The organism is Shewanella sp. YQ_9, from assembly GCF_043103185.1.
GTDB lineage: Bacteria > Pseudomonadota > Gammaproteobacteria > Enterobacterales > Shewanellaceae > Shewanella > Shewanella algae.
This window is the reverse complement of record NZ_JBICJO010000001.1, coordinates 1-106,294: the sequence shown is the minus strand read 5'-3', so window position 1 is coordinate 106,294 and position 106,294 is coordinate 1. Positions and strand designations below refer to the sequence as shown.

127 protein-coding genes and 1 pseudogene are annotated in these 106,294 nt (G+C 47.5%); 97 read left to right on the top strand and 31 right to left on the bottom strand.

The features are described from left to right. Window positions 1-80 precede the first annotated feature (80 nt). Window positions 81-632: a transcriptional regulator gene (locus ACF8D4_RS00640; protein ID WP_392468163.1), complete on the bottom strand. Its 552-nt coding sequence runs from the start codon at window positions 630-632 to the stop codon at window positions 81-83. Window positions 633-795: 163 nt separating this feature from the next. Between ACF8D4_RS00640 and ACF8D4_RS00635 the strand changes: the two genes are divergently transcribed. The 30 genes from ACF8D4_RS00635 to ACF8D4_RS00490 all read left to right on the top strand — a co-directional run bounded on the left by ACF8D4_RS00635 (window position 796) and on the right by ACF8D4_RS00490 (window position 26,823). Then, window positions 796-2,091, top strand: coding sequence for a hypothetical protein (locus ACF8D4_RS00635; RefSeq protein WP_392468160.1), 1,296 nt, complete (start codon window positions 796-798; stop codon window positions 2,089-2,091). Then, complete coding sequence (locus ACF8D4_RS00630) at window positions 2,091-2,699, top strand: STY4526/YPO1902 family pathogenicity island replication protein (RefSeq protein ID WP_392468157.1); 609 nt, start codon at window positions 2,091-2,093, stop codon at window positions 2,697-2,699. Before ACF8D4_RS00635 ends, ACF8D4_RS00630 begins: the two co-directional genes overlap by 1 nt. 10 nt (window positions 2,700-2,709) lie before the next feature. Further along, window positions 2,710-3,564, top strand: a complete 855-nt coding sequence (locus ACF8D4_RS00625; RefSeq protein ID WP_392468154.1) for a PFL_4669 family integrating conjugative element protein — start codon at window positions 2,710-2,712, stop codon at window positions 3,562-3,564. Between the two features lie 177 nt (window positions 3,565-3,741). Next, a complete protein-coding gene (locus tag ACF8D4_RS00620) occupies window positions 3,742-4,176 on the top strand; it encodes a hypothetical protein (RefSeq protein ID WP_004748798.1) in 435 nt (144 codons plus the stop codon). 595 nt (window positions 4,177-4,771) lie between these two features. Then, window positions 4,772-5,224 carry a PilL N-terminal domain-containing protein gene (locus tag ACF8D4_RS00615; RefSeq protein WP_392468151.1) on the top strand — a complete coding sequence of 151 codons (453 nt, stop codon included), beginning with the start codon at window positions 4,772-4,774 and terminating at the stop codon, window positions 5,222-5,224. Then, window positions 5,221-6,150 (top strand): hypothetical protein, encoded by a 930-nt coding sequence (locus ACF8D4_RS00610; RefSeq protein ID WP_392468148.1) that lies wholly within the window; start codon window positions 5,221-5,223, stop codon window positions 6,148-6,150. The genes ACF8D4_RS00615 and ACF8D4_RS00610 overlap by 4 nt, the downstream gene beginning before the upstream one ends. Window positions 6,151-6,154: 4 nt before the next feature. After that, a complete protein-coding gene (locus ACF8D4_RS00605) occupies window positions 6,155-6,466 on the top strand; it encodes a hypothetical protein (RefSeq protein WP_392468146.1) in 312 nt (103 codons plus the stop codon). Continuing rightward, window positions 6,467-7,240 carry a TIGR03759 family integrating conjugative element protein gene (locus tag ACF8D4_RS00600; RefSeq protein ID WP_392468144.1) on the top strand — a complete coding sequence of 258 codons (774 nt, stop codon included), beginning with the start codon at window positions 6,467-6,469 and terminating at the stop codon, window positions 7,238-7,240. A 9-nt stretch (window positions 7,241-7,249) separates the two neighbouring features. Continuing rightward, entirely contained in the window at window positions 7,250-7,792 is a 543-nt protein-coding gene (locus ACF8D4_RS00595; protein ID WP_392468141.1) for a transglycosylase SLT domain-containing protein, read from the top strand. Next, the gene (locus ACF8D4_RS00590) at window positions 7,777-8,349 is read left to right on the top strand and encodes an integrating conjugative element protein (protein ID WP_392468138.1); all 573 of its coding nucleotides are present in this window, start codon (window positions 7,777-7,779) and stop codon (window positions 8,347-8,349) included. The genes ACF8D4_RS00595 and ACF8D4_RS00590 overlap by 16 nt, the downstream gene beginning before the upstream one ends. Then, the gene (gene traD / locus ACF8D4_RS00585) at window positions 8,349-10,397 is read left to right on the top strand and encodes a type IV conjugative transfer system coupling protein TraD (RefSeq protein ID WP_392468135.1); all 2,049 of its coding nucleotides are present in this window, start codon (window positions 8,349-8,351) and stop codon (window positions 10,395-10,397) included. The genes ACF8D4_RS00590 and traD overlap by 1 nt, the downstream gene beginning before the upstream one ends. 3 nt (window positions 10,398-10,400) lie before the next feature. Then, complete coding sequence (locus ACF8D4_RS00580; RefSeq protein WP_004748806.1) at window positions 10,401-11,144, top strand: TIGR03747 family integrating conjugative element membrane protein; 744 nt, start codon at window positions 10,401-10,403, stop codon at window positions 11,142-11,144. Between the two features lie 161 nt (window positions 11,145-11,305). Continuing rightward, window positions 11,306-11,620 (top strand): RAQPRD family integrative conjugative element protein, encoded by a 315-nt coding sequence (locus ACF8D4_RS00575; RefSeq protein ID WP_206536189.1) that lies wholly within the window; start codon window positions 11,306-11,308, stop codon window positions 11,618-11,620. Next, window positions 11,617-11,856 carry a DUF3262 family protein gene (locus ACF8D4_RS00570; protein WP_004748808.1) on the top strand — a complete coding sequence of 80 codons (240 nt, stop codon included), beginning with the start codon at window positions 11,617-11,619 and terminating at the stop codon, window positions 11,854-11,856. Before ACF8D4_RS00575 ends, ACF8D4_RS00570 begins: the two co-directional genes overlap by 4 nt. Window positions 11,857-11,889: 33 nt before the next feature. Then, window positions 11,890-12,261: a TIGR03745 family integrating conjugative element membrane protein gene (locus ACF8D4_RS00565; protein ID WP_004748809.1), complete on the top strand. Its 372-nt coding sequence runs from the start codon at window positions 11,890-11,892 to the stop codon at window positions 12,259-12,261. A 14-nt stretch (window positions 12,262-12,275) separates the two neighbouring features. Continuing rightward, window positions 12,276-12,668, top strand: coding sequence for a TIGR03750 family conjugal transfer protein (locus tag ACF8D4_RS00560; RefSeq protein ID WP_236643033.1), 393 nt, complete (start codon window positions 12,276-12,278; stop codon window positions 12,666-12,668). Between the two features lie 5 nt (window positions 12,669-12,673). Then, window positions 12,674-13,342 (top strand): PFL_4703 family integrating conjugative element protein, encoded by a 669-nt coding sequence (locus ACF8D4_RS00555; RefSeq protein ID WP_004748811.1) that lies wholly within the window; start codon window positions 12,674-12,676, stop codon window positions 13,340-13,342. A 2-nt stretch (window positions 13,343-13,344) separates the two neighbouring features. Then, entirely contained in the window at window positions 13,345-14,253 is a 909-nt protein-coding gene (locus ACF8D4_RS00550; protein ID WP_392468130.1) for a TIGR03749 family integrating conjugative element protein, read from the top strand. 11 nt (window positions 14,254-14,264) lie between these two features. Next, complete coding sequence (locus ACF8D4_RS00545) at window positions 14,265-15,752, top strand: TIGR03752 family integrating conjugative element protein (RefSeq protein ID WP_392468127.1); 1,488 nt, start codon at window positions 14,265-14,267, stop codon at window positions 15,750-15,752. Then, a complete protein-coding gene (locus ACF8D4_RS00540; protein ID WP_392468124.1) occupies window positions 15,712-16,125 on the top strand; it encodes a TIGR03751 family conjugal transfer lipoprotein in 414 nt (137 codons plus the stop codon). Before ACF8D4_RS00545 ends, ACF8D4_RS00540 begins: the two co-directional genes overlap by 41 nt. Before the next feature lie 2 nt (window positions 16,126-16,127). After that, window positions 16,128-19,280, top strand: a complete 3,153-nt coding sequence (locus ACF8D4_RS00535; RefSeq protein ID WP_004748815.1) for a conjugative transfer ATPase — start codon at window positions 16,128-16,130, stop codon at window positions 19,278-19,280. Then, window positions 19,277-19,738 (top strand): DUF1525 domain-containing protein, encoded by a 462-nt coding sequence (locus ACF8D4_RS00530; protein WP_392468121.1) that lies wholly within the window; start codon window positions 19,277-19,279, stop codon window positions 19,736-19,738. The genes ACF8D4_RS00535 and ACF8D4_RS00530 overlap by 4 nt, the downstream gene beginning before the upstream one ends. Then, a complete protein-coding gene (locus tag ACF8D4_RS00525) occupies window positions 19,735-20,895 on the top strand; it encodes a TIGR03756 family integrating conjugative element protein (protein WP_392468119.1) in 1,161 nt (386 codons plus the stop codon). Before ACF8D4_RS00530 ends, ACF8D4_RS00525 begins: the two co-directional genes overlap by 4 nt. Window positions 20,896-20,913: 18 nt before the next feature. Next, window positions 20,914-22,275: an integrating conjugative element protein gene (locus ACF8D4_RS00520; RefSeq protein ID WP_392468116.1), complete on the top strand. Its 1,362-nt coding sequence runs from the start codon at window positions 20,914-20,916 to the stop codon at window positions 22,273-22,275. Continuing rightward, a complete protein-coding gene (locus tag ACF8D4_RS00515) occupies window positions 22,272-22,637 on the top strand; it encodes a hypothetical protein (protein ID WP_392468114.1) in 366 nt (121 codons plus the stop codon). Before ACF8D4_RS00520 ends, ACF8D4_RS00515 begins: the two co-directional genes overlap by 4 nt. Window positions 22,638-22,640: 3 nt before the next feature. Then, window positions 22,641-22,820 carry a hypothetical protein gene (locus tag ACF8D4_RS00510; RefSeq protein ID WP_392468112.1) on the top strand — a complete coding sequence of 60 codons (180 nt, stop codon included), beginning with the start codon at window positions 22,641-22,643 and terminating at the stop codon, window positions 22,818-22,820. After that, window positions 22,810-24,408 carry a conjugal transfer protein TraG N-terminal domain-containing protein gene (locus ACF8D4_RS00505; RefSeq protein ID WP_392468110.1) on the top strand — a complete coding sequence of 533 codons (1,599 nt, stop codon included), beginning with the start codon at window positions 22,810-22,812 and terminating at the stop codon, window positions 24,406-24,408. The genes ACF8D4_RS00510 and ACF8D4_RS00505 overlap by 11 nt, the downstream gene beginning before the upstream one ends. A 68-nt stretch (window positions 24,409-24,476) precedes the next feature. Then, window positions 24,477-25,274, top strand: a complete 798-nt coding sequence (locus tag ACF8D4_RS00500; RefSeq protein WP_392468108.1) for a hypothetical protein — start codon at window positions 24,477-24,479, stop codon at window positions 25,272-25,274. A gap of 30 nt (window positions 25,275-25,304) precedes the next feature. Next, the gene (locus tag ACF8D4_RS00495; RefSeq protein WP_392468105.1) at window positions 25,305-26,270 is read left to right on the top strand and encodes a hypothetical protein; all 966 of its coding nucleotides are present in this window, start codon (window positions 25,305-25,307) and stop codon (window positions 26,268-26,270) included. 79 nt (window positions 26,271-26,349) lie between these two features. After that, window positions 26,350-26,823 (top strand): hypothetical protein, encoded by a 474-nt coding sequence (locus ACF8D4_RS00490; RefSeq protein ID WP_392468103.1) that lies wholly within the window; start codon window positions 26,350-26,352, stop codon window positions 26,821-26,823. Window positions 26,824-26,830: 7 nt separating this feature from the next. Here ACF8D4_RS00490 and ACF8D4_RS00485 read toward each other — a convergent pair whose 3' ends face one another. The 8 genes from ACF8D4_RS00485 to ACF8D4_RS00450 all read right to left on the bottom strand — a co-directional run bounded on the left by ACF8D4_RS00485 (window position 26,831) and on the right by ACF8D4_RS00450 (window position 30,373). Further along, window positions 26,831-27,310, bottom strand: a complete 480-nt coding sequence (locus ACF8D4_RS00485; protein ID WP_392468101.1) for a hypothetical protein — start codon at window positions 27,308-27,310, stop codon at window positions 26,831-26,833. A gap of 94 nt (window positions 27,311-27,404) precedes the next feature. Beyond that, window positions 27,405-27,836, bottom strand: a complete 432-nt coding sequence (locus tag ACF8D4_RS00480) for a hypothetical protein (RefSeq protein ID WP_392468099.1) — start codon at window positions 27,834-27,836, stop codon at window positions 27,405-27,407. Window positions 27,837-27,853: 17 nt separating this feature from the next. Next, a complete protein-coding gene (locus tag ACF8D4_RS00475) occupies window positions 27,854-28,402 on the bottom strand; it encodes a hypothetical protein (RefSeq protein WP_392468096.1) in 549 nt (182 codons plus the stop codon). After that, a complete protein-coding gene (locus tag ACF8D4_RS00470; protein WP_392468094.1) occupies window positions 28,399-28,785 on the bottom strand; it encodes a hypothetical protein in 387 nt (128 codons plus the stop codon). The genes ACF8D4_RS00475 and ACF8D4_RS00470 overlap by 4 nt, the downstream gene beginning before the upstream one ends. Window positions 28,786-28,865: 80 nt before the next feature. After that, entirely contained in the window at window positions 28,866-29,312 is a 447-nt protein-coding gene (locus ACF8D4_RS00465; RefSeq protein ID WP_392468091.1) for a zinc-finger-containing protein, read from the bottom strand. A 9-nt stretch (window positions 29,313-29,321) separates the two neighbouring features. Then, window positions 29,322-29,819 carry a hypothetical protein gene (locus ACF8D4_RS00460; RefSeq protein ID WP_392468088.1) on the bottom strand — a complete coding sequence of 166 codons (498 nt, stop codon included), beginning with the start codon at window positions 29,817-29,819 and terminating at the stop codon, window positions 29,322-29,324. Between the two features lie 10 nt (window positions 29,820-29,829). Further along, on the bottom strand, window positions 29,830-30,075 hold the full coding sequence (locus ACF8D4_RS00455; RefSeq protein ID WP_392468085.1) for a hypothetical protein: 246 nt from the start codon (window positions 30,073-30,075) through the stop codon (window positions 29,830-29,832). Between the two features lie 34 nt (window positions 30,076-30,109). Beyond that, the gene (locus ACF8D4_RS00450) at window positions 30,110-30,373 is read right to left on the bottom strand and encodes a hypothetical protein (protein WP_392468084.1); all 264 of its coding nucleotides are present in this window, start codon (window positions 30,371-30,373) and stop codon (window positions 30,110-30,112) included. A 111-nt stretch (window positions 30,374-30,484) separates the two neighbouring features. Here ACF8D4_RS00450 and ACF8D4_RS00445 point away from each other — a divergent pair, with 111 nt between their 5' ends. From ACF8D4_RS00445 to ACF8D4_RS00390, 12 genes are all read left to right on the top strand, one after another. After that, window positions 30,485-30,880 carry a hypothetical protein gene (locus ACF8D4_RS00445; protein WP_392468081.1) on the top strand — a complete coding sequence of 132 codons (396 nt, stop codon included), beginning with the start codon at window positions 30,485-30,487 and terminating at the stop codon, window positions 30,878-30,880. A 70-nt stretch (window positions 30,881-30,950) separates the two neighbouring features. Further along, complete coding sequence (locus ACF8D4_RS00440) at window positions 30,951-31,220, top strand: hypothetical protein (protein ID WP_004748834.1); 270 nt, start codon at window positions 30,951-30,953, stop codon at window positions 31,218-31,220. Next, the gene (locus ACF8D4_RS00435) at window positions 31,204-31,584 is read left to right on the top strand and encodes a hypothetical protein (RefSeq protein ID WP_004748835.1); all 381 of its coding nucleotides are present in this window, start codon (window positions 31,204-31,206) and stop codon (window positions 31,582-31,584) included. The genes ACF8D4_RS00440 and ACF8D4_RS00435 overlap by 17 nt, the downstream gene beginning before the upstream one ends. An 88-nt stretch (window positions 31,585-31,672) precedes the next feature. After that, a complete protein-coding gene (locus ACF8D4_RS00430; RefSeq protein ID WP_004748836.1) occupies window positions 31,673-31,879 on the top strand; it encodes a hypothetical protein in 207 nt (68 codons plus the stop codon). An 11-nt stretch (window positions 31,880-31,890) separates the two neighbouring features. Then, on the top strand, window positions 31,891-33,591 hold the full coding sequence (locus ACF8D4_RS00425) for a DUF4942 domain-containing protein (protein WP_392468077.1): 1,701 nt from the start codon (window positions 31,891-31,893) through the stop codon (window positions 33,589-33,591). Window positions 33,592-33,743: 152 nt separating this feature from the next. Continuing rightward, entirely contained in the window at window positions 33,744-33,929 is a 186-nt protein-coding gene (locus ACF8D4_RS00420) for a hypothetical protein (protein ID WP_004748838.1), read from the top strand. A 12-nt stretch (window positions 33,930-33,941) separates the two neighbouring features. After that, on the top strand, window positions 33,942-34,184 hold the full coding sequence (locus tag ACF8D4_RS00415; RefSeq protein WP_392468075.1) for a hypothetical protein: 243 nt from the start codon (window positions 33,942-33,944) through the stop codon (window positions 34,182-34,184). Continuing rightward, window positions 34,181-34,567, top strand: a complete 387-nt coding sequence (locus tag ACF8D4_RS00410) for a hypothetical protein (protein WP_004748840.1) — start codon at window positions 34,181-34,183, stop codon at window positions 34,565-34,567. The genes ACF8D4_RS00415 and ACF8D4_RS00410 overlap by 4 nt, the downstream gene beginning before the upstream one ends. Next, entirely contained in the window at window positions 34,560-34,811 is a 252-nt protein-coding gene (locus ACF8D4_RS00405; protein ID WP_392468072.1) for a hypothetical protein, read from the top strand. The genes ACF8D4_RS00410 and ACF8D4_RS00405 overlap by 8 nt, the downstream gene beginning before the upstream one ends. A gap of 31 nt (window positions 34,812-34,842) precedes the next feature. Beyond that, window positions 34,843-35,580, top strand: a complete 738-nt coding sequence (locus ACF8D4_RS00400) for a hypothetical protein (RefSeq protein ID WP_392468070.1) — start codon at window positions 34,843-34,845, stop codon at window positions 35,578-35,580. A gap of 44 nt (window positions 35,581-35,624) precedes the next feature. Continuing rightward, entirely contained in the window at window positions 35,625-35,894 is a 270-nt protein-coding gene (locus tag ACF8D4_RS00395) for a hypothetical protein (RefSeq protein ID WP_392468068.1), read from the top strand. A gap of 11 nt (window positions 35,895-35,905) precedes the next feature. Beyond that, on the top strand, window positions 35,906-36,247 hold the full coding sequence (locus ACF8D4_RS00390) for a response regulator (protein WP_004748844.1): 342 nt from the start codon (window positions 35,906-35,908) through the stop codon (window positions 36,245-36,247). A gap of 266 nt (window positions 36,248-36,513) precedes the next feature. Here ACF8D4_RS00390 and ACF8D4_RS00385 read toward each other — a convergent pair whose 3' ends face one another. From ACF8D4_RS00385 to ACF8D4_RS00375, 3 genes are read right to left on the bottom strand one after another with little or no spacing between them, the layout of a single operon-like run. Further along, the gene (locus ACF8D4_RS00385) at window positions 36,514-37,032 is read right to left on the bottom strand and encodes a PD-(D/E)XK nuclease family protein (RefSeq protein ID WP_004748846.1); all 519 of its coding nucleotides are present in this window, start codon (window positions 37,030-37,032) and stop codon (window positions 36,514-36,516) included. Continuing rightward, window positions 37,025-37,441, bottom strand: a complete 417-nt coding sequence (locus ACF8D4_RS00380; RefSeq protein WP_004748847.1) for a CFI-box-CTERM domain-containing protein — start codon at window positions 37,439-37,441, stop codon at window positions 37,025-37,027. Before ACF8D4_RS00380 ends, ACF8D4_RS00385 begins: the two co-directional genes overlap by 8 nt. Then, the gene (locus ACF8D4_RS00375) at window positions 37,431-38,870 is read right to left on the bottom strand and encodes a fused MFS/spermidine synthase (RefSeq protein ID WP_392468066.1); all 1,440 of its coding nucleotides are present in this window, start codon (window positions 38,868-38,870) and stop codon (window positions 37,431-37,433) included. The genes ACF8D4_RS00380 and ACF8D4_RS00375 overlap by 11 nt, the downstream gene beginning before the upstream one ends. A gap of 539 nt (window positions 38,871-39,409) precedes the next feature. On the opposite strand from ACF8D4_RS00375, the gene ACF8D4_RS00370 reads away from it, so the two are divergent. From ACF8D4_RS00370 to ACF8D4_RS00355, 4 genes are all read left to right on the top strand, one after another. Beyond that, entirely contained in the window at window positions 39,410-39,646 is a 237-nt protein-coding gene (locus ACF8D4_RS00370) for a hypothetical protein (protein WP_004748850.1), read from the top strand. A gap of 11 nt (window positions 39,647-39,657) precedes the next feature. Further along, complete coding sequence (locus tag ACF8D4_RS00365; protein WP_004748851.1) at window positions 39,658-39,996, top strand: hypothetical protein; 339 nt, start codon at window positions 39,658-39,660, stop codon at window positions 39,994-39,996. 10 nt (window positions 39,997-40,006) lie between these two features. Continuing rightward, entirely contained in the window at window positions 40,007-40,480 is a 474-nt protein-coding gene (gene ssb / locus ACF8D4_RS00360) for a single-stranded DNA-binding protein (protein WP_004748852.1), read from the top strand. Between the two features lie 87 nt (window positions 40,481-40,567). Beyond that, on the top strand, window positions 40,568-40,759 hold the full coding sequence (locus tag ACF8D4_RS00355) for a hypothetical protein (protein ID WP_004748853.1): 192 nt from the start codon (window positions 40,568-40,570) through the stop codon (window positions 40,757-40,759). On the opposite strand, the gene ACF8D4_RS00350 is transcribed toward ACF8D4_RS00355, so the two are convergent. After that, window positions 40,746-41,066, bottom strand: coding sequence for a hypothetical protein (locus tag ACF8D4_RS00350; protein WP_392468062.1), 321 nt, complete (start codon window positions 41,064-41,066; stop codon window positions 40,746-40,748). The genes ACF8D4_RS00355 and ACF8D4_RS00350 overlap by 14 nt on opposite strands. 62 nt (window positions 41,067-41,128) lie before the next feature. Between ACF8D4_RS00350 and ACF8D4_RS00345 the strand changes: the two genes are divergently transcribed. The 14 genes from ACF8D4_RS00345 to ACF8D4_RS00280 all read left to right on the top strand — a co-directional run bounded on the left by ACF8D4_RS00345 (window position 41,129) and on the right by ACF8D4_RS00280 (window position 52,067). After that, entirely contained in the window at window positions 41,129-42,100 is a 972-nt protein-coding gene (locus ACF8D4_RS00345; RefSeq protein ID WP_392468059.1) for a recombinase RecT, read from the top strand. Between the two features lie 79 nt (window positions 42,101-42,179). Further along, a complete protein-coding gene (locus ACF8D4_RS00340) occupies window positions 42,180-42,521 on the top strand; it encodes a hypothetical protein (protein WP_004748856.1) in 342 nt (113 codons plus the stop codon). 83 nt (window positions 42,522-42,604) lie between these two features. After that, entirely contained in the window at window positions 42,605-43,609 is a 1,005-nt protein-coding gene (locus tag ACF8D4_RS00335) for a YqaJ viral recombinase family protein (RefSeq protein WP_392468056.1), read from the top strand. Between the two features lie 239 nt (window positions 43,610-43,848). After that, window positions 43,849-44,103, top strand: coding sequence for a hypothetical protein (locus tag ACF8D4_RS00330; RefSeq protein WP_392468053.1), 255 nt, complete (start codon window positions 43,849-43,851; stop codon window positions 44,101-44,103). A 375-nt stretch (window positions 44,104-44,478) separates the two neighbouring features. Next, a complete protein-coding gene (locus tag ACF8D4_RS00325; protein WP_004748859.1) occupies window positions 44,479-45,444 on the top strand; it encodes an AAA family ATPase in 966 nt (321 codons plus the stop codon). Then, complete coding sequence (locus ACF8D4_RS00320) at window positions 45,441-46,265, top strand: hypothetical protein (protein ID WP_392468050.1); 825 nt, start codon at window positions 45,441-45,443, stop codon at window positions 46,263-46,265. The genes ACF8D4_RS00325 and ACF8D4_RS00320 overlap by 4 nt, the downstream gene beginning before the upstream one ends. A 119-nt stretch (window positions 46,266-46,384) precedes the next feature. Next, complete coding sequence (locus tag ACF8D4_RS00315; RefSeq protein ID WP_392468048.1) at window positions 46,385-47,329, top strand: DUF3150 domain-containing protein; 945 nt, start codon at window positions 46,385-46,387, stop codon at window positions 47,327-47,329. A gap of 10 nt (window positions 47,330-47,339) precedes the next feature. Continuing rightward, entirely contained in the window at window positions 47,340-49,142 is a 1,803-nt protein-coding gene (locus tag ACF8D4_RS00310; RefSeq protein ID WP_392468045.1) for a VWA domain-containing protein, read from the top strand. Window positions 49,143-49,223: 81 nt separating this feature from the next. Continuing rightward, window positions 49,224-49,541, top strand: a complete 318-nt coding sequence (locus tag ACF8D4_RS00305) for a hypothetical protein (protein ID WP_004748863.1) — start codon at window positions 49,224-49,226, stop codon at window positions 49,539-49,541. Between the two features lie 77 nt (window positions 49,542-49,618). Next, the gene (locus tag ACF8D4_RS00300) at window positions 49,619-49,786 is read left to right on the top strand and encodes a hypothetical protein (RefSeq protein WP_004748864.1); all 168 of its coding nucleotides are present in this window, start codon (window positions 49,619-49,621) and stop codon (window positions 49,784-49,786) included. 79 nt (window positions 49,787-49,865) lie between these two features. Continuing rightward, entirely contained in the window at window positions 49,866-50,942 is a 1,077-nt protein-coding gene (locus tag ACF8D4_RS00295) for a toprim domain-containing protein (RefSeq protein WP_392468042.1), read from the top strand. 83 nt (window positions 50,943-51,025) lie between these two features. Then, entirely contained in the window at window positions 51,026-51,418 is a 393-nt protein-coding gene (locus ACF8D4_RS00290) for a hypothetical protein (RefSeq protein WP_392468040.1), read from the top strand. 114 nt (window positions 51,419-51,532) lie between these two features. Continuing rightward, the gene (locus ACF8D4_RS00285; protein WP_268905155.1) at window positions 51,533-51,865 is read left to right on the top strand and encodes a hypothetical protein; all 333 of its coding nucleotides are present in this window, start codon (window positions 51,533-51,535) and stop codon (window positions 51,863-51,865) included. 43 nt (window positions 51,866-51,908) lie between these two features. Then, window positions 51,909-52,067: a hypothetical protein gene (locus ACF8D4_RS00280; RefSeq protein ID WP_392468038.1), complete on the top strand. Its 159-nt coding sequence runs from the start codon at window positions 51,909-51,911 to the stop codon at window positions 52,065-52,067. A 39-nt stretch (window positions 52,068-52,106) separates the two neighbouring features. Here the strand turns inward: ACF8D4_RS00280 and ACF8D4_RS00275 are convergent, their stop codons facing one another. Next, a complete protein-coding gene (locus tag ACF8D4_RS00275) occupies window positions 52,107-52,664 on the bottom strand; it encodes a hypothetical protein (protein WP_392468036.1) in 558 nt (185 codons plus the stop codon). Between the two features lie 242 nt (window positions 52,665-52,906). On the opposite strand from ACF8D4_RS00275, the gene ACF8D4_RS00270 reads away from it, so the two are divergent. After that, entirely contained in the window at window positions 52,907-53,137 is a 231-nt protein-coding gene (locus ACF8D4_RS00270; RefSeq protein WP_392468034.1) for a helix-turn-helix domain-containing protein, read from the top strand. Window positions 53,138-53,140: 3 nt separating this feature from the next. On the opposite strand, the gene ACF8D4_RS00265 is transcribed toward ACF8D4_RS00270, so the two are convergent. After that, window positions 53,141-53,749 (bottom strand): DNA-binding protein, encoded by a 609-nt coding sequence (locus ACF8D4_RS00265; RefSeq protein ID WP_004748871.1) that lies wholly within the window; start codon window positions 53,747-53,749, stop codon window positions 53,141-53,143. A gap of 173 nt (window positions 53,750-53,922) precedes the next feature. Between ACF8D4_RS00265 and ACF8D4_RS00260 the strand changes: the two genes are divergently transcribed. From ACF8D4_RS00260 to ACF8D4_RS00220, 9 genes are all read left to right on the top strand, one after another. After that, window positions 53,923-54,483, top strand: a complete 561-nt coding sequence (locus tag ACF8D4_RS00260) for a hypothetical protein (protein WP_392468031.1) — start codon at window positions 53,923-53,925, stop codon at window positions 54,481-54,483. 90 nt (window positions 54,484-54,573) lie between these two features. Next, the gene (locus ACF8D4_RS00255) at window positions 54,574-54,738 is read left to right on the top strand and encodes a hypothetical protein (protein ID WP_004748873.1); all 165 of its coding nucleotides are present in this window, start codon (window positions 54,574-54,576) and stop codon (window positions 54,736-54,738) included. A gap of 14 nt (window positions 54,739-54,752) precedes the next feature. Continuing rightward, a complete protein-coding gene (locus tag ACF8D4_RS00250; protein WP_004748874.1) occupies window positions 54,753-55,037 on the top strand; it encodes a hypothetical protein in 285 nt (94 codons plus the stop codon). Next, window positions 55,037-55,336: a hypothetical protein gene (locus tag ACF8D4_RS00245; protein ID WP_004748875.1), complete on the top strand. Its 300-nt coding sequence runs from the start codon at window positions 55,037-55,039 to the stop codon at window positions 55,334-55,336. Before ACF8D4_RS00250 ends, ACF8D4_RS00245 begins: the two co-directional genes overlap by 1 nt. Before the next feature lie 11 nt (window positions 55,337-55,347). Then, on the top strand, window positions 55,348-55,743 hold the full coding sequence (locus tag ACF8D4_RS00240; protein WP_138922221.1) for a hypothetical protein: 396 nt from the start codon (window positions 55,348-55,350) through the stop codon (window positions 55,741-55,743). Between the two features lie 9 nt (window positions 55,744-55,752). Continuing rightward, window positions 55,753-56,337 (top strand): hypothetical protein, encoded by a 585-nt coding sequence (locus ACF8D4_RS00235; protein WP_392468029.1) that lies wholly within the window; start codon window positions 55,753-55,755, stop codon window positions 56,335-56,337. Next, window positions 56,337-56,831, top strand: a complete 495-nt coding sequence (locus tag ACF8D4_RS00230) for a nuclear transport factor 2 family protein (protein ID WP_392468026.1) — start codon at window positions 56,337-56,339, stop codon at window positions 56,829-56,831. The genes ACF8D4_RS00235 and ACF8D4_RS00230 overlap by 1 nt, the downstream gene beginning before the upstream one ends. Beyond that, the gene (locus ACF8D4_RS00225) at window positions 56,828-57,673 is read left to right on the top strand and encodes a hypothetical protein (protein ID WP_392468025.1); all 846 of its coding nucleotides are present in this window, start codon (window positions 56,828-56,830) and stop codon (window positions 57,671-57,673) included. Before ACF8D4_RS00230 ends, ACF8D4_RS00225 begins: the two co-directional genes overlap by 4 nt. A 16-nt stretch (window positions 57,674-57,689) precedes the next feature. Continuing rightward, entirely contained in the window at window positions 57,690-57,899 is a 210-nt protein-coding gene (locus tag ACF8D4_RS00220) for a hypothetical protein (RefSeq protein WP_004748880.1), read from the top strand. 354 nt (window positions 57,900-58,253) lie between these two features. On the opposite strand, the gene ACF8D4_RS00215 is transcribed toward ACF8D4_RS00220, so the two are convergent. Continuing rightward, window positions 58,254-59,039, bottom strand: a complete 786-nt coding sequence (locus ACF8D4_RS00215) for a DsbA family protein (RefSeq protein ID WP_392468022.1) — start codon at window positions 59,037-59,039, stop codon at window positions 58,254-58,256. 183 nt (window positions 59,040-59,222) lie between these two features. Here ACF8D4_RS00215 and ACF8D4_RS00210 point away from each other — a divergent pair, with 183 nt between their 5' ends. The 12 genes from ACF8D4_RS00210 to ACF8D4_RS00155 are packed head-to-tail and all read left to right on the top strand — an operon-like array spanning window position 59,223 to window position 81,245. After that, entirely contained in the window at window positions 59,223-60,089 is an 867-nt protein-coding gene (locus ACF8D4_RS00210; protein WP_268905146.1) for a YafY family protein, read from the top strand. Between the two features lie 12 nt (window positions 60,090-60,101). Next, on the top strand, window positions 60,102-60,713 hold the full coding sequence (locus ACF8D4_RS00205) for a DUF1819 family protein (protein ID WP_268905145.1): 612 nt from the start codon (window positions 60,102-60,104) through the stop codon (window positions 60,711-60,713). After that, window positions 60,683-61,306, top strand: a complete 624-nt coding sequence (locus tag ACF8D4_RS00200; protein ID WP_392468019.1) for a DUF1788 domain-containing protein — start codon at window positions 60,683-60,685, stop codon at window positions 61,304-61,306. The genes ACF8D4_RS00205 and ACF8D4_RS00200 overlap by 31 nt, the downstream gene beginning before the upstream one ends. A gap of 45 nt (window positions 61,307-61,351) precedes the next feature. Next, on the top strand, window positions 61,352-65,011 hold the full coding sequence (gene brxC, locus ACF8D4_RS00195) for a BREX system P-loop protein BrxC (RefSeq protein WP_392468017.1): 3,660 nt from the start codon (window positions 61,352-61,354) through the stop codon (window positions 65,009-65,011). A gap of 12 nt (window positions 65,012-65,023) precedes the next feature. Continuing rightward, on the top strand, window positions 65,024-68,665 hold the full coding sequence (gene pglX, locus ACF8D4_RS00190) for a BREX-1 system adenine-specific DNA-methyltransferase PglX (RefSeq protein ID WP_392468015.1): 3,642 nt from the start codon (window positions 65,024-65,026) through the stop codon (window positions 68,663-68,665). Beyond that, window positions 68,662-71,286 (top strand): BREX-1 system phosphatase PglZ type A, encoded by a 2,625-nt coding sequence (pglZ, locus tag ACF8D4_RS00185; RefSeq protein ID WP_392468013.1) that lies wholly within the window; start codon window positions 68,662-68,664, stop codon window positions 71,284-71,286. The genes pglX and pglZ overlap by 4 nt, the downstream gene beginning before the upstream one ends. 29 nt (window positions 71,287-71,315) lie before the next feature. Further along, window positions 71,316-73,355, top strand: coding sequence for a protease Lon-related BREX system protein BrxL (gene brxL / locus ACF8D4_RS00180; protein WP_268905140.1), 2,040 nt, complete (start codon window positions 71,316-71,318; stop codon window positions 73,353-73,355). A gap of 40 nt (window positions 73,356-73,395) precedes the next feature. Further along, entirely contained in the window at window positions 73,396-74,817 is a 1,422-nt protein-coding gene (locus tag ACF8D4_RS00175; RefSeq protein ID WP_392468009.1) for an SMEK domain-containing protein, read from the top strand. Continuing rightward, window positions 74,807-76,249: a hypothetical protein gene (locus ACF8D4_RS00170; protein WP_392468006.1), complete on the top strand. Its 1,443-nt coding sequence runs from the start codon at window positions 74,807-74,809 to the stop codon at window positions 76,247-76,249. Before ACF8D4_RS00175 ends, ACF8D4_RS00170 begins: the two co-directional genes overlap by 11 nt. 9 nt (window positions 76,250-76,258) lie before the next feature. Next, window positions 76,259-77,311 carry a hypothetical protein gene (locus tag ACF8D4_RS00165; RefSeq protein ID WP_004748892.1) on the top strand — a complete coding sequence of 351 codons (1,053 nt, stop codon included), beginning with the start codon at window positions 76,259-76,261 and terminating at the stop codon, window positions 77,309-77,311. A gap of 6 nt (window positions 77,312-77,317) precedes the next feature. Then, window positions 77,318-80,740, top strand: coding sequence for a TM0106 family RecB-like putative nuclease (locus ACF8D4_RS00160; RefSeq protein WP_392468003.1), 3,423 nt, complete (start codon window positions 77,318-77,320; stop codon window positions 80,738-80,740). After that, window positions 80,733-81,245 carry a hypothetical protein gene (locus ACF8D4_RS00155; protein WP_392468000.1) on the top strand — a complete coding sequence of 171 codons (513 nt, stop codon included), beginning with the start codon at window positions 80,733-80,735 and terminating at the stop codon, window positions 81,243-81,245. The genes ACF8D4_RS00160 and ACF8D4_RS00155 overlap by 8 nt, the downstream gene beginning before the upstream one ends. A 10-nt stretch (window positions 81,246-81,255) precedes the next feature. On the opposite strand, the gene ACF8D4_RS00150 is transcribed toward ACF8D4_RS00155, so the two are convergent. From ACF8D4_RS00150 to ACF8D4_RS00140, 3 genes are read right to left on the bottom strand one after another with little or no spacing between them, the layout of a single operon-like run. Further along, window positions 81,256-81,573 (bottom strand): hypothetical protein, encoded by a 318-nt coding sequence (locus ACF8D4_RS00150; RefSeq protein WP_392467997.1) that lies wholly within the window; start codon window positions 81,571-81,573, stop codon window positions 81,256-81,258. A 16-nt stretch (window positions 81,574-81,589) separates the two neighbouring features. Then, window positions 81,590-82,075: a hypothetical protein gene (locus tag ACF8D4_RS00145; RefSeq protein WP_004748896.1), complete on the bottom strand. Its 486-nt coding sequence runs from the start codon at window positions 82,073-82,075 to the stop codon at window positions 81,590-81,592. Next, window positions 82,065-82,985 (bottom strand): hypothetical protein, encoded by a 921-nt coding sequence (locus ACF8D4_RS00140; RefSeq protein ID WP_392467993.1) that lies wholly within the window; start codon window positions 82,983-82,985, stop codon window positions 82,065-82,067. Before ACF8D4_RS00140 ends, ACF8D4_RS00145 begins: the two co-directional genes overlap by 11 nt. Before the next feature lie 114 nt (window positions 82,986-83,099). Between ACF8D4_RS00140 and ACF8D4_RS00135 the strand changes: the two genes are divergently transcribed. The 11 genes and pseudogenes from ACF8D4_RS00135 (at window position 83,100) to ACF8D4_RS00085 (ending at window position 89,644) form a co-directional block, all read left to right on the top strand. After that, on the top strand, window positions 83,100-83,348 hold the full coding sequence (locus ACF8D4_RS00135; protein WP_004748898.1) for a hypothetical protein: 249 nt from the start codon (window positions 83,100-83,102) through the stop codon (window positions 83,346-83,348). A gap of 400 nt (window positions 83,349-83,748) precedes the next feature. Next, window positions 83,749-84,852, top strand: coding sequence for a hypothetical protein (locus ACF8D4_RS00130; protein WP_004748899.1), 1,104 nt, complete (start codon window positions 83,749-83,751; stop codon window positions 84,850-84,852). A gap of 15 nt (window positions 84,853-84,867) precedes the next feature. Next, window positions 84,868-85,137, top strand: a complete 270-nt coding sequence (locus tag ACF8D4_RS00125; protein ID WP_004748900.1) for a cold-shock protein — start codon at window positions 84,868-84,870, stop codon at window positions 85,135-85,137. 209 nt (window positions 85,138-85,346) lie between these two features. Next, on the top strand, window positions 85,347-85,943 hold the full coding sequence (locus ACF8D4_RS00120; protein WP_004748901.1) for a hypothetical protein: 597 nt from the start codon (window positions 85,347-85,349) through the stop codon (window positions 85,941-85,943). A gap of 43 nt (window positions 85,944-85,986) precedes the next feature. Further along, a complete protein-coding gene (locus ACF8D4_RS00115; protein WP_392467990.1) occupies window positions 85,987-86,388 on the top strand; it encodes a hypothetical protein in 402 nt (133 codons plus the stop codon). 5 nt (window positions 86,389-86,393) lie between these two features. Next, window positions 86,394-86,969 (top strand): hypothetical protein, encoded by a 576-nt coding sequence (locus ACF8D4_RS00110; protein WP_004748903.1) that lies wholly within the window; start codon window positions 86,394-86,396, stop codon window positions 86,967-86,969. A gap of 10 nt (window positions 86,970-86,979) precedes the next feature. Then, the gene (locus ACF8D4_RS00105) at window positions 86,980-88,173 is read left to right on the top strand and encodes a DUF1173 domain-containing protein (protein WP_392467987.1); all 1,194 of its coding nucleotides are present in this window, start codon (window positions 86,980-86,982) and stop codon (window positions 88,171-88,173) included. 15 nt (window positions 88,174-88,188) lie between these two features. Then, window positions 88,189-88,692 (top strand): hypothetical protein, encoded by a 504-nt coding sequence (locus ACF8D4_RS00100; RefSeq protein ID WP_004748775.1) that lies wholly within the window; start codon window positions 88,189-88,191, stop codon window positions 88,690-88,692. A 23-nt stretch (window positions 88,693-88,715) separates the two neighbouring features. Next, a pseudogene (gene csrA, locus ACF8D4_RS00095) lies at window positions 88,716-88,919 on the top strand (carbon storage regulator CsrA); the annotation flags it as partial. Between the two features lie 9 nt (window positions 88,920-88,928). Continuing rightward, window positions 88,929-89,117, top strand: coding sequence for a cold shock domain-containing protein (locus ACF8D4_RS00090; RefSeq protein WP_392468166.1), 189 nt, complete (start codon window positions 88,929-88,931; stop codon window positions 89,115-89,117). After that, a complete protein-coding gene (locus tag ACF8D4_RS00085) occupies window positions 89,114-89,644 on the top strand; it encodes a thermonuclease family protein (RefSeq protein WP_392467983.1) in 531 nt (176 codons plus the stop codon). The genes ACF8D4_RS00090 and ACF8D4_RS00085 overlap by 4 nt, the downstream gene beginning before the upstream one ends. A gap of 3 nt (window positions 89,645-89,647) precedes the next feature. On the opposite strand, the gene ACF8D4_RS00080 is transcribed toward ACF8D4_RS00085, so the two are convergent. The 6 genes from ACF8D4_RS00080 to ACF8D4_RS00055 form a co-directional block, all read right to left on the bottom strand. Continuing rightward, window positions 89,648-90,259 carry a hypothetical protein gene (locus ACF8D4_RS00080; protein ID WP_392467981.1) on the bottom strand — a complete coding sequence of 204 codons (612 nt, stop codon included), beginning with the start codon at window positions 90,257-90,259 and terminating at the stop codon, window positions 89,648-89,650. 138 nt (window positions 90,260-90,397) lie between these two features. Further along, window positions 90,398-91,480 carry a site-specific integrase gene (locus ACF8D4_RS00075; protein ID WP_392467980.1) on the bottom strand — a complete coding sequence of 361 codons (1,083 nt, stop codon included), beginning with the start codon at window positions 91,478-91,480 and terminating at the stop codon, window positions 90,398-90,400. 2 nt (window positions 91,481-91,482) lie between these two features. Continuing rightward, window positions 91,483-92,010 carry a hypothetical protein gene (locus tag ACF8D4_RS00070; RefSeq protein ID WP_392467977.1) on the bottom strand — a complete coding sequence of 176 codons (528 nt, stop codon included), beginning with the start codon at window positions 92,008-92,010 and terminating at the stop codon, window positions 91,483-91,485. Window positions 92,011-92,020: 10 nt separating this feature from the next. After that, a complete protein-coding gene (locus ACF8D4_RS00065; RefSeq protein ID WP_392467976.1) occupies window positions 92,021-92,320 on the bottom strand; it encodes a hypothetical protein in 300 nt (99 codons plus the stop codon). A 9-nt stretch (window positions 92,321-92,329) separates the two neighbouring features. Beyond that, window positions 92,330-92,710: a DUF4262 domain-containing protein gene (locus ACF8D4_RS00060; RefSeq protein ID WP_392467974.1), complete on the bottom strand. Its 381-nt coding sequence runs from the start codon at window positions 92,708-92,710 to the stop codon at window positions 92,330-92,332. 1 nt (window position 92,711) lies between these two features. Beyond that, window positions 92,712-93,272: a hypothetical protein gene (locus ACF8D4_RS00055; protein ID WP_392467972.1), complete on the bottom strand. Its 561-nt coding sequence runs from the start codon at window positions 93,270-93,272 to the stop codon at window positions 92,712-92,714. A gap of 343 nt (window positions 93,273-93,615) precedes the next feature. On the opposite strand from ACF8D4_RS00055, the gene ACF8D4_RS00050 reads away from it, so the two are divergent. Continuing rightward, window positions 93,616-94,635 carry a DNA-binding protein gene (locus tag ACF8D4_RS00050; protein ID WP_392467970.1) on the top strand — a complete coding sequence of 340 codons (1,020 nt, stop codon included), beginning with the start codon at window positions 93,616-93,618 and terminating at the stop codon, window positions 94,633-94,635. A 13-nt stretch (window positions 94,636-94,648) separates the two neighbouring features. Here the strand turns inward: ACF8D4_RS00050 and ACF8D4_RS00045 are convergent, their stop codons facing one another. From ACF8D4_RS00045 to mobH, 5 genes are all read right to left on the bottom strand, one after another. Then, window positions 94,649-95,374, bottom strand: coding sequence for an SEC-C metal-binding domain-containing protein (locus ACF8D4_RS00045; protein ID WP_392467968.1), 726 nt, complete (start codon window positions 95,372-95,374; stop codon window positions 94,649-94,651). Between the two features lie 14 nt (window positions 95,375-95,388). Further along, window positions 95,389-97,347 carry an ATP-binding protein gene (locus ACF8D4_RS00040; protein ID WP_392467966.1) on the bottom strand — a complete coding sequence of 653 codons (1,959 nt, stop codon included), beginning with the start codon at window positions 97,345-97,347 and terminating at the stop codon, window positions 95,389-95,391. Beyond that, window positions 97,337-98,236: a hypothetical protein gene (locus ACF8D4_RS00035; RefSeq protein ID WP_392467965.1), complete on the bottom strand. Its 900-nt coding sequence runs from the start codon at window positions 98,234-98,236 to the stop codon at window positions 97,337-97,339. Before ACF8D4_RS00035 ends, ACF8D4_RS00040 begins: the two co-directional genes overlap by 11 nt. 1 nt (window position 98,237) lies before the next feature. Further along, window positions 98,238-98,831 carry a hypothetical protein gene (locus ACF8D4_RS00030; protein ID WP_392467962.1) on the bottom strand — a complete coding sequence of 198 codons (594 nt, stop codon included), beginning with the start codon at window positions 98,829-98,831 and terminating at the stop codon, window positions 98,238-98,240. 235 nt (window positions 98,832-99,066) lie between these two features. Continuing rightward, window positions 99,067-100,983, bottom strand: a complete 1,917-nt coding sequence (gene mobH / locus ACF8D4_RS00025; RefSeq protein ID WP_392467960.1) for a MobH family relaxase — start codon at window positions 100,981-100,983, stop codon at window positions 99,067-99,069. A 162-nt stretch (window positions 100,984-101,145) separates the two neighbouring features. On the opposite strand from mobH, the gene ACF8D4_RS00020 reads away from it, so the two are divergent. Continuing rightward, window positions 101,146-101,502 (top strand): hypothetical protein, encoded by a 357-nt coding sequence (locus ACF8D4_RS00020; RefSeq protein WP_392467958.1) that lies wholly within the window; start codon window positions 101,146-101,148, stop codon window positions 101,500-101,502. 885 nt (window positions 101,503-102,387) lie between these two features. On the opposite strand, the gene ACF8D4_RS00015 is transcribed toward ACF8D4_RS00020, so the two are convergent. Then, entirely contained in the window at window positions 102,388-103,461 is a 1,074-nt protein-coding gene (locus tag ACF8D4_RS00015) for a RepB family plasmid replication initiator protein (RefSeq protein ID WP_004748791.1), read from the bottom strand. 196 nt (window positions 103,462-103,657) lie between these two features. Here ACF8D4_RS00015 and ACF8D4_RS00010 point away from each other — a divergent pair, with 196 nt between their 5' ends. Together ACF8D4_RS00010 and ACF8D4_RS00005 are read left to right on the top strand one after the other, a co-directional pair. Further along, entirely contained in the window at window positions 103,658-105,046 is a 1,389-nt protein-coding gene (locus ACF8D4_RS00010; protein ID WP_004748792.1) for an AAA family ATPase, read from the top strand. A gap of 2 nt (window positions 105,047-105,048) precedes the next feature. Then, on the top strand, window positions 105,049-106,182 hold the full coding sequence (locus ACF8D4_RS00005; protein ID WP_392467955.1) for a ParB/RepB/Spo0J family partition protein: 1,134 nt from the start codon (window positions 105,049-105,051) through the stop codon (window positions 106,180-106,182). Window positions 106,183-106,294 lie beyond the last annotated feature (112 nt).

Sequence of the window (106,294 nt, the reverse complement as noted above, 5' to 3'; positions counted from 1 at the left end):
GGGTTTTGAGCCAGTAGAAACTTTAAAAAATTTAAGTCCTCAGGTGATGCTTTGACTTAAATTTTTTAAATGTTAGCTAACTAGATGTGATCCTCAGCTTTGAAGCCAAGGCATCGGGAAATGTGGTCCAGGTCATCCAAACCGTAGAAGTCTAAGGTCAGTGACCCTGAACGTTTTGCCTGATTAAAGCGAATTTTTATCTGTCGCCCGAGCACCTCTCCCATGATTAGTTCGTATCGTTTAATGTCAGTATCACGGTCTTCGTCCTTACCTTGTGCTAGTGACTCAAACTTGTGGACAGGTATTCTCTTGGTCAGCAAGTTCCTCAACAGCTCTTCTCTTTTGCTTGCAGGGAACTTGGCGATAGCACGAACATGGCCCAACGTTATCCTGGTAGGGTTCTTGTGCCATAGGTTTAACTCCGACTCAGACAGAGATGTCCCCGCTCTTTTGAGGTGGGTAACTGCATATACCTTCTCTATACCTAGTGACTGTCTTATCGACTTATTGGAATAGCCTTCTTGGCTAAGTATCGCGACGACGTATGCCTTCTCAGCGTCCGTAAGATCGCTTTTACCTTTGTAGTACTCAATAGCTTCATCCGCGTCGATTAGGTAGGGAAGATTGTTCATTGCTTTACCCTCTTTTTAGTCATGTGACTAAGTTACCATAGTTTACTTCTCCCGTTTAGTCATGTGACTAAATTGTAGTGGTTCTCTGGTCTTCTTTCTGCCTCTATTTAGTCATGTGACTAATTTGCTGGGTGACAGAGCCATCTTTCAACAGTAAGGGTGGATGAATTTGCTGCGCTCTCTATTCTTTTGGGCAATATTAATTGCACAAATAAATAAAAGGACACTATTTAGGGCAATTTTTATTGACATAAAACTTGGATCAAAACAGAATGTGCAATATTTATTGAACATTGGGGTTTGGTTAAAGATGAGTGCTACATCTAAGCTCGCTTCGATACTGAGCAGTGAGCAGGGACAGATAAGTTGCTTTGAGATCGAGGTCTTCTACCTCAACCAACGCCGTTCCAAGAATCCAATGCATGACGAAATCAAGGAGTCCATTCGGAGCAAGGGCATTCAAGACCCTCTTCACATCGTATTTCACCCTGTACAGAAGAAGTGGGTTTTGTCCCAGGGGGGACAAACCAGGCTTCTAATTTGCCGGGAGCTTTATGATGAAACCAAGGCTGATAGCTTTCTTTACCCCCCTGTCTCAAAGCAGAAATTTACGTCCGATCTTGATTTGTGCATCAGTCATCTCGTAGAGAACAACCTTCGTGGTGACAATACCTTTTTGGAGACAGCAAATGCTGTTCTCAACATCAGGAATCTCTTGGCTGAAGGTTCCGAGCCAACTCAAGAGCTTTTGGCAAAAGAGATGTCCAGCAGAGGGATGCCAATCCGTCGGCAATCTATTACGGCGATGATGTACCTGGCTGAAGAGTTGGCACCATACATCACGAATCAAGCATTTCTGGATTGTGTAAGTAGGAAGGTGGTTGACGCCATCAGAACGTTACGAAATGACCTAGCGGAGGAGATGCCAAGCGAAAAGTTCGATTCCGCACTGGTTGAGTACGTTAACTCTCAACCCGGCAATTTGTCATTGAAGCAAATCCGAGAGCACTTTCTGAAGAAAGTGGTTGCCCCAACTACTCCAGGTTCTCGGTCAAATAAAGCAATAGCTAAAAGTGTTTCTGATGCGTTTGGTCTTTCTCATGTAGTGTCAGGATCAGAAGAGCTTCCTTCCGGTTTTGTTGTAAGTCTCCCTCAGCATGTTGATAGCCCTCTCCAGGCCGAAGTTTGCTTTTTCCTGGCGAGTCTCTCTGGGGTCTTCGATAGCAGTGTATCCCCCGAGATCTTAGCGGCTATGGGGCTGAAGGATATTGGTTCTGATCCAGCAGACCTTGCCTCTTGCGTAAGAGAGCATCTCAATCTGACAAATGCGGATTTGTCATCTCTTCCTTCCCGCGTCTTCTGCCATGCCAGTGAGGAAGGATTCGAGTCGTTGATTCGGCTGATCGCCGGAGTCAGGACCAGTTTTAACAGTAATAATCAATCTATGGAGAATCAGTGATGGCGTTGAGCACTAAGCTAAAGGACGAGTCATCCAGGTTCATTTCTTCCCTATTGTTGAGTGCATTAGAAGGCTGCCAGCAGGGGGATATGGAACTGGCAGAACGGCTCGGCCTGTCAATTGAGACAATGCAAAAATTAGACAGATTACGAGCCGATCAGATATTCAATATATCCGGCAACTATGTTCGTGACCTGAGTGCCCTGGAAGTATTCCAGATTGACTCAAGAAAAATATCGCGGATTATCGAATTGGCAGCGGAAGAAACTCGGCAGTACGAGATGATCGATGAGTTTTTACGTCGAGGAGCCTGCAAGACGATGATGGCTGAGTTATTCGGAATGCGTTCGACACAGGTTGCCAGCCGGAAGAAGTTTCTGAATCTACCAACGGTAAAGGGACGCCTCCCAGTGTCTACCTTGGAAGAGCAACGTCAGATCTATGATGCTTGGCTGGATTCAATAAAAATTGCCGACTACCGCGAGCGACTGCTTTATGTAGCCAGGGCAACAAACCTGTCCATGTCAAAGATCTATCGTGAGGTCCAGGAAATTGAGGAAATCACGAACAAATCCACTCAATCAAAAAAAACCAAAATCTGCGCATAAGGAGGCTCTCATGGCTGACAGCAACTCACAAAAAATGGCGGCCATTGGGGCCAAACAGGACATCGAAATTGAGCTCGCCACACGACCAGCACTTCGGTTGTGGCAGGGTAGGGAAAAAACACAAAAGCGTCACGGCATTCTCGGACTTCCTGGCTTTTGCAAGATTGTTCGGGGAATCGAGCAGGCGGTAAGAGAGGATGACCCCTATGCGGATTACCATTACCACCGTATTGAACAAGCAATCGATGACCTCACTTTCGATTTAGATAGTGAGCTGAAGGATATTCAGTCATTTATAGATGAAAACATCCCTCCTGCAATGCGCCTCCCTGACATAGGAAGCAAGAACCCCGTTGTGGTTCCCATCCGGTTTGCTTCTCGTTTGGGCTTTCAGCTTGTGTATCAACTGCTCAAGGTAGACCAAATCGTTCTCAAGGTACTTTTGGCCAACCACATCGGTCTGTTACCAAACAAGGAAAAGTTCGAGACTCTTGCGAGAGTCGAAAAGCGTGTGCGCAGTGTCCTGCATATGGTATTCAGTTATAGACATACTGGGGTTACCAGAGATGATATGGCAGCAAACAATCAAAAGGCCCAAAAGGCTAAAGAGCTGATGGGAGATTTGGAGGTTGGTTATCTTGAAGGTACAACAAGATCTGACAATGCGCCGCCATTGCCAATGAAACGACTCCAAACTATGGGCAAGGCTATAGAAAAGGGTAAAGCGGATAATAAATCCAAGGCTGCGGCGAAAGAAGCTAATTCAAGCAGCGAAGATGAACTGGGTGCAGAGCTTGATCGAGTACTAAAGCAGGCCGATGAAGAAATGACCCGCTCTGCTAAGAAGAAAGTGGCCACTGCCTAACAGCGCTTTGTGCTGTCATAGTGAAAAAGGTGCCAAGCGCACCTTTTTTTTGGCGGAGAGATCTTGGCTCAGTACCAGTCTGGAAGTGGATCATGACAGGTAGATAGTTGGCACAATAGTAGGCTTACAGGTTGGCTCAATACCAATTTTTCTGCTTGGATCGGGAGTAAGAATTACATGTCGGTTCCTTTAAATATAAATTTAATAATACCTTTTAAGGATAATAAGGCAGGACGCCTGAATCTGTACCGGAAAGAAATTGAAGCATTCAAGGAGATGCTCGGGCAGAGAGTAGAGGAGCTCAAGGAGGAGTTGGTGAGTCTATTTGGAGAGAATTTTGAGCTGACGCTTGCAGCGCGATCGGATGGTAACTCAAGAAAGTATTACTGGCGGTTTAAGTCGAGTAAGCGTGATAGGAAGTACAACAGGCTTCATGCCGATTCTATTGTTGAGTATCTCCGCGTATTTGATGACGAAAGAAAACTTCGATTGAAAGAAACGGAAGAAGAGCTCATCTACATCAATGCGAACCTTAAACTGATCAAGGGTATGTTGGATTCCATAGATCAGGCGGTCGATGAAAAAGCCGAGCTTAGGTCCGCGATCATATGAGCAGGTCATGAGAGGCATATGTCCTTGACCAAGTTGAGATCATCTGCAAAAATTCAACTAATACTTCCTGACAGCTTTCGGGCTTAGCTGCAAAGCATTGCTTTGCTACTCTTCACTTCAGAGCATCCATCAGTGCTTACCCTTCAAAACTACCGCGAATTGGTTTTGAGAAACAATCTGTTTTGTGAGTGCTAATCAGAGTATCTCTTGTCTTGGGGATATTCTGATTAGCGTTCACGACAGTGACTTTAGAATTGCTAATGAACTCGGTTAGCCAGCAAGCAAATCTTGTGATGATGATGACACTATACGAGTGGCTTTTGTGTGGCGCAGCCATGCCGTGCAAGTGCTATAAGCCTGCACGAAATCCTGGGGAACAATGATCCGAACGCCCCATAGAGGATCGTACTTTAACAGGGGTACTCGCTATACCCGAACTGCAATACCAAGCGAGCCTTGGTAAGAATTTGAGAAGCCTGCCATCGCGCAGGCTTTTCTGTTTTTAAAGGGTCATTTAGCGGTGACCCAAAAAAAGTAATTTCAAAGATGTGATCTTGTACTGTACCTCTGCCAAATAATGTTGGAGGTATAGCCCATGAAGAAGACCGCAATTGCTGTAGCTATGTGCTGTTTCAGCACATTGGCATCAGCGGAAAGTAAACCCTTAGACATAGGGGAGTCCAATCGCATTGAAGTAATGCAGACTGGGCGATATACCTATGTGAAAAACATCCCCCCGGTAGATCAGCTCAATCCTCTCAAGGTTGTCATCAAGACTCGGATTCCACAAAGCGTGGAAACAGTTGGCCAAACCGTTGAGTTTCTTCTTGCAAGATCCGGTTACGTGCTCGCGGATAAAACTGTTTTGAGCGAAGAGGCTAAAACACTTCTCAGTCTTCCGTTACCTCAAGTGCATCGTAATATCGGTCCAATGACTCTGGACAAAGCACTCCATACGCTGAGTGGTGATGCATTTGAATTGGTTGTCGATCCAGTACACCGGAAAGTTGCCTACGAGTTGTCAACCAAGTTATCGAGGAGTGAATGATGTCCAAGTCAAAATTAGGCCAGTCCCTCATGCGCACGATCGACGGTGGAAAATCCAAAGATGAGTCTTTGTCGGATATGCCTGTCGATGATGCGTTCGATCAAGCCGAAATGAATGGCAGTGTTTCAGAACTCAATGCGTCAGACGCAGATTCATTTTCAGCCAGGGAACCGCACATTGGCGAAGTGGAAGAGATCCATTCTTCTGGTGAGCAAGAGAAGCCACATAACGTGAAGCCACAAAAAGTAAAAGCACCCAAGCAGAAGAAGACCGGTAGCTTTATTGGTGTGATCGCTCTTCTTGTCTCAGTAGGTGCAGCAGGTATAGCTGGCTACGCAGTGATTAACCAAAAAGCTGGTCAGACGGCAGCCATGAATAGTGTGGACAGCCTGGATGCGGCCATTGGCACCTTAAATACAAGAACCGACGAGTTGACAGCAGAACTGGCAGGAACTCAGAAGGGCGTTCAGTCTAATTCAGACCGCTTGGTTAGCATTGATGCCATCCGTAAAGACATTCAAGAGCTTCAAGCAACCATCAGTGCAATGCGCGGTGAGTTAAATGGGTTCAAGGGAAGTCTGGAAGACAACAGTGCATCCATTGACTCACACCAAAAACAGATTGATGAGCTGAGTGATCAGATAAAAAAGCTCAACGCTAGGGCAGCGAGTGCGCCAAAGAAAGTTGTTCAGAAAGCACCGGTGAAGAAGGTGAATACTGACCCTAGCCTGATTGAAGGTGCCTACGTTGCTTCCATCGACCTTTGGGGAACACAGCCTTATGTCATGTTGCGTGAGGAAAACGGAAGCTGGGTGCCTTTAACTATGGGTGATTATTACAAGGGCTGGAGACTTGAGGGCGCTATTGGTTCTGAGGCTGTTTTCCAGAATGGCTCAAAAACAAAACGACTGACCATTAAGGAGTAGCACTATGGAACCTGTTGAATGGATCGTTGGCCTTGTCTTGTTAATTGGCGGTTATGAGCTTTGGGGAAAAGAGGAACCTCAAGAGCCAGTCGCCGTGGAGGTAGTCACGGAGCAATCGATTGTATCGGATGAACCTCTTTTTGAGCGGGGCCGCTATTACCGTACTAAAGATGGCTATTACATCAGTAACCTCACTCCAGATCCTCAAAAGGTGGATGGGTGTGATCGGCCTGTTCTTACTGCGGACCTGACGGCTCCAAGAGGCGATGAAGGTCAGATCCAGGTAACTGAAGTTGACATCAAGTGTGAGGGATAGATGAAAAAGCTCGCATATATCTTATTAGGCTTTTTGGTGGCCACAGGAGCCTACGCCAACAATCAAAACACGCAGGGTAGCAATAGTGCGACTGTGATTTCAGATATGAAGTCCACCCTCGACAAAGAAGCTGCTTCTTCATTAACCGAGAAAGACAGAAGCCTTGCCAAACAATGGATGCTTTCTGAGACCGACTGGGTTAAGTACAAGCAAATCATGAGTGGGCCTCGTGGAATCTGGTCCCCCGGCCTTGATCCAATAACCGCTTTAGGAGTATCTGAGACCGACCCGCAGGAGCGGAAGCGATACGCTGAGCTTTGGATAAAGATGGAAACCAGAAGGGCGGAGTTAGAAATGGCGTTTGAGGTTGAACGTCAGCGTGCGGCCAGCCGCATCCTCGGCAATCAGTTGGCTGTCAACAACACATCCTGGATAAGAGAGTGGGAAGAAAAGCGTGTTGAGGTCAATAAGCAAGTGATTCTTTTCGTTGACTCTGAGTGCAAAGAATCCTGTAAATCGATGTTTGAAGAACTTCATGCATCAGTTGGTGACAACGCTCGACTCGACATTTTCTTCAAACAAGGTGCGTCTTCCGATGACATAGGCCAGTGGGCCTCGTTCATGAAAATCGCGCCAGAGGTTGTTCGAGCAAGAGCGATTACCCTGAATTTCGATGAAGGCAAATCGACAGAACTGGGAATTGATATGAGCACTCTGCCCCAGGTGAGGGTAGTCGATCTCAAGTCCGGAGCAGTAACAGCAACCTACAAGTAGTGGTGGGTTATGAGAATACTCCTGATTTTCTTACTTGGACTTGTATCTGTTTCTGCAATCGCTAACCAAAGCAACGTTCCAGATATGTATCGCCTGGTAGCTGAAGAAAATCGGGTACCGGCGAAACTTTTTTATGCTCTCATTCTTAATGAATCCAGATCTCTGACTTCATCAGGTGAGCGATCAAAAGTTCTGCCGTGGCCTTGGACAATCAACCATCGAGGACAGCCTCACTTCTTTCCCAGTAGAGAGAAAGCGTACCTGTTCGCGAAGTCTTTGTTAGACCGAGGGGATAAACAATTCGATGTCGGGCTTGGACAGTTGAATTGGCGATGGCAAGAGCAACGATTTAAAGGTTTATGGGAAGCCTTCGATCCCTACATCAATCTCAATGCAGCCGCGCAACACCTCCGAGAGCAATACGACAGGCCTGAGTGCAATAGCTGGGAGTTGGCCGTTGGATGTTATCACCGTCCTGGTCAGCGAATACAGGACAAAGAGATAGCAAGAAACTATACAAAGAGGGTCATTTCATTATGGGCAAAAATCTAAAAAAATTTTCAACTATAGCCGTCCTCCTCGGGACGGCTTTGGCTTTCAGCCAGACCTTCGCCGCTGAGCAGAAATCATCCCCGCATATGCCTTGGTTTGAGACCGAGGTTATCGAAGATCGCGGAGGTCAACCTATTGACCCTTATCTGCCAAAAAACAACAACACACTGGAGCACATGAAAAAGCTCTACGACGAACGACGTTCAAAGAAGCTGGTTCACTCTCACTTTCCGGTGGTAACCGCCTCTATGTCTGTTGGTCGGGTGACAGAGGATGAGGCCAGAGATGTGAAATATCAGATGGCAACGAGGCCCATGTTCATCATCGGATACGATCCCGTTTCGATTAAATGGCTGTCTTCAAACAAAGAGTTGTTGAAGGAGAAGAAAGCTATTGGACTTGTAGTGAATATCCAGACCAAAGAACAGATGGAGGAGCTTCAATCAATTGTTGGTGAAGGTGTATTGATGCAACCAACTCCAGGCGATCGTTTAGCTGAACATTTAAAAATCAGACATTACCCGTTCTACATGGATAATCAGGGAGTGATGCGTTAATGGCAGATCATCCACTAGAGGTTCTACTAAGGCCGCCAGTAGAGTTGTGGTCAGGAATTGTGGCTCTTTCAGCAGGCATTATTTGTGGTACAGCGCCCTCAACACTCATGATGACGCCAAGTGTAGGGTATACCTCTGCTGCTATCCTTGCTGGACTTGGTTTGTATCGGCTGAATCAGGGCTCTCAAATACTCAGGTATCAGCGTAATCTCAAGCGGCTCCCGCGATTTGCGATGTCCTCTTCACAGATACCGTGTTACAGAAATCACCTCTATCTCGGACAGGGATTTAAGTGGGGACAGAAACATACCCAGCGCTTGAAAGATACGTTGTCTCCTGCGGCAAAGCGATACCTAGAGCCCTCCAAGATCTACTCAGCAATCAGGAAGTTCGAGAGAGATGTTGAAAACACCAAATTACAGGCGCTCGCGAAACTAACCAGCAAAGATCATGTGCTGAATCCTTTCAGACCGCTTCCACCCATAGGCGGCAATCCTGCCATTCATGCTGTTGAACTCAACGAAGAAGAAGTACTTCTGCCAATGAGCGAAAGGGTAGGGCATACCCTGGTTCTTGGAACGACCCGTGTGGGTAAGACACGTCTAGCAGAGATTTTGATAGAGCAGGACATTAGACGCGGCGATGGCCCGGTTATTGTATTTGATCCTAAATCTGATGCCGGTTTATTAACGCGCATGTATATGGCAGCAAAACGAATGGGCAGGGAAGATGACTTCTACGTTTTCCATCTGGGGTTCCCCGATATATCCGCCCGGTACAACGCGGTAGGCAACTTTGCCCGAATTACAGAAGTGGCCAGTCGAATTTCTGGTCAGCTTTCATCTGAAGGTAACAGTGCAGCATTTAAAGAGTTTGCTTGGCGCTTCATCAATATCGTTGCTCGTGCCCTCGTATCCCTTGGCCAGCGTCCGGATTACAACAACATTCTTCGGTACGTAACGGACATCGAACCTCTGTTTTGCGAGTACCTGGAATGGTGGCTTCCTCGTAATGCAGAGCAAGGCTGGGTTGAAGACATCAACGACATGACCCACGACGCAGAAAAGCAATACAAGTCGAATCCACGCTTGGCAAAACATGCCAACGCAAGAACCGAGGCACTGAGAAAGTATGTTGAACAGATGGGAGTCAGCGATCCGATCGTCCTGGGTTTGCTTTCTGCACTACGCTATGACCGCACGTACTTCGACAAGCTGGTAGCGTCTCTTCTACCACTTCTTGAAAAACTCACAACTGGCAAGATAGGCAAACTAATTGCACCGGACTATTTCGATGTGAATGATGACCGTCCTATCTTTGACTGGACACAGATCATCCGGAAGCGTGGCATTGTCTATGTTGGACTCGATGCCATGACAGACACAGAGGTTGCAAGTGCCGTAGGCAATTCCATGTTCTCAGACCTGGTATCAACCTCCGGTATGATCTACAAGCACGGTTTCCAGCACGGGATGTTGGATGGAAAAGCCAACGCTATGCCCAAGATCTGCCTTCACGCAGATGAATTCAATGAATTGATGGGTGATGAGTTTCTACCGATGGTCAACAAATCGGGTGGCTCCGGTATGCAGATCACTGCCTACACCCAGTCCAGGGGGGACATTGAAGCTCGGCTTGGCAATGCAGCTAAGGCACGTCAGGTAGAGGGCAACTTCAACAACCTGATCATGCTTCGCGTGAAAGAAAAGGATACGGCTGAGTTACTTACCAATCAGTTACCTGAAGTGGAAATATCACAAAAAATGACTGTATCGGGTGCGTCGGATTCGTCTGATACGGAGAACAACATCGACTTTACCTCCAGTACTCAAGACCGTATCTCAATGCTCCGCGTGCCCATGCTGGAACCAAGTCATGTGACTGCATTACCAAAAGGGCAGGCGTTTTGCCTTCTTGATGGAGGTCATCTTTGGAAAGTACGTTTTCCGCTTCCGGTTGAGGACGATGAAGAGATGCCCGAGAACTTACAGGCGCTGACCAAGGAAATGGAAAAGAACTATCACACGGCAGAAGCATGGTGGGTATAGCAGATGGCGGAATCTAGTGTAGCCAGGGCAGAGCACCCTGTTGCCAAGAAAGGGTTTATCGGGAAAACCTTGGATCTCATATTCAAGGTCATTGGGTTACTTCTCTTTTCGGCTTTAATGTCCATCATCATTGAATGGATCGGTATGGTTTTCTTCTATCCAGAGCAGGGATACACCGGGTATGAACATGCTGAAGAAATGATGAGGAAAGAAATTAGTTATCTGGGAAGCTCTCTCGATGGTGACTCCCTGAATGGTGAAGCCGTCCAGGCCGCGAGTGGGAAGGTTACCGATGTGGTGAACTTCCTTTTCATTGATTCCGGGATAGTGGACATGCTGACTTCTGCAAAAACGCCGGACGCAAATGATGGTAAGTTCGTTCGGTTGGTCAAAGGGCTGATTGCTGAGTATTACAACTACTTTATGGCAGCCATTTACATTCTGATTATGTTCTTAATCCGACTGTCTATCCTGGTCCTATCAATACCGGCGTTTCTCCTGTTTGGATTAGTTGGTGTCTCGGATGGACTGATGCAAAGGGATTTACGGCGTTGGTGTGGTGGCAATGAATCTGGGTACATCTATCACTGGGCCAAACGCTTTGCTATGCCGGTTCTGATTATGGCGTGGGTAATCTATCTGGCCATCCCCAACAGCATACATCCTAACTTCATTATCACGCCTTTTGCTGTCTTGTTCGGACTTGTTTTGATGGTTATGACCAGCAAGTTTAAGAAGTACCTCTAAGCGCAAAGACTTAATATTTACTCCCACAATGGCCGCGACTCAGCGGCCATTTTCTTATCAAAAAAGGGTCATCGAGTAATGACCCAATAAATCAGATTTCCTGCCTGTCCGTTTGTTCTAATTCCTACCATCGCAATTCCACCTGAAATTCAAGTGACTCGATGATGAACAAATTGATAACTCTTCTCCTGGTGAGCTTCGTGAGCCTTCCGCAGGTGTCTATGGCGGATGTATGGGCTGAGCGTGAAGCGCTGGCAAAAATTAAAAATGAATTGGCTGCGCTGGAAGCCTTGGTGATGACCGCCAAGATGCGCAGTAACTCGAATGATCGGACGACGTTCGATTACCAGGTTCTGTTAGATGACCTGAGAAAGATCCAAGCCGGAATTTCTCATCATCTGACGGTGCCGATGGAGCCAGTGGTTCCATCGTCCATCGATGCTCTCAGTAGTGACTATACGGAGCATCAAAAATGAACGCTGCTCAATCTGCTGCATTTGAAGAGGGCACGGGAGATTTTTTTACCGCTGCTGAACTTCTCTGGACTATCCAGGCAATCGGCACAACGGCAGTGTTTCTTTATGTCGCCTGGCTGTGCTACCGCGCATACGACGACTATGGGGCGGAGGTCATTACTGCAAAGGACATGATAATCGTATGGTTTCGTGGTGTCTTTGTGATGATGGTACTCCTTTACCTACTTGTTAACTAACCAACCTTCAAAGTACTTAAAGGAGTTAATCCTATGAAAAACCTGATCGTAACCTGCAAAGACAAGCTGGCCGCAGTGAAAACTACACTGGCCACTATGTTGTTCTTCGCCTTCTCCAGCGCTCACGCTGCTCTACCTGATACTGCTGACCCGACCAACGCGGCTGCTGATGGTGACTACATCGGCCTGTTGAAAGGTTATGCCTTTGACATCGCGATTGTTCTCGGCTTGGTACTTGGCACCATCGCTTTCCTGGCGGTCGCCAAGAACATGGTAGCTGTCTACAACGACATCGGTGCTGGCAAGAAAACCTGGGGTGACATGGGTATGCACGGCGGCATGGGCGTACTGCTTCTGGTATTCGTCGTGTACCTGCTGACTGAGGCAGCCGGGATCATCTTCTAATGAAAGAACCTGGAATGAACGGACGAGAAATCGAGTTCATCCCCGACCGGCTCATCGAAGAGCCGGTCGTCTTTCGGGGACTGACCGATACCGAGGTCGTGATGATTATCGTGGCCGCAATCATTTTCTGGATTCCCGTCTGCGTAATCTTGCTCATTCCATTTGGTTGGGCGTTGTTCGGAGTGGGTATTGGCTTCGGCATGGCCATAGGCACTTTGCTGGTTGTGGGCAAATACCTTCAAGGCCTCAAGCGACGAATGCCTGACGGCTTGCATGTGGTGTACCTGAAAAAGCAAGCGCAGAAGAAATATTCATTTTTCAACTTCGGATACATCGAGACATCACAGAGTTGGGACATCCGACGAGATCAACCCGTTAAGAAAATCAACATGGAGCCCGAGGAGTAGGCTAGATGGCAAGATTAAAGAAAGCGTTAGATGGTCGGGACTCTCACATTCTGACTCTGCGAATCCTTATCGGCATATTGGCAATTGCCTTGTTTTATTCAATTGCTGGATGGAAGGCCGCACCTGAACACATCAAGATTGATATTCCACCGGATCTTCGTTCTGGCTCAACACGCGGTATCCAGGAACGTCACCCTTTTAACGTCTACGCCTTCGGCTATTACATCTTCCAGCAAATGAATAACTGGCCAGTGGAAGGTGTTGAAGATTACAAGAAGCAGATTAATCGCCTTAGCTGTTACATCACACCTCGCTTTAAAGGTGAGCTTGAGCGTGACTACGAACAACGCCTGAAACGACATGAGCTAAACCGTACTCGTGCTCTTCAGGAAATGCCAGACCGTCCCTATACCGACAAGCGAGTGTACGTTGAGTCCGGTGATTCGTGGGTTGCCTTTTACGATGTGAATATCAAAGAGACATTCCGTTCAGAGATCGTGAAAGACATCTTTGTGCGTTACCCCGTTCGCATCGTTCGATGGGATGTTGATCCTGAGTGCAACCTCTGGGGTTTGGCCCTGGACGGTTTCTATAAAAATCCGAAACGCCTTGAAGGTAACCAGCAGGAAAACGAAAACGTTCAAGACACGAGCGGCGAAGTGGCGGGAAGATAACGATGAAAAAACTACTTAATAAAGCAGCATTGATTGTCGCCGTGGTTGGGTTTTATAGCGGCTCGGCTTTAGCGACAGAGATCATTCACTACACCAATCTGCCAGTGACTATCGAACTGCGAAAGGGTGAAGAACGCAGTATTCAGTTTGGTGATCACGTTCAGGTAGGTATTACTAAAGGGCAGCAGATGAAAAAGCTGTTCCGGGTACAGTCGGCTCAGGGGGCGGTGCATTTTCTACCATATGAAGAGTTTGACAAGCAGCGTGTACAAGTTAAGCGACTGACAGATGGCCGCGTCATCCTTCTCGACCTGATTGCTGGGAAGGAAGATCCAAATGCAAAGCCGTTGGAAGATATTCGGATACTTCTGGAATCTGAAAACGTCGTTCCTGAAGATGAGCGTCAGGTATCAGATTCTCTGATGGACATCCCGGTTATTACACCAGTTGATTTGACTCGGTTTGCGGCACAACGACTATATGGACCAACGAGACTACATCGTGATCGTCCCGGAATCACTGAGACGACTTTGGGAGTAAAGGGAGCGGTTCGTGTCTTTAAGGGTGAGAACAAATACAAGACGTATTCCAAACCGATATTAGCCTACCAAGGTGGTGGTTATTATCTGGCAGCTATTCACATCAAGAACACCTCTGAAGATGAGGTAAAGCTGAACTACCTCGATCTCAATCTGCCGTTTTCTCACGCTACTTTCCAACATCATATGTTGTATCCAAACGGTACACCGGGCGACAGCACTGTGCTGTACCTGATTTCAGAAAAGCCATTGAAGGAGACGCTTTACCCCTGGACCTACTATCAGGACCTCAAAGCGGAGGCTGAAGAAATGGCGCGACTCGAAGAAAAAGCGGAGGCGGAGAAGAAGCGCAACCGCCATAAACACAAGTAAGGGGCTTCGGTATGAAATCAAATATTGTTATCAAAGCCTTGGCGGTCGTAATCGTCGTCATCCTTTTGGTTGTTGTGATGAAGGGCCGCAAGGAAAAGCAAGTTACCGCACAAGCGCCTGGTCAAGCGACTGAATTGACCGGGTTGTCTGCTATTGAGAGCGGTCCTGCACAACCGGACAACGGCCTCGCTATTGACCCACTTGAAGAGGGGTTTCTTGAAGAAGAGTACGGTGTAGACGTTGATAGTCCAGTTGAGACTATGAGAACGCTTACCAACGAAACTCGTGCGGTTCGCGAAGACTCAGTAAAGCTTCAGGAAGAGAACAAGCGTCTAAAGCAAGAGATCGACAAACTCCTGAAGATGGAGGAAAGCCTTAATAAGCGAATCAATAGCCGGTTTTCTAATGCAGAAAAAGATGCAGCGGAAAAGCAGCGCGAGCTGGAGCACACTCAAGATCTTACTCGTGGCCTGATCAGCAAACTCGAAAAGCGCCTTGAGGAGTTACAGCAGGGAGGCAAAGAAAAGGGCGGCAACACAACTGCGAACGGTTATGACATTGGCAATGCCGGAATTCCAAGTGGTTTGGGATATGACGAAAACGGTATGCAGGTTGATTTTGATCAGGTTGTTTGGACGAATCCGATTGACGCCAACGTGGACCCGCGTGATCCGACAAAGATCAGTCTTCCTGATTTCAGTGCAGCAGAAGAAAATCTTCCAGCGTTAGCTAAAGGACCAACCAAGTCCAAGAAGCAAACCAAAGAAGAGCGGTCTGTCAAAGCTTATACCATTCCAATCAACGGTACCTTGATTGGCTCAGTTTCCATGACGGCCATGCTTGGACGTATTCCGATTAATGGTCAGGTTATCGACCCTTATCCGTTCAAGGTGATGGTGGGTGAGGAAAACCTGTCTTCCAACGGTATCCATATACCAGGCGTTACCGGCATCAAAATGTCGGGTATTGCCAAGGGAGACTGGACCCTTTCCTGTGTGAGTGGGGAGATCACTTCCATGACGTTCACATTCCAGGATGGAACCATTGTGACCTTCCCGGAACCAGGTACAAAAACGACAGATCCGATCGCATGGTTCTCAGATAAGAATGGTATCCCATGCATTACTGGTCAGCGAATTACAAACGCTGCTTCATACCTGACATCTCGGGTAGGGCTTACCGCAGCCGCTTCATATGCAAACGCGGAAGCCGCAAGCCAGTTCACCACGCAATCCAATAACAATGGCGGGTTGACCAGTGGGTTAACTGGCGATCCGAAGATTGTTGCCAAAAATACAGCTATTTCAGAAGGCCTTAACGAGGTGACTGATTGGCTGGATGCACGCCAAGAAAATTCCTTTGACGCTATCTATGTACCACCTGGTACCGAGCTGGCTATTCACATTTCAGAGGAATTAAAAATTGACTATGACCCAGAAGGTAGAAAGGTAAATCACTATGCGAATATTAACCGTCGTTCTGACCGTCACCTTGATTAGTATGTTGAGTGCCTGTGCTACCAAGGATTCCATTATTCCGGTACCAGAGCACGACATGAAGGAAGTCTACAACAGACACATGCAGGGCATCGGGGATGGTGAACTGTATGACAAACGTTCGTTGATTCGTCGCCCAATGGTTGAGGGAGATGTGGTCTTGAGCGATTACGTCCGTACTGAGAAGACTCAGCTTGAAGCTCGATTCAAAACGCTTCCCAATCCAACCATGTACATGTTTGTTGCGCCACACCTGGCTGCCGATACGCAAGTGCCGATTCCAGGCTATCTCACCGAATTCAAAATGTGGGATCGGGAGCACTATGCGTTACCAGGTGAGATCAGCGATATGAAATCCAGCTTTGAGGGAGAGTGAGCATGAGTTTTGCGCAAAAGCTGAAGGAAGTTTTTATTCCGCCAAAAGACGATCAGGAGCCTGTTGCAAATCAGCCTCAGCCAGAAGCCGAGACTGAGGAACAGGTAGAAGGGAAGAAGAAACCTTTGACCTCGATGGACGCTGCTCGCATTTATGGCAGACCTTCATCGTTTGTGCAGAAACTTCCCTGGTACGAGTTCCAAACAGAATCTCAGACCATCCTACTCGATGACGGCAAATCCGTAGGTGCTGTTTTCGACATAGTGCCGATTGCGACTGAAGGCCGTTCATACAACTGGCTCCAGGATCGTCGTGACATGATTCAAGATGCTCTTCAGGACTGCTTCGAGGAGCTTCCATCTGGGCCGTGGATCATTCAGCAATATACCTATGACGATGACAACATGGAGGAGTATATCGACAAACTCCGTGCTTATCCGAAGGCCTATTGCAAGGATACCAAGTACACCAAAGAGTGGCTGGACATCATGGAGGCGCACTTACGGGGCATCTGTAAGGAGGGCGGTCTGTTCGAGGATAAAGAAGTCCTTGATGCTCCTTGGGGAGGCAAGATCCGCCGCATCAAAATGGTGGTCTATCGCAGACTTCCGCCAAAGTGGAAATCTTATGCTGGCATGACGCCAGAAGAAGAGCTGAATGATGTAATCCAGAAACTGGAAACCGCATTCAGGGATGCTGGTATTTCGCTGATCCGGAATAACGGGAAAATGTTCTACGAGTGGATGTTGGGTTGGTTCAATCCTCGTCCACTTCTGACGAATGGGGATAAGCGTAAATTCCGTGAGTTGGCCAGCTACGTTGATGAAGATGATCTTCCCTACGGCGATGACCTAGCGGAAAGCCTGTTCTTCAATTTGCCGAAGTCAGACGCTGAAAATCAGACATGGACCTTTGATGAGCTGCCTCATCGCTGTATTCGCGTACACAAACTCCGTCGAACCCCAAAGATTGGCCAGATCTCAGGTGAAGTCGGCTCGGTGACACCAGATGGTGCTTCAACCGGCAAAGCCAGTTGCATGATGGACAAAATGCCTCCTGGTACCATTATGGCCACCACGATCATCATTACTCCCCAGGATGAAGTTCAGAATCACATTAATCGTATCCAGGATAAGTCCAAGGGCGAATCTGTAGATGCGACTATGGCACGTAAGGACTGTGATATTGCCAAGAACCTCATGGGCAATAAACACAAGTTGTACCGTGCCATGATGTGTGTGTACATCCGAGGTGAAAACCTGAAGGATTTGCGCAAGAAGTCAAACCAGGTCAGTACAATGTTGCTGACCAATCAGTTAGCGCCAGTACGCGAAGAAGATGAATCTCTGGGTCTGGATGCCTACATATACAACCTGCCGATGGTTTACGAGCCAAAGATGGATCGTAATTACAAAGCCACTCGTCCTGTCTGGTCTCAGCACCTGGCAAATCTTTCATCGGTCTTTGGCCGACATCGCGGTACCGGCAATCCCGGCCAGACCATGTATAACCGTGGCGGCGAACCAATATCATTCGATCCGTTCCATAGTCAGGACCGGAAGAAGAATGCACATGGTCTGATCCTCGGGCCTACTGGTGCGGGTAAGTCTGCATCGATTACCAATATGGCCTCACAAATCATGGCTTTGCTACGGCCTCGTTTGTACATCATCGAAGCCGGTAACTCCTTTGGACTTCTGGCGGACTATTTCGCTGACAAGGACATGACCGTTAACAAAGTGCAGTTGAAGCCCGGTGCTGGCGTAACGCTGCCGCCGTTCGTTGATGCGGACAAGTTGTTGGATGCGGACGAAGAGGAGCTTCTTGGCTCTCGAATCGTCAGTGACACCTCCATGATCACTGAAGATGACCTCAGAGCTCATATCCCTGAGAAAATTAAAATCGACGATACCTACAAAACCTATAACGAACTGACTGAGCTGGAGCGAAAGCACGTTCGAGATAAGGCCGCTATGGATGTCATCGCCGAGATGATGATGGCAGAAGACAGCGACGGTGACGATGAGGGAGATGAACAGCGGGACATTATGGGTGAGATGGAAATCATAGCCACACTCATGATCACCGGTGGTGAAGAAGAAGAGGCTAAAAAGCTCACCCGTGCAGACCGTCGAATGATTCGGGATGCCATTCTCAATGGTGCAAGAAAAGCGCGGTCGGAAGGTCGCCGTACCATGACTTCAGATGTTGCTGATGGCTTCAGCATGATCAACAAAAATGACAACTACCCTGAGCACAGAAGAATGCGTGCTTTTGAGATGGGTGAATCCCTGCGGATGTTCTGTGATGGCTTTGAGGGCGAAGTGTTCAACACCGATGGTGAAGCCTGGCCTGATACCGATGTGACCATCGTGGACTTGGCTACCTTTGCCCGTGAAGGTTACAACGCTCAGCTTGCTATCGCATACACCTCCATCATGATGCGCATTAACAACCTTGCGGAGAAGCATCAACACGATGAGCGTCCTATCGTCATGTTGACGGACGAGGGCCACATCATCACAACGAACCCGCTGTTGGCACCGTTTGTTGTGAAGGTCGTGAAAATGTGGCGTAAGTTGGGGGCCTGGTGGTGGGTAGCCACGCAGAATATGGCTGACTTCCCGAATGCAGCGAAGAAGATGCTCAACATGATTGAGTGGTGGATCTGTCTGGTAATGCCTCAAGACGAGATTGAAGACATCGCCCGCTTCAAGAGTCTCAACGAAGAGCAGAAGCAACTCATGCTGTCTGCGAAGAAGGAACCCAAAAAATATACCGAGGGCGTTGTTCTTTCGGAAAACATGGAAGCCCTGTTCCGAAATGTACCACCTTCACTTTTCCTCAGTCTTGCAGGGACGGAGAAAGACGAAAAAACAGAACGCGCCAAGTACATGAGGCAGTTTGGTATCACCGAAGTTGAAGCGGCTGAATATGTCGGTCGCATGATTGACTACTACCGTGGTATCGCTGAAAAGCCCGAAGACCCTAAGCCGCGCAAGGCTATGAGCAAGGAAAAAGCCTTAGCCAGAGAAACTCTCGCCCGTCTTGAGCGTGAGAGTGCTGCACTTTCAGAAGAACAAGCAAATTCTGAAGTGTTGAAGGTATTGCAGGAAGATATTGAGGCTGACCAGGAAGAGGGAGTTTCTGTATGACGCCTGTAAGATTTCTTTTTGTACTTCTGATGCTTGGCTGCCAGTCGGTATTAGCCAATCCAATCAGTAATATCCGTGTATTCCACACGGATGCTGTTCCTGTTCGAGAAGACCTCAAGCTGCCGCCCAGCATGGTGGTTCATGTGTACAACATGGACACCAAAAACAATGCCACGGCCAAGCTCAACGAGATGGTGAAAGCCAAGCTTAGCTCGAATGTTGGGCCTTCAAATTATCGAGACGCCAATCAGCAGGCATTCAGTGAAGTGCTTAATGGACCGCACTGGCGTTCGCTTTATGAAGAAATGGAAGAGGGTGGCGAGGCCATCGAGTACGCCATTCGATTCAGAATCAAAAAGCTGCCAGCCATTGTGTTTAACGATAAGTCAGTGGTCTACGGCGTTACCTCTTTACAAGAGGCGATCAGAATCTTCAACAACAAAGGGGGTGATAGATGAAGAAACTACTGTTTGTCGTCATCGCGCTCTGTTTATCCGGCATGGCAGGTCAAGCATTCGCGTACCCGGATACATGGACGCAGTTTGACCCGAATGACCTTGATGCAGCTCGTGACCAGACTATGGGGAATACCCAGCAAATGCTGGAAGAGCGGGGGAGCGTTGAGTGTATTGCATGTCATGGTGAGACGAACGATCAATATGATGGAGTAATGAATACCCTGGAGATCAGTGAGGCTACCATGTCAGCGGCACTGTCCTGTATGAACTGGGAGCTTCGCGGAATATGCGTTTGGATGACTTGTCTGGTTCCACCGGTATGCTCATTCAGTACCTCACTAAAGGTGAAGAACCATGTACCTGATCTGGTCATTCAGTCCTATGACCGGGCAAATGGCGAACCTTGGACGGAATCGCAGGATATTAACCAGGTTTCTCAGGGGGATGCCGATTCCTCATGGGTAACAACCATCATCTCCTGGATTGAGGATTATAACGTTGATGATGTTGGTATCCGTGGTGGGGTGAGTACAGAGGCGAAGAAAGACCAGCACGCCAACCTCTACTTCAAGCTGGTGGATGCCTACGGTAACCCGTCGCTGATTGCGTATAACGCTTTGGCTCAAACCACATTTGGCCTTGTCTGCGCCGGACAGACGTTTCCGTTTTTCCCGTATTTCATATCCAACCTGGATTCCATTGCATGGCGTTGGGACGTGCCGGAGATGTTCTACCCCCAGTCATGGTTACCGCTGGTCAACACCTGGGATCTTGGTTCAGTGACCAACAACTATGGTGCAATTTACCCGCGCCACGGGTTTATGACGGCTCAAGACCCCTTGAAGGCAGGGGTGCTGTCCGCGTTCCGTGCCGCACATTTCATCACTCGCTCTGGTGAGCCTCATCTTTATTACACCATTGATAAAGCCGACCAGGACGGGTACTGGCCATCCGACCCATTGGACAAGGACAGAGAAGACACGGGTATTTGGCAGATGCTTTACCCTCGTACCGACAGTTCCTGCCAGCGTTTCCCGTATGGCGGTAATCCTTCGAGTAATCGGCGTTCTACTGATGGCAGCTATATCTGGAATTTCTGGAAGTCTTACAAGTGCTGTACGCGGCAAGGCCAGCAACTGATTTTTCATACGGGTTAATGAAGGGGAACAACGACAATGCAAATCAGATTATATAAAGGTCTGGCAGTCATGCTGTGCGCTGCGCTCTCGGGTGTAGCAACCGCAGACAGCCTCGAACACTCGCCACGTCTGAAGGGTGCCATCGATTACGAAATTGGTGGTGGTTACATTTCAGATGCACCTACTCGAATCCATACCGTGCCCATCCTGGAGTTAGGGATTGGCTGGGACCTGAATATGGAGTGTGGTGAGTTCGATCCGCGTATTTCGGTGAGTAACCAGCTTAACGGTATTACCGAGGGCTTCCGGAACATGATGGATAACATCATTCAGTCTGCAACTGGTGCAGTAGCGAGTTTGCCAGCTCTGGCAATCCAGCGTGCCAATCCCGGTCTGTATGACATGCTTCAGCAGGGTATTTTGCAGGGCAAGATGGATTTTGAGTGGGCAGAAACCTCCTGTGAGGAGATGTCTCGGGTATTGATGGGAGAGCAATCCTTCCCGTTTGAGAAGTACAAGCTATCCATTAAGACGAATAACTGGGCTGAGGAAATCAATGCTTCTGGTGGGGATGCGATTCGTGCCAAGGAAGCACTTGATGATACCAACCACGGTAATGCCGGTGCAGAGTGGGCTTGCGGTACCAATAAAGGGGGAACTGGCCAGCAACCTATTCGTGCTCTGACGGACGTGGTTCAGGTCGGCTACAACATCATGTTCGATCGGGCAAACAGTTGTGCCACTTCCACCGTAGGACCTGCTGACGGTCAGGGTACTCCCCTTTGGGAATACTGGAACGGGCCGGTCGCTGCCTCGAACTGGTCAACACGAGTTCTTGGTGACATTGAGATGAGAACCTGTGATGGCTGTAAGAAGATGCGCGGTACGCCGGGCAAAGGTTTGACCTACATGCACAGGGATATGACCGATGACCTCATTGAGGATCTGGAAGACCTGGTTACCGGTGCAACTCAGTTGACCTGGCAGAACCTCAATCGTGTTTCTGCACCTCCAGGTGTAATCATAAACGACACCATCATCATGGCTATTCGTAAGCGCGATGCTCAAGGGCAGGGCGAAATGATCCGCAAGCTTGCGGGTGAGATTGCCTACGCTCGCCTGGTCGAGCAAGGACGCTTGTTAACTCAATTGCTCAGAACTGGCGTCAAGGAGCCAAATGTTGCGGCGTTTGAACCGGCAAAGATTGTTGTGAACGACGCGATTGATCAGTTGCAGGTTGAACTGGACCAATTGGATCTTGAAATCAAGACCCGACAAGCCATTGCTCAGAACACCATTCTCCGAATCCTGGGACAGGAAGAGAAGAACGTTCAGAACACACGCAAAGTTGATCGCGGCAAGGCTTCTGGTACCAACCAACTGGGACAGCCAAATTGATGAAAAGCGTAGGCAAATTCTTTGTCATCAGTGTAGGGGGCCTATTGGCCCTCATGGTGCTGGGCATGATTTTCAGCGCCATCTTTGATGTCAAGCCAGATGAAATTAAGGGCGTAGACCTGATTGGTGGCTGGATGTGGTACCGCATTGGATTCTACGTGGTCGTAGTTGCCGCGTGGACTCCAATTTGTTGGTTCATTACCAGGCCAAGGTTTAATCCAGATGAACTATCTGATGAAGATCGTGCGGAATATGAAAATAAGCGAGAGCGTGACATCCAATACTTGAAGTCCCAATGGTGGAAGATGGCGCTAATGTTTGCATTTTTTGAAGCGGTCATCATCCAACAATTCGGACTATAGAAAATGATGCCACACAACATTTATGAATTTATGTACCAGTTTTTTGGGCTCGATCTTGGGGTCTATGAATGGTACCTAATGGTTACCTCTTGTGTGATTTGCTCGTTGATGATTGCCGCAGTGACTTACGGAGTGATCAAGGAGAATAAGGAAGAGCGGGGTATGGCCAACTATGGTAGCTAACAATCTACTTGAGATTTACACCCTGCTCTTTGGGTGGAATATGTATGAGGCTATTTGGGATGTCCTTGTTGGATCTGGATTAGCATTGATTCCATTCATTGCGGCCGTCATTTCCAACTTTCGCGACAACTATGAAGATAGCGACGCAGAATCTACTATCAAAGGCCTGGAAATTAAAGTTGTCAGCATGATCCTTGTGTTGATGCTCTGCGTGATTCCTTATAAAGGTTGGGAAATCGACTTGGCCACGGTCAAATATGATCTGGAGATCCCCGACTGCAATCCTCCGGCGAATACGGAAGGGCAGGGCGATAATACGGCCACCGCTTATGATGACAGCTTCGCTGATATGGGTGGAATCGGCGTGTATAAGCCGGTAGCCTGGTCGTTCGTGGAATTTCTGTCCAGCGCAGTCACCCATACAACAATCAAGTCCATGTCCTGCGTGAACAACTATGAGTTCATGCTGATGCGTATCAGTCAGATCACCATTCAAGACCCGGAACTGAGACAGCGTGTTCGTGACTTCCATGAAGTTTGCTACAAAAAAGCGCTGGAGCGTTTCGAGCTGAATCCTATCGCTTTACCGGCAAATATCTCAGCGGTTCAGGATGTAGACTGGATCGGTTCTCGAACCTTGCTGAATGCGGTGGATGAATACTACCAACATCCAGAGGCCTACATGAGGAATATGGAGAGGTTTGGATTCAACCGGCAAGCGGCCATAAGGGATTCTGACGCTGCGCATGAAACTGGCGCTCATCCGTACTGCCGGGAAGTCTGGCTTGGTGAAGAAGGTCCTGGTGTCGTAAACGAAGCCCTTGGCTTGAGACAGCTTATCCTCGATGACATCCCAGCCGATGAGGCCGGTGATATTCTCGATGACTGGATGGATTGGGGATCTCAGGTAGTTACCGTGGGTGTTGCAGATGACAATACCAAGGAAGACCTCATCATCAAGATGATCATCCAGGCGGATGCTGCGAACCTCAGTTCTCAGACTGATGTGGATCTGAGCAATAACTTTGACACTGATAAGTCATGGTATAAGGAGGCTGCGGATGTGGTATTCGCCGGTGCAGGTCTCTTTACCAGTATTGATGAGTTCTTGCAGACCCATACCATGAGGCAAATGGTTAAAGTGGCGGGACCGATGATTCTGGCCTTGATCCAGATGGTCGTCATTATGGCCGCACCGTTTGTATTGCTGTTCGGCCAGTACCGTCTGAGTGCCTTTGTATCTATCGCCTTGGTCTACTTCAGCTTTGAGTTTATCAATGCAATCTGGGCTGCGGCATTCTGGTTCGATAATCGGGTATTGGACATTTACATGTCCCAAGCGGGTTGGTTTGATATAGCAACCAATAGCTTCCTTGTCTCTGCCGTCAGTGCCGGTTCCATTATCCTTCTACCTGGTATTTGGCTGTCCATTATGGCCTATGCTGGTGCGGGGATGGTTCGCGGAATGGGCATGGGTGGTGTAGGAGGCGGTACCGCTTCCGGTTCGGGTTCCTTCCGAGGAGCTTCTGGTCGAGCTGGAGGTGCAGCTTATCGGGCCTACCGTGGCAGAAGTGGCGGCAAGAAGTAGAAGCTGGAGCTCGTTAGTCGAATGGCCCCTCGTGGGCCATTCTTCTTAGTAGACAGAGGAAATTGACAATGACAGACCTTGAGCTGCTATTAGAGGTAGGGCGAAATTGCGTAGATATGCAGCTTTGCCGAGTTCTCAGCGACTATCGGGGTGAGCACCTGGCTTTGGCTAAGACGCATTCATTGGTGTTTGGAGAAGGGCTATCTCGGAGTAAACGTGGAAGTTATGTGGTACCAGGATTCCTTCACTCATCCGGGTTATACCCAGAATATTACAGCGTTTATCTAAGGGCGTTGTCCGCGCCAGACTGGGTAAGGGAGCAATATGCTATCTGGCAGGATGCACGCAAAGCGCTTCCCTACTTGAAATGCTCTATGCCATATGAAGAGTTGCTTAGTCTCGCGCCCGATATGAAGGCCGCGCTTCTTATGCATGAGAGCAGAAGAGTAGATTCTCTGGAAGATGCGAGTGAATACATAGATGGATTCACAAGTGGGCATCATCGGGATGTCTTGGATCTCCTGACCAATGCCGTCAACAATGTGCCTCCAGGGGAATTGAGAGGCTGCTGGGTTTATATGGATGAAGATTATCTCATTCAGTTTGATCATGTACTGGATAACTTGCAGTGCTTTCGATGTGACTACATTGTCAGCGGTGCTGACTACAAGGGAACTCATGAAATAGATGAGGATTTAGCTCAATCCTTGGATAGAATATGCGCGGCCAGTCCTGAAAATATTGATGAGCAGGTGAACCGAGAGATCATTCGTTACTGGAATGATCGAGTGAAGAACCTAGCTGGCGACCCTGTTTCAAAGAGACTGAGGGCGAGATCAATGAAAGATATTTTGACGATAAAATAGTGCGGGGGATTACTCTGCTTTGGAGAAAAAATGAAAGGAACATTCAATGCAGTCCTTGTGTTTAGCGTGGTTTCTTTGTCAGCGTGTTCAACGATTGGAAAGAAATCACCGGACCAACTGGTATTTGATGCAAGTATAAACAGAGACAACAACAAGGCTGTTATAGAAGCCATTCAATCTGGCGCATACAGCACGCTTGAAATCGAAGCCATCGCTCAAAAAGCTATGGACCAGCGTCTTTGTAGTCTGGCCTATGACGTGACGAGTAATTATCAACTCGATCCAAATCTGAAAAGCAAATATCAGACGTTGTTTCAATGCCTGTTGCTTGATAAGCAGTATGACGCTGCCTTGTCGATGCTAAAGCAAGGTGCTAATCCAGAATTCATAAAGGAAGCACGATACGAGCGTAACGATGCCCTGGAGGAGGCTACTGCATGGGGAGCGATTGATGTTGTTGATGAACTCCTAAGATTGGGCATGAAGCCAACCAGTAAAGCGTTCTATCTTGGAGTCTCTGGGCACTATCATTCCAGCTATGAGACAGCAGTGAAGTTTGTTGATATGTTCAAACCATTTATGTCCAGCTTCGACGTTGATTACGTCTTCGTGAACAAGCCATTGCTCTACGAGGTAACGACAGAGCGGAAGTTCAATGTCGAGCAAAGACGAAATCTCGCGAAGATGCTTCTTGATAACGGGGCAGATCCCAACAAGGGAATCAATAAAACTGAGTATGGTTCAGCGCGCAATGTTGATTACATTGAAACTACTTATATGGTGGTTAAAGGTATTCCTGAGCTTACTTCTCTTTTTCTGGTTTATGGGGCGAAGCCAGAATATGAACAAATGCGTGAGCAGGCCAAATTCTTGTCAAACCTAAAGCCCGGAGACAAATCGCAACAGGGGCTGGTTGTCGAGATTAAGAATAACCTGGTTCTGCTTCAACAAAAGGATGGTCAGCGCTGGATTCCGATAACAGAAATTAAGCCTTGAAATAAATTACTCCCTTGCACCCAGGGGAATTACAAAGAAGCGAAGGAACCTTATGCGATGTTCGATGACGGGTCGTCCAATGGAGTCCGGTGACGGCATATATGAAGACGGTGAATGGATTAGTTGGGACTGGATAAACAGCCAATTGCATCACCAAGAGCTCATATCTGAATTCCCCCAAGCACAAATAGTCGAGGTCATTCAGGTTTTCGAGGATTTAGTGCGTTCAGCATATGAATATCACCTATTGACGGGGCGCTATCTCCAAATATGGGGGGAGCTAGGTGAGCTCTATGCTGAAATAAAACATGGTGTTCAGCGTCATCGACCAGGCACGCAAGGTTCCGACGGTCGTATAGGTAACGATTGGGTCGAAATTAAAACTATATCTCCTGAGAAGGGTAGTAACAACGTTGAGGTAAAAAGGGCTGGTAATTTTAACAAGCTAATTGTTGTTAAAATCAGTGAAGACTTTGAATTTGAATCAAAGGTTATTTCTCGAAAAAGCCTTGGAAAGGGGGCTGGTAAGAAAGCCAGATACTCTTGGGGTTAAGCCTGATTTATGAAAACGGCTTTGGTGGATCATTGTCATAATAGTGTTTCGGATGTCCATCCCAGATGTCATCAGCATTTCGCTCCCGTTGGTCATACGCTCCTGGTGAGCTTGATGGTGTTTGCCTGATCCAGGCAAAGAAAATTACGGTGATGACAAACCAGATGATGCTAAACACCTTGGCTACTATCCAACGTAAAACCCGATACGGCCAAAACCGTTTTAAAGAAGCATCCATTGCGGCTCCCTCCTGTTTGATAGCATGGCCTGAACCCAGCCATACCAGTAAGGCTCCAGTGACGGCGGAGATCACATGAAGCCAGGGTGATACGAGCTGCCAAGGCTTACCAGAGAATAGTGGACCCAGGCCATACGCAATCAGAGCTGCAATCCCTGTCACCGCAAGAATTATCAGTCCGAGTACGTTGTAGAACCGTTCACGACGACTGAACGGATAATCAGTTAATTTGTTCTGTAATCTGATCATATTCTAACCAAGTGGGTCCAACCCAGATATTTCGCGTCATGGCAGAGATTATACCAAGAGTTATCCACCAATTTCTGTGGATAATCTCCGGGTATTAAGCGGCCACCTCTTTCCAATCCCAGGGCGTAAAACGGGTTTCCGAGGCCTCTAGCAGCTCAAGAACGGCTGTCTCCCCTTGGGCCACGGCCTGCCGTACATCTTCAATATTAACCACATCCTTCTCATAGTCCATCCAGGAGAGGTGCTGATCCTCCTTGCCATTGGAGCGATAGTGGCTTTCACCGCCCTGATTGCAGTTGTGCTCCTGCCAATAATAGCTGTATGAGATTCCCTGCTGCCGGAGGTGATCGAGAATTACTTCAAGCCGAAGATCGCCACGACAGTTAATCCCGCCAATTTGTAGTTTGGTAATACCTTCGGAGTCATCAGATACCTGGTTGAGAATCTCGATGTCAGTTGAGGCGAAGAGGGCTGTCACCTTTTCGGTATGTACGGTACGGACGATCATAGATGTTTCGATTGTCATGTTAAGGTTCCTTCTGGTTAAAAAAGAGATAGTTGTGTTTCTCTAAATCCCAACTCCGAAGAGGGGAAGTTTTCTAAAAGCTTGCGTGCGAGGTCGGTCTCGTCGGCAAACCGAGTATTTGGTTGAAGTAGCGGTTCCAGCACCTCCTTTGCTTGGTATAACTCAACGTCTGTAGGGAAGACCCAATAACAGTTACTTGGGCAGCTCATGCAAACACCAAGACAAGACAGCGCATCCTTGATTGAAGTATCTGCCCACTGAGGAAGTCGAATCTCTACATGACCGTGCATATTGATTCGGACCTTCTTCCAACCAAATTCTTTATGTTCGTCTCCGATCAGGTAGCAGAGAGGTGACTGCTCCCGGTACAGCTCCTCGGCAACATGCTGTAGACCTTCTTTGTCCAGCTCGGACCCATGCGTATGGCGATAGCCAGTATGAGAAGCCCACTTGCCGTAGAAGCCCCATCCTCCGCACGATTTCTCCGCATAGCCTTCGAGGCCAGACACGATAATCGGTATTCTTTGCACGGATTCTTCTTCTGCAAAGGCACCGTTGAGACTCATGATTGCGAAGCCTCGCTGGTGGCAATGACAGATTCATTCAATGAAACTGACTCTTCACAGTCATGGCAGTAGGATTCATCGTATGTCGCATAGAGGACGAATTCCTGAGCAGTGACATCCCACGATGCGAATGCGTCCTTAACCACATTGTCACCGCCGCATTTTGAGCATGTCAGTTCGTATGCGCCGACTGGTGGCCGGTTGCGAACCGATTCAAGTCGGTACTCCTGCTCTTTTCCAAATGCGTGACATTGGTTTTCAGCCCATTTCATCACGCCGGATGGAATATGCTTTTTCAGCTCATCCATTACCCAGACTGGCATAAAGTAACCGGTACTGTTATTGGCCTCGGCAAGAGTTTTATTCAGGGTCTCTTTGCACATGATTTTGTCCTCTGCTTCCGTAAAATCTGTTTCATAATCAGACTCTCATGAAAGTTCGGACTAGCAACTGTACTTAGGTGCTAAGAGCGGTAAATCTCGATGAATATCTCTCGTGCTGCTTGCTCTGCTTTAAGACACATTTCCACATCAAACCAGCCAAAGTGACAAGCTTCGTGTTCAATGCCGAGTTTCTCTGCTAGACGCTTATATGCATCACTTCTGGTAAGCCTGCCTGACTTGTAAAGCGCCTCAAACGGCGATTTACAGCGCTTCCTTGCTTCACGCATCTCAGTGGTTGCGAGGGTGCCAAGCGGTATGTTGGTGAATGGGTGCATACCAACATAAGAGCCACATCCTTTACAGCGATATGCCCAAGGCCAGTCTCCGTAGGACCGACCATAAAGCTCATCATGATGAACAATTTCCACTGTATCGCCGCAATGCTGGCAGTCCGATGGGATAGGAAGAGGATTCTTGACCCGGTTCATAGCCTTCAGGCTTGGGTTCCAAGGTGTCTTCGGTTGCATAGTTGGGACCTATCGAAAAACAACACGTTGGGTGCGTGTCACGCATTGGTTTTGAACTCTGTTGCAGACCTCAGCAATGATGTAGCCGCTGAATGGGAGAGCGAAGACGGCTTCTGAGAGATTGAACCTATTGCTTCCGCATTGGCCTGTCATGTCCGGTAGGTAATAACAACTGAGTGTGAAGTAGTCGCCGTCATAGCAGTACCGGTCGTCGTCATCGCAGTCCAGGTGATAAATGGGTGTGGCGTCCTGGGTAGACTGTTTATTTCCAAGGTAGTAGGTGAGCTCGTACCCTAGATCCGGCTTACCAAGTCGGATGAATAGAAGAAATTCACCATCATTGAAATACGGGTCAATTTCTGGGATTTCGTCGAGCGCATTGTCATTGCTACCGATAACGTAGAAGTCTTCTATGGACAGCACGCCAGTGTCCTGGAAATCTTCGGGCTTGCAGCCAGTCAATGCTGTGATGACGGCTAATAAAGAAAATATAAATAGGCTTTTCATGTTGGATTCCTTACGCATAAAGTGCGGTGTGAAAAATATGTTCAACCGTGAAACCACGGAAAGGCTCGGTGGTATCAACAATCTCCTGCAATTGCTCAATGCTGAACTTCGCAAGAACGTCCTCTTTGTAGTGTTCATATAACCCCGCTACGCCACACATCGTGGCCACGCGCAGAAGGTTCCTGCGATCTTCAGCTGAAGCTTTTGCTTGTCCAGCAAGTACCGCTAATAGACGGTCCAATATGTCTTTATCCATTTGTCTACCTTTGCTTTGAATGAAGGAAATATGCTCAGTTGAACTGCAATTTCAGCGTCCGCTTTACTCGGACAACTTTCACCTCACCCAAGTAGCTATATCTGCGCTGGAAGTGATAGTCGTCCCAATGCTCAAAATCTGGCGCATCTTGTTCTCCGATCCGCTTCACTTTGTTCTCTGTCTTCTTGCCGTAAAGCTTGTAGACATTTCCCGATTCAAAGACGACGGTATCTGGATTTCTGGCGTTAACAATCGCGGCATTACCTCTTTCCACGATGGACATTGACTCTTGGTGCATGACGGCATCTCCCTATTGATGATTCCAACGTACCCCAGAAACCTGAACTAGCAACTCCGGTCAAAAGTCAGTATTTTGGGGAAATCAACCAAGGATTAGGGAGGGCATATAGTGAAGGTCTGCTGGCTACAGCTTGTTTTTATGGTGCTTGTCAGTGGCGCATGTTTAGGTGCGCGAGCGTCAGAACAAGAACAGGTATCTTTCTCCCTGGTCCGCCTGGTTCAAGACCGCTCCTTCTATGCGGGACGCTACCAACCGATCATCGATGGCCGATTCAACATACAATTAACATTCAATGGCCAGACTATCAGCCAATATCAATTCAGTCCTGGTGCTGCTCTGGGAATCACTTCAACAGTGGCGTTTGTAGCTGACCAGAGAGGGCAAGCATTTACCTTAGAAGGCGACACAGATTCCCTTAAAAATGGTCAGTGCATCATGTATCTAAGATCTGGTGGTGTTGTACGTCATTGGGCTTTAATGACTTTGCACGACTGTCTTGAATGAGTTGCTGGATCAGAATCCCGTGAGATATTCGAGTAACAACTAACAATTCGGGTATCGGCGAGGTTTCGAGATGGCAATGGTAGAGTACATTGCTCAGCCGCCAGGTGTAGGCAATCGAAGGCAGCTTAGCGATATTGAAAAAGACCACATCGTCTGTTTATTGAGGGCAGTGGAGCGTTTACCCATACTAAGCCAGCACGCAGTAGACGGTGTTGAAACAAAGGTGTCCTATGAGGTGCTGTGCAGGTGCCTGGAGGGTATCCACAAGAACCATCTTGAATTATCAAAATATGCAACTGCTGTACTGAGTGAGGAGAGGACGGATGAAAAATCAATTTAAGTTGACCAAACCATGCGCCAATTGTCCTTTCCGTAATGATGAGAGCGCTATTCACTTGGAGCCCGGTAGAAGGGAGGAAATCATTGAAGGCCTATTGTCCGGCCAAGACATGACGTTTCATTGCCATAAGACGGTTTACAGGGAGGACGGGCGAAACTTTGATGAGGAAGGAAACTATCATCCTACAGATGTTTGCCAGTGCCCAGGAGCTGCTGCCGTTGCCAGAAAATATGGACGTGACACTGTGATGGTACAGGTTGCTACGAGAATGGGCGTAATATCTGAAGACCATTACGATTCCGCCCTGGAACTGACCATCGGAAAAGACCAGCTTAACGTCGATCCGCAAAAAGCGAAAATATAGAAAACCGCCCGAATCCTCGATAGTTGCTAGTTAGGAAACCCGTGAGATATTCGATGAAAAGGCGAATATATTTCACGAGGCGAAGACTATGGATCTCTTTCCTGATTTAGAAACCACAATCCCAAGAACACTATCGGAGCTTATCGAAGCCAGGGATAAGAAGGGGGTTGTTGATCTGCTGCGTACTCTCCCACGCGACCAATTTGACGAAACCGTCTGGAAGGCTGGCCTATCAACAATAGGCCATCATCACGGCAGGCCGGCGATGATTGATCACATTATGCGGCAGCTTTAAAGGGGGTGAGCATGGATAACCAGTTTTACCCTACACCCGTATCGCTTGGAGTTAAGGCCTTCAATAAGTTCAAGAACCGGAGAATCACGCGACTACTGGAACCACAAGCTGGACGTGGAGATCTTGTGGACGTGGTGCATGAGCTTGCATCGGGACGCTACAGCAAGGTTGAGGTGGATTGTTGTGAGATTGATTTTAATAATCAGGCAATTCTTCGGGAGAAGAAATACCGAATCGTTGGCCATGATTTTTTGTCATACCGGGGAGCCTGTCTTTACAGCCATATTCTGATGAATCCGCCATTTGCTTCCGGTGTTCAGCATGTCCTTCACGCATGGAATCTTCTGTTCCACGGGGAGTTAGTGGCCATTCTGAATGCGGAGACGATACGCAATCCGTATACAAAAGAGCGTCGTTTCCTGGTAGACATCATCGAGCAGCACGGATCTGTTGAATTCGTTTCTGAAGCATTCCTGTCACCGGATACACAGCGAAAGACACCGGTAGAAGTAGCCATTATCCATCTTGAGAAGGAATCCAATTTCAAAGCGGAGTTCATAGACAACCTCAAGAAGGAAAAGGTTGAGGAGGGAATAAGAGCCGATGACATCGAGGTACCTAAAGATTTGGTCGTGCCCAAGTCAAAAATACAGAACATGGTCATTGCGTTTGAATGTGCTGTTGAGGCTGCCAGAAGCGCGGCTAAAGCGAACGCACGCGCCAATTATTACGCCAATATGTTAGGACGCTCGATTACTGATGAAACGACCAACTGTCATGATTCTGAAAGTTGCGTAAAAAGCGTAACTAGCGAACTGAATGAAGCCTATCTAAAGCTGAAGGAGCGGGCGTGGTCATCCGTACTCCGCTCAACGGAAGTCCTGGATAGACTTTCAAGTCAGGCACAGAAACGCTTGGAAAGTGAGTTTGCGTCCATCTGTGACCTTGAATTCACGGTCGAGAATATCTACGGCTTCCTGCAAGGGTTGGTGGAACAACAAGGAACCATTCAGATAGAAATGATCTGCGACGTTTTCGACATGATCAGCAAGTATCATCCGGAAAACCGAGCCTACTATCAGGGTTGGAAGTCAAACCAGAAACATAGGGTCAACGCCTACCGCGTTCTCATGACGAGGTTCATTATCCCCGCCAATCGCAGAGACTACTACTCATGGTCAAACAGTTTGGCATGGGATGATCAACAGATGTTCACAGACTTCGATAAAGTGTTTGCCATGCTGGACGGGCAGCATCACACAACACCTTATGGTGTCGTGAACCTGTTTGGCGACAAGTACAAAGAGCTAAGCAGTGGAGAACGGTGTTCAAGTGACTATTTCGACATTCGCTTTTATCCGAAAGCTGGGACATTTCATATCTTTCCGAGACGCAAGGACCTTATCGACAGATTAAACCGCATTGTCGGCAAACATAGGGCGTGGTTGCCTCAGAGCGATCAGGATGGTTCAACAGGTTTCTGGGAACAGTACGACAAGGCCGAGGCGGTTACCCGTCGAATGGACCTAAGTAGACTGAATTCGTGGCGGCTGAATCACGGCAGCGATGGTGAAAAGGAGAGGGAAGCCACCAAGCTGCTGGAGCAGCATGAGATGGCTTTGGAGAGGCTGGGAATTGATTTTGACGGAAGCAATGCAATTACAGATCAACGCGATGATGAAAGGCAAATACCACTGCTGAAGGCCTCTTGATCGAATAAATGCAAAAAAGTGGATTTAAGGGGTTGCTGGTTCAGAAAGACATGAGAGATTGAAAGTAACAAAGATGTTGAGTGCTCCTTGTGAGTGTGTTGAGTGAGGTAGGCCCCTTCGGGGGCCATTTTTCTTTCTGACAGGTAATCGATATGACCGAACAAATGTGGAAGCGACAAGAAATCAATCTCAAAGGCAGGATAACCCGTCTGGTCAATAAGATGAAAAGCGCGGATATGTTATCGGACAAACTGGAGATTAATCGTCAGGTCAAGGAGGCAAGGGAAGCTCTTAAACAGCACCGGCTTAATTTCTTTGAGATGACATCTTCAAACTAAACGGTGGCTTTCATGGATATTGTAATTAAGAACATAAGCCTTCTCACGGTCGAGCGGGGAAGACTTATGCTTTGCATCCCTACCGAAGATGGGGCTCATACTTACCAGCAAATTGATAACCCCTATCTTATTGCTCGCCTTAAAAGCGCTGCCACGAAGGATTCGAACGGTAAAGCCAGTATCAGAATCACTATATCCGGTTCTGATGGCAACAGTGCTGTTTCAAGCAGTGGTCAGGAGGATAATCAGGAATGAATACCCAAACAGCCTTCTCTTCGGTAGAGGAAGAAACGGCGCTTACAGCAATGTGTATCTGGGAAGCTCTACTGGAGCGTATGTCCGGCAAAGACTGCGATGACGTGTATTCGCAGAAGCGGGAAGAAGTCGGCGCGTGTGAGATGCGGTCTATCGTACTCCATATATTGGCTCCAGCGGTCGAGGCTGCATACAATGTCGTCAAAGACGAATACCAAGATCCGTTTGATTGGGAGTTTGTACCGGCGTTTCTTGATCTGGCAGAACCCGTCCTGTCCCGTGGACTGTGGGCAATTAAGTCGATTGAAGCAGAGCAGATAGGTAAAGAGATTCTTCTTCAGTATCAGCAAGTAAATGTGAATGGCGGAGGTGCAGATGAATAAGGCGGAATACGAGCATCTTCAGACGATGGTGCTTTTGATTGCCAAGCGCCATTTGCGGGAGTTTACCTCTGACTACATGAGAATCCTCTGCATCAAAAATGGTCTGAGAAAGGAGGACGTAACTGAGGACGACTTCGGTGGAAAGGTGATCGTTCCTTTGGTTAAGAGCCAACAGCTACAGCTAGTTAGGTCAATCCCTGCTGGACAATCAAGCATTCCAGTCTGGGCATTGAGCGCACCGTAAACGCAGCCACGCTGGCACAAGGATGTAGAAATTGAGCATTTTGGAAAAGGGTCATCTGCTGGTGGCCCTTTTTTTATATCTCCTAAAAGTCCCTCCAGTAGAATACCGTTGGACAAAACTAAGCATGGAGAAGCTCATGAACACATCAAGATTCCTACTTCTGGTCAGCCTTGCCTCTATTCTTTCTGCCTGTGGTGGCGGAGGGGGGGGATCGTCAAGCAATGGTTCGCAGGCACCAAGTAACCTAAATCCCAGTGAACCACCGGAGCTGGTATTTGAATTTGCACCGGAACCAATGCAGCCAAAGGCCTTTAACTTAGCTGCTTCCACTGGTGAAGAAGAAAATCACTTCAGTCCCGGCGATACCGTAAGTTTGATCTGGAATGTGGATGTTTACTATACAGATAACACTACGATTGGTGCAGGTGAGCAGTACCTTTACGATGCCAATGTATATTTGAGTACTGATGACCAGGTGCAGGAAGAGGACCTGACGTTATTCACCATTGAGTGCTCTTTGCCGGGTACCACTCAACATGCGTGTGCTGATACAGCGTCATTTCAATGTGTTTATGCTCAGGACAATCAGAGTACTCTCAGTTGTACCAGTATCCCTCTGGATAAGCTGCATGGATTCAAAGATCTGTCTGTCGATACCAGCTCTTGGCTGGATGTAATACCCAAGGCGGCCAATGTGATTTTTCAGGCCTGTTTGAGAGATGAGCCTGAAATGTGTACTGAAGCGGTTTACCCGATTCAGCTTAACTGAGTGTTGTCCTGGATGTACTAACAATAATGATGAGAGAAATACTTATGATGCCACCGACCTATATTGCAGGCTGTATTGATGAAGACCTACTCCAGGAATCAATGGAGGTCATGCTTAATACCGTATCTGCCAACTGTGAGTCTGGGTATCAACTCGACATCGATGTTTTGATCCGGTACGTCCAGGATGGAATGACGCTTGAAACCTTCAACTTGCTGGTGCTCAACCTCAATAGAGAGTTGAGCGCTCAGTTTCAGAAAGGCGGTGGTTCATATGGCTTCGTTATGAACTATAACCATGCCACTGTCCATTGATGGTAGTGAATATGGCCAAGAAAACCATCTTAGTCATCGACGACAACGAAATGATCATCAAAGCGCTTCGGGCGTTATTGGGCGAAGAGCACTTTGAAGTCTACGGGGCTGAGAATGGTGCTTTGGGTATTAAAGAGTACGCCAGAGTTAAGCCGGACCTTGTAATCACTGATATGGAAATGCCGGTGATGTCTGGGGAGAAGGTCATTGCGAGAATCAAGGCAGAGTATCCGTTACAGAAGGTACTTGCAATGTCGTCACGATCATCGAATGAAAAGAAAGCCATGAACGCTGGCGCTACTCGGTTTATTAAGAAACCAGTCATGCCAGAAGATGTTATCCCTTACATCTAACGAGAATACTTTGAGATCACGCTCATTCAAGAAGGGATAGCAGACTTTCGGGGACAAACTCACGCTCAATCACCAAAGACCCATCGAACGTTCTCATGAGTGATGAAACGATGGGATCGTTCATTATTTCCGTAATTTCCATCGCTTTCTGAGGGTGCTGGCTTTTCAGGTGTAGCCATAGCGAATTTTTCTGCTGCGCTGATAGCTTAGAAACACATAATCCCGGCTCGTATCTGCCGGATGGAACGGGAGTAGGCCAGTTTGGTTTATTTTCTTTGGGCATGAACGCAATCGTACTTAAATGCACAGCCACGGCACTTTCCTACATTCGGCCATGCCTTCATCCTTACACCGGCTTTAGCTTGCCTGGTAAGTATTACGTATTCCTTAATCTCATTGAATAGAGCTTTGTCTGCACGCGGCAGCTCGATGTATTGTTCAGAGGTTGCTGTCTTAACAAGCAACCGCGTGACCTGGTAACCGTTTCCACGCGCTGCAAGAGCGGCACACTTTGCTTGCACCACATCGCTTGTGAATACTGGGCCGCGACGGCTTTTATACTCAACAGCCAACACGCCTCCGCGTACTCTGTACATGAGATCCGGCTTACCCAGGACCTCGAAGACCTGGTTAAAGAAGGGCTTTGTAGACCGGCCCTTGTCCATCCAAATAAGCTTGCCTTCAATACCAAGGTCGCTTCTGGACCTAGCAATGCGCCGGATGAAGTTGTAGAGAAGGGCAGCGGCAGCAAGTCCAAGCAGGCCATACAACAGAATATCAATCATCCCCATGCCTCTCCTGGATTCGACGAATATTCCAGTCCACCAAGTACCGCATGAACCTGGAGATCAAGGGTAATTTACGCGCTGCGATGACCAGGTAAGGGGATATGGCATAGTAAACCGTGATGAAAACCCTGCCTGTGGTGTGAGAAGCGAGCCTTTGGTCGCGATATTCCCTCAGTAGGCATGTATTGGGGTGGTCGCTCCCGTATAGATGAGTTGCAACGAAACAGCGTCGGTCTTCAGCTTGACGATTCAGTGCTTCATGACTGACCTCTCCCTTAGCCCTGGCTTCGATAGACTCTTGGGATGGTTTGGTCCCTTTTTCCTTCAGCTCCAGGTAATGAGGGCAATAGGATGCCCTGCCAACATCGCTGGCGGACACCCATTTTGACTTTCTGCTATTGCCCATGATTGTCTTCCCGGCTTTGCCATTTCTTGATGTTCAGGGATGAAACGTAGCCGTCCACGGTTACTTTAGTTGTATCATCTCGATACAAACTAGCAACCGCATCATTGTCCATGCTCGACCGCTTAGAGCAGAAATAAACGATATTCACCAGAGCGTTCTGGTACCCGGTGATGTCGGTGATGCATCTTGATAATGCCTGGCGGACGGTGAAATCCATATTCACGGAATAGGCATCGTTCAATCGGGGGTTGGCTGCGATATTGAGGACTGCTTTTCCGGCAGGTTTGAGACGTGAGCTCACCAGAGAGAAGAACTCAAAGGTGGCTGTGTGCATAGGTATCGTGGCGGCATTGGTATACAGATCCACGACAATAACATCCCATAATTTTTCGCTGGTAAGCAGATAGGATCTGGCGTCCTGGGCTATGAATTCACCTTTGATGGGTTCCTCAAGGAAATACTTCTCTGCAATTGGCTTGATCTTTGGGTCAACGTCCAGATAGGTAAAGTTTGCGCCGTGAGTATCTTCTGCCGAGAGGGTGAAGCCCCCGGCACCGAGTACCAGAATATCCTTCCCGGTCATGTCATCTGCAAATATGCCCTGTTTCATGATCTCAATGTACGGCCAACCTTTTCTGTCCTTTTCCCCGATGAATGAGGCGCTACTGCGATTGATGATGAACCGCTTGCCTTCCGGATGCTCTGCAACGTAGAAATTCGAGTAGGGGGTAGTCGCGGCGAACAAGCGATCTGGGATTTTTACGTTCAGCGTGAACGCGATGACCAGGAAAGATAAAGTTGCACCAACCACATATTTCGTTTTGCTGTTGTTCCAATCAACCAAGAAACAGAGGCATACCGCGAGGATCAGGCAATTGATGAAAATGGAGTACCCAACTCCAAGGAAGTACATGAGCAGCAAGGATGTGATCAAACATCCAAGCACGTTACCAATCGTACTTAGCGCCGTGGCATTGCCCGTGGCTTCGCTCTTGCGGGTGTCGTGGTCTGCGGTGTTGAGCAGTAATGGGACGGTTTGCCCAAGAAAAAACACCAATGGGGACATTATAAGCAGGCTGAACAGGAATAGGTGGATCAGGGGATTGCCCAAATAGGGCGTTCCTTGGGTGATGTCTGCGATGGACAGAAAAAAGAAGCTCACAAAGCTGTAAGACAGCCCAATACCAAACAGGGCGATGCTACCAACCAGGTTCATTACCAGGGACTTGGCATACCGCTCAGAAGCCTGTTGGCCACCCCAGTAGTAACCCAATGCCAGAGCACCCAGGAAACAACTGATGATGATTGAAGTGCAAAGCACCGAGCTGCCAACGAAGGGTACTGTCTGGCGGATGGTGATCATCTGCAATCCGGAGCTGGCCAGCCCCTCAAGGAGCAGGATGAGAGCAGCTTTCCGCTTGGTCGTCATATAAAACACCACTAAATAAATAATTATTGATGTTCAACATAACGAGAAGAGGACTCAAATGCCGCAATAAATGGGTCAAAGGGTGGGGTCCCTTTAAAGCCTTGCGAAGAGTGGATATTTGATGTAACTTTTATCGTGTGGTCGTATAGCGTCCATATTTCAATCAAAGGTGCCTTATCGAGTCACATAGACGGCACCGAGCTGAAAAGCTTGGCTCCAACTGAACAACCTTCCTCTGCCGTAGCATTCACGGCTGTATCAACATCAAGTCTACCTCCTAAAGCGCCAAGCATTTTACCTTCAAGGTTTTCACCTTTTACTCCAACCATTTCGTTTCACACCTTTTTCCAGGGCGTTTAGGCGTGTTCTCTGCACGTCCATAGAGAACAGCCCTAAACCACCTTCGTGTGTCTCCGAATCTTGTTGCTGTTGTTGTTTTGACAATGGCACCTGATAAGTACCCCCAATCTAGCCATGAAACGGGTACGAACGCTGCGGCGTTTTGGCTAAATACTCAACCAATTAATTGGAGACACTTTATGTATAACTTCGATTTCAATGCGCATCAGCAGCTTTCCGGAAGTCCTAAGAACGATGTTCAGCAGGCTATCGCAAAAGCAAATGAAAAAGCTCATATGGGCAATTTCAAAGTGTGCGTAACTACAGCAGGTGATGTTCTGGTTCTGCCGGAATTCTCTGTTCTGATGAGGGATGATATTGCCGAGATCGTGTACGACACGGACCACGGTTATAGCTTCAAAACTTCATCAAACTAAGGGGACAACAAATGGAACTTATTATGCTTTGCATAGCGCTGTTTGTTTTCTTCTTTGGGTCGGTTATTGCCATGCAGGCCATAGAGTTTGGATTTCGCGTAGGCGATAAAGCTCTGGAAGCCTCTGGTAAATTGGTAAAGCTGCCTTTCAAGATAGCTTTCAAGTTGATCTGCTTTGCAGGCAAACACCTCATCAAGCGATTGATGAAGAACAAGCCTCAAGAAGTCACGATCAAGCCGATCTTCGCTGTTACACCGCTGGAACTTCAGCACATGCGTAACAACAACCTCCTTCAATCAGGAAAGCGCCAACCTGTACTGATTGAACATCCTCCACAACAGACTAAATAGGAGATACATCATGTATCAGAAAGTCATTCTTATTGGCCGTGTAGGTCAAAAGCAATTGGGTTACACCAAAACACAAAAGCCGGTCGCGCAATACTCGTTGGCAACAACGAAGTCCTTTAAGGACAAGCAAACCGGCGATTGGAATGAGCATACTGAATGGCACCGTTTGGTCTCATTCAACCAGTGCGCCGAGCATGTGAACAACAAGCTTGAGCCTGGAGATCTCATTCAAGTAGAAGGCGAATTGCGCACGCGCAAATGGCAGGATCAAAGCGGTACCGATCGTTATACCACTGAAATTGTGGTGAATGATTTTCCGAAGAAACTGCCTCGCTACTACAACCGAGATGGTCAAGCTGCACCTGCACAACAGCAGGCTCCTCAGCGACAATCATCACAACCAATGGCACAAGCTGTCGGTCAGGAGTTCATGGCTCAGGGACCATCATTCGACTCGTTCGATGACATGGACATTCCGTTCTAGCCCGGAACTGATTTAACGCTTGTTTCACCCTGATGGGGACTTTCCCCTACAGGGTAAGCCCCATCATTTTCTCTATGGAGAATGACTATGGGCTTTTCACGAAAAGAGGTTTATTTCTGGCTGGAGACAGCGAGCGATGAACAACTTCAGCACATGCTGAACACGTCGAAAGATATGCTCAGTATGCTCACCGACAAAGAACAGGTTTCATCGTTGAAATGGCTTCGCGCCAAAATCATCGAAGAAATTAATGCCCGAAGAGAAGCTAAACAAGCTTAAAGCTTTGTTTGCGTTTTAACTTTTCGAGCAACTGGTCTTGCTCTTCCGGAGTACCAAAAGCGATGGATCGTATTGCTTGCCACTCTAATGTGTCAGGCTTGCCTTTCAATCGTTTATCGGTCTCCTCTTGCAGATACTCCATAAAGTACGGGATCGCCGCCTGTCTTGCCTGGATGTACTCCGCATACGTCTTGATAGCTTTGGCATCGATACCGGCTTTTGCCAGTAACGGAGCCTGATTGTCGAGACCAACCCTTGTAAACCTGAAATTACCTTGGTCATCCACGATGTAGTCTTGGGTTTGCATATCTCAATACCTCCTGGGGTCATTATACCTCACATACTCAACTAGCAACCTGGAGCAATCCTATGAATCAACCGCAAAACCAAGTGGCGCAAAAGCCCACTAACCAATGGCACCAGGCAATTGAGTCCGCCAAGGACAAATTCTCTGGTTCCGGTCTGGACTTCTTTCAGGAGCAGATCTTTGCCACCCAACTCTTGATGAATAACAGCTACTTGCTGGATGTCGCCAAGAAAAACCCATCGAGTCTTCGCCTGGCGATGTACAACGTAGCGGCAGTCGGATTGACGCTGAACCCTAACCAGGGTCTGGCCTATCTGGTACCGCGACGATTACGCAAGAACGAAGACCCGAAAGTGATGCTCGACATCTCCTACCGGGGATTGATCACTATCGGTGTTGAAACGGGTGCAATTCGCTGGGCCAAGGCTGAACTTGTCTATGAGAAAGATCAGTTCACCTACAAAGGTCCAGCCGAGAAACCAGACCACTTCTGCGACCCTTTTTCTACGGAAAGAGGAGCCGTTCGAGGTGGCTACTGTATCGCGGAACTTCCTTCTGGGGGTGTCCTGGTCGAACCTATGTCCAAAGCGGACATGGACAAGATTCGGGATGTCTCAGAGGCCTTCAAGAAAGGTCTTGGCCCTTGGGTCGATTGGGAAGATCAGATGCAACTGAAATCGGTAGTGAAGCGTGCTTCCAAATGGTGGCCAAAGTCTACGCCTCGACTGGCTAAAGCTCTCCAGATCCTCAATGAGGAAAATGGAGAAGGCCTCGCCGTCCTGTCGAAAGATATGGCAACCGTAGGAATGTTACCGCCTCCGCCGAGTCGTGATGAAGTACCGCTTACTGTACAGAATACTGTGAAACAACTGGTAGACCGTGCGGTTAAGCAAAATGCTTTTGAAGCGTGTCGGGAGTTAATGGAAAGCCGGATCAAGAATCCTGCTGAACTGTCTTTTGCATATAGCGAACTGGATAAGGCCAAGGCTGAGTCTGAAGCGAAAATGCACGAGCAGAAAATCATTAACGCCTAATTTCAACTAACACTCAACCTGCTGGGGTGATGCTTACTCCAGTGGAGGTGCATTGCCCCTTTTTTTACAAGGAATAGCGATGATCACTTCCAACTCTAACTACAGAACAACTCTGTTCTACTTCAACAATGTGGATCAGCTTCGTGATTTTGAGTCCTTCAAAATCTGCCCTGTCCACGCTGGTCAGCACATTCCAGATACTGAAGCTGATAAAGCGGATTACTGGTGTGTCATCGGAATTTATAAGGCTGAGCAAGCGCGAGCGAACCAAAGCCCTTCTTTTCCGGTAGCTGATTTACCTACTGAGCTGTACGCAAACCTGTTCGCACAACTGTGTCGTCAACTGGTCAGCAGTACACCTGACAGTGCTTCAACCAAAACACTGACAAAAGCTCTTCAGTCTCAAGCCTTAACAGCCTGAGATTAACCAATCTATCACTCAACCCACTGGGGTAATGCTTACTCCAGTGGAGATGGCATTACCTCTATTTAGAGGAATCAGTAATGTCAAATATGAAAGTAGTTGATCTTAATCAGCGTTCAGACGAGTGGTTGCAATGGCGGTCTAAGGGAGTTACGGCATCGGATATTCCGATCATCCTTGGGCTCAGTCCATACAAGACACGTTGGCAGCTTTGGGCGGAAAAAGTCGGGCGTATTAATGCTCCTGATATATCCAACAACCCCAATGTAAAACGTGGTGTTCGTCTTGAAGATGAAGCTCGCCAATTGGCCGAAGGTCGTTATGGTGAGGTTCTGCTTCCGCTCTGTGGGGAATGCGCTCGATGGGATGTGTTGCGTGCGAGCTTTGATGGGCTCGATTCAGCAATGCAACCATTTGAGTTCAAGGCCCCCAGTGAATCGGTGTGGGATGACATCGAAAAGAAAGGTGTCGAATCCAGTACGTACAAATTGTATGAGGCGCAAGTCCATGCTCAATGTACGGTTGCTGGGACGACAACCGGTCGTCTGATTTTTTATAAAGAAGGCGGTCAGGACCTAGATTTTTCTGTCACGTTAACACCTGAAAGGGAGAATGAAATCCTTGAGGCGGCAAAGCTCTTTTGGGAGCACGTAGTAACCAATACGCCCCCTGAGCCTGATCCTGAAAGAGACTGGTATATACCGGAATCTGGAGATCAGCAGTTCAAGTGGGATGCGTATGCTGATGCATGGCGCACGCAGCACCATCGCATACAAGCACTTAAAGATGAACTGAAAGTTCTTGAAAAAGAGCAGAAGGGGATTCAGAAGGCAATGATCACGTTGATGGGTCCGTTTATGCAGGCGGACATTGGTGGCGTGAAAGTTACCCGATTCATGAAGAAGGGCAGTATCGATTATGGCGCTTATCTGAAGGACACGTTCCCAGATAAAGACCTAACCGATGAACTGGAGTCCTACCGCAAAGCGTCTCGTGAGGAGTCTCGCTTCAGCAGGTCTGAAGATGAACTCGTTAATACGGATGTTGGTGAGGTTGTGACTACGGTGAAATCTGCTTACTTCTGATATGTGAATTTAAGTGTGATGCCCTGGGGAGCTTGTAGCCCCAGGGTACAAATATTTGACTTGTCCACCATCGGACACCAGACAAGAATTCCGGCTTTCTTGCCCGTAAGCAAGGGAGCCAAACATAGCGGGTACTCCTGATTGGAGGCGAGGTTCGCAGGCTTCCCTAAAGCGTTTTCGCTGAGAGCGTTTTAGGGAGCCTGTGGGCTTCAAATTCAATCAAATTTAGGAGATTCGCTATGACACATTTCGTAATGACTGAAGAACAAGTACAGCAATCAGTTGCTGGTGCTCGAATAGAATCCGCCGTTTCGGTTGCGATCGCGCAAGCCGACAAAATGTCAGAATGCGGCGGTTGCCATATGACCGTGGTGCGCACAAAGCGTCATGGAATATGTATCTATCACGACTACCAGATGAAAGTTGCTAAAGATGAAATCATTGAAGAAATCTACAGCACAGAGAATGGTTTCGTATTTCGGTCGGCTGCTTAATGGCAGCTCCGAAGGAAGTGGGCAATACATGCATAGAGATGCAGCCTGTCATCAGAATCTGCATCTTGTATTGCGCCTTACTACTCTATGTGAGGCGAGGCGGATACGTTGAGTATCTGCCTTCCTTATGTCCATTCTGGAAACGGAGTGGCTATAAGAAAGGCGAAATCGTCTTCACAGAATTTTGATCGTGCTCGCACGACAAAATAAGTGTCTATTCCGGATATTGAAACGGACACGACGGCTGCGGCTGTATATCCCTACTCAACATTTAAAGTCTTACCACGCCAGTAGGCCATCATCACCTACTGGGTGGTCGGTGTGCTTCTGGCTGGGGTGACTTATACCTCAACATAATGTAATAGGAGCACATCCATGACACATCGTGATCAAGCTTTAGCTGTTCGCACTACTTTCAACCTTGATGTACCCGCTGAGGTCATCACAGCAGGCTTTGCTGACACACAGAATCCTCATGTGCCTAACCGCGATGATGGCTATGTGTTTCGTCGGGAAACCTTGCGCGACATCCTGAGTTTTCTGGATGACCCCGATGGCGATGGTTTGTATTTTTCCGGTCACTATGGTGCCGGTAAAACAACCTTGCCCTACCAGGTAGCCGCTCGGCTTTGCTGGCCAGTTCAGTCCTTCACGGCTCACAGTCGTATGGAGTTTGATGATCTGGTAGGTACCTGGAAACTGGTCAACGGCACCATGCAATTCCTGCATGGACCCCTAGCCGTTGCCATGCGTGAAGGTCACTTGTTCATATTGAACGAAATCGACCGCGCCGATCCTGGTCAGCTTGCTGGTCTGCATGATGTCCTTGAAGGGCATCCCTTGGTTATTGCAACCAATGGAGGAGAGGTGATTCGCGCACATGAAAACTTTCGATTCATTGCCAATGGCAACAGCATGGGATCTGGAGACAGTACCGGGCTGTATCAAGGCGTTAACCAATTGGATATAGCCTTTATGGATCGATTCAGGGTGGTCGAAGTTGATTATCCAACCGAGGATGTCGAAATGATGATCCTCCAAAAGAAAACACCAGAGCTTCCCGAAGAAATCCGTCGGAACATGATTCGCGTTGCGAACCAGATCCGGAGGCTGTTCATTGGTGGAGAGGAATCGGCTACGCCGTTGACCATTACGATGTCTACTCGTGCCTTGTGCCGGTGGGCAAAGTTAACCCTGGTGTTTCGCAATGCGCCTAACGCGCTCGCTTATGCTTTGAATCAGTCGTTGCTCGCAAAGGCTGAACCTGAACAGAAGATTGCGATCGAGCAAATTGCTAGAGACGTGTTTGGCTCAACCTGGCAACAGGGAGAGGCAGCATGAGCAATGATTTCGTCGTACTTCATTACCAGGATGGCAGCTCCGATAAGATTTGGGCTATCAACAAAGTAGCGAATGCGGATAACTCGCACACCGTTTGGTTTGGTAGACGCGGAACCAAGCTGCAAAGCAAAAAAGTTGGCTATAAAACATGGTCGTCTTTAATGCAAAGCAAGCTGGATAAGGGCTATCGCGAAGTGGAAAACGTCACTATTGATGTTGAAAACAGCGTGGTTGTTCCTTTTCTTCAGGCAACTGAAGAATCCGAAGAGTTACCTGATGCCTTGTGGTACCGGGTGTCCAATCAGGTTCCTGTGAATGTGATTCGTGACTATCTGAATATCACTATTCAACTGGTTTCCGAGCATAGCAATGAGGAGTTAGAGCGGTTAATTCAGCTTCCGACTTACAAAGCGTTATATGCCGGAAAAAAGAGCGGTGGTGCTGACTACACGGAGGGGCCTTTGGCCCTTCTGCTGTTGTTTGGTTTACGCCGTTACCTAAATGATGTTGCTGGTTCTCCGCTATCTACGGAAATCATGCAGATTGCTAATGATGGAAGTGAGCTTCTCCCTGAGAGGTTTGCGGACATTGAGGACTATGTTCGTTCCTATGCCATTGGGTTGTTTGAACACAACGGATGGTTTGGGAACCGGACAAGTGGTGATTGGAAGGAATATGTCGATGGCGTAGCCAGACAGCATAACCTTTCTCACTACACCTCAGTAACTGGCATCAAGCCATTAGCAATTGCGATGGGATGTATTGACGCTCCGATTGATCTGACGGTTATCCGTACAGAGACAAAGGCCGCGTTTTTCTGACTGTCGCCAACTTGGATGGGCAACCGTCCTACTCTCAACCTCCTCTGGCCTTTGGGCCAAATACTCAATATCGCTAGGTAACTAGCTAACTCAACCACTTTCTCTACAAGGAGATACACATGGAATTTATCCGTGGGACCACACTCGTCCATTTGAAAATGCGCTGCTGGGGCGGAGAGAAAAAGGCCTCCCGAGACAGCGACATTCACTTAGGCGCTGACGGCAAAATGCCGCCAGAAAAACTGCTCGATTTGGGCAGAAAGAAGATATTTCCACCAAAGGCGCTCGACCCTTTAATGAGTAAGCGTAAAGCGGCGGAAAGAGCTTGTTTAGCGGAAGGTACACGTTTCATGGGCGGCTTTGCCGTACCAGATGATGTTGTAGAAGGTCTTGTGGCCAAACTCGAAGACATCAAGGAAATGTTCTATTCGGAGTTGCAGGTATTTCTTGCTGATTTCGATCGGAACAAAGAAGCGTGGATCGCTGAGAACGACGAATTTGCACACATCATTCGTGACCAGGTTCCTGACCGGGAAACGGTGTCTAAGTCGTTTGAATTCTCCATCAAGCTTTACAAGCTACAGCCACTCGAAGGCTTCGAGCCTGACGAAAATGAAGTGGCGAACCAGATCTTGCATGAGGTGGGTTTAACCTGCAAACAGATGTCTGATCGCATGTTAGACCGGAAACGGTCAATCAGCGGTAAGAACCTCTCTGAGCAGCTCGATCCTCTTATCAAGAAACTCGATACCTTGTCGTTCGGTAATGGTCGCATCCTGAAGGTACTTAATGAGTTTTTTGCTCTGCAAAAAGCCATTCCGATGGAAATGATTGACCAGGATCACCCGACATTTGGGCAAGTGCTTACCTTCCTTTCAATGTGTTCCGACAGCGACAAGCTTGAACGAATCATTGATGGACAATTTTCAGTAAGCAAGCTCATAGAGGGTATGAAACGGTCGGTAACGGTTTCCAGCTCGTCTGGACCAGAGCCAACCATACCAAAATCAACCCAACCTGCGGCTGTGACAACGCACACCATAACGGCTGGGGCTTACTTCTAGGGAGGTTCGTATGAACAAACTGCAAACCGCCCTGGAAAGGGCTCTACCTATTGTTGCGGCTGCCTATGGCGAACAGTTCGGTGTCAATGTTGTGCTGTCTGGCACGGACGCATACACCGATGGCGAGACCATTTACTTGCCTTTGCTGAACGCTATGAGTGAGTTGAGAGAAGTGTTGTTTGGCTATCTCGCTCACGAAGCTGCGCACGTTCGATCATCGGATTTCAACACCTTGAAAAAGTGTAAGAGTCCGATGGAGAAATCCTGTACCAACCTCATCGAGGACATCAGGATCGAGCGTCTCATTCAGGAAGTGTTTCCTGGTACTCAGTTTACGCTGAATGCCATGTGGAGCTATATCGTGGAGCAGGGCATGAGCCCTCCCGCGACGCCTGAAGACAATGAAGCAACCCAGTTGTTTCAGTACCTCTTACATCGCTTGCGATCGGAGGTGCTGCATCGGGACGCTTCAACTCCGCTGGCGGAGTCAAGCCAACGGGTGGTTGAACAGACATTTCCGGTAGGTTTTTTCGTCCGTTTGGATGGCTTGCTTGGAAAACACTTGGACAACTTAACCTGTAGCGACGACTGCCTGAAGTTGGCGAGAGCCATACTCAAGGCCTTGAAGGATGCTGAAGAAGAGGAACGCCAACAGCAACAAAGCCAGGAACAACAGCAGCAAAGCAGCGATTCATCGCAAGGTGATCAAAGCCAACAAGCTGGTGGATCGGGTGGAAGTGGTGACGGCGAATCACAACCTCAACCGGGAAAGGCGGACTCATCGAACGATGGTGATGCTAACCAGGGGACAGGAGACTCACAGCAGTCCAGCGCAGACAGTGATGGCAACGGCAACCAAGCTCAGGATACTGGGTCAGGAAACCAGTCATCGTCGGCCCAAGGTGCATCGGATTCGTCCGGTGATCAGGGTCAACCTCAAGGTAGCAACGGTGCTTCTTTGCATGAGCGGCTCATTAACGAGACCAATCTGCCAGAGGATGCCGTTGGGCAGCTACGAGAGCAATTGGCAGATCAAGCCCGTGAAGACAACGATGGAGAACGTGTGGCCATTGATACGTCCAGCGTGGGGAGTGATGCCAGAAATCATGGTGATACCAGTAGTTTGAAAACCGGCATTCTTGCCTCTTCAACTATTCGGTCGCGCCTGCTCGGTCTGCTGCAAGCCCAAACCCGTCAAAAGCAATGGTTACATACCAGAGGCAAGCGGGTAGACGGCAAACGCCTGGCCAGACTGCCAACCGGCGATTCGCGGGTGTTTATCCAGCGAGAGGAGATGCAACGACCTGACACTGCGGTTCATGTGCTGCTTGATTGCAGCGGTTCCATGAATCGAATTCAGGAAGTCGCAAATCAAGCCACGGTGTCCTTGGCATTGGCTGTATCCACTATCCCGAAGTGTGACATCGCTGCGTCGATGTTTCCGGGTATTGGTGGAGAGGTCAGTCCGATACTGCATCGTGGTCAGCCTGTTCGTGCTGGTCTGGGACGATTCGCTGTTTGCTCAAGTGGCGGTACACCATTGGCAGAAGCCATGTTGTATGCCGCCAGAGAGTTAGTGGCGAGTAAGCGTCAGCGCAAGGTGCTCATCATCATCACTGATGGTGCCCCAAATAATGGGGGAGCAGTTCGATATTTGAACGACCTTGTTGCTGGTCACGTTGATACCTATGCAATTGGTATCGGCTCAACTGCGGTTAGTCAGTACTTCGAGAAGTGGTCTGTGATCAACGATGTGAAGGAGCTTCAAAAAGCTCTTTTCACGATTGCTGGCCAATTCCTCGATCTGCACTAATGGCTTCGCTCAACACCCTGCGGGGATACATCTCCCCCGCACGGGTGAGGTGTGTCTTCCCGCTACACCGGGAGGTCCACTATGGAGCAACTGTCATTGATGGACTTGCTTGAGGCGCTTGAGAACGACACAAAGTTCGAGGGTGACCTGGAGAAGATCCTTACCGATGAAGATATTCCGTACCTTCGGGAAAACCTACTAATCGAGTCAGTGAAATCTGCCTTTGGTGAAAGTCGTGGTGGCCAGAAACGTAAGCCATCTGATGAAGCCTGGGAGTGGATTATTTCGGAAGATCGGGAGCTGCCGTTCTCGTTCAACCAATGCTGCCTCGCTTGTGGAGTCGATCCCGACAAGATGCTTGATTGGCTGCGTTACTACAAACGCAAGTTCATGAGCTAACTCAACCCAAACCTGGGACATAAACACTGTGTCCCTATGGGCATGGTGTGTCCCTCACTCAACGAAAGGTAAACACCATGTCTAATACTCAACAAAATGTAATTAAACATCAGCAGGTAAATGCACGCGGTACACCGGTTCGCCAAATCACGGTTTATACCCCGGAGCGAGTAACAGAGCTGTTCTATCAGTTTGTTATGGAGCAATGGGTACCGTACAAGCGAGTCGTTCATTCCGTGCATTGATAAAGGGGCCTCGCCCCTTTGTTTCACTGGCTGACAGTGGAACTGAAAAATTTGGTGAAACTGTCAGAGGGAGATACCTATGAAGAAACGAAACTCAACTGAAATGAAGCGCCGAATGGAAGGCCGTTGGCTTGCTGCTTTCAAAGCACTCGCGCCAGCACTGGATCAGGCCATCGACAACCTCGGTACGAATGTACCTTGCCCGGTTGAAGGTGGAACGGACGGTTTTAGGCTTTTCAAAGACGCCAACTACACAGGCGGTGGAGTAAAACAGTCATGGCGTATTATCCCGGAAGGGATCGATATGCTCATGTGGGTAAATGATTGGTCCTTTACCAAGGTCTACGATGAACTTGAAGCCTGGTTGGGTGATAAACCTGTCGAGGCTGGACCGAAATATCTACCAAAGCCTAAGCCTGTAGATGAAGAGGGTCTGCGCAAGTGGCTGAACAGGATTTGGAAAGAGGCATTGCCTTTGACCGATCTTGCAGCTTATCCAGCTCGGGCCTACTTCAGCTACCGTTGGGTGAATACTGCTGCATTGTCTGCCAACGATGTGCGGTTTCATCCTTGTCTTAACTACAAAGACAAACAGGGCAACGTTCTCGGTAAGTTCGGAGCAGTCCTGTCCTTGGTGCGCAATAACGAGGGAGAGCCAGTCGCGATACATCGGACGTTCATCACTAAAGGTGGATTGAAGGTAAATCTCGGCAAAACTCATAAACCTAAGAAGATGACGCCTTCTGTGAATCAACGCAGTAAGGGGCGGCATATTCGGTTGTTTGCACCACAAAACGGTTACTTGGGAGTCTCTGAAGGTCTGGAAACTGCGCTCGCGGTATACCAGGCTAAGCAGTTTCCCGTTTGGCCGGGCCTGTCCAACACAATACTTCAATCGTTCGTTCCTCCAAAGGGCGTGCATACGATTCTGAATTTTGTGGATAAAGACAGAAACAAAGCAGGGGAGAATGCGGCGGAAATTCTTCGGGCAAATTTAGCCCCTAAAGGTATTCGCGTTATCGACCTGTTACCTCCAACGCCGATTCTCGATACCGATGAAAAAGGTGTTGATTGGGCGGATCAGTTGAAAAGGGATGCCAGTGGCTTTGGTCTGATAGACCAGGCACTTGCCTTCAGCCGACTGAAACAAGCCTGACTACCTCAACTACTACCCTGCGGGGACACGCTCCCCAAGGGGAGTAGTGTTTCTGCGGGTTTCCTCAACATAAGGAGATCAATATGCAGAATGATTTACCAACCACGCAGTCGGACGAATTACCGGTTAGCAAACTTGAACAAATGGCTTATGGCCATGCGACAGCCCAATTCATTAGCTGTGACAACGGCTTTGAAGGTACCTGGTTTGAACGCTATCAGTATCTGTCTGAGTGTGTTTCAGACAACAAGGAGCCTGAAGGGTGGGTTGCGTGGCAGCCTTTTGAAACATGGGAATGGAGCGACATTGTTGAGCAGATCGACAGTGAAGCTGACTCATTTCTTTCCACAATGAAGCAAGCGCTGGAGTATGCCAAAAATGGCATTGTCGCTTCAGCAATTGATTGCTCACTCGATAGCGATATGAATCAGTTGGATATGATTCATTTGATCGAGCTGGGTTCCAAAGAGCAGTAAACCACTGGTGAAGTAATTCACCAACATACGATGAATTCGACCCTGGAGGGTGTTGCCCTTCAGGGGCTACATCCGTCCGGACGTTGAGGTCATTAAACGAAAGGAAGGTGTAGTATGGATAATCGTAGAATGTTCAGGGAAATCAGCAGGCTCCGCACAACGGACCTGTTGATTGCCAAGATGGACTGCACCAGGAGAATTGCCCTGTTTAAATCGTTGAAGCTTGGTCTTCTCGGTTTGCTGGGTATCTTCGTTGGCCATGTCGCCAAATCACTGTTAGCGGCACAAGCTATGTCTTGGATAGACTACCTGTCTGTCTCTCTGGCTATGTACTGTGTGATTGGCTATTTGGTCCTCGATGCTCTTGAAGCAAGTTCAACCGCTCTAAAAGAGCTGATCTGCGACCTACTTGCCCTCCGGATGAGTAGGACCGGGAAGAAGTCTTGACAAAAAGCTTCTCTGGGATTATTTAACTAAGAGGGTACAAGTTATGTGGATCACAGTCATGAATCTTTTAATGCTGTTAGCTGTTGCGTTATTACTACTGTTTACTGGGATAGCCGTTCGCGCCTATGTGCAAGAGCGTCACTCCTGGAAAGACATTGAAGTAAAAGCGAGCCAGTCTGGCATAAAGGGATTTGATGAATAACAGTTAAGGGCCTCTTCGGAGGCCTTTTTCTTATCCGTATTATTTTGATGGGCAGAAGGGCGATACTTCCAAGTATGCCGCGTTAATTGAGCAGGCAAAATGATATAGCTTCCAAAAGCCATCCAGCTTGTTTCTTTCCAGTACATCTTTCACGGTTCGTGAATCACAAAGCAGCCTTGGTAGGCGGATAACGTCACCATTTACGGTATAGGAAATAGTTTGAATGTCCGGTATGGACTGAGAAAGTAAGCACGAGATTTCAGCTTCAGATACTTCTAGTTTTTCGACATCCGCGACGGTATATGAGCGGATCTCTTTTCCAGGAATAAATTCCAAATAATCTGCCTTATCTCCTATAGCCTGTTCAATGTAAGGAACGGCGCTCTTTATCAGTTTGTGTCGAAGTAAACTCGATATTTCAGGCTCGCTTACCAGGTCAATTCTAAGGCGAGGTAATGGTGCATCCATTCGGTACCAATGCACGAGATCAATCCCTTCACTGCGGCTTTTAACCAGGTGCTGAAGTTCTCGAAAGAATAGGGTGCTGGACGGTATGGATAAGGTTTCCGATACGTCTATATCGCTAAAGTCGGTCATGTTGTCCCCCGGTTCGTCTTGGACCGACTCTTCATACTATGCACCGAACGTCCGGTGTCATCAAAAAACTGGAGATTTCTAAAGAAAGTCAGGCCATTAAGGAGGTAGTTCTTCAACATGGAGTGTTTCGCCCGAAGATTTGCGGAAACTGAATACAAACACACCAGCGATAGAACCTGGTTGCAGCGGCTTGCTAAGGCGTGTCGCGCATGTGCGACAAAGTATAACGTAAAGTCGCACATATGAGACAGCTACGGCGCAGATTATCTGCATTCATGAAGGCAAAACGAGGTGACAAGCCCCTTCGGGAGTTTGCGGCTAGGTATGCCTTGTCAAAAGACACTGTAGCTCGGATTGAGGGCCAAGATCAAAATGTGACCATCGACATGCTGGAGCATATGTGTAAGGTATTTCGGTGCGATGTAGGTGATCTCTTCCCGCCAGTTGATGTGAGCTCTGCTGACGGGGAATAGCCGTTATTTTTTCGACTCTTTTGCGATCTCAACCAATTCAGCCTGAAGTGACTTGTTATCGTCTCGTGCTTCTTTCAATTCTTCTTTGAGGCCTTTGATTTGCTCGTTTCGCTCGTCAACTCGTGCGGACAGGGCAGCCAATTCAGTCTGAAACCGCGCATTCTCTCCTTGGGCAGCGTCCAGGTCAGACTTCAATTTCTGGATCTCTTCACCTTGTTCGTGCTCCAGTGTGAGAAGATCTGCAATACGTGTCTCCAGGCGAGAAATCTCATTCAGAGCTTCATCTCTCTCATGGGCTGCGGCGTCTATATTGGCTTGGGCTTCTTGCTGTATTTTTTCAACGGTAGCAGAAGCCAGTTTACTCGCTGCTGTCCACACCTGGCTGAGAGAAGTCTCGATGGCTTTTTTCAGCTCAGATGGAATTTCAAGGGCCGCTACAACTCGTGCCTTTTGTGACTCTCTCCATTCTCGCATGACGGGAGAAATGTGGGATAACGATCCACTCCCCATGCGCTCGCGTACCTGCTCATTGGTTGGGTTCTCGTTGCCCTCGGCAACCAATGCGTTGGCGGCCTCAACGATCCTTTCTTTGATTTCCGGTTTGATCTTCATGGGTCTCTTGCCTGTTTTGTATCAAATGTATGTATGTATTGTACATACAATACATACTATAAATACAATACGCAACAACCTGAGTCCGTCCAAGACTCTCCAAGTGGAGTTTTTGGCAGTTGCTAGTTTCAGGACACGTGAGATAGTGGATTTAATCGAATCAGGAGACGAGCATGGACTACAAGTTTTTGAGTGTGGATCTGTCTGCGGCGACCTTTGAGGGACTCTCTTTGTCTCATCATCGGAAGATCGCATTATTGGGTACCATTACCATCTGGCTGGGGGTGGGTTACGCCTTTTACCTGGCCGCGTTGCGGTTGGATGCCCTTGGGTGGGCTGAGGATGTTGCTTCAGTTTTCCTAATTGGCGCGTTGATTCATTACATCGCTGGTGGTCAGTTCATCATGTATAGCGCTGCTCAGACGTTGGCTAGGGTAACTCCGCTCGGTGTCCTTTACCGACAGGACAAGGCCGTGCTTGATAGAGCCAAAAGAGAGCTGCTCTCGATAGCTCGGGAGGTTCAGTTCAGGGATTACCTGGAATATGGCAAGATCAATCCAGCTATTCGATCCCGTAGTAGTTTGGTGGTGATGGCTCACCAGAAGAAAGGTGATCTGAATCAGTGGATTGGCAGTGCTCGGAATCTTAAGCAACTGGCAAATCTTGTTTATCAAATATACCTAGTTGAACAAATCCTGGCGCAAGACATCGAGTCCGAACTTCAACCTTCCTAAATCATAAAGGGTCATTCTCGCATGACCCTTTAAACCTCCTTTTCCTCTTCAGAATTCATACCATAGCTTCCAGTAAAAATGGAGGCTTGGATGTTTATCAGTACACCCTTTGTCAGATTCGCAGTTAACCGTCTCTATCGCCAAGGCAAGCTGGATAAGCAGCAGCGAGATTACCTGATTCTTCAGGACCGCCAGATCAATGTGATGATCACTATTGGCGCATTGGTACTGCTCGCGGCCTATTACATTCGTTAGACAGGGGATTTCATGTGAGCAATATCGTTCATGTTGACTTTAGTGCAAGGAAATCTGAAAGGGCATTCAGTGCGGACGTGTACTCCTTTGACATGAAAAAGTATCGGTTTCAGGTGGTGGCGACATCGATCACAGAAGCTTATTACGCCTTTGTTGCTGAGGCTGTCCAGCATGGTGTGAATGTCATTCGTTGTATAGCAATTTATCTAGGGCTGGCGGACCAAAGAGCGGAGTACCAGGTTCCAGCAAAGGTTTGGCAACAATATGATCCGGTTGCTGGTGGATTGGTCGAGTTCTGATGATGAATTGGTTCCGATCTCCAAAATCCTACCCATACATTGTTGTTGCCACTGCATCAATACTGATGATGGTAATTCTCACCTCTGGTGAGCCTGTTTCCATCACCTTTCCTTTGCTGCTTTTCATGTCCGCAAAACTCAGCGTCATCTTTGGTGCCGTTGAGATTGGTTTGTCGTCCATCGGGCGTTACGAAAGTAAAGAGGATGTATACCGGGCTATTAGCAGAGCTATCTCTGCATTTGGTATGGCGATGTGCTTCATGTTGTTGATCGGTGCGTATGAGGCCGCGAAGAGGTGAGGGCAGAATCCGTGAAAATTATCAGGATCAGCGAAAGTCATGTCTTAGCAAATGACCGTTGGCTTTATCACGTTCTTGAGCATCTGGATACCTTCACCTTGTTGGAGTGCCGGGGTAGAAGAGAAGTCTGCCTTAGAGATATTACGCACACGCTGATTCTTGATCATTTGGATGAAGCAGAAAGTCCTACAGAAATTTTGAACCAAGTGATGAGTGCTTCCTGCGAAATTAAAACGCTGGTTGTTGTGGCTTCGGAACCAGAAACAGACATCAGTGGAATCGGTTTTGACCTGCATATAGCAATGCGGCAAGACCTTGATTGCTTGGAAAGCATTGGTGCTGTCTGTGTGAATGACTTGGGCATGGCAGTAAACCTAGTGAAGGACAGTTTGGTGAAAGCAGCATAGGAAACAGAGATGAATGATGAAACGGCACAATTGATGGAGGAGGTGGACACCGAGAATCAAAAATCGGTTTCCTACGACGATGAAACTGTTATCTGGGAAGGAAGGCCTTCTCAGTGGGTGAACCTGGGCACTTTTATCTGGTGGGGCGTGTTTTTCATCGGTTCTGCCGTATCACTGTTCCTCTGGGATGCAGGTTTGAACGATGGGTACAGTGCTCTCATCAATGAGGCGGTTTATTGGGTTTGCTATGGCCTTATGGGGTTGTCGATTACCAGCATCCTCTACGCTTATCTCTCTGTTCATTATGAGCACACTGTTATCACGCGAAACAAGATCAAGGAAGCAAAGGGGATCACAAGTATCTTCCGGCAGGAGTTGTTCTGCGAGATCAGCGACATCAAAGATATTAACAGCCCTCCAGCCGGGCTTCTTGGCCTTGTGGGGTTGTCAACGCTGGTTATTGAAACTAACGACGACGACCAGCCAATTATAAAGATCCGTGCGATCAAGAATCGCGACCAATTAATTGAAAAGCTCCTTCCTATTTGGCGCAAGCTGAAAATCGAGCGAAAGGGGTACTTTGGAGACCGATAATGAAAAAGACAAAGTATGCTGCCCTGTTTGGGGGTTTGGCGATTTCCTCCCTATGCCTTGCTGGCCCGCCAGAGCGTCATGATCCTGCGTTTAGGAATGCTACGAAAGAAACTGCTATTGAGTTTGTGGCCAAGTATTACGCCCATATGGATCGAGGGATGTCCAGGAGGCACCTTGAAAGCTACTGGACCGAAGACAAGATAGAGCAGCTCGATAAACTGACGGTAAGCATTGCTGATAGAACTGGTAAAGAGCTGGTTCACGAAAGCCAGCGGCTAATGGATCTTGAGCACATGGAATCCCGGTGTGAAAACATTGACCTTGTGAAAGCTAAAGCCTATGGATCGCCATCGAGAAAGGCAAAGCTTGAGTATGTCGTTAACAATCACTGCGAGAGCTGGAGAGGGTCTTTTTCGAGAACCATTAACTTGCGGTTCTCTTCCGATCAGAAACATTGGTTGATTGACGAAATTGAAGATGGAGAAAAGCAATGAGGTTGTTAGGTATCTTGATCGCGCTCAGTCTTTCATTATTCAGCTCTATTGCAGCGTCAGAGTCGAACAGTTCGGCAGAAAAGCCGTTCCCTGAAGTAACCTTTGACAAGGTTCAGGAAATATTCGGCCATAACTTGGACACTGACGATACCGTCCTCAAGACGCTGTTGTTGGCTATCGGGATGGATCACACATCAACTGAATCACCTCACGCCAACGAGCGGATTGGCATTCCCTATATAGTCCATGAAGGGCCGGGCTATTGGGTGGCGCGTCTTAAATCCGGTGAAAGAAAGCTTGAAGTCCTGGTCAACAATGCCTTGCTTCTGCTTTTCACCAAAGAAGAAATTCCCAGGGCGCAGGAGACGGCTTTTGCATTAATGAAATCTGCCGCAGACAAAGGGTACTGGCCAGCGGATTACTATGTGGCAGAAAGTAATTTGTCGAAGCACTTGACGGTGGATTACACCGAAGGCTCGTCGTCCGTAAGGGTGATGGATGAAAAGTCAAAGGTGATTGCTAAGGACACCATGACCCGATACAACCGTTGCGCTGACATGGGTTTTGCGCCTTGCCAATATCGAATTGGGTTCTGGCTATCCAACTCAACAAAGACGCTCAAAGATGGGCTGGATGTACTCAGAACGGCGATTCACACCTCCAGAAATGACACTCGCTACCAGGGTGTGCTCGATGGCGCTTTAATCATGGCGGCAAAGGAGATCGTCTTTAAGGGGGATCAGGTCGGCATGGATAAGGTCGTCCGTGAAGAGTACGCCAATCTGGTAAAGCAGCAGCTTGCTATGCTTGCCAAGGCAGCAAAAGAAAGCGAAAAGAAGTAACAGTTGAGGCTTCGAGATGGACGTTCAATCATCTTCTTTTCGCTACGGCCTATATCTTGATCCGGCACCTGATGATGAGGTTGTACCCTGTCTGAAAGAGGCGGAAAAGAAGGCAAAAAGCTTGTCTATGGATAAAGGCGGCGTGCTCGTTGCTGTCTGGCAGGATGGGGATAGGGTTGTTCGCCTTTTCGCGGGTGGGGATGAGTTTGTTCCTGTGAAGCTCTGATTTTGTATTGTTGGAAGCTCAGATGATAACGTTTATAACCGATATTCTCTCGCCTGCTGAACCTGACATTCTGAAAGGGTTTGAGCACTATGACCTGGTTTTTGTACCATTGGATGATGATTTAAGTGCAGACTTCCTTCGGATTTCACCTCCGGAAACTGGGTGGTCACACGATGAACTCTGTCGCCACTCTGGGAGGCTTGAGTGTGGTGACGCTTACCTTGCTCCTCCGGGTATTCCTCTGAATATCCCATCGGCTCAATGGGTCGGTAGCTCTGAGGTTTAAATTGCTACTGACCCAGTATGCGTTGAATTTGTGGTGCAACCTCCTTTGACCCCAGTGGCACAATTCTCCTATTGGCTCAGTATCTGCTGTACTGCCTGAAGAAGCTGCTCTGGCGTGCGGTATCCCTTCAGGAGGTAGTCCTGACCTGTCTGGTTATCCAGGATGCGGATAGCCGGTGTCGCAGTAATACCGGCGCGGCGGCCATCTTCATAGTCCTGATTGATCTTGCCCTTATGGTCATCCGATGCAAGACAGTTACCGATGAGGCTTCCGTTAAGTCCGAATGATCGAACGTATTCCGGAATATCACCCAGGCCTTTGCCATTTCCTTTCGTGTCCATCATGAACCTTTCCAGGGCGATCCACGCGGTTCGGTTGTCATAGGCTTCCTTTACGCACTCAATGGCTTGGCTTTCAATAGCCGCGACCGGGTTATGGCTGCCGAGGGGAAAGTGTTTGAATTCCCAGTTAATCACGCCTTGCGAGTGTTCTACGACTTGTTTGATGCTCCCGTGCATCTTTCGGCAGTAAGGACATTCGATGTCTCCATACTCTTGAAGCGTAATTCTCGCGTTGAGCTCACCATAGATCAGTCGGTTGTCCGGCGTAGATACCTGGGCTAACTGAAACTGTTCTTCCAAGCTGGACAGGAGTTCTTGCGCCTTGCGCTTCTCCAGTGAGGAAAGCCGGTCATCGACCAGTGTGATCACGTCATGTTGAGAGAGGTGCTCTCCGGGGGGCTGGTCAGTGCTGGCCTTCAGGTTAATCAGCTCCGTGTGTAGATAGATGTTGGATGCTATAAGTGCGACTGTTGAGATGATCAAAACCCCGGTTATTAACTGATTTCCGCGCATAAAATCCTCATTTTTCCAGCAAATAAGGCACTTTAATCAATCTGGTTGTTGAGGTCCGGGTTAATGGGTCAGGTATCCTCAACCTATTACCATGAATACTTAAAGTTGTTTTACAGTATAAAAACTTTACAGTAAATAAATTATGGGGTAGCCTGATTATGTGATGGTTTAATGAGGCTACTCATGGCTGATGAAAAGCATGAAGTTCTACTAAGGCTGAGAGCAATTGAATTGCTGGCATACTGGGAGGGACGATTGGTTACCAATCGGCTCATGTCCTGGTTTGGTATCAGCCGACAACAGGCTTCATCTGATATTAAGCGTTATATAAGTGTTCACAATCCTGGCTCCCTTTATCACGATCCGGGGGTTAAAGGGTATGTCCCACAAGGGGACTTCCAACCGGTCTTAACGAAGGGTCATATCAACGAATACCTGGATATGATTTCCGGTCTGGTCAGCGAATCTGTCGCTGTGACTCTCGAATCCGAAGATCATCTTGCTGCTGTCCAACTGCCCGATCGCACGGTTCGGCCAGAAATAGTCCGAGAAATATTACGAGCTTGTCGGACGCAAACCAGCGTAAAAATCCTCTACGCCTCTATGACCAATCCTGTGTGGAGTGAGCGTGTTATATCTCCGCACACACTGGTTTATACAGGGTTCCGTTGGCATGTTCGTGCGTACTGCCACAAGCGTGGTGAGTTCCGTGACTTCATTCTGTCCAGGATAGACCGGACACCAAAACCTGCTACAGAGTCGTCACCCGATCCAATGCAGGACTCATTGTGGAATGAGCAGATCCTGTTAACCATTGTGCCGAACCCCAAACTGAACGATGGACAGAAGGCGCTGGTAGAGAAGGATTTTGGTATGCCGGATGGTCGGTTACAGATTTCGGTGAGAAAAGCACTGGCACACTATACCTTGCAGCGTTATCAGGCGGCGATAACCGTTGATGAAGCAGCCGATGAGTTTAAGTTCCCCATCATCCTACTGGATTCAGATCGAAAGAAGCTGAGTCCTTTTTTGTTTGGCTCAGAGTCTTAGGGGAGGTTGAGTTTGATAAAGCAGTTCCATTATGACAGCGACATGGCGGGTGGCTCCCTCATGGTGAGAGAAAGCCGTATCGTTGCTGGTTTGCTAATGGACGGCGTAACACCTGAACAGTGGGATGAAGCAATTCGTGTAGAGAACGTGTTGCAAAAACGCACGCCAACGTCAGCAAAGCGAAATGCCACCGCTATTCGCAAACGACTTGAGCGCCTGGAGCCAGAGTTCTGGCGAGCGTTGAGAGATGGTGATGACGAGCTGGCAACACAGGTGGCCTTTTGTGGTGCGTTGGAGCGGAATCTTTTGCTGGTGGAGTTTATGGAGACGGTACTTCGTGATGCCTACATGTCGAGAGCTGAGCATCTCGATGCGTTTGTTTGGGCGGATTTTCTCGAAGACCGGTCGCATAGAGATCCGGCCATTGGTGACTGGAAGGAATCCACAAAAAAGAAAATGGGGCAGGTTGTGTTTCGTATGCTCGCTGAGGTTGGGTACCTGAAGAGCACACGAAAGCTTGAACTACAGCATGTTGTGGTAAGGCCTGAAGTCAAAACCATGCTCGAAGAGCATTACAAACAAAGAATTAAAAAGTGCATGGAAGTGTCGGCATGGACGCGATAAGTGCATTGGGAGCAACTATGGATCAACGACTACATGACCGGCTGAATCAGATACCAGACAAGATTCTGTCCCCAGAGTTTTTGAGTGGGCAGGGACTGGGAAATGAAATTGGCTTCTGGATATTTGATTACGAGCCTGAGCAAGAGCTTGGGGTTCGAGAGTACATCGAATTCCTTGAAGTCATGTTGGCCAAGAAGCATAGCCAATTGAAGGTGGTTAACATCAATCTTCTAAAGTGCCTGGTCGGTTATCTTGCCGATCGCAACTTCGTTGATAAAGCCATAGAGATGCAGAAGGTCAAAGGTGATGAGGCCTTGATGAAAGCCCTGAAAGGGCCGCTGCACATGGACAAATTCGCGCCTTACCTGACAGAAAAACATTCCGCTACCGAGCAGGACATCATCTTTATTACTGGAGTGGGTTCTGTTTGGCCGTTATTGCGAGCACACAACCTGCTAAACAGCCTTCATTCACTGTTGGGGCATAAGCCTGTCGTCCTGTTTTATCCCGGCCAATACAACGGCCAGGCAATGAGCCTGTTCGGGAGAATACCCAGCAATAACTACTACAGAGCCTTCAGGTTGGTTCCGTAAGCGATGGCGACCAATTATTAAGAACTTCAGGGGAATCAACACACTATGAACATCAAAGAACTCTTTTTTAAGCCACTGGATCGCTCAATTAACGGTGTTGTTAAGGCTGACCAGGATGATGATGCCACTGTTTACCAGGAGCTGGATGAATATGTGGTGACCAATGAGCTGGAGAAGCATTTTCGGGATTTCTTTCAGTCCTACGGTACCGATCTCAATGACCCCTCCATCGCTAACCGTGTGGGGGTGTGGATTTCTGGTTTCTTCGGTTCTGGTAAATCGCACTTCTTGAAGACCTTATCCTATATTCTGGCCAACAAGGTGGCGCGGGATTCAGAAGGTAACGAACGCAGCGCAGTAGAGTTTTTTGATGAACACAAGATCCGCGATGCTTTTATTCGTGCAGATATTGATAAAGCCGTAAGCGGTCATTCCGATGTCATTCTGTTCAATATTGACAGTAAGGCCAGCTCAAACGATGACGGCAACCCTATCCTTAATGTCTTCCTGCGAGTGTTCAATGAGCACCAGGGTTTTAGCGGTGATCACCCGCACATCGCGCACATGGAACGCCATTTGGCACAGAAAGGTGCCTATGAGACCTTCAAGGCTGCTTTTGAAGAATCCAGCGGTCTATCATGGACTGAGGAACGAGACGGGTATCAGTTCTACCAAGATGACGTAGAGAAGGCCATTTCCAAGGCATTGAACCTGTCGCCAGATGCTGCCCATAAATGGTTTGAAGAATCCGAAGAGACGTTCAGCGTCTCCGTCGAAAACTTCTGTCACTGGGTCAAAGAGTACCTGGACAGTAAAGATCCGAAACACAGGATACTGTTCCTGGTGGATGAAGTCGGTCAGTTTATTGGCAGTAATACCCGCCTGATGCTGACCTTGCAAACCATCACGGAAAACCTGGGCACCATCTGTAAGGGGCGTGCCTGGATCATAGTAACCTCTCAGGCCGATATGGACGCGGTACTGGGTGAACTGTCATCTTCCAAAGCCAACGATTTCTCCAAGATTGCCGGTCGCTTCAAGACCCGGTTGTCGCTGTCCAGCTCGAACACCGATGAGGTTATCCAGAAGCGCTTGCTGCGTAAGACTCCGGAAGCAGCGGACATGCTCAAGTCCGTCTTCGACCAGAAAGGCGACATCCTGAAGAACCAAATTACCTTCGATCGTTCTGGGCCGACGCTCAAAAACTTTGATGGTCCAGATAGCTTCGTCAATAACTATCCGTTTGCGCCTTACCACTTCCAGTTGGTACAGAAGGTTTTTGAGGAGATCCGTAAAGTCGGGGCCACAGGGGCGCACCTGGCTTACGGTGAGCGGTCTATGCTGGACGCCTTCCAAATGGCCGCCAGCTCCATCGCCAAGGAAGAGGTGGGAGCTCTCGTGCCAATGCACCGCTTCTATAGTGCCGTTGAAGGCTTTTTGGATACAGCCGTCAAACGCACCATCGATCAGGCCGGTGAAAATGCCACGCTGGACAGTTTCGATGTTCAGATGCTCCGCACATTGTTCATGATCCGCTATGTAGACCTGATCAAAGGAACTCTCGATAACCTGGTCACCCTGTCGATTGAGAAAATCGACGATGACAAGCTGGCGCTACGCAAACGTATTGAGGAGAGCCTTCAGCGTCTGGAGAAGGAAAGCCTGATCACCCGTAATGGTGATGAGTTCCTGTTCCTGACCAACGAAGAGCGGGACATTACTCAGAAGATTAAGGCTACTGACGTTGCCAGCTCGGAAGAAAACAAAGAACTGAGCAACCTGATTTTCAAAGACCTTCTGCGAGATACCAATAAATACCGGCATCAGCCCAACAAGATGGACTACAGCATTGGCCGTTACCTGGATGGGCATACCCTGGACGGTAAGTATGAAGCTGACCTGAAAGTGGAAGTGGTGTCACCGCTGGACACTGATTACAGCCAATACTCTGAGGCTGGCTGCATCAACAAAAGCGCAGAGGGCGAAGGTCAAATCCTTATTAAGCTGGGCGATGATAAGCAGTTCTTCAGTGAACTCCGCACCTGGCTGAAGACCAACAAGTTTATTCGTCTGAACGACGATGGTACCCAAGCGGACATTACCCGTATCTTGGCTGATCGTGGTCGGGAGAACCAGGAGCGTAAAAAGCGCCTGCGTGCCCGGATGGAAGACATGCTGTTGAAAGCGGAGGTCTACGCTCTTGGTCAGCATCTTTCTCTATCTTCATCCAATGTACTTACCAAGCTTGATGAGGCTTGCCGCTACCTGCTGGAGAATACTTACACCAAGCTGAGCTATATCAAGGTCTACCAGCAAGACCCTTGGCGCGAGCTTAATGCCGTTCTGACCGTCGATGATATTGGACAAATGGGCCTGTCATTGGAAGGTGAAGAGGGTAATCCAAAGGCAACCCGCGATGTTGAGCAATACATCGGGCTTAGGGCGACCGGGACCGAGCGTATCCTGCTTTCAGACATTGTTGAGCGTTTCGCGAAGCGACCGTATGGCTGGCCAGATGCTGAGATTTTGTTGATTGTTGGCCGTTTGGCTGCGGCTGGCCGGATCTCGTTCCAGCTTGGGGGGGGAACGCTGCCTGTCAGGGAAGCGCTGGAGCCTCTCCAGAATACACGCCGTCGTCGCGAAGTCTCAATTATCAAGAAACGCCAAACCGATGAGGCAGTGCTGAAGCAGGCGCGTAACCTGACTCAAGACCTGTTCTCTTCAATGGGTCCTGCCACTGAGAAGGAGTTGTTCGAGTTTTACACTCAGCACTTCAGCAAGTGGCTGGCCAACCTCAAATCCTACAAGAGCAAAACCGATGTGGGCCGTTTTCCAGGGAAGACAGTGATTGAGCAGTCAATCCTGACTCTGGAGCGCTTGCTTAGTAATGATGATAGCTTCGATTTCTTCAAGCAGGTCGTGGATAAGAAGGACGATTATCTCGATCTGGAGGAGGATTACCGGGACATCCACGAATTCTTCAGTAACCAGATCCACACCTGGCAGCAGCTTCAGCAGGCACTTCGTCACTTTGATAAGAACCGTCAGGCGTTGGAGAAGGACGCGGAAGCCAGTAAGGCTTTGTCGGAACTGCAATCTATCGAATCAGCAGATGCGCCTTACGGGATGTTGCACAAGGTCGCTTCTCTGGTAAGCGCAGTAGAAACCGTCAACGAACGTCTGCTAACTGAAAAGCGAACACATGCCATTGAGCGAGTGGACGACAAAATCAAACAGCTTGAAGGTGAGATCGCCAAGAGTGGTATTGGCTCACCTGAGCTGAGTAACCGGCTACTTCGTCCACTACAACTGGTGAAAGCAGATTTAGAGACGGAGACCAGTATTGCCGGTATCTACATGCTGCAAACAGAAACAGCTATCGAACGCTTTGATGATGGTCTGTATGAGCTTGAGCGAGCGGTTCAGGCAGAGATTGAGCGCCGCGCCAAGGCAGAACAGGCAGCGAAAGCGCAGCAAGCTGACCCAACCGGCGCAGATACGTCCAAACCGGTCCCGAATACAAAGCCAGAGCCACCCGTTGCTAAGCCTAAACCAGTTGTCGAGGTGAATGTGTCCAGCGTCTACAACAAGACCTGTGAAGGCGTGTACTTGGAAACTGAAGAATCCATCGACCAGTTTGTGGAAGCCCTCAAAGCTGAGTTGAAGAGCATTGTTCGCAATGAAAAGCGCGTGCGTATTCGCTAAGGAAGTAATCACATGAACACCAACAACGTAAAAAAATACGCACCTAAAGCCCGTAAAGCCTTTATTGAGGCCATGAGTAAACAGGCTGCGAAATATGGGATTACCAAAAAGAAAATCGAGCCAGCGGAGCAGAAGGGCGACCTGGTTCTGATTGGTGACAGACCGTTTCCGGCGTCGATTATCAAACCTCGTGAACGCTTGGTAAAGCGAATCGAGCAGCAAGGCTTCGACCAGGTAATGGAGCATGTAGCCTATAGCTGGTTCAACCGGCTGTGCGCTATTCGCTACATGGAACGCAAAGGGTTTCTTGACCACGGACGTCGGGTATTGAGCGCGGCTGACGGCAGTGCCGGTGTGTCTCAAATACTGGAAGAGTGTCTTGATGTCGAGTTGCCTGGACTGGACCAGGACAAGGTTAGAGAACTGAAGCTTGATGGCAACAAAGACGAAGAGCTTTACCGTGAGCTGTTACTTGCCCAGTGCCATGCCTTACACCAAGCAATGCCATTCCTATTTGAGGCGGTAGCAGATGAGTCCGAGCTGCTGTTGCCAGAAAACCTGACCAAGACCGACTCTCTGATTCGTGATCTTGTTGCCAGTGTTCCCGATGAAGACTGGGACCATATCGAGATTATTGGCTGGCTTTACCAGTTCTATATTTCCGAGAAGAAAGATCAGGTCATGGGTAAGGTCGTTAAGAGCGAGGATATTCCAGCCGCGACACAGCTTTTCACGCCTAACTGGATCGTTCAGTACCTGGTTCAAAACTCAGTAGGGCGTCAGTGGCTTCAGACGTATCCCGATTCTCCACTCCGGGAGAAAATGCCGTATTACATTGAGCCTGCCGAACAAACACCTGAAGTACAAGCAGAGCTTGCTGCGATAGTTCCAAAAGAGCTCAAGCCGGAAACTCTTTCATGCATCGATCCAGCAGTCGGTAGTGGTCACCTACTAATTGAGGCGTACAAGGTTTTTAAAGCGATTTACGAAGAAAGGGGCTATCGAACTCGCGACATTCCGCAGCTCATTCTCGAAAACAATCTTTTTGGTCTTGATATTGATGACCGTGCCGGACAATTGGCCGGGTTCGCGTTGATGATGCTGGCGAGAGAGGACGATCGACGAATCTTCAGTCGCAATATAAGACTCAATGTTTTGTCATTACAGGAAAGCTCTAATGTAAATCTGCCGTCTCTATGGCGGTCATTGAACTTGACCGGAGAATGGCAGAGTGGCACCTCGCAAGGACTCTTTGAAGAAGAGCAGCAGGATCTGAGTGCCTTTGCAGCGGATAACCGCTACCAGTTGCTTCAGAAAACTTTAGAGCGATTCAAACAGGCCAAGACCTTCGGTTCCTTAATTAGTGTTCCTCATGAGGACTATCAGGGTCTGAAGGAGCTTTTCACTACCCTTTGTGAACTCGAAGGTGCTGGCGATTCGATGCAGAAAGTAGCGGCAACCCAATTGCGTCCCTATGTACATCAGGCCGTGCTTTTAGCGCAGAAATATGATGCGGTCATAGCGAATCCTCCTTACATGGGGCGATCATACTTCAATTCAGAGTTAAAGAAGTACATTGATAATTATTATTCTGAGGTAAAAGAGAATATTTATTCTGTATTCATGGAAAGAGCATTTGGTTTGTTAAGTGATTTTGGTTTGAATGCTCAAATAAACATGCACGCCTGGATGTTTATATCTCGATATGACAAATACAGAGAGAAGTTACTATCGAACTACACGCTTTTAAATATGTTACATCTGGGAGCCAATACATTCCCCGAGATAAATGGTGAGGTTGTTCAAAATACGGCCTTCGTTTACAGCAAAAAGCCTATGGATGGCTTTGTTTCTAACATTTTCAGATTGGTCGATGGTGATGCAAGTTTGAAACAAAAGACTTTCATGAGCAGAGACAATGAATATCGTTACCCATACCGTGGATTTAAAAGAATAGATGGATTCCCGTTTGTTTATTGGGCATATGAATCCGTTTACAGTGCCTTTCAGATCTATCAACCCGCTGGTGAGATTCTTGAAACTAGAGAAGGAATGGCGACTGCGGATAATGAGAGGTTTATTAGGTGCTGGTATGAGGTGGATTCAAGCCGAATATATGACCACAACAAAGGCGATAAAAGCAAATGGTACCCATACAATAAAGGAGGCGGAGAACGTCGTTGGTTTGGGTATTTAGATCTTTTAGTGGATTGGGAAAATGAAGGAGAAGCGGTTAAAAACAATATAGATAAAATCACAGGGAGGATTAGGTCGCACAACTACAACGGTGTGTATGCTCTGAAAGAAGGATTCACTTGGTCTGGTATCTCAAGTGCTGGATTCTGTGTGCGCTATGTTCCAACAGGATACATGTTTGATGCCAAAGGCCCAATGGGGTTTACAGATAATGAAAACCTTTATCAGATAGTTGCTTTCCTTAATTCAAAGGTCACGACATACCTTATGGCCATGCTGGCTCCTACTTTAGATTTTAAACTTGGCCATGTTCTAAAGATACCAGTTAGTAAGGATGTATTAGCCAGTCAGGAATTGTCGAGAAATGCTGAGAGGTGTATTAGCATTGCTCGTGATGACTGGAATTCAGTGGAGACATCAAGAGACTTTTCATATTCGTCAATTTTGTATTCGCGTGGGTCTTTAAAGGAAAAAGTAACTCAATACGAATCATATTATGATCAGCTTAGTGAAGAGCTTCGACTCTTAGAAGAAGAGAATAACAAGTTCATATTAGATGCGTACTCACTATCCGGGTGTATTGACTACAAGGTTGAGAGAAAAGAGGTTTCACTAATCAGAAATCCACATTATATGTATTCTGTGGGTAATGAAGTATCCAGCTATATGACATCAGATGTTATTAGAGATGCTGTTAGCTTCTCAGTTGGCTGTATGCTTGGAAGATTCTCTCTCGATGTTAGGGGCATTGCTTTTGCTGGAGTAGGAAGTAAAGGCATCGAATCTCTCAAACGGAGTGGTTTATATAATACTTTTCCAGTAGACGATGATGGAATCATCCCCTTAACGGACCAAGAATGGTTTCCCGATGATGCAACCAATCGATTCCGTGATTTTGTCAAAGTAGTTTGGGGAGACGAGCACCTTCATGAAAACCTCGAATTTGTAGCAGAGTCTCTCTGCCTGCACGCTATTAAGCCGAAGAAGTCCGAATCGTCAATGGACACGATTCGTCGGTACCTATCTACCCAGTATTATAAAGACCACCTGAAGACCTACAAAAAACGCCCTATCTACTGGCTGTTCAGCTCTGGTAAGCAAAAGGCTTTCGAGTGTCTGGTTTATCTGCACCGGTATAACGAAGGTACGCTGGCGCGTATGCGTACTGAGTACGTCATTCCCCTGACAGCGAAGATGGCGGCCTATGCTCAAAAGCTAGAGAACGATAAAGAAGCCAGTGGCTCGGCAGCCGAAGTGAAGAGGCTTGAAAAAGAAATTGCCCAACTGCACAAGCAGCAGGCTGAGTTGAGCGAGTTCGACGAAAAGTTACGCCACTATGCTGACCAGAGAATAAGCCTGAATCTGGATGATGGCGTAAAGGTCAACTACGGCAAGTTTGGTGATTTGCTGGCAGAAGTGAAAGCCATTACCGGCGAGGCTCCGGAGGCTCTGTCATGAATCTGAACCAACTTCGAGAGGGCCTTGAGCAGGCCTTCTACAAGGAAAATCATCGTCTGGTGTTCTGGTATGATCCGGAGCAATCATTTGTGGATGAGCTACCGTCCCTGTCTCTTGTGGACGTGCAGATCCTCAACATGGCCAATGAATCAGCATTGGGTACCAAGCTCAAATTGGAGCTGGAAGACAAGGCCGGTAAGTACCTCCTGTACTTCCCATTTGCGGAGCCAGACGTAGAAAAAGACTGGTTGCTCGACATCAAGTTGTACTCCAGATGCTTCTACGCCGACCGATTCTCAATCATCTTCAACGAGCTTGGGTTGCACCAGCAAAGCTTGAGAGAGCACCTGGCCAAGCGAGACAAATTCCTTGCCAGCAAGGCAAGACTGACGGCACTGCAACGCTATGTTCAACCTGACTTTGATGAGTCTGATCTGGACATGGCCATGATCGCTTCAGTGGTTAAAGCGGAAAGCTGTGATCTCCCTCATGTGATCCTGGCGCTGGCAGAAGAGACGGTAGCGGATGACCTTGGCCTGGAGGCTAATCCAGCTTCACTGAATGAACTTGAAAAGTACGACTTAATCCCGGCATTGGTAGCTGCGCTTCAGTCCGAAATTGGCTACCCGGCTGCGGTCGAGGAGTTGAAGGGAGAAGCCCCGTTCAACCTGGGGCATTTCTTTATCCGACTGCTGGTTACCGGCTTCTGCGAGAGTGTCGGTGATGTTCCCGGCTGGGCTCAAGAATTGGTAATGTCTTCGGCCAGCTCCCGTGCGACGGCCAGAGCACTACTTTCACGCTGGCGAGACAGCTCACGGTATTACAAGGCATTCGATGCCGTGTCCGGATGGGTGGCGATCGCGCTGCGCATCAAAGACAAGATGGGTATATTCGATACCGAACAACTCAGCGATGTGGTCACCTTTGAGGCCGTGGAGCAGAAGATTATTGTCGATCTGGCCGTGGCCATTCCTCATGCTCCCAAGGGGGAGTTGGAGCGTTTCCGCGCGATGATCGCGTCGCGCCTGGACGGCTACTGGGCTTCCAAGCATAAAGACGACACGACGCGCCGGAAGTACCGCACCGTTTATACCGCATTGCAGGCTGCTATCGACCTCTTCAGCTTGCGTATTCAGCATAATAGCGGATTCCACTTTGAGTCGAGTGAGGCTCTATACAAGGCCTATGAGCGAGATCTGTACCGCTTCGATATGGCCTACCGTCATTACTGTGAAGCGTCCCAGCGTGCGCATGTTGAGATCCTGAAGAAGCTCGATGACGAAGTGGAGAATTGTTATGCCTACTGGTACATCGACAACCTGGCGAAGAACTGGGGTGACCGCGTTGAGGCGGAGCAACGTCTCTCTCAGTGGCGCTTCCCTGGAATACCTAATCAGCAGGATTTCTTTCAGGGCCTTGTAAAACCGCTGTTTTCCAAGGCTACCAAGCGCCGAGTAGTGGTCATTATCAGTGATGCCTTCCGCTATGAGGCAGCAGTTGAGCTTCGCGATCGGATCAACGACAAGCGCTACTCTGAAGCTACTCTGTCTTCCCAACTTGGCGTCGTCCCAAGTTATACGACATTGGGGATGGCGTCCCTCTTACCTCATAAAACGCTGGAGTACCGTGAAACAGCGTCAGATGACGTGTTTGTGGATGGACAATCCAGTAAGGGCACAGCGGCAAGAACCAAGATACTCGCAGCGCATGGCGGTCTGGCCGTCACAGCGGAAACCGTCAAGGCCTGGTCGCGTGATGAAGGGCGGGAAGCCCTCAAAGATCAAGAGCTGGTCTATGTCTACCACAATGTGGTGGATGCCCGAGGCGACAGCTCATCGACGGAATCAGAGACCTTCATGGCCGTTGAACACGCCATCGAGGAGTTAACTGAGTTGAGTCGCAAGATCCTGATGCACTTCAACACATCGACGGTGCTCATCACGGCAGATCACGGGTTCTTATTCCAGCAAAGTAAGCTTGAGGCTGCCGATCGCTCCTCTCTGGCTGAAAAGCCAACCAATGCCCTGAAGAACAAGAAGCGCTATGTGGTGGGCTTTGGTCTGCCAGACACCAAAGAAGCCTGGAAGGGTTCTACCAAGTCAACAGCCGGAACAGCGTCAGATACGGATTTCTGGGTACCGAAAGGGGCCAACCGTTTTCATTTCGTGGGCGGTTCACGTTTTGTCCACGGTGGGGTTATGCCGCAAGAGATTGTCGTGCCGGTGTTGACCGTCAAACAGCTTCGTGGCGAAAAGGCTGAGAAGCGTACCAAGCGAAAAGTAGGCGTTATTTCTACCAAGTCCACCCTGAAAATGGTGAACAACATCCAGAAGTTCGACCTGATGCAGACCGAAGTGGTCAGCGATTTGGTTACGCCGGTCACGGTGTCAGTGGCCATCTACGACGGTGATAGCAAGATCTCCAGTGAAGAGACGGTGACCTTTGACTGCGCAACCGATTCGGTCGCGGAGCGGGTCAAGCAAGTGCGACTCTCACTGTCTGGGACGGACTTCGATCGGAAGAAGGATTACTTCCTGGTGCTCAAGGATAAGGATCTGAATACCGAGATGGAACGCTACAAGGTCACCATCGACCTGGCGTTTACCGATGACTTCTTTTAACCACGAATTGACGATAGAGCGTGCCGAGTATGGAATCCGCTAACGATAAAGAATTAGATCAACTGCTGAATGAGCACTTTGCGGGTCGTGTGGTTCGCAAGGATCTCACCAAGCTCATTAAGGAAGGGGCGAATGTCCCTGTCTATGTGCTCGAATACCTGCTTGGCATGTACTGCGCGTCAGATGATCCAGACATCATCGAGCAAGGGCTGAACAACGTCAAAACCGTGTTGGCTGAGAATTACGTTCGTCCTGATGAGGCCGAAAAGGTTAAGTCTCTGGTCAAAGAGCGCGGCACCTTTAAAGTCATCGACCGGGTAACCGTGAAACTGAATGAGCGCAAGGATAAGTATGAGGCCTCTTTCAGCAATCTGGGTATTAAGGACGCTGAAATTTCGTCTGGGATCGTCAAAGAGTACGAGAAGCTGCTGGTGGGTGGTATCTGGGTCATTGCCACTTTGAGTTATTACCACGAGGAAGGGCAGACCGGTTCGCCTTTTGGAGTAACACTGCTCAAGCCAATCCAGATGCCGAACATGAATATGGACGAGCTCTTCCAGGGGAGAGCTGCTTTGACAACGGACCAGTGGCGCGAGTGTTTGATACGGTCAGTTGGTATGGAGCCAGCGGCGTTAGGTGTCGATGTGCAATGGCACATTCTGGCCCGGATGATTCCATTCGTTGAGAACAACTACAACGTCTGTGAGTTGGGTCCACGCGGGACAGGTAAAAGCCATATTTACAAGGAATGCTCCCCTAACAGCATTTTGGTGTCTGGCGGCCAAACGACCGTGGCCAACCTGTTTTACAACATGAGTTCACGCCGAATTGGTCTGGTCGGGCTTTGGGACTTGGTTGCCTTCGATGAGGTGGCCGGGATCTCCTTCAAGGACAAAGATGGTGTCCAGATCATGAAGGACTATATGGCCTCTGGTTCCTTTGCCCGAGGCCGTGAACAGATGGAAGCTTCCGCCTCTATGGTGTTTGTGGGCAACATCAACCAGAGTGTTGAGTCCTTAGTGAAAACAAGTCATCTGCTGGCACCATTTCCGGATGCCATGATCGACTCCGCTTTCTTTGACCGTTTCCATGCCTACATCCCAGGCTGGGAAATCCCCAAAATGCGCCCAGAATTTTTCACCAACCGTTACGGATTGATTGTTGACTACCTGGCAGAGTTCTATCGGGAGATGCGCAAACGCAGCTTCGCAGATGCTATCGAGAAATACTTCAAGCTGGGGAACAACCTGAACCAGCGTGATGTGATCGCGGTACGCAAGACAGTTTCTGGTCTACTGAAATTGCTATTCCCGCATGGACAGTTCGAGAAAGAGGATGTTCGCCAGTGCCTGGAATATGCCCTTCAGGTTCGACGTCGGGTGAAGGAACAACTCAAAAAGATTGGTGGTATGGAGTTCTACGATGTCCACTTCAGTTACATCGACAATGACTCGCTGGAAGAGCATTTCGTATCAGTCAAAGAGCAGGGTGGCGGTGGCCTGATCCCAGAAGGCCCTGGTAAGCCTGGATTCCTTCACACCATTGGTCTCAGCAACAAAGGGATGCCTGGCTTATACCGGCTGGAACTTCAGGTTACCAAGGGCTCCGGCAAGTTGGCCACATCCGGGCTATGGAACTCCAGTGCAGCTAAAGAGCAGGTGAAGATTGCCTTTGATTACTTCAAGGCGAACGCTTCTAGGATCAGCGGCGGGAGTAAAGTGGGTGAACATGACTTCCATTTGCACGCAGTCGAGCTTCAGAACACGGGGCCATTCAGCCACTTGGCCCTCTCCAGTCTTGTTGCATTTGCGTCAGGCCTCCTTGGTAAGCCTCTTCAGAACCAGATGGTGGTGCTGGGGGATATGAGTCTCGGCGGTTCCGTTACACCGGTAGAAAGCCTCGCTGAGTGCCTCCAAGTCGCTTTTGATGCAGGGGCCAAGAAAGTGGCCTTGCCAATGAGCAGTGCAGCAGACATCCCAACAATTCCGGCTGAACTGTTTACCAAGTTCCAGACAAGCTTTTACGCCGATCCGGTTGATGCGGTGTTTAAGGCGCTTGGGGTGGATTAATGAAAAGCATCGAAATGAAATCAGGGTTAGAAGGACGTTCATGAAACAGGTTGAAATCGAAAATCAATTACGAGAAGTTGTCAGCAGGCTGATAACCGAGATTGATCTGGCAACGAAGCAAGGAAGGCTTGATGTTAACCTGATTTCTGAAGATGCCTGGATACCTATCCTGAAGGAGGTATACCAGTGCCCGAATCTTGTGAATCTGAATAGAAAACACAAGAACTTTCCCGGCATTGATTTAGGAGATGAGCAGGACCGGGTTGCCTTCCAAGTAACCTCGTCCACAGACATTGAGAAGGTCAAATCGACCTTGGAGCAGTTTAAGAAACGCAATTACAAGAATGCCTTTGACGAGCTCTATATATTCACGCTGCGTTCTAAGCAGAAAAGCTACTCTCAGGATGCGATTGATAACGTCATTGGTGATGAAATACGCTTTGATGCAAAGGAGCACATCATTGATCCTGGCGATATTTTGGCTCAAATAACCGGGTTACGATTGCCAGCACAAGAGAGAATGTTGCAGGAGTTTCGCACGATACTAGGAGATGTAGAAGCATCGGTCAAAGAGTTAAACGCGCCCGAGAATGCTCCGTATATCTTAGTTTCAAATCTCATTGAGGTTACACCTCCAAAGGAATTGTATGTAGCCGAATTGTGCATCGACGAAGAAAGCACAATTGCAGCGGCCAAGCGCGATTTAAACTACAACGGGAGACGCCCTAACAAGCATCTATTGGTGAGACTGGCTTTACAGCTCGCTGGGTTAGATTGTCATGGCTGGGCGATATTTGAGAATCGCATTTTCACGTTCTATGACATGGAGCGTGAGTCGGCTTTCAGATCCATAGTAGACGTCGGAAGCATCGAAGAGCTCACGACGGAAGATATTTCACAACATGAACTCGTTGAATATCAGAATCTATTCAAGTATCTGATGAAGGATACACTCCGGGATCAGCTTCATGCGTTCAATGTAAATTGGAGTAAGCAACAAAATCAATTTTACTTTTTGCCTGATGAAAAAGACTCTGATCAGAGAAGGGAAGAATGGGTTGGTAAAAAGCTCTCACGAAGAAGAGTTTTTGAAAAGAAGTACCAGACGAAAGACCCAACAAAAGTAGCCTTCTTCAAGCACTTGGCATTTGACATCTCATTCATTGATGTTGACTCACAGTGGTATGCCACTGTTACCCCTAGCTGGTACTACACATGGAATCTGTATAAGCGCAATCGATTCCATGATGATCTTCTCTCAAAGCAGAAGCGTCTTGAGCATAACAATTCCGTTAGAGATCAAGTTAGATTCATCGGGTATTTCCTTGCTAATAGCCGTAATGATAACGATTTGATCTCATTTGGCGAATTGGTCGAATTCCAATGTTTGTCCAACATATCCCTCGAAGAAAACGACGAGCTGGAAGAAGTGTTGGAAGAGGAGGAAGCCAATGCAAATTAAGATTCTTGAGGAGCCGAAGCTGGAGTTTGCCAATGGAACACACATCTGTCCAAAAGCAGGCATTGAAACCCTTGGCGTATATGACAAAAACGATGAATTCCGGCAAAGCGAGTTGAGACTGGGAATCGTTGGACGCGGGGAAGGTGTAGATCTGTTAGATCTCTGGATAGCAAAATGCCAAGAAGGAATAGAGGGGAAGGAGTCAAAATATTCCAATCTGTTCAGAGGGTTTGGGGGATTCACACAGCATCACGGTTTCTATGCAAAATTTCTGTATGGACCGACTCTAACCAGAACAATCCAGAAGTCAGAGCTAAACAAAACGCTGAAAATTCAATCCAGGGAAGAGCGAGTCAAGGTATGTGTTGATCTTTACTTCGATCAAATCCGGTTTCTTGCCGAGCATCGGCCTGTGGATGTCATTATTTGCGTTATCCCAAATGATATGTTCGATGCGCTGACCAAGGAGAAGGGAAAGGATGAAGATCCAGAAAACTATGATGGCGACTCGAACGATGACAAATCCAAGAACTCATTAGAGCATAACTTCCGCCGACTACTGAAAGCGAAGACTATGCATTTGGGTAAGCCGCTACAGCTTGTTTTAGAGAAGTCATTGTCCATTGATACCGGTAATAAGGGACAACAGGATGATGCGACGAGAGCGTGGAATTTTTGTACAGCCCTTTACTACAAGGGGAACAAAACAATTCCGTGGCGATTGGTGGAGGAAACACATAAGCCTAAGACTTGCTATGTCGGAATTGGATTTTATAAAAGTCGTGACAATGAGACCGTATCAACCAGTTTGGCGCAGGTCTTTGATGAGTTTGGACATGGCGTAATTCTCAGGGGAGCTCCTGTTCAGTTAGATAAAAGAGACCGCCGACCGTACATGAACGAGGAGCAAGCGTTCGAGTTGTTAATGAACGCTTTAAATGAGTATGACCACGCTTTGATGCAAATGCCTGCACGGATTGTCATTCACAAGTCCAGCAAATTCCGGGAAGAAGAGATACGGGGTTTTACCAGGGCAATAGAAAGCAAGGGTATACGAATGAAAGACTTCGTAACCATTATGGAGTCCAAAGTCCGTCTCTACAGCTACGAACAGTATCCCCCTGTGAGGGGAACATTGCTATCACTATCGGAAAGCAAGGCCATTCTCTATACAAAAGGTGCGGTCAATTTTTACAAGACCTATCCGGGGATGTATGTTCCGTCTCCACTGGAAATCAGAGCTTTTGAACACGACTCTTCGTTGGAAGATTTATGTGAAGAAGTACTCGGGCTGACCAAGATGAACTGGAACAACACGCAATTTGACGGACGGTATCCGATCACACTGGAATGCTCGCGGAAAGTTGGTGAAATCATGAAGTATGTTGAGGCTAACGAGAAGCCGCAAGTCAGTTATAGCTTCTACATGTGAGGGAGTCCCATGCCAATTTATGAATTGAGCGATACTGGTATTAAACGCCTACAGAAAACAACCTTTGCTGACCGGGGTATCCGTGAGCGGCAGGATATTCAGCGACTGTTGAGAGACCAGATCGAGATCATTTCCGACCAGACAATGGTGATTGCGGAAGAGTTCGGCGATTGGGACGTAAGCCGGAGGCGGATTGATCTGCTTTGCATCGACAAAGAAGCCAATCTGGTTGTTATTGAGCTGAAGCGCACTGAAGACGGTGGGCATATGGAGCTCCAGGCTATTCGCTATAGTGCGATGATCTCAACTATGACCTTTGACCAGGTTGTTGAGGCCCACAAGTCCTTCCTGACCAGTATCGGATCGGAAGAAGATGCTCAGCAAAGAATCCTTGAGTTCCTCGACTGGGAAGAGCCAGATGAGGATTCTTTTGCACAGGATGTCCGGATTGTTCTGGCATCAGCCGAGTTTTCTAAAGAGCTTACCAGTGCGGTGCTATGGCTTAACGACAAGGGAATTGATATTCGTTGCGTCAAGATGGAGCCCTTCTACGACGGGCAACGAATCTTGTTGGACATTCAGCAGGTTATCCCTTTACCTGAGACCGAACAATTTCAGGTCCAGGTGAGACAGAAGAAGCAGAAAGAGCAGCAGTCCAGAACGTCATCTCGCGATTTCTCAAAATTCACTCTCTCGATTGGAGGGCGTGACCACCACGGTCTGAATAAGCGTAATCTTATGTACCAACTGGTTAGTGAAGTCATCCAAGGTGGAGCCAAGCCAGAAGAGGTCGCGGATATTGTTAGCTGGCGAAAAGGGAATCTCTTCGTTTGCTTTGATGGCTCACTCGATGAAGAGCAATTCGCAGAACAGTTAATGACGCTCGATACAGGGGGAAAGCTACCGAAGACCAAGCGTTATTTCTGCAAGCAGGAGGAACTATTTCACATTGACGGTAAGACCTATGCCATGACCAATCAGTGGGGGGTAAGAACGCTGGAGGCGGTGGATCTGCTTAGTGCAAAGTACCCTGAAAAGAACATCAGTATCGAGCGGGAGTAAGAGCGAATGTATATCCAACACGGAACGTTAATGTATTCTCCATCCGATCTAACCCTCTTCATGGAGAGTCCATTTGCTTCATGGATGGAGCATTTAGCCATTGTTGCTCCCGATCAAATTCCAGAGCGAGATCCAGGCGATGGCATGATGGCCATGCTTCAGGAGAAAGGCGGTGAGCATGAAAAAGCGGTTTTAGAGGCGTTCATTGCTCAAGGACTTAATGTCGCAGACATCAGTTCTTCGCCTGATAAGGAAACCGCGACGGTTACTGCGATGGAGTCTGGCGCAGAGGTCATATTTCAAGCTTGCCTGAGTCGAGGAGCATTCAAAGGCTTCGCTGATTTTCTGGTTAAAGTTCCAGGGGAAAGCCGTCTTGGCGAATACCACTATGAGGTTTGGGATACCAAGTTATCGAAAACTCTCAAACCCTACTTCACGGTCCAGCTTTGCTGCTACGAAGACCTACTGGAAGGTATCCAGGGCAGACGCTCTCAAGACTTTGTGGTTGTACTCGGTGATGGACAACGGGAACGTCTGCGTACAGACGACTATTTCTATTATTACCAGTCCATCCGAGACGCTTTTCTAAAGGCACATAATAATTTTGAAGTTTCCCAACGTCCTGATCCTGCTGATTCTAAATCCTGGGGCAATTGGGAGACTTATGCCAAACAACTACTGAAGGAAGCGGATCATCCATCGCAGGTTGCAACGATAACGCGCTCTCAGATCAAAAAGCTCAGTGCAGTCGGTATCAAGACAATGGCAGAGCTCGCCAATACAGAATTAGAGCGTGTACCAGGTATCAGCGTGGCCGTATTTCAAAAGCTGAAAGCCCAGGCAAAGATTCAGAAGGCCAGCGAAGGACGGGAAACCCCGTTGTTTGAAGTGCTGGTACCTGAGCAAGGGAAGAAGCAGGGGTTCTCGCTTTTGCCACCTCATTCGGATCTTGATGTTTTTTTTGACATCGAGGGTTTCCCATTAGTCGATGGTGGACTGGAGTATCTTTGGGGTAACACTTATTTTGATGAATCCGGTGAGCGGCAATTCAAAGACTTCTGGGCGCACACGCCAGAAGAGGAGAGGCGATCTTTTAAGGAATTCATAGAGTGGGTGTACGCACGGTGGCAGGCAGACCCTCAAATGCACATCTACCACTATGCGAACTATGAGATCGCTGCGTGCCGCAAGCTTATGAGCCGATATGGCATTTGTGAATACGAAGTCGATCAGCTTTTGCGTAATGAGGTATTCGTTGACCTTTATAAAATCGTTAAAAGCGGCCTATTGATCGGAGAGCCGAAATACTCCATCAAGAACGTCGAGCACTTGTATAGAGGGAAGCGCCAGACCGAAGTGGGTTCCGGAGGTGACTCCGTTGTTGTTTACGAAAACTGGCGGCAAAACCCTGATGGTCTCACCTGGCAGACATCGAAGATCCTCAACGACATCCGAGACTACAACATTGACGACTGCAATAGCACTCAGGAGCTGGTGGCATGGCTTCGAGAACGGCAGGCAGAGCATGGTATTGCTTACCTTGGTAGAACGGAGGTTGTCGAACCGGATGTGCCAGAGGAAATCACTGAGCGAGCCAAGCTACGGGATAGTCTGTTAGAGAAAGCGGAGTCCACCAAGGACAGTGATTCCATCACTTCCTCAGTGACAGAGAATCTAGCCTGGTCATTGGAATTTCATCGGCGGGAATCTAAGCCGGTTTTTTGGAGGCTATTTGATCGCCTTGGCCTCACTGAAATTGACCTGATTGATGACCTGGATTGTCTGGCAGCATGTGAAAGGTCAGAAGCGGAGCCATTTAAGCCTTCATCGAGAGCTCGAAACTTGGCTTACGAGTACCAGTTCAATCCGAATCAGGAATTTAAACTGGCCAATACAACCTCTTTCTATGTCCTCGGAGAGGAGAATGACAAGGGAGAGCGCTTGAAGGTGACACTCTTACCTGAATTTACCAATCTTGGGGAAGGTATTATCACCGTTCAGGCCAAGGCTGAGCCACCATCCATTATTACCCTGGTTCCTGATGAATATGTAAGACCTGATCCAATCCCGCAGTCCATAGAGGCTGTAGTCAAAGAGTATGAGGCAGGCTCGCTGAGCCAGTGTGCGATCGTGGATTTCCTGAAGCGCGATTTTCCACGAATCAAAGGCCTTCAACCTGGTCAGCCGATCGCGTCGAGCCATAACCCGAAAGAGCGGTTGACCCAAATCGTTCAGGCCATTGCCAGCCTTGATAACTCCTATCTGCCAATACAAGGTCCACCAGGTGCCGGTAAGACCTACACAGGCAAGCATGTTATTGCCGAGCTTCTACGGCAAGGCAAAAGGGTGGGTATCAGCTCAAACTCCCACAAGGCAATCAACAATTTATTGGTGGGAACCGCCAGATACTGCATGGACCAGGGAATTGAGGCGTTCTTCGGTTGCACGAAAGATACTGACGATGAAATTCAGGCGTTAGGGATTTCGGTACTTCAGAACAAGGACATTGCAAGCTATACCAGACAGGCCTGCGTCATTGGCACCACGGCCTGGGGTTTCTCCAGGGATGATCTACAGGGACAGTTCGATTACCTGTTCGTTGATGAAGCTGGACAAGTCTCAGTGGCCAACCTGATTGCTATGAGTCGTGCAACCAGCAACATTATCCTTATGGGTGATCAGATGCAGCTAGGGCAACCGGCGCAAGGAACTCATCCGGGGGAAAGCGGCCTGTCCACGTTGGACTATCTGCTTCACCACACCCCAACAATCTCGGAAGACAGAGGCGTGTTCCTGGAAACAACCTATCGGATGCACTCAGCGGTTAACCGATTTATTAGTGAGGCCATCTACGAAGGGAAGCTGCATTCGCACCCAGACAATGACAAGCAGATAATCACCGTACCTATCGGATATACGGGGGCGATAAATAAGGAAGCCGGTGTTATTTTTATTCCGGTCGAACACGAAGGAAATACGCAAGCCAGCGATGAGGAAGTAGAGGCCATTCAGCACGCAGTTCAGGATATATTGGGCCGGGAGTTTTGCGACAAGGGCGGTAAAAAGCGTCCGATCGGCTGGGATGACATGCTATTCGTAGCGCCCTACAACTTTCAGGTTAATAAAATCCGAGAAGCATTAGGGCCAAATGCCAAAGTTGGCAGCGTTGATAAGTTTCAGGGGCAAGAAGCGCCGGTGGTATTTTTCAGTATGTGTGCCAGCGATGCCAATGATTCCCCACGCGGCATGGATTTTCTCTTTGATAAGAATCGGATCAACGTTGCCATCTCCAGGGCTCAGACTTTGGCTGTCATTGTTGGCAATCCGTCACTGGCCAATAGTACGGCGAACAGTGTGAGCCAGCAGGCCAAGGTCAATATCTTCTGCCAGCTCCTACATTTATCTCAGATGGTGGAAAGCAATGCCTGACTTAAATAGTCTCAAGCTGAAATCCCAGTCTCCAAAGAAAGTTAATTCGGCTGTCAGACGTTTGCTTTCTGAATTGCAATTGCCCGAGAAAAATATTGAGTTCCTGAAGTATAAAAAGCCAGATCACTTCAGGCCTGAGTCAGATAATTGCCATTTTAATGTTTGGGTTATGTGCAATTATCATGGGGGCGGGGCTACTCATGGATGGATTATAAGCCAGGACACGAAGAATGACTTCATAGAAGCTCAGTTCCATACTGTTTGGCGTCATCCAGATGGGAGGCTGGTTGATATAACTCCTCGTAAGGATGGCGAAAAGCGATTGATGTTTGTTCTTGATGAACTACGGCAAATAGAACTGAGTGATCATGAAGGCACCCCTGCTATTATTAGTTATGACAACTTTAGAATACTTCGCGGGACTACAATTTCAGGTCTCCAGAGGATAAAGATTGTACCCCAATCAAGTTTTATCTACGATCACGGCCTAGCCATAGTTAAGTAGACAGCCCGGTTTAATCCGGTCTCTCAATTTTAATCCACTCTGCTGACACCTCGGTATTGCTGGTATTGCAGTTGTATCCCTTGGGAAAAGAGGAGTTAACCTGGTACTTATTCTCAACCGCCTCCAGAAGGGTTTTGAGCATATACTTTGAACCTATCGGCGTACCAGGTGTTCCTGCAAGACGAGATATACCGGAAGAATTGGTGTATATCACTTCCCCGGAATCGCTAACCTTCAGTCCTTTAATATATTCTGCCTGACACTCGACCGATGCTGTTGCCATGTTGGAAGTCATTGCCAGCGTTGTTATCAATAGAAATTTCTTCATGATGCATCCTTGGAGTTTAACTGCTGTTAGGCTTGTAGAGTCCTGCTGCACCTCGAAGCGCAGCAATTAGTAGGTTACTGTCTGAATATTCCGTTTGTTTCTGAAGCTGAGACAGGACAAGGCTCGATACCTGGAATGTCTGACCAATAGGGATTGGCAGCGCAAATGCATTACCGCTTCCCTGTGTGGCAGAAACAAAAAGCTTATTGGGTTGTCGCTCGATGAAGATGCCCTTGCCACTGCGCTTGAAGTGAGCTTTGGGAAGATAGCCAAGGCATACGGCAGCCATGATCGGCAACTCAGTGTCGCTCAATTGAACAGTTATCTTCCTCGCCCAGATGACGTTTTCACCTTGTCTCGGGGCGACATCGAGATTTACCGTATGTCCGTGCGGTACGCCTTTCACAAGAAGCGGGGTGGCCTCGACCGTTAGAGCTGCATTGGAGCCAAAACAGCGAACTTTTGGCTGATCTGATGGGCTTAATTCAGCTTCATTGTGCATATCGATACAGGTCCAACGCCAGAATAAGTGGCTCTTCCTCGATTCCAGACTCTTGGGCCGGGCGTCGTCGTTGATCGCCAGGATTATCTCGCCAGAATTTTCTGGGTAGATTTTTCTGTTGTGCAATCACGACCCCTGAAATAGGGCATGATTTTCTGACGATGCTGCCATCCTCAAGGTAGGCATAGTTTGCACGGAGCTGATTGGGTAGCGTTGATTTCTTCACCAGAATCTCGCCTGGATTGCATTTGTTTAACAAATCAACGGCAGTTTGAGACGCACCCTGACCAGGTAGCTTTTTTGCCATCTCGATAGCTTCCTGGAGAGTAACCTTCTTGATCCGGGCATGGTTAGTCGCCCACGTCCAGCTAAACACATCCAGCGCCGGTGGCATGATTCTGATCTGTGCGTAACATCTCTTGAGGTCTAGCGAGCCGATACCAGCAGTGCCCATTGCCTTCTTGAGTGCCTCAGTCCTGTAACCTTTTTCGGTGACCTCATCCCTGATCAGCTTGGAGATTCTCGATACAGAAGCGTCAGTCTCTTTCTGGAAATTGCGTATGGCCATCACAGCATCTTTGAAGGCAGCTTTTGCGGCGTTCAATTGTTCCACGGCAGCTACCGTTTCCGGTGAGGCACAGACAATTCCTGCTTCTGGCACATGTTCCCCCTCATCGGCCACAAACAACTGCGTCATCGACTTAATAGCCGCCTCCCGTGCTTCATTGGACTCCTTGTCCTTGTCTTCCATCCCGAACGTGGGGATATAAACGGGGTAGCTTTCCCGGTCCGAACGGACCGCGCCACTTAACGTCAGGCAGGCCTCGGCCAACACCTGGTAAGCCTCGTAAAGCACCCTGATGTATTCCGCAGGTAAGACGGCTGTATTGTCATGAGTTTGGATATTCATTCCACCACCACACTGGACAGCAAGTCCAAATTACATTAGTAATATGTATAGAATACCAGATAAGCAAATGTAAGCCAGTCTTGCAACGAATATTAATCACTGAAGGAATTGAATATGCACACCATTGAAATGGCTCTCAATATGCTGCGGATTGGACATCTCATCGAATGCGAGATCGTACCGTCCGACAAGGAAGTAGGAGCATATAACGTAGTGACGATTGCCCAGCAGGGACAGGGCGGCGATCGTTACCTAGTTACGGATGACGCTGGGCGAGTGATAGAGTGCAGAAGCACAAGTTACGCAAAATCAGTCGCAGCAAGGATAGGTTTTCAGGATGCCCAAATTAAGGCAGCATCCTGAAGCCAGGCCAAGACAGCATAAATAAAACAAGTATACTATACCAGATCAGCAAGGGGTATTCTTTATTGGTGCCACACCCCAGCCTCCGTGCAAAATTCAGATTGCGCCCCTTCTTTTTCCTTACCTTTCCTTTATTTTCCTTCTGTTTCCTTGGCACTCGCGAGGCTACGCCTCCCGGTGCAGGGGTCAATCAGTAAGGTAGGGATTACTCGGGAGTGTCGATCGGAGTGAGGGGGTGAGGCTGGCGCTTGGCCGCTCCCTAATGCTGATCTGGTATAGTAGTTGTTATCAAAAATAGCTGATAGGACTTGAATTACGCGCAGTTACCTGTATTATGCGTAATTATGCAATTGGCGCGTAATCCCGCGTAAGTCACAAAACAAATATAGAGGTCCTTTTTATGGAAGGGTGGCACTATCCACGAACAGAGCTGGCAGAACAATACCTTGGCCTACTGGCCCTCGGTATCTCATCAAGCCTAGCGATCATAGCCCCTCGACGTAAAGGAAAGACGCTATTCATCCTTCAGGATCTCGCGCCACTATCGCAGAAGAAAAACTACATCCCTGTCTATGCGAGTCTATGGCAAAACATCAATGCCCCCCATGAAGGACTGATCGCAGCCCTGGAAGATGCCATTGCGGCGCTCGATAAAAAAGCGACCTTCAGCCGGTTGCTCAAGGCCAAAATCAAAAAGACCACCGTAAGCAACGAGCTGCTGGGGAAAATGGAAGTAGAGTTTGCCGACAATCCGAGCAAACCAACCAGCAAAGAACTCGCCTATCTCGATCAGTTACTCAGTATGCTGGTCGAAAAGGCTGGCAAGAAAACGGTTTTGCTACTGATTGATGAAGTGCAACATCTAACAACGTCCACCCAGTTTGACCCGCTTGCTCACACGCTCCGGACCATGCTGGACAAGCGCCAAGGCAAGGTAAAAAGCATTTTTACCGGCTCCTCCAGACACTATCTGGATCTGCTGTTGAACGAATCAAAGTCACCGTTCTACCACTTCGTTGAACAACACGATTTTCCAGACCTCGATGATCAATTCATTGAATTTCTGAGAGACAAGCTGGCCAAAAACCACCAGATCACTATTGCCATTCAACCATTACGCAAAGCCTTCCTGGACTTGGATCAGTCACCGTACTGGATGATGAAGCTGATCGCCCAAATGATTACCTTCAAGGCTACTGTTGAGGAAGCCTTGGAATATGTGCTTCAGCTTATGGAAGCAACCGAAGATTTCGAGGGCATATCAAAGAGACTGAAGCCGATCGACCGGCTTGTGTTTCTGGCGCTTTGCAAGGGTACAAACCCCTTCTCAAAAGAGCTAATGGCGAGAATAGACAAGGAAACCGATGTTAAAGGCGTCGCTTCTAATATCCAGCGAGCCATCAAGCGTCTATCGGAAGCCAGTCTAATCAGCCAGACCCGAAAGGACGGGTACAACATTGAAAAGCCCGGTTTGAAGCGCTACTTGGAACAGCAGCACCAATAAGAAGGAGTCTAACGGATGCAGACAACGGTTAAGCGATGGTTCACCGACAAAGGATATGGATTTCTGCACAATGGGGGTGATGCCCCGGACATCATGGTCCACGCAAACGAACTGAAAAACTGCCAGTACTTGCGTCCAGGGAGGACAGTGGAATTTGAATGCCACATCAACAGCAAAGGCCTGGTGGCTAAAAACGTCAGACTGGTTCAAGACCAGCCTAAAGCCCCCAATCAACGCCATTCACAGCAGTATCCATTCCAAAGATCCGGCTATGGAAGGTACTAGCGCCATAAAAGGGTACATCCTCGATGACCCTTTTTTTATTGGTTTTCATTCGATGACCGGGATAATCCCACGCTACACAGGTCTATCCAAGACTTCTATGTGCAGGTGTCTCCTGGCTCGATGCTCATTCAGCAACCTGGTTTGCCGGGTTGCTAGTTTGGCACCTCGTAGTAACGTTTAAATAAACCACTCTTTATAGGAGAACATTCATGAAGTTATCTGCACTTTTCGGCTCTTTGGCCTTGGTTCTTATCGTTAGCGGCTGCGCCTCCAACCAGCACGTTTACTCTTCTGATGGCAAATGCCTGACCTGCTGGAACAACCCTATTACCGGCAAGCCCATCAACCATGATGGTAAAGCTAACCAGGAACAAACAGCACAGGAATCACAGGTAACCCAGACAACGACTACCGAAACTACCGTTGTAAATACCACTACCGCTAAGCCAACTGAGCACAAAATCGCATTTACCGTGCCAGTGAATGTGGATGTCGCGTTCCTGAAGATTAAGAAAGAATTCAACTACTACACCGAGCAGGAAATCCGTCAGGAATGGGGGAGCATGGCCGAAGCCAAAATGCAGACTTTCGCCTACGCCTACGATGCTACTCCTTCGGTTTACTACCACATGCGTGCCGATCGCAACCACGATGGCATTCAGGCAATCATCGACAGCCAGATCGAGAAGCAGTCTGACAAGGAAAGCAAAATCACGATCACTTACTGGCTAAGAGATAAGTCTGTTAATGCCAGTCAGTTTGGCGAATCACTGAAAAATCGAACCAGAAAGGCATTAAACATCTAACACCGGGAGGGGGAACCCTCCCTCTTTTATTTTGGAGTGATGAATGATCAGAACAATAATTGGCTTCATACTGGGAGCTGTTGCGACCTTCTACACATTGCCCTTTATTGAGTCCGGTACCGGTAAACTACCAAGACCGGCTATCGGTGACTGGTTTTCGTCTGACAATAACAATCACTCCTCAAACATCATCAACTCAGTACCACCTTCCGATTATCGCCAACATGCTGACAGCAAGCTTGCGGCAGAGGTCATGACGGCCATCTCCGTTACCAGAACACGCGCCCTCAATGACCAGACATCCGATTACGTTGTAAAGCTCATTACAAACCTGATTGAACGCGAACCAGGTATTCAGTCATTCGTCCGTGAGAGACTCGTAAACGGCCTGACAAATCGGGAGGCACTTGAGATCTTTGAAAAGTACTACTCGATCCAAGGATGAATCGTATGAAGGCCCTTATCGAAATCAATGTCTATGGCGGAAACACACTATTAGCCACGCTTAAAAAGCATGATGACCTGCCAACTGGGATCTACTCCGACCGCCCTGTGAAGTCGCTGATTAATCTCACACCTGGCATTCAAGCCAATGTGAAGCTCCAGATAGAAACGGTCTCATTGAGCAATGATGACACTTCGCTCCTGGTTAGCGATAAACGCCTCCAAGTATCGGAGCTTTTACAGACCCTGGGGGTGCAGAACTTCGTGGCCTTTGTAAAAGATGCAGAGCATCATGGTTGGATAGTGGAAAAGTACATCGACGGTATCAACCAATATTTCCACTTAGATCACAACAATCAGCCACTATCAGCTCCTGCCATCTTATCGGAAAACATCCTTACCTTGTTTCTGTTCATTCTCATGGCAGCAACTCCTGCCGTAGTTTTGAAGTTTATGAGCAGTGGCTATTTGGGAAGTCCTTTCTGGGTGTTTGCCCTGTTCTTAGGGCTTACTTCAGTCGTGTATTTTCTCTCGTTCGGCGTCATGCAGTATATGAGGACCAGAGGGGAACCAATATTCTAAGGTGGCAACCATGACACAATACTCCATCGGTAATTGCGTTCTCGAACGTTCCGATCCTTTATTTGAAGAGGCGCTGGCCAGCGCCTACAAATCTCGCGAGCGCCCCTTGTGCCTTTGCTCAACTCCCGGCGTGCCAATGTATATTGCTCGCACCGGCGACAACAGCTATGTGCTGAAGCGAATGCCAAACAGTGGCCAACAGCATCATCCAGACTGTGATTCCTACGAGATCCCGGCTGAACTCTCCGGTCGTGGAGCCGTTGAGAACAAGGCTATTTCAGAAGACCAGGAGACAGGAATAACCAATCTGAAACTGGACTTCACCCTCTCAAAGGTTTCTCTGAATCGAACGATTAGCAAGGGTGAAACCAAAGAACCCACTGCGGTCAAAGCAGATCCAACCAAGCTTACCATCCGATCGCTGCTCCACTTCCTCTATGAAGATGCAGGCCTTAACAAGTGGGCACCAAACATGGAAGGCAAGCGCTCCTGGTATGTGATCAGAAAGTACCTCCTACAAGCAGCGCAAAACAAAGTCACCAGAAAACACCCACTAGGAGAAGCACTGCTGATTCCAGAGCAGTTTTCTCTGGACCACAAAGATGAAATTGTGGCCAGACGCAGACAGTTCCTATCCAAGCTGAAAAAGCAGGGCAACAAACAGCCTATGGGCATACTCATTGGCGAAGTGAAGACGATCGAAGAAGCCCGGTTTGGATTCAAGATGATCGTCAAGCATATGCCCGATACTCCGGTTTACATGGGAGAGGATGTTTACAAGCGAATAAATAAGGCCTTCTCCACTGAGCTTGCTTTTTTCCATGAAAATGAATCCATTCATTTGCTAACAATCTGTACTTTTCTTCTTAGCGCATCCGGCAGTCCCCAGGTGGATACCATCTCTTTCATGGCCGTGGATCGGAATTGGCTTCCCTTTGAAAACATAGAGGAGCTGGAACTTCTGGAGCGGCTCTGTACAGGGAAGCGTCATTTCATCAAAGGCTTACGCTACAACCTTGGATCGTCGGATGTCATCGCCTCGGTTCTTCTAACCGATACTGAAGGAAAACCTACGGCTGTTTACCTGGTTCCAGCAGGAGCGACAGAGAGCTATTACGACGAGCTGAACGCGGTTGTTAGTCATAGCGAGTTACCAAGTCAGATCCTTGATGTAAATCAGGAAGATACCCTTAGCGCCGTTTAAGAAGTAGGAATAACAATGAGAACACTCGACCAGAATCAAATAGAAAACATCTTCCAGGAGTTGAGAGACAATATTTCGCCTGAGCATGGTAAGGCGATCATTGGTCTAGATAATGTAAAGCCTTCACACCACGAATTTGAGAGCCTCGAATGGCGATACCGGTTAGGTGGATACACCGAAGCTCTATGCGCTTGCGACATCCTGAGCAATAGTGTTTATGAGTCTGCAATCGCTGAAATATTCGGCCAAAGGCCAAGGGATGGAGCAGACCGTCCTGGGCGAAAACATAAGTACAGCGTGGACATCAAAACGGAACAAAACAAGCAGTTCACGTTCGATGTACCATCAATGAACCCACTCGATGCTTACTTTCAGCTCACCAAACGTATTGCTTATAAAACGATACCCGGTATCGTCTCTGTATTGGTATACGCTGGCTTTCATACTGATCGAAAACCTGATTCTTCACCTCTCAGATCCTTTGAGAAGGACGAGCTGGTATTTGTAAGCCTCGTTTAATCTATTCAAAGGAACGTGTCACTATGCTCATATTAACTCGGCGAATTGGTGAAACACTCATGATAGGCGACGACGTTTCCGTCACCATATTGGGGGTCAATGGTAACCAGGTACGAATCGGAATCAACGCACCAAAAAACATTGAGGTCCATCGCGAAGAGATATACCTCAGAATTCAGCGCGGTGATGAATATCAACCCTCCGACAACCTTGGCGGTGGTGAAAAAACGGGAAGTATCTCTGACATGGTTTACAGCAAAGGATATGGATTCATTTATTCACCGGGATTCGATGACAATATCTTCTTCCATGCTTCCGGTGTTGAAGATAACTTATTTAACGACCTCCACGAAGGTATGGATGTTTACTTCTCAGTAGAGCGGGGCAATCGTGGCCTAGTCGCAACCGGAGTTAAGAAGGTATGAGAATCCTAGCTCCAGCGAAGTTTCTGTATTCATTTCTGATTGTTCTGTTCGCTTTAGTATCGCCGTATTCATTTGCAGAAAGCTTCATGGCGAAGGTTGTCGGTGTCTCCGATGGAGATACGGTAAATGTTTTGACAGATAAGCCGTGCAATTCCGGAAAAAACTGTAAAAGCGGCAAGATCCAGTATCGTGTTCGGTTGGCAGAAATTGATACGCCTGAGAAGAAGCAACCTTATGGCAGCCGTTCCAAACAGGCCTTATCGGATCTTGTGTTCGGACGCCTGGTAAAAGTCGATACTGTTGACACTGACAGGTATGGCCGCCTGATAGCAAACCTTTATGTTGACGGGAAGTGGGTTAACGCCGAGCTTGTTAAATCTGGCAGCGCCTGGGTGTATCGACAGTATGCAAAGTCCCCCGTGCTATTTGAGCTCGAAAAGGATGCGCGGAACAACAAGCGCGGTCTTTGGAGCCTACCTGAAGCAGATCGAGTTCCACCCTGGGAATGGCGTAAGGCAAAGAGATAGCAATCAAATGCCTTTCACCTTATACATAAAATCCCTCAATGCCTCTTCCCTTACCTCATCAGTTCTTTTCTTATGATGAGTGTATTTAGAGGCTATCCAGCCGGAGTTAAAAGCATATTCCAACTGAATGAGAATACGCCTCCATGTTGATGGTCTTAGTCGTAGCTTGGCCCTTAATAGTGACTGCTGATCATCAATATTGAGAGCCGTATTACGCGCCCAATCATCATCGTCTTTTTTGTAAGTATCCAGCGTTTCTTCTGGGTCCATCAAATACTCAAGCAACAGATCATAATTGTCTTCATTAAACCCAGAATCTCTTGATAACCTCCTGAGCCTATCCAAAGTCTCAGCCCTAATGGTAATCGTGCTAAGGGTAGTAGTTTTTCGTCTTTTATACTGTCTCCAACGATCATTAAACCTTTTATATCCGGCTTCGTTTAAGATATTTTTTAAAGTAATGAAGGCGTCTTTCTGGGACACATCTTTAAGAGATGGTAATTTTTCCACGGTGTTTAATAAATCTTCAGCTTTGATTCCTCGATTGAGTGAACCGGAAGAAACGTAGGACTCCCATAACTCACTTTCCAACTGACTTTTTAATTTTTTACCCATAAAAACGTGACTTGTCACAAATGAACGTGAGCTCAATATATTTCAGATTACGCCATAAGTCACACAAAATAAAAATGTGACATTTCACGAAATTAACGATAAAACCAGTCGAATTACCAGACATGTTAGTCTTCCTCTTTAGTCTTTATGGGTAGTGAGCCTTTTAGCATCCGTACTACTGAGAAGAGCTCCTGTTTTTAATTTCCTCTCAATAATCTTGCTTGGCAGGGAAGACTTACCATCCAGGTAACGCATTGCAGTTCTGGTATCTCTCCAACCGATCCACTCTTTCAGTTCAGCGACAGAAGCTCCAGAATCTATAATCCAGTTCGCAACGCCTCGGCGCATACTATGGGTACTATACTCCTCTGGATCAACGCCTCCGGATTCCAAAAGCCCTTTGAAGAGCTTATTGATCGAGTTTGGATGTATATGGGTTTCTGAAACATCTCCCCAACGACTAACTTTTGCAAACAGAGGCACTTCGCTTTCTCTAAAGGATTTTACATCGACACCGCTACACCGTGCTTCAATCCAGTCTCTGATGGCTCGCATAGGACATAGGTTTGGCAGTGAATCCAGTTTCTTTGTTGTTCCTTGGCCATCTCTATCCGTTTTCGACTTTGGAAGAAATAACTCGAAGTATGGGGTATCTCCATCCCAATGAAATTTGATGTCACAAGCACGGATGTTAATGAGTTCGTCGGAGCGCAATCCAAACCAGAACGCCGTTAACAGCATGGCCTTGTCTCTGATAGCTCTCAGCTTCTGGCTATTCTTTTCATCCTTAATGCTTTCCTGAACTTCATCCAGGTGCGAACATACTTTTTCAATGACTCTTAACGGCGCCGGTTTTGCCTGCTTAGGTTTTTTACCAAACTTCCGCCGTATTCCCCGCATTATTTTCCGCACAAGCTCTGAATCATTAGGATTATGCTCAAAGCCGTTTTCTTTGTGCCAGCGGCCAATGAGAACCCTGCGCTGTTCCAGAGTTGCAACACTCAGCTTACCAGCGTACATCACGAGGTAGTTTTTCAGGTCTTCATCTGTGCATGGGAGCCGACCGCCAAAGACCTTTGTGAAGTGTTTGACCGCATTCTCCAATGCTCTATTGGTATTGTCGTTCTCGGATGCGTCCAAAATCGTTGCTTCTTTGGCAAGCAGGTCGAGCTCAGCAGACCTTCCCACGAAGGTGGGATCATAATCCCTTCGATCAGTCATCTTCACTGTTCCTTAATGTAGCTGTCTACGATCGACTGGATGCTTTCTGAGTTCATCACTGGAGACTCAGAGTGCGCGACTATCAACTCCAGAGGTGATTCAAGATTAGCTCTATCAATGATCACCAGAATGTGTGGCTTCTTAGCTCCCTCTGTAGAGAATGCTCTTTCAGAAAAGCTCTGCCACTCCGTCAAACCAGGCAGGGCTCTCAGTGCAAGCTGCATTGTGTTGAGCTTATGGGTTTCATCAAATGGCATTTCCGGATCGGCTATAACATCCCATGCCAGAACAAAATGTCCCCAATGAACAATCTCTAAAGAACCTGGGGCTGGGATACTATCCTTGCTGCACCCAAAGAGAACTACACCTGACTCTTTGCTGTCGATCAGATAGAAGCAGATTTCTGAATCGATCGAGGAAACATCGCCATCAATATCCCAACCAGAGGCAGCAATCCTTTCCTTTAGGGCCTCTGCTTGTCGTTTCTTCTGGAGGTGAGCCGTAAAATCAATAACAATACTTTCAGCCATAATTCCTCCTTTAATCGCCGTTGCCAGAAAGAAACTGCTCATAGAATTCCTGCTGGTTCGCAGTTAGGGCTCTGAAACCCGTAAACTTTCCATCTGCATGGCGTAACTCATCAAATCGTCCCATAGTGTCCTGATATACAATCCGTCGATTGGATAGATCATAGAGCTGAGCCAACGATTCAACCGTATAATCTGCGGCGTTAGTCACAGACGCAAAATCTGGGTCATCATTATCTTTGATGAGAATGAACGTGTCGGTATCCAGGATAACTGAATAGGAAGAGGTCATTCTTTGTTTACCAATAGCCATGCACCTCTCCTAGTGGAAATCCATTGAAACATTAAGCACGTTGAAATCCCACGAGCCATAGTAAGTACGTGCAGCGAAGAAATGCCTACGCTTTTCCATATCCGAAAAGTGTTTGAGCTGCGGTTGAGGCTCAAAGATATGATCAATGCTTTTCACCTGATCAAGAATCAACAGCCCCATTTGAACAGCTTGAAAAATCACCCGGAACATCTCATCAGCTATTTCCGAAGATTGCCCGAACAGAATCAGATCTGGCGAACCAATATTTTTCATTCCGACCGTGTAGCTGTAGCCTTTCTCATGCATAACATACAGGCCGTTCTTCAACAGTGCGCGGTGTATCACTTGGTTATGGCTTTGAATGCCATTCTCAAAAATCTTCAATTCCATGTTACCTCCGAAATGGGACGACAGGGCTTGAATTAAAATAGCTCGGGTTGGCTACTTCATCCCTCGCGATCACAGACTGCGCATATTGCTTAATAAGCTCAGCTTCTAGGATTGGCTCCTGGCTAACCAAGCCAAAAGGGCGGAGAGTGCATTCATTCGTATGACGGTTCCGGTAGAGCAGGATAATGAAATGCCGGTGACCATCTTTTTCATTGGCGCACAGTGTTTGATAGCTGGTCGTATTAACCATATAAATACCAATCAGCACGCCCAGCTCTTCAACCCGCTTCCGGATTGCTCCACCAGAGGCGTTCACATACCGCTTGAACTGTTGATCAACGGCACCACAAACCGCCTCAATTGGCTCCTTTATCTGTTTGAGCCTAACCAGATCCTGTTCAGTAAAACCCGCCAATGCGATTTGCTCGCTATCGAAGGGGTCATATACATACGCATTTACCGCTATATCTGAGTTCGCGTGAAAGCCCTCCATATTCCAGGACTTGCTGCTCAACATTTTCTTGAGCTTCTTTTTGGCCTTGTGTGCCTGAATGTCATCCATAGTTATCTCCAATTACTGGGTTCTCTATCCAACGTACACCAGGTCCTCCAACCAGCAACCCCAATCAAAAGCGTAGGTTTTCGTCCAAATGCCTCCGCAGGCCTTCACCTGACCGAAATTTTGAAAGCAGCCAAATATTGTGAATTTTTAAAGTCGGCGAACTTTACCCCCCTATCCTATCCAAAATTTTAAGCTAAGGCTAGATAATGTTCTATTATCACGCCTTATATATTCTGTATTAACGGCTGCTTTTCGTCCTGTTTCTTTATATGTTTCTTGTCACTTGAAATATACTAAGCTATTATGCTGGAAGACTAAGACTGCATCCCCCGAGGAGAGACAAATGGCTAGACCGCCAGTTATTGGATACGAGGACGTCGAAGAAGCTGTGCGAATGCTTCAGGACAAGGGAAAGCCAATCAATCCTTACCAGGTAAGATCGGTACTTGGGAAAGGCTCCGAGGCCAAAATCCTTTATTATCTGAAAGGTATGGGGCTGGACATCGAATACCAGGACGAAGATCCGCTGACAAAGCGAATCGTTAACTTGGTGCGCCCGGTGGTAGTCGAGTTGAATGAGCAGTACGAAGAACAGATCCGAAAAGAAAAAGCTGGCCTGATTGAAGAGCTGTCCTCTGAAAGAGAACGAGTTAAGTCATATAGAGACCAATTGGCCGATATGAGCGCCAAGCTGAAAGATGAGACCAGTCGCGCAGACTCCAGTTTAAAAAAAATCGAACAGCTTCAAACTGAACTTAACGCTGAGCGCAAGGCTTTGGCAGAGCAGAAGCAACGCACATTGTCACTGGAAGAAAAACTAGATAGCACGAACACCTCATTGAAAGATACCAAGCTACACCTGGAGTCCACTAAGGCTGAGCACAAGGAGTTAGTGGTTCTGCTCAAAGATGAACACGCTCGAACCCTCCAGGGTTACAAGGAAGCGCTTGAGCAATCCAATCGATCCGCAGACCGAATGAAGGCCCAATTGGAAGAGACAACCACAGTCGTCAGTAAACAGGGATTGGAACTTACGGCCCTTAAAGAACGTCTCGCCGAAGCAAGCCAAAGAGAGCAATCCTTCATTGTCCAGATAGAACAAAAGGATCGTCTAATCTCTGAGCATTCATCAAAGTTAGTCGATTTATCCTCAGAACTCGAAAAGCTTTCAACAGAAATACAGGGACACCTCAAAACGATAGCCACGCTGCGTGAGTCTGACGAGGAAAATATAAAGCTGAAATCTGAGAACGCTGCGCTCGTAAAAGCAAACGACAAGCTCTCTACCGAGCTTGATGTGCTAAAAGTGGTAATCGACAAGCTTTCCCCCAGGCAGGAGGATAAGGACAAGAAACCGGAATAAGGAGCCAATACAATTAAACGTCTATCCACTCTGGCGAAGACACGACTCCATTTGACATTACTGCCAGCCAAGGTTGAGCAATTGCCTTTCCTGGCTCTGAATGTCGATCAACCTCATGCCCATATAATGCATCGTAACCAAGGCGCTTAGCTGAGACGCATATCAACTCAATTAATCCTCTGGCGCTGTTATGTCCTACAACAGAATAAGCGGTATCGAATGGTAGCCCAGTATGGGCTGCCAAATCAGAAGCCATCTTATCTAAATATGCAGACATAGCTGGATCGCTGTACGCGACCCTCAATACATTTCCTGTCAACCATCCTTCATGCCAGTAGTCATGATTCACATTAAGTGTCCTTGATGCCATCGGATTGCGCATTACCTCTCGACGCAAATGCTCAGAGGCTGCGTAATTAGCAATTGTATCTAATAGCCTGGCATTGGATGATAGAGATACCCTGGCCAATCTGGTTCCAGCTTCTTTTGCGAAGTCACGATTGATAGTAAAAAAGATGGCCGTATGCTGTACGAGTAAATCTTCACCTGGTTTCTTGGGAGGGGGTAGTTTCCAAGCACTAAAGCTCTGGTCGGTTCCGTGGTACCAACACGGTTTATCCAAAGCGTCCGATAATTCAGATGAAATTACGGCCTTGTCCTTCGTGAGTTGATTCAAACAACACTTTTTGTATTTCTTGCCACTTCCGCAAGGGCATGGTTCGTTTCTATTACTGCCCAAGTCTACCTCTCAAATTAACTCACAGATCTTAATGAGATTGCCCGAATCATATTTCTAATATCAGCAGACGTTATCCCCTTGCTCATTACCTTGTCTGCCATAGACAGCATTTCGCGCTTTACTGTCTCAGGGATGTTCGCGTCAGCAGTTATCACAATCTTGGTAGCCTCTTTGCATTCGTGCTCGTTGTCGCGAAGAAAACGAAGAAACTGCAATCCATCCATACCAGGCATATGGTAGTCGATCAAAAGCAGGTCGAATTCAAAATCCTCGACATGCCTTATCGCATCGGATGAGCTTGAGCAAAAGGTGACTTGGACATCTTTTCTCCGAAGAAACTCAGGTGATAGAAGTTCTTCCATTTGGCTAAGATACTGTGCGTCGTTGTCAATCACTAATACTTTTAATCCATCTTCGACAACGTTATGCACATAGGATGAACTGAACCCTAAACCGTTACCTACGGACACTACCTCACTTCTACTTCCGATGGCAGTTTCGTTCTCGATGGCGATTAGTTCAGATTTACAATCGGCAGGAATGCGAATGGATACTTTAGTTCCAAAGTCTTTCTTACTTTCAATCTCAATTGTTCCACCAAGGAAATCTGCGAATTTGTGCATCGTGGCCATTCCGATACCCCAACCATCTCGTTTGCGCTTGATGTGATTCTGCAATTGATTTGGTCGAGCTGTTAAGACCTCAATGTCTTTCTCTGTCAACCCAACACCACTATCATGAACAGTAACGAGAAGGGCTTTATCTTCTACCTTGTACGATACTTTAACGAATCCCCTATTGGTATATTTCACCGCATTATCAATAGCATTTGAGACGATGATCGATACCAGGTCATAATCAATGTAAACCTGATCACGCATGTCGCCCACAGCAAAGCAATTCCAAGATACGGCCTGCTTAGCTTTACACTTTACTGAAAACTGCTTATCGAGATCAGAGAATAATTTTCTGACATCTATCCAATCATCATTTCTGGTTAGCGATCCGTTTTCGAGTGCGGACAAACAAAGTATTGAAGTAATGTGTCGATCAAGGGCATCAATATCAGAGAAACATTTCTTAAGCGTTGACAAAACATCAGCATGACGTTTTTCAGAGTTGTGATGGATAGCTATATCAAGAAAAGTCTTAATACTTCCAATTGGAGTTCTGAGTTCGTGAGCAGCGATCTGCAATATGTTGTGCTTTAGCTCATAGATCTGTTCTTGATGTTCAATATCACTCCAATTTTTTTCCAACTCTTTGGAAATCGTATTGAAGTATTCAGCAAATTGTGAGATTTCCCTAATTGTAGAATCTTCTGATAATCGTATTCCTCTTTCACCTCCGGCCAGTCGATTAGCTGAGACTACCATGTTAGAGAAATTCCTGGTGATGGATCGGAGAACGATAAAAAAGATAACGACGGTTATGACGCCAAATAAAAATGAAAACAGAAGGGATTTCAGAATGGGAGAAAGCGCTGCATTGGCACCGAAAATATCAGTGTACGAAATTAATAATGTCCCCACATGCTTTTGGTCAGGAGGGTAACTATCTTCATTCAAAAGATCATTTTCGATTACCGACTTAGTTATTGACGACGCTGAGTAGATCGGTAATTCTTTTGAACTAAGATCAGAAACCTCTACACCATCATATCCATCGCTTTTTACAAAGCCGATAATGTTATTATTCGGATCAAGAACAGTAATACTGTAGATAAAGCTGTAATCTTTCAGATCATCAAGAGTAGCGTCGATGATTTCTTTGTTACCAGCTTCAATTGCGTATGCAAGGATATTTGTTGAATGGAGCTCGGTAATGCCTTTGATGTTTTTAAGCTCTAAGTCAACAAGCTTTTCATTTTGATGGTGTATGGTAAAAATGATCGGCGCGTAAATGACGATCGAAATTAGTACCACTGATGCGCAAAGTAATGTCTTATAGGAAATCCTTTTCTTACTGCTCATGTATTTCTCCATACTTCATGAGATTTCTCAAATCCAACTGAAACGCCTCTGCTAATTTTGAATTAACAACTACCTTGGCCTTAGTTGGTATCGAGGTCGTAGTAGACAACTCTCCCGTTTCATAAAATGAGTGAATTCTGTTTACCATTTCCGACAAGACAAGTTCCTTGTCGAAGTAGGCAGCGACGACGCACCCTACTCCCCCGTCAACCAATCTCGGTGTATACGCGATCGCCGGAACTTTGAGTTGATAGAGTGAATAGAGCATCGCCTTCAGCGAGTGCGGATCATAAATTATACTGGACGGTATAACAATGAATGCATCCAGATTGTTGTCCTCTACAAATCGAGCGATGAGCTGAGCCGGATTCTCAGTCTCATTCAACTCCTTCTGCACCAAGGAAAAACCACCAATTTTATCAGGCAAATCACGCCCAAATAGGAAGCCTGTCTCACTATCAACAAAAACTCCGATACGAGGCTCTAGCCCAGGATACATTTGCTTGATCAGCTTGACGTGTATTGCGGGATTGATGTCACTGAATACCGCCGACCTTAGAGGGCCAGCACGGTATTCTGATCTTGGAATGAAACCACTTAGTACGGGAAGGTATCTGAAGCGCTTATCATGGTTGACTGCATGGGTAGCTTCATTGCCAATAGTGACTACTAATTCATAGTCATCGAGTGATGGCGGTAAATCAGTATACAGCCTCAACTGCCCTGCACTTCCAGGTGCAGCCTGGATTATGGAATGAGCAAGACTGGCATATTGCTCAGAATATTCGGGGACAACAACCATGACTTCTGCACAAGCCAGTCTTGCGAGAACATTTAGAGCGCAACCAAACAGAAGTCCGCCGATATTCCCTTGTGGAAACCGGCGCATATCATTTTTTCTTTTTATTCAGAAGTTCGGACAACTCTGCCTTGATTGCCATACGCAAATAATCAGATGGGCAGTCCGTTTTAAATGGGTCAGAGTAGTCTTGTGCGAATTGGGCAACTTTGTCCTTCAACCTAACGAGATCTTTACTGGACAACGATTTAAAATGTTCGCCTGTCTCTTCTGTAACAAGCGACATGATAACAAACTGTAGTTTTTCCTCGTTGTCTTTAGCTTCCTGCTGGAGATCTGTAATTGACGGAGCCGGTTCGCCAGATTCGTTGACGAATGGATAAAAACCTCCAACTTTCCACCAGGTCTTTATCTGAGAGATGTCGTGACGAAATTTGTACTCAAACTGAAGCGCTTGGATAGCAGCATCAATCTTCCGCATCGGTGGAGAGTGCTCCTGAAACCACGACCGAACGGTTGTGTATTTCAGATCAGCAAAAACGCTTGGGGATTTTTCAGCAAGATAATTCTGGAATTCGGCGACCCTACCCCTTCCTTGTTTGAAGCCTATTTGATCCAGAATGTGATTAAGTCTGTCGCCTGGTAGTTCAAAGGCTTCAAGTTCAGTGTTTCGGTTAGTGTTCATTGTTCGCGCTATCACCTTTTTGGGGCGAGTCTCCTATATTGCAGCATGGACAGCCACAAATAGGGGCTCAGGCGACGAAAATCCTATTTACGGCACAATTTATTGTAGTTGTTGCCTCTTTTCGGGGCCAAAGTGCAATAAAAATCATAGAATCAAATATACTCATTTTGATAGCGCAAGTCCATGATGGACATCCAAAACGGCCCGATCTATGGCTATCCTTCCTTCGGGTCCGTCAAAGGTGAATAGTCATTGCCTTGTTTGCACTGAAGTTTGCTAAAGAGGGAAAGCATTCCCTATTGAGAAGGTATACCCTCAACTCAGATTGGGATCGTTGCCCTTCAACTGACATCCTGACAATGTTTTGACCATTAGAGCCTCGCTGATGAATGTCAAGTGATTCCAGTTCTTTCTGGAGTAAGGTATAGACTTTCTTGTCCCCTGCCCTTTTCTCGTATAAGCGTTTCTTCAGCGAATTTTTGTCCAGGTACAGGTTAAAAATCGCCGGTGTAACCAAAGCAACGTGGTTTTCGAGGATATGTACCGGGGCCTTTGATTCATTCACTCGAATGTTCCGGCGCGAGATGCCCTTCAACAACCAGGCAACGAAGTCGTTTTGCACAAGAAGGTCTTCTTGCACTCTTCTGGAGTGCTTCCACAAGTTCTTAGCTTCACTGGAGCTAACGCCGGTACTGGCATGGACAGAGCTTTGAGCATCTTCCGGGATCTGTACTTGTGTTTGCTTAGCAGTAAGGTTTGACAGAGACTTTGTTGTTGGCACTTTGACTTCAGGCTGTTTCTGCTTGGCTTGCAAAACTTCGTGTTCGGCCTTAGCTACAGGCAATTCCTTTGGGGGCTGTATAAGCGGCTTATCATCATCAATCTTTTGATTTAGTACCTCTGCGTTCTTATCCACAACAGGCTGCTGTGTTTGAGTAGCGTGTTCAGATTCCTCCGGATCACTTTCAATAACATTCCCAGCCTTATCGACCGGGAGCACTTCGCCATCAAAGGTATCAGGGTTACTTGTTGGCCAGATGATTTCGTTCTTAAATCTCAAGAAAGTTAGTTTCTGTTGCCAGTTCTTAGCAAAGTCGTTTATCTCTGCGGTCCAGACACTATCCCCTTCTGAATTCGGTATCAGCAAATCATGCTCCCTCAACACTTCAAATAAGCGCACAATGTTTTTGGGGATACCTTTATGGCCTTCGTTTAGTAACTGGACTCTAACCGCCTCCATTGTTGCTTTTGATACCACCCATGTATCAGTTTCAGTTACCCATATGGCTGCACCTGGCTTATTGCGTTTGAGATCTCCGTCATTGATTAGCTTCCTTAGAGAAACTATCAACTTTTCATGTAGTGGTACGGCACTGGAATGATCTGTTCTTATGCCGGTATCAGCTCCAAGATTCTTAGCTACGCTTGCACTATCAGCAGTTCTTACGATTTCTGCGATGGCCTGTCCACCAAAGGTTGAGTGGGTCACTGTGCTAAAGAGTTGAGCAAGCAGTTCTGTGTCCTCAAAAACCCACTGGGCAGCTTTCCTGGTCAGCAGCCTTGGCAAAAGAGACATTGCAGCTTTTTCATGAAGCGATTTCGCTATCTTGGCGTTACTAGCTCGCTTTTTGTATCGGTAACTGTACTCTGCTTCAACAGGAATGTTTCCATACCAGGGATGCCAATGTTGGAACTCCCCTCCTCTTTCCCTGTAAACAACCTCAATATCGGTTACGATCTTGCCTATATCATGCGCGAGAATCGCAATGAAAGCTCCAAACCTCCAGCGATCAGATGCTGAAGCAATATGTTCTGGTTCTGAGTTTGGAGGTAAGACATATCCTTGAGCAATTCTAATGCCCGCATGGAGCGCTTCGAGAGTGTGGTCAATCAAGCCTCCAGCTTTTGAATGATGGTGGATTTCAGAAGCGGGAACCTCCTGAACTAACTCAGCGAATTGTTCTATCGCATAGAGGTAGTGATTAGCCCATACCTCTTCAGTAATGCTGAAGAGTCGTTTGATCTTTCTTATCAGGGCTTGCCGCTCAGAAGTATTCAAAAGGTCCTTCCCGGATCTCGCAATCGAATACTTGGGTAATGACTGAACAACTTCGTTTTGATCCGGTTTACGTCTAAAAAATGTAGTTAACATGGGCATACCTCCGCAACGATAGGATGCCTTACTCTAAAACCGGAAAGGAGGGAAAAAGGGTCAGTGGAGCCTGACCTAAAAAGCATCGTAGCGGTAGGTCTTGTGTAGGAAAATCTGGAGAATCGGAAACTTTAAACTTCATACTATGGTAAACGGCTGGATATGACACAAGACAAAACAAAGCTGACCGCATTCACTCTCAAGCTGAGTGACGATGATAGACAGACAATGAAGCTCGTTTGCGCCGTAGACAGTGCTTTCAAGTATCAATATCAAATGTTCGATGCTGCTGTGTGCTGGGCGATAGAAAACAAAGAAAAGTTAGTCGCTATAGCTAATCCAAAAGATGGTGATAACCGCTCTTACTATGTCAGTGATACTGCTGATCAGATTAAAGTTTTGGAAGAACAGTGGAATTGCAACACCACGAGGGCTCTCTATACAGCGGTGGTGACTTATCTGAAGTTTCGTGAGGCTGGTTTAAGGGTAGATGACAAAATAGCTTCTAATGCCTCTTAATGAGCTCCTGATGAATTAGCCTTTACGTCTTTGTGAAGGCTTTCTTTTCTTTTTAAAAATAAAAAAATATTGTCTTTGTGCCTTTCACATTTGGGACCGTAGGTCGGATTAACTATAATAAATACAAAGTATTTATTATCTGTTTAAAAAGAATAAATAACGGATTAATGACGGATTAAAAACGGTAGGCCCTCGGTAGGGTTTCTCGCTAAATGTCCTGTAACCCTTGATATTACTAGCCTCCATCATTTTTTCGCTATGCCAAACCTAAGTGTTTTACTATGCCAAACCTTACTACTGCTCTATGGGAAACCTAAGTGGTATTCACTGCCAAACCTTGGTATTATTCTACGTCAAACCCTACCCTTCTATTTTTATACAACCCCGTCCACACGATATACACAGCATATCAACACCTTAATCACAGGTTTATGCACATGCGGCTGTTCACGATCCCCTTTCCCTAGCATAAACCTTAGTACTTTTAGTTCGATTTATAACCATATATACCCTTTCTATGCCAAACCTTAGTATTGCTCTATCTCAAACCTTAGTAAGGTTTGGCATAGAGTTTGGCTTGTATTGTTGTTTATCCTAGCTAAGTGTTTGTAAAAATTGATGAATTACAGATGAAATTTGTACAAACACATAGAAATTTACCTCATTTGGGCGTTTTTTATGCTCTGCCCTACTCTATCCCAAACCTTTGCTTTCATCGCTTCTTATGGATTTGATGCCCAACTCTATCTAAAACCTAAGTAAAAAATGCTGTTCCAGCGTGATTTTTGGACTTTGGGAGGCGCTTTTGGTGAGGTTTGGGGTAGAGAAAGGCCGGTATTCAGCTAGATCCCGGCAAAAACTGAGGTTTGACGTAGAGAAAGGATTTTAAAAGTCGATTTCGTCTTTGATTTCTTGGATACGTGAGACTGGATGCTCTTCAGGCTTCGGATCGTTACCCAGCAGTGCGTTCGCAACCTTGTTGTTAGCAGCTACCTGCTTTGCAAAGGTATTGGATGCATATAGTTCGAACCGCCAATCAACTATTTTTTTGCCTTCTTTTTTAGGGATCATTTCGTAACGTTCGAGCACATCCTCGTTAACCAGGTCATCCATAACGTCTTTAAAAAGTGCCTTGTCCTGGTAGGTATTCTGATATGGGTCCTTCATTGCGCTGATCAGTGTGCTGAGTAAGATCGTATAAGGTTTACCTGGAGAGGCCTGAACCCAGCGGTGACACAACCTTTTGTAGGTTAGTCTGGTGTAGTGGCGTTTAAACTCCAGTGCTTTTGCGTAGTTGTACCGTCTGAAGTTCAAAGTAAGGATCACATCAGTGACCATTGGATGGAAGCAGACGAAGGAACGAGTTTCCTTTTTATTGCCCCTGTCCGCTATGGCCATGATTGGGAAAAATGGCGCTGATAGGTCTATTGAGTTGTCCATACTTTGTATCGAAAGTATGGAACGATTCATTATATGGAGAGCTTCTCGGATCTCAGAATACGAATATGACTTCCCTACCCTCTTGAGCTCTTCATAAATTTCATAAAGCGTGAAGGCAATCCCGACAAACTTTGTGCCAGCGTTTGTACCTGTTGTTGCTTCATAGGCTTCAGCTCTTCGTTCGGTCGCAAGCTTGCGTAGTACGTCTTCTATGATCTCTTCCCTTGCGCCTGGAAAAACAAAGACCCTTTGCTTTGTGCCGCCTTTTACACGCTCAATATTTGCCGCTGTGACAGAGATCCGAAGTTCCATGTCTTTGTAGTTGGTTATGCGGGTGAATTCTGTTTCTTCTGCCGAAGCTGAACTCAGGTATTTATTGTGCTTGTCGTATAAGAATTTACCGGCGAGATCGTAGATTTCGAGTGTATTGCTGTAGTTCTTGTCCAGTAGTGGATCAAGCTCGAAAAGATCAAGGTTAAGTTGCTGCGACTTAATCGGCTCCAAATCATTTTTATTCATATTTTTTATTCCTACCGCAACAAAAGCTTCATACCCAAGATCACATTAGAGCACCAAATACGGCTTATATTAACAGATTGCCCTTAAAAATTAGCATATTCACCAAATAGTGCTTTTTTTTAGTAAAGCGTGAATATAGAATCGGATTATCCACGATACGTGAAAAAAGTCAATTTGAACAGCAAAGGATACCGAAATGACCGATAACGACACCCAAAAAAGCTACCTGCTGGCTTCTCTTAAAAAGATCAGCACAGTGGTAAAACGCGGCGAGACCATCATGAAAGAGATTCCTGGTCTGGTCCGCAAGACACAAAAATCCAAGCATGATCCGGAGTGGCTGGAGGTCGCTCAGGTAGATGAACGTATTCAGAAACGTCGTTACGGTACAACTCAGGCTGCTGAGCTTGCAGGTATCAGTCACTCTCTCCTTTACGCGGCAGAACAAGATGGGCGGCTACCAGAACCAGAGTATCGTTTAGATACAGCTAAGAAGGTTCGTTCTGGATACACCATGAATCATATAAATCATATTCGCCAGGTGTTCAATACGGCTCCTCGAAAGCCTGAAGGTGCGTCGGCTGCTGTGGTTGGCATCCTCAACTTGAAAGGTGGAAGTCAGAAGACAACTACCTGTCACTTGTTTTCTCAGTACCTTGCAATGAAGGGGTATCGCGTTCTCTTACTTGATACTGATCCCCAAGGGTCATTGAGTTTCTTCTTTGGGAAGAGACCCGACGATAACGTTCATTATGAAAACACCATCGCACCGTTCTTTCTGGAAGATGACGAAGCGCTGGTAGAGGCCGGACATCCAGAAGGCGCATCTCGGTCTTTGCATTATGCGATTCAGAAAACCTACTGGGACAACATCGACATTATTCCGAGTTGTTTGCAGAACCTTAATATTGACTTGATGATGCCGAAGGTTATGGATGATGCGAACGTCCCTTTCATCGACCGAATTATGAAATTGCGTAGTGGGTTGGTTGAGGTAGGAAAGGATTACGACTTCATTGTTATTGATGGAACCCCTTCTTTAAACATCAGCACGCTAAATGTGGTGTCTGCATGTGACATGGTTTTTGTGCCCACTCCAGCGGCTATGTTGGACTTTGCATCAACGCTTCAATTCGCCGGTTTGGTGGCTGAAACCATTGAGACATATGACGAAGGAGGAATCTATCCAAACGTCCCTGACATGCGTTTCTTCATTACAAAGTATTCCGGCAGTAGTTATGCTCAGTTCATGGGCCAGATTATTCGCCGTGTGTTCACTGTCGAAAGAGGAGATGTTCTATCTAATGAAGCACACGCCTCTGACGAAATTGGTAAGGCTACAAACTCTACTTACTCAATCTATGAACAGAATCCCGCAGAGTCTGATAATCGTAAGAGACTGAAATCAACTTGCGAGATGTTCGATAAGTTATTTGAAGAAATGCACGATGCAGTTTGGGAAACATGTTACGAAGAGGTTCTGAGAACTTCGCATCTGGATAAAATTGATCAAATTATGGCAAATGCAGATTCAGTGAAAGCGGAACTGGAGGAAGCAAAAGCTAGAGCAGGGGAGGGTATGTAATTATGGCAAATGACAAGTATGGGAATATTGACGAGCTGCTTTCTGGGGCAGGATCGGACGAAAAAGAAGACAACACTCCGCGTCGAAGCCGGAGACCTTCTCCGGCATTGGGTGTGATGACGGGTGATAAGCGTCCAACAAGCGTTACCGATGGTTTGAAAGCCGATAAGCAGAAAGCGGAAAAAGCACTCGAAGAGGCCCAGCAGAAGTTTGAGATGGAAAAGGCAGATCTTCTGAAAGCACTAGAAGAAGCAAAAAATTCTGGGTCTGAAGGTGCTCCTATTGTGCTCACTATGCCTGTAACTAAGCAGGAAGTGACTTTCGAGCTTCGACGTGTTGATACGTCTCTAATTGATGTTTCTCCTGAGAATGAGCGTATTCAAGAATTCCTGGATGAAATATCTCTCCAGGACATACTGCCATCCATTAAGAAACACGGGCAGCAAAAGCCTGGTACATTGCGCCCGACAAAAGATGGCCGGTTTGAGTTGATTGAAGGTTCTCGACGTTTAGCAGCGGTCAAGTTGGCAAAGCAGGAATACTTGGCACTTGTTGGTGATGTACCAGATGCAGATGTGCGAGAACTCGGCATCATCGAAAACAAGCATCAGGATGTAAGCCCATATGAAAAAGCCAAAGCCTATCAGAAACAGATTGAGCGTGGAGAGTATGAGAATTGGACCCAGTTGGGTGCGGCCAAAGGAATTAGCTCTTCGCACATATCACGTTATCGTGCTTGCGTAGAACTGGATGAAGTGTTTGTTCGCATCCTTCCGTCGCCATCCGATATGCCTCTCTCTTATGGTGAGACGATTGCGCAGTTGAAGAAGAAAGGTGAGCGCGCTCTGATTGGCAAAGCCCACGAATTGCTTGATATGAGAAAAGCTGCCCTTAGTGAAAAGACAGAGCTTCCTGATGTAGAGGAGGTTATCAAGATTCTCAAGAGTGCTGTGAGAACTAAAGTGGAAGAGCCAAAGACGTGGAAGCCTGTTGTATATAAATCGAAAGATGGCAAAACTCTGAAGCATTCCGTCACGAATAAGGGCGCTACCAAATTTGAAATAACTGGTGTGGACGACTCTCAGCTTGAGAAGATCCTGTCCTTCTTGACCACAACTCTTAAGGTTGATGCTTAACCGAGAACGGTAGATTCCCGTGGCGGGAACTTGGATCGATAGGGGCGCATTCCCGTGGCGGGAATAGCGCCCTTTTTGTTGTCTAAGCCATTGAAAATAAAGTGTTTTTTTT

Excerpts from the sequence above, each read along its gene's own strand:
- ACF8D4_RS00640 (WP_392468163.1), bottom strand. The coding sequence starts at position 632 with ATGAACAATCTTCCCTACCTAATCGACGCGGATGAAGCTATTGAGTAC.
- ACF8D4_RS00635 (WP_392468160.1), top strand. The coding sequence starts at position 796 with ATGAATTTGCTGCGCTCTCTATTCTTTTGGGCAATATTAATTGCACAA.
- ACF8D4_RS00630 (WP_392468157.1), top strand. The coding sequence starts at position 2,091 with ATGGCGTTGAGCACTAAGCTAAAGGACGAGTCATCCAGGTTCATTTCT.
- ACF8D4_RS00625 (WP_392468154.1), top strand. The coding sequence starts at position 2,710 with ATGGCTGACAGCAACTCACAAAAAATGGCGGCCATTGGGGCCAAACAG.
- ACF8D4_RS00620 (WP_004748798.1), top strand. The coding sequence starts at position 3,742 with ATGTCGGTTCCTTTAAATATAAATTTAATAATACCTTTTAAGGATAAT.
- ACF8D4_RS00615 (WP_392468151.1), top strand. The coding sequence starts at position 4,772 with ATGAAGAAGACCGCAATTGCTGTAGCTATGTGCTGTTTCAGCACATTG.
- ACF8D4_RS00610 (WP_392468148.1), top strand. The coding sequence starts at position 5,221 with ATGATGTCCAAGTCAAAATTAGGCCAGTCCCTCATGCGCACGATCGAC.
- ACF8D4_RS00605 (WP_392468146.1), top strand. The coding sequence starts at position 6,155 with ATGGAACCTGTTGAATGGATCGTTGGCCTTGTCTTGTTAATTGGCGGT.
- ACF8D4_RS00600 (WP_392468144.1), top strand. The coding sequence starts at position 6,467 with ATGAAAAAGCTCGCATATATCTTATTAGGCTTTTTGGTGGCCACAGGA.
- ACF8D4_RS00595 (WP_392468141.1), top strand. The coding sequence starts at position 7,250 with ATGAGAATACTCCTGATTTTCTTACTTGGACTTGTATCTGTTTCTGCA.
- ACF8D4_RS00590 (WP_392468138.1), top strand. The coding sequence starts at position 7,777 with ATGGGCAAAAATCTAAAAAAATTTTCAACTATAGCCGTCCTCCTCGGG.
- traD (WP_392468135.1), top strand. The coding sequence starts at position 8,349 with ATGGCAGATCATCCACTAGAGGTTCTACTAAGGCCGCCAGTAGAGTTG.
- ACF8D4_RS00580 (WP_004748806.1), top strand. The coding sequence starts at position 10,401 with ATGGCGGAATCTAGTGTAGCCAGGGCAGAGCACCCTGTTGCCAAGAAA.
- ACF8D4_RS00575 (WP_206536189.1), top strand. The coding sequence starts at position 11,306 with ATGATGAACAAATTGATAACTCTTCTCCTGGTGAGCTTCGTGAGCCTT.
- ACF8D4_RS00570 (WP_004748808.1), top strand. The coding sequence starts at position 11,617 with ATGAACGCTGCTCAATCTGCTGCATTTGAAGAGGGCACGGGAGATTTT.
- ACF8D4_RS00565 (WP_004748809.1), top strand. The coding sequence starts at position 11,890 with ATGAAAAACCTGATCGTAACCTGCAAAGACAAGCTGGCCGCAGTGAAA.
- ACF8D4_RS00560 (WP_236643033.1), top strand. The coding sequence starts at position 12,276 with ATGAACGGACGAGAAATCGAGTTCATCCCCGACCGGCTCATCGAAGAG.
- ACF8D4_RS00555 (WP_004748811.1), top strand. The coding sequence starts at position 12,674 with ATGGCAAGATTAAAGAAAGCGTTAGATGGTCGGGACTCTCACATTCTG.
- ACF8D4_RS00550 (WP_392468130.1), top strand. The coding sequence starts at position 13,345 with ATGAAAAAACTACTTAATAAAGCAGCATTGATTGTCGCCGTGGTTGGG.
- ACF8D4_RS00545 (WP_392468127.1), top strand. The coding sequence starts at position 14,265 with ATGAAATCAAATATTGTTATCAAAGCCTTGGCGGTCGTAATCGTCGTC.
- ACF8D4_RS00540 (WP_392468124.1), top strand. The coding sequence starts at position 15,712 with ATGCGAATATTAACCGTCGTTCTGACCGTCACCTTGATTAGTATGTTG.
- ACF8D4_RS00535 (WP_004748815.1), top strand. The coding sequence starts at position 16,128 with ATGAGTTTTGCGCAAAAGCTGAAGGAAGTTTTTATTCCGCCAAAAGAC.
- ACF8D4_RS00530 (WP_392468121.1), top strand. The coding sequence starts at position 19,277 with ATGACGCCTGTAAGATTTCTTTTTGTACTTCTGATGCTTGGCTGCCAG.
- ACF8D4_RS00525 (WP_392468119.1), top strand. The coding sequence starts at position 19,735 with ATGAAGAAACTACTGTTTGTCGTCATCGCGCTCTGTTTATCCGGCATG.
- ACF8D4_RS00520 (WP_392468116.1), top strand. The coding sequence starts at position 20,914 with ATGCAAATCAGATTATATAAAGGTCTGGCAGTCATGCTGTGCGCTGCG.
- ACF8D4_RS00510 (WP_392468112.1), top strand. The coding sequence starts at position 22,641 with ATGATGCCACACAACATTTATGAATTTATGTACCAGTTTTTTGGGCTC.
- ACF8D4_RS00505 (WP_392468110.1), top strand. The coding sequence starts at position 22,810 with ATGGTAGCTAACAATCTACTTGAGATTTACACCCTGCTCTTTGGGTGG.
- ACF8D4_RS00500 (WP_392468108.1), top strand. The coding sequence starts at position 24,477 with ATGACAGACCTTGAGCTGCTATTAGAGGTAGGGCGAAATTGCGTAGAT.
- ACF8D4_RS00495 (WP_392468105.1), top strand. The coding sequence starts at position 25,305 with ATGAAAGGAACATTCAATGCAGTCCTTGTGTTTAGCGTGGTTTCTTTG.
- ACF8D4_RS00490 (WP_392468103.1), top strand. The coding sequence starts at position 26,350 with ATGGAGTCCGGTGACGGCATATATGAAGACGGTGAATGGATTAGTTGG.
- ACF8D4_RS00485 (WP_392468101.1), bottom strand. The coding sequence starts at position 27,310 with ATGATCAGATTACAGAACAAATTAACTGATTATCCGTTCAGTCGTCGT.
- ACF8D4_RS00480 (WP_392468099.1), bottom strand. The coding sequence starts at position 27,836 with ATGACAATCGAAACATCTATGATCGTCCGTACCGTACATACCGAAAAG.
- ACF8D4_RS00475 (WP_392468096.1), bottom strand. The coding sequence starts at position 28,402 with ATGAGTCTCAACGGTGCCTTTGCAGAAGAAGAATCCGTGCAAAGAATA.
- ACF8D4_RS00470 (WP_392468094.1), bottom strand. The coding sequence starts at position 28,785 with ATGTGCAAAGAGACCCTGAATAAAACTCTTGCCGAGGCCAATAACAGT.
- ACF8D4_RS00465 (WP_392468091.1), bottom strand. The coding sequence starts at position 29,312 with ATGCAACCGAAGACACCTTGGAACCCAAGCCTGAAGGCTATGAACCGG.
- ACF8D4_RS00460 (WP_392468088.1), bottom strand. The coding sequence starts at position 29,819 with ATGAAAAGCCTATTTATATTTTCTTTATTAGCCGTCATCACAGCATTG.
- ACF8D4_RS00455 (WP_392468085.1), bottom strand. The coding sequence starts at position 30,075 with ATGGATAAAGACATATTGGACCGTCTATTAGCGGTACTTGCTGGACAA.
- ACF8D4_RS00450 (WP_392468084.1), bottom strand. The coding sequence starts at position 30,373 with ATGCACCAAGAGTCAATGTCCATCGTGGAAAGAGGTAATGCCGCGATT.
- ACF8D4_RS00440 (WP_004748834.1), top strand. The coding sequence starts at position 30,951 with ATGGCAATGGTAGAGTACATTGCTCAGCCGCCAGGTGTAGGCAATCGA.
- ACF8D4_RS00435 (WP_004748835.1), top strand. The coding sequence starts at position 31,204 with ATGAAAAATCAATTTAAGTTGACCAAACCATGCGCCAATTGTCCTTTC.
- ACF8D4_RS00430 (WP_004748836.1), top strand. The coding sequence starts at position 31,673 with ATGGATCTCTTTCCTGATTTAGAAACCACAATCCCAAGAACACTATCG.
- ACF8D4_RS00425 (WP_392468077.1), top strand. The coding sequence starts at position 31,891 with ATGGATAACCAGTTTTACCCTACACCCGTATCGCTTGGAGTTAAGGCC.
- ACF8D4_RS00420 (WP_004748838.1), top strand. The coding sequence starts at position 33,744 with ATGACCGAACAAATGTGGAAGCGACAAGAAATCAATCTCAAAGGCAGG.
- ACF8D4_RS00415 (WP_392468075.1), top strand. The coding sequence starts at position 33,942 with ATGGATATTGTAATTAAGAACATAAGCCTTCTCACGGTCGAGCGGGGA.
- ACF8D4_RS00410 (WP_004748840.1), top strand. The coding sequence starts at position 34,181 with ATGAATACCCAAACAGCCTTCTCTTCGGTAGAGGAAGAAACGGCGCTT.
- ACF8D4_RS00405 (WP_392468072.1), top strand. The coding sequence starts at position 34,560 with ATGAATAAGGCGGAATACGAGCATCTTCAGACGATGGTGCTTTTGATT.
- ACF8D4_RS00395 (WP_392468068.1), top strand. The coding sequence starts at position 35,625 with ATGATGCCACCGACCTATATTGCAGGCTGTATTGATGAAGACCTACTC.
- ACF8D4_RS00390 (WP_004748844.1), top strand. The coding sequence starts at position 35,906 with ATGGCCAAGAAAACCATCTTAGTCATCGACGACAACGAAATGATCATC.
- ACF8D4_RS00385 (WP_004748846.1), bottom strand. The coding sequence starts at position 37,032 with ATGATTGATATTCTGTTGTATGGCCTGCTTGGACTTGCTGCCGCTGCC.
- ACF8D4_RS00380 (WP_004748847.1), bottom strand. The coding sequence starts at position 37,441 with ATGGGCAATAGCAGAAAGTCAAAATGGGTGTCCGCCAGCGATGTTGGC.
- ACF8D4_RS00375 (WP_392468066.1), bottom strand. The coding sequence starts at position 38,870 with ATGACGACCAAGCGGAAAGCTGCTCTCATCCTGCTCCTTGAGGGGCTG.
- ACF8D4_RS00370 (WP_004748850.1), top strand. The coding sequence starts at position 39,410 with ATGTATAACTTCGATTTCAATGCGCATCAGCAGCTTTCCGGAAGTCCT.
- ACF8D4_RS00365 (WP_004748851.1), top strand. The coding sequence starts at position 39,658 with ATGGAACTTATTATGCTTTGCATAGCGCTGTTTGTTTTCTTCTTTGGG.
- ssb (WP_004748852.1), top strand. The coding sequence starts at position 40,007 with ATGTATCAGAAAGTCATTCTTATTGGCCGTGTAGGTCAAAAGCAATTG.
- ACF8D4_RS00355 (WP_004748853.1), top strand. The coding sequence starts at position 40,568 with ATGGGCTTTTCACGAAAAGAGGTTTATTTCTGGCTGGAGACAGCGAGC.
- ACF8D4_RS00350 (WP_392468062.1), bottom strand. The coding sequence starts at position 41,066 with ATGCAAACCCAAGACTACATCGTGGATGACCAAGGTAATTTCAGGTTT.
- ACF8D4_RS00345 (WP_392468059.1), top strand. The coding sequence starts at position 41,129 with ATGAATCAACCGCAAAACCAAGTGGCGCAAAAGCCCACTAACCAATGG.
- ACF8D4_RS00340 (WP_004748856.1), top strand. The coding sequence starts at position 42,180 with ATGATCACTTCCAACTCTAACTACAGAACAACTCTGTTCTACTTCAAC.
- ACF8D4_RS00335 (WP_392468056.1), top strand. The coding sequence starts at position 42,605 with ATGTCAAATATGAAAGTAGTTGATCTTAATCAGCGTTCAGACGAGTGG.
- ACF8D4_RS00330 (WP_392468053.1), top strand. The coding sequence starts at position 43,849 with ATGACACATTTCGTAATGACTGAAGAACAAGTACAGCAATCAGTTGCT.
- ACF8D4_RS00325 (WP_004748859.1), top strand. The coding sequence starts at position 44,479 with ATGACACATCGTGATCAAGCTTTAGCTGTTCGCACTACTTTCAACCTT.
- ACF8D4_RS00320 (WP_392468050.1), top strand. The coding sequence starts at position 45,441 with ATGAGCAATGATTTCGTCGTACTTCATTACCAGGATGGCAGCTCCGAT.
- ACF8D4_RS00315 (WP_392468048.1), top strand. The coding sequence starts at position 46,385 with ATGGAATTTATCCGTGGGACCACACTCGTCCATTTGAAAATGCGCTGC.
- ACF8D4_RS00310 (WP_392468045.1), top strand. The coding sequence starts at position 47,340 with ATGAACAAACTGCAAACCGCCCTGGAAAGGGCTCTACCTATTGTTGCG.
- ACF8D4_RS00305 (WP_004748863.1), top strand. The coding sequence starts at position 49,224 with ATGGAGCAACTGTCATTGATGGACTTGCTTGAGGCGCTTGAGAACGAC.
- ACF8D4_RS00300 (WP_004748864.1), top strand. The coding sequence starts at position 49,619 with ATGTCTAATACTCAACAAAATGTAATTAAACATCAGCAGGTAAATGCA.
- ACF8D4_RS00295 (WP_392468042.1), top strand. The coding sequence starts at position 49,866 with ATGAAGAAACGAAACTCAACTGAAATGAAGCGCCGAATGGAAGGCCGT.
- ACF8D4_RS00290 (WP_392468040.1), top strand. The coding sequence starts at position 51,026 with ATGCAGAATGATTTACCAACCACGCAGTCGGACGAATTACCGGTTAGC.
- ACF8D4_RS00285 (WP_268905155.1), top strand. The coding sequence starts at position 51,533 with ATGGATAATCGTAGAATGTTCAGGGAAATCAGCAGGCTCCGCACAACG.
- ACF8D4_RS00280 (WP_392468038.1), top strand. The coding sequence starts at position 51,909 with ATGTGGATCACAGTCATGAATCTTTTAATGCTGTTAGCTGTTGCGTTA.
- ACF8D4_RS00275 (WP_392468036.1), bottom strand. The coding sequence starts at position 52,664 with ATGACCGACTTTAGCGATATAGACGTATCGGAAACCTTATCCATACCG.
- ACF8D4_RS00270 (WP_392468034.1), top strand. The coding sequence starts at position 52,907 with ATGAGACAGCTACGGCGCAGATTATCTGCATTCATGAAGGCAAAACGA.
- ACF8D4_RS00265 (WP_004748871.1), bottom strand. The coding sequence starts at position 53,749 with ATGAAGATCAAACCGGAAATCAAAGAAAGGATCGTTGAGGCCGCCAAC.
- ACF8D4_RS00260 (WP_392468031.1), top strand. The coding sequence starts at position 53,923 with ATGGACTACAAGTTTTTGAGTGTGGATCTGTCTGCGGCGACCTTTGAG.
- ACF8D4_RS00255 (WP_004748873.1), top strand. The coding sequence starts at position 54,574 with ATGTTTATCAGTACACCCTTTGTCAGATTCGCAGTTAACCGTCTCTAT.
- ACF8D4_RS00245 (WP_004748875.1), top strand. The coding sequence starts at position 55,037 with ATGATGAATTGGTTCCGATCTCCAAAATCCTACCCATACATTGTTGTT.
- ACF8D4_RS00235 (WP_392468029.1), top strand. The coding sequence starts at position 55,753 with ATGAATGATGAAACGGCACAATTGATGGAGGAGGTGGACACCGAGAAT.
- ACF8D4_RS00230 (WP_392468026.1), top strand. The coding sequence starts at position 56,337 with ATGAAAAAGACAAAGTATGCTGCCCTGTTTGGGGGTTTGGCGATTTCC.
- ACF8D4_RS00225 (WP_392468025.1), top strand. The coding sequence starts at position 56,828 with ATGAGGTTGTTAGGTATCTTGATCGCGCTCAGTCTTTCATTATTCAGC.
- ACF8D4_RS00220 (WP_004748880.1), top strand. The coding sequence starts at position 57,690 with ATGGACGTTCAATCATCTTCTTTTCGCTACGGCCTATATCTTGATCCG.
- ACF8D4_RS00215 (WP_392468022.1), bottom strand. The coding sequence starts at position 59,039 with ATGCGCGGAAATCAGTTAATAACCGGGGTTTTGATCATCTCAACAGTC.
- ACF8D4_RS00210 (WP_268905146.1), top strand. The coding sequence starts at position 59,223 with ATGGCTGATGAAAAGCATGAAGTTCTACTAAGGCTGAGAGCAATTGAA.
- brxC (WP_392468017.1), top strand. The coding sequence starts at position 61,352 with ATGAACATCAAAGAACTCTTTTTTAAGCCACTGGATCGCTCAATTAAC.
- pglX (WP_392468015.1), top strand. The coding sequence starts at position 65,024 with ATGAACACCAACAACGTAAAAAAATACGCACCTAAAGCCCGTAAAGCC.
- pglZ (WP_392468013.1), top strand. The coding sequence starts at position 68,662 with ATGAATCTGAACCAACTTCGAGAGGGCCTTGAGCAGGCCTTCTACAAG.
- brxL (WP_268905140.1), top strand. The coding sequence starts at position 71,316 with ATGGAATCCGCTAACGATAAAGAATTAGATCAACTGCTGAATGAGCAC.
- ACF8D4_RS00175 (WP_392468009.1), top strand. The coding sequence starts at position 73,396 with ATGAAACAGGTTGAAATCGAAAATCAATTACGAGAAGTTGTCAGCAGG.
- ACF8D4_RS00170 (WP_392468006.1), top strand. The coding sequence starts at position 74,807 with ATGCAAATTAAGATTCTTGAGGAGCCGAAGCTGGAGTTTGCCAATGGA.
- ACF8D4_RS00165 (WP_004748892.1), top strand. The coding sequence starts at position 76,259 with ATGCCAATTTATGAATTGAGCGATACTGGTATTAAACGCCTACAGAAA.
- ACF8D4_RS00160 (WP_392468003.1), top strand. The coding sequence starts at position 77,318 with ATGTATATCCAACACGGAACGTTAATGTATTCTCCATCCGATCTAACC.
- ACF8D4_RS00155 (WP_392468000.1), top strand. The coding sequence starts at position 80,733 with ATGCCTGACTTAAATAGTCTCAAGCTGAAATCCCAGTCTCCAAAGAAA.
- ACF8D4_RS00150 (WP_392467997.1), bottom strand. The coding sequence starts at position 81,573 with ATGAAGAAATTTCTATTGATAACAACGCTGGCAATGACTTCCAACATG.
- ACF8D4_RS00145 (WP_004748896.1), bottom strand. The coding sequence starts at position 82,075 with ATGCACAATGAAGCTGAATTAAGCCCATCAGATCAGCCAAAAGTTCGC.
- ACF8D4_RS00140 (WP_392467993.1), bottom strand. The coding sequence starts at position 82,985 with ATGAATATCCAAACTCATGACAATACAGCCGTCTTACCTGCGGAATAC.
- ACF8D4_RS00135 (WP_004748898.1), top strand. The coding sequence starts at position 83,100 with ATGCACACCATTGAAATGGCTCTCAATATGCTGCGGATTGGACATCTC.
- ACF8D4_RS00130 (WP_004748899.1), top strand. The coding sequence starts at position 83,749 with ATGGAAGGGTGGCACTATCCACGAACAGAGCTGGCAGAACAATACCTT.
- ACF8D4_RS00125 (WP_004748900.1), top strand. The coding sequence starts at position 84,868 with ATGCAGACAACGGTTAAGCGATGGTTCACCGACAAAGGATATGGATTT.
- ACF8D4_RS00120 (WP_004748901.1), top strand. The coding sequence starts at position 85,347 with ATGAAGTTATCTGCACTTTTCGGCTCTTTGGCCTTGGTTCTTATCGTT.
- ACF8D4_RS00115 (WP_392467990.1), top strand. The coding sequence starts at position 85,987 with ATGATCAGAACAATAATTGGCTTCATACTGGGAGCTGTTGCGACCTTC.
- ACF8D4_RS00110 (WP_004748903.1), top strand. The coding sequence starts at position 86,394 with ATGAAGGCCCTTATCGAAATCAATGTCTATGGCGGAAACACACTATTA.
- ACF8D4_RS00105 (WP_392467987.1), top strand. The coding sequence starts at position 86,980 with ATGACACAATACTCCATCGGTAATTGCGTTCTCGAACGTTCCGATCCT.
- ACF8D4_RS00100 (WP_004748775.1), top strand. The coding sequence starts at position 88,189 with ATGAGAACACTCGACCAGAATCAAATAGAAAACATCTTCCAGGAGTTG.
- ACF8D4_RS00085 (WP_392467983.1), top strand. The coding sequence starts at position 89,114 with ATGAGAATCCTAGCTCCAGCGAAGTTTCTGTATTCATTTCTGATTGTT.
- ACF8D4_RS00080 (WP_392467981.1), bottom strand. The coding sequence starts at position 90,259 with ATGGGTAAAAAATTAAAAAGTCAGTTGGAAAGTGAGTTATGGGAGTCC.
- ACF8D4_RS00075 (WP_392467980.1), bottom strand. The coding sequence starts at position 91,480 with ATGACTGATCGAAGGGATTATGATCCCACCTTCGTGGGAAGGTCTGCT.
- ACF8D4_RS00070 (WP_392467977.1), bottom strand. The coding sequence starts at position 92,010 with ATGGCTGAAAGTATTGTTATTGATTTTACGGCTCACCTCCAGAAGAAA.
- ACF8D4_RS00065 (WP_392467976.1), bottom strand. The coding sequence starts at position 92,320 with ATGGCTATTGGTAAACAAAGAATGACCTCTTCCTATTCAGTTATCCTG.
- ACF8D4_RS00060 (WP_392467974.1), bottom strand. The coding sequence starts at position 92,710 with ATGGAATTGAAGATTTTTGAGAATGGCATTCAAAGCCATAACCAAGTG.
- ACF8D4_RS00055 (WP_392467972.1), bottom strand. The coding sequence starts at position 93,272 with ATGGATGACATTCAGGCACACAAGGCCAAAAAGAAGCTCAAGAAAATG.
- ACF8D4_RS00050 (WP_392467970.1), top strand. The coding sequence starts at position 93,616 with ATGGCTAGACCGCCAGTTATTGGATACGAGGACGTCGAAGAAGCTGTG.
- ACF8D4_RS00040 (WP_392467966.1), bottom strand. The coding sequence starts at position 97,347 with ATGAGCAGTAAGAAAAGGATTTCCTATAAGACATTACTTTGCGCATCA.
- ACF8D4_RS00035 (WP_392467965.1), bottom strand. The coding sequence starts at position 98,236 with ATGCGCCGGTTTCCACAAGGGAATATCGGCGGACTTCTGTTTGGTTGC.
- ACF8D4_RS00030 (WP_392467962.1), bottom strand. The coding sequence starts at position 98,831 with ATGAACACTAACCGAAACACTGAACTTGAAGCCTTTGAACTACCAGGC.
- mobH (WP_392467960.1), bottom strand. The coding sequence starts at position 100,983 with ATGTTAACTACATTTTTTAGACGTAAACCGGATCAAAACGAAGTTGTT.
- ACF8D4_RS00020 (WP_392467958.1), top strand. The coding sequence starts at position 101,146 with ATGACACAAGACAAAACAAAGCTGACCGCATTCACTCTCAAGCTGAGT.
- ACF8D4_RS00015 (WP_004748791.1), bottom strand. The coding sequence starts at position 103,461 with ATGAATAAAAATGATTTGGAGCCGATTAAGTCGCAGCAACTTAACCTT.
- ACF8D4_RS00010 (WP_004748792.1), top strand. The coding sequence starts at position 103,658 with ATGACCGATAACGACACCCAAAAAAGCTACCTGCTGGCTTCTCTTAAA.
- ACF8D4_RS00005 (WP_392467955.1), top strand. The coding sequence starts at position 105,049 with ATGGCAAATGACAAGTATGGGAATATTGACGAGCTGCTTTCTGGGGCA.